Genomic DNA, 115,343 nt, shown 5'->3' on the forward strand with positions numbered 1-115,343 from the left:
GGGGGGTGCGGGGGGGCCGGGGGCGCCTTGGGTGGTGGCGGGTAATGATTGTTTACATGGCAGCAGGCGTGCTGCCAACAGGCTTCGGCGGGTGTGCCGAATGGCCTGTTCCGTCATGCCGTCAGGGCCGTTTTGACCCCCGGCGGGGGCTGTTTTGCAGGGTCAAACGGCCCGTGGCGGCAAGTGGTTGGGCGTCAGCGGGTTGCGGGCAATGGCAGCCTTGTCGGCCAACGGCGAAAGATTTTTACACCTCCGGCATCCCTCCCGTCAGTTTCACAGGCTGTTGATGTATGCCTCGAGCATGGTGTAGCCGTCGGCGCCGGTAGTGTTGCGGTCGGCAGGGTCGTAGGGGTCGAGACCGCGGCCGGCCTCCCATGCGTCGGGCATGCCGTCGTGGTCGGAGTCGGTTGGGGCGGGTAGCGACCTGAGCGTGGGCCATCCGCCCGCATCTTCAGGCGTGTCGATGATGCCCGAAGGTTGCGACGGGTCTTTCATCCGTTTTCGGGCCTTGTATGCCTTGCCCTCTACCGATGCCTTCCCGCTGCGGGCCTCGTCGACTATGCGCGCGTCGACGGCGTCGCGCCTGGGCAGTGTGGCCCCGGCTCCGGCAAGCACCGAGATGTAGGCCTGGGCGGCCGTCTCCTGCCTTATGGGCATTGCCGGCCACGGTTGGCCGAGCCTCACATGCTCGATGTCGACGTCGCCGCCGGCCGGTTGCATGCCGCCGTTCCAGTTGTCGCGGCTCACGCTGTCGCAGCCCTCGACTATGTTGTCGGCCACATACCATTTGCCGTAGTTGTCGGCGCTGCCCCTGAACGACGGCCCGGCTATCCTGCAGGCTGTACGCCCGGGCTGCGTGGCCGGGCCGGGCTTGTAGTAGTTGGCCACCATGTTGACCGTAAACGAGCCGAATGTGTTCTTTATCCCCGGGTGGTCTTTCTCGCCTCCATAGCAGCTGTTGTACCCCCAGTTGTATATTACGTTGTTTCTGTAGTCGTTGTATCCCGCCCCCGAGGCGAAGCGCGGGTTGCGGCTGGAGTGGCAGGCTATCAGGTTGTGGTGGTATGTGGCGTAGTTGTTGCCCTAGATGCCGCCGAATCCGTGGTTGCCCTTTATGTGGTTTGATGCAAAGAGGCTCTCGCTGATGATGCACCACTGTATTGTCACGTTCTCGCACATGTATATCGACATGGTCTCGTCGATGCTCCAGCTGGCCGAAACGTGGTCGAGAATTATGTTTTTGTGGCCCCGGCAACTGATGGCGTCGGCGTCCTGGCCGCTCCTGTCGCCCAGCCTTACGCGCAGGTGGCGTATTATCACTTCGTCGGCCGATATGTTTAGTGGGTAGTCTTTTATGCAGATGCCGTCGCCGGGCGCCGTCTGTCCGGCTATGGTTATGTAGGGGTTGTTGATGGTCAGCGGTTTCTTCAGCTCTATTGTGCCCGATACGCGGAACACAACCGTGCGCGGCCCCTTGGCGTTTACGGCCTGGCGCAGGCTTCCTTTGCCCGAGTCGTTGAGGTTGGTCACTTCATAAACGTCGCCGCCCCGGCCACCAACGGTATACATTCCGTAGCCTTCGGCAGTGGGGAATGCGGGCAGCCTGGCGGCCGTGGCGTTGGCAGCAAGCAGGGCAATGGCTGCAGCTGCCGTCAGAGTCTTTTTCATAATGGTGTCATTTTGTGGTTAATAGTGTCCTTGTTGAAACGGAAAAGCCTCGCAAGGGCAGCGTTGGCGTGCACTTGCGAGGCTTGAGGTGTGTTGCTCATTGCATGCGTTGGAACCCTTCCCAGCGAACGTTCCACTTGCCGTCCTTGGGGAATCCCGGGTTGCTGGGCTCGGCGCAGCCGTCCCACCCGGCGCACATCATGGCCACGGCGGCGAGCAGCGAGCCGTTGCCGGGCATGTAGAGGCGCAGCCGCTTGGGCTCCTGGAAGTTGTGGCCGCTGACGAGGTAGGTGTTCTTGCCCTTGTCGATGAGCAGTGCCTCGAGTGCTGTCTCGGGCCGGCCGAGGCGGGCGGCGGTCATGGCTATCATGCCGTAGTCCCATCCCCATGTGGTGGGCCAGTTCCAGTTTTGCATCACCCAGTCGAGTGTCTTGGTCATCTTTGCCTTGTCATACAGGGCGGGATAGTAGGGCAGCAGGCCGCAGGCGCCGAGCACGGCGGGGTGGTCGGAGCGCGACTTCAGGGCGAAATCTTCGGCCGAAACCTGCTTGCGGCCTGCCTGCTCGGCGGCCACGAAGGGATCGAACTCGGTCGACTTGGCCTTTGAGTCAAACTCGGCGAGAGGCACTCCGGCGGCGTATATGTCGCCATTCTCGGCCAGCGGGGCCATGCGGCTTATTATGTCGTCCCACTCGGCGTTGCGCTCCATGCCCTGGCGCTCACGCCACTGCTGGGCAACGGTGAGCCCGTAGACCCAGTAGGCCTGTTCGAACGGGTGGTGGTAAGAGAAGTCTTTCGACATCGACTCTTGCATGGCTGTCTGCCCGAAGAGCTTGATTGTGCCGCCCTTTGGCGCGCAGGCCTTCGCCCAGTCGGCCATGAACTCGGCCGTCTCGGCCACATACTTGCCGTATTTGTCGAGCGTTGCCTTCGAGGGATTGGCCCGATACATCTCCTCGGCGAGGTAGATGTAGTGCGGTTGCTGCCATGTGAGGAACGAACCCGTGTTCGACGGGGCCTCGCCGGCCCAGGGGTCGGTCATCTTCATCCACCGCGCGCCCTTGAATCCCTGGCGCTCTGCTATCTTCTTGGCTACCGGGTAGGCCACTTCGTTGTACCAGTCGAGCATGGGGGCAATGGTCTTCGGGCGGTTCCACAGGGCAAAGTCGACCGTGTGCCACCATGTCATCTCGAGATGAGGGCGGCCGAACCATGAGTTGTAGGTGAGCCCGGTCTCCTGTGGCGGCGTGGCGTTGGCACAGTTGATTTGCGTGAGGTACTGCGACAGAACCACGCGGCGCTCCAGCTCCTTGGCCCTCGGGTCGGTGCAGGCCGAGAAGTCTGCCATGGCGCCGCCGTTCCAGAAGCGTGGCCAACTCTTCATCACCGCCTTGATGGCTTGGTCGTATGAGTATGAGGTGCTGCGCTTCTTGGGCATTGATGCAGAGTATTCGGCGCAGAAGGTGAGCACGTCGTCGGTGGTGGTGAGGGTGAAGCTGTGGGGTGCCGTCTCCTTGAGAGTAGCGTTGCCTTCCCATTCCAGGCTCACGTAATACTTCGTCTCGTCTACCGTCCGCTCTATCGTTGCGCTGTGGTCGCCCGTCGACACGATGGCCGAACGGTGCAGGTCGGGCTTCGACCAGTCGGCGGCTGCGTCGGCATGCTTGCCTGTCGGGTAGGCGAATTTGAATGTGACGGAGGCGCGTCCGTCCTTGAGCATGTTGCTCTTGATGCGCGAGAAGATGGCGTCGCGGTCTTGGTAGCATGATGTAGAAACCTCCACCAGGGTGCTGTCGGCAGTGAACCGCGAGTTGACAGTGCCGTCCCAAAGGGCCAGTTCCTGGCGTATGCCGCCCAGCTGGGCCAGTTCAATCTTCTTGCCGGCCTTGTCTTTCAGCTCAAGGCCAACTATGCCGAGGTTCAGGCGGTGGGGGTTGATGCGGAAAAAGTCGGTCGCATCCTTGTTGCGACCGGCCTTTTTGTATTCCACTGCGTATGTTTCTTCATGTCCGTGACCCAGGTCGAAGGCCTTCTCCGTCTCGCTCTTGGTCACCGACTTGTCGTTTTTGAACGAGTGCCAGCCCCAGTCCGACATGGTGGTCAGCGGCACTCCGCCCTCGTAGAAGTCCGGGTAGCTCTGCAGTCCGGTAACGTCTACCGTTGCTGCAATGTGGCCGTTGCCCACCGATAGTGACGCCAGCGAGTCGGGACGGGTGACGATTGGGTTGTTGCGCGTCACCACTGCTTGGCGGTCTATGGCCTCTGTGGAATTGTCGGTGTTGTATCCCAGCGCTTCCATCTCGAGCGAAGCCCAGATGAACGGGCCCACTCCCTTGGCGTCGTTGTCGCGCACCGGCTCAGAGAGATAGTAGTCGTAAGAGCCGTCGCGGCGCAGGTTGGGCTTCTTCACGTACTTGGCTATGGTGGGGCTTGTGCCCGGGCCGAGGCCGGCCACGGCGCAACAGTTGGTCAGCGAGATAGTGCTGTCGGGGTTGACCTTGATGAAGTTGTTGATGATTCCGCGGTAAGCGCGTATTCCCGCGTCGCGGTATTTGGCTCCGAGGTAGCCTTTTCGGTATGCCTTGAGCAGCGAGTAGGCAAACATGGTCGAGCATGTCGACTCGAGATAGTTGCCTTCGCGCCCCGGGCTGTCCATCACCTGATACCACACCCCGGTCTTCTTGTCTTGCCATTTTATCACGGCATCGAGGTCTTTCTTGAGCAAGTCGATGACCTCCGAGCGGCGTTCGTAGTCTTCGGGAAGCGCGTCGAGCAGTTCGATGAGCGCCATGGTATACCATCCCTGGGCCCGTCCCCAGCAGTGCTGCGACAGTCCTGTGGTCTTGTCGGCCCAGAACATCTCGCGCGTTTCGTCCCATGCGTGGCGGTTGAGGCCCGTCTTCGGGTCGAGCGTACGGTCGTAAGTCTTCTTTATCTGGTCTACGGCGTCGTCGTAAATCTTGCGCGCCTTCTTGTCGCTGAGCAGCATCTTGGCGGTCATCGCGTGGAAAGGCAGGCCCATGAATATGCCGTCGAGCCACACCTGGTAGGCGTAGATGGCCTTGTGCCAGTATACGCCTTCGTTGGTGCGGGGCTGGTCTTTCATCTGCTTCATGAGCGTCTCGATGGCCTTCAGGTTCTTTTTCTCGGGATAGAGCTCATACATGCGTGCCACGAAATGGCCCGTGCGGATGTTGTCGAGGTTGTAGTCTTTCAGTTTGTAGCCCCGTATCTCGCCCTTGTCGTTTATCATCGTGTCGGTGTAGAGCTTGCAATAGTCTTTAATTTCCTCGCCTCCGTACTTGAGATACGTGTCGAGCATGGCCTCGAGCTCGATGCCCATGACATAGCTCCACTTAGGTTTCTTTGAGAAGTCGAGCAGGTATGACTGCGGCACGCGCTTCATCTCGGAGGCAGTCATCCACTGGCTGTAGTTCTTGTATGGCTTTTCCTGCAGCACAAGTCCGCCGTTTATATATAGGTTGTCGAAGTTGATGTTGCGCGTAAGGCCCTTTATTGTGTTGCCTTCTGCCACTCCGTTGAACTTGCAGTCCTTCACATTGATGTCGTAAACGTTGACGCACGTGTCCAGCGCGATTATTTGCACGCCGTACTTGCTCTTTTGGCACGTCACGTTTTCAAGGTTTATGTTGCGCACCGTAGGCAGGAACCCGCGGCAGCAAATCTCGTTGTGCTCATAGTCGAGGTTGATTTTGAGCACCGATTCGCCGCATTGCCCCACGGTGATGTTGCGTGCATAGATGTTCTCCACTATGCCTCCGCGGCACGTGTTGGTCTTGATGCGTATCACGCGGTCGAGGTTAGGGCTGTCCATTATGTTGTTTTCGGCAAACACGTTGCGGCATCCGCCGGATATCTCGCTGCCTATCACCACGCCGCCGTGGCCGTTTTGCATCTCGCAGTTGCGCACAATGATGTTCTGGCTCGGGCGGTTCCACAGGCGCCCGTCGTTGTTTCGGCCGCTCTTGATGGCTATGCAGTCGTCGCCGGTGTTGAAGAAGCAGTTTTCTATAAGCACGCCGTCGCACGACTCTGGGTCGCATCCGTCGCCGTTGGGGCCGTCGTTGTTGATGTGCACGCCGCGTACGGTGATGTTTTTCGACAGCAACGGGTGAATCACCCAGAACGGAGAGCGCAGCAGAGTGACGTTTTCTATGAGTATGCCGTCGCACTGGTTGAAGTTTATCAGCTGCGGGCGCAGGCCGTCTTCAGGCCCGAAGCGGCGCTCGTTCATGTCGACACCGTCTTCCGCCATCTTCAGCAACCGGGCGCGGCTGCCGTTGCGCTGGCTTATCACACCTTCCTTCCAGCCGTAGTGGGTGGCTCCGCACCACTTCCACCACGTCTCGTTTGTGCCGCCGCCGTCGATGGTTCCCTCGCCGGTGATGGCCACGTCGGTAGCCTTGTATGCGTAGATGCAGGGTGAAAGGTTCCAGCAGTCAAGGCCTTCCCAGCGCGTGGGAACGATGGGATAAAGCTCCGGTTGGAATGCGAACAGGAGCGTGGCGCCTTTTTCTACGACGAGGTTGACATGGCTTTTCATGGTGATGGCGCCTGTGTTGTATGTTCCTGCAGGTACTACAACCCTGCCACCGCCAGCTTTCGAGCATTCGGCTATGGCCTTGTTTATGGCCTTTTGGTTGGATGCTGCCGATGCTTCGGGGCTGGCGCCGTACTTTGTTATCAGGAAATCACGGTCGGCAAACTTCGGTTGCCTGATGCTTTGTTCTATCTGCTTATACTGAGTGTCCCATCCGTCGGCCATAAGGGCTGCGGGGAATAGCAGGCAGAGGAGCAATAAATGTAAGTATTTCATAAATCGTTTTTATATAGTTTCTGAAATGTTATGGCTTCTAAAAACAGACCATATCTTCACAGACGTGGTCTGTTACATTACTACTAAACAATGAGGGAATGCTATTATTAACCCTTTATCACTAACGTCTTTAATTTATTATATAGATTTCTATGGTAAAATAGGTTGGTACTTTAGTTTTGGTTATGTTCCTGATGCAAAGGTACAAAATATTTTTTATGGCGGCGGATAAATTGAAATGTTTTGTTAGGACATTTTAATAAAAACGGGGGAATATTGTTTCTGCAGATGCGTTTGTGGGTGGAAAATCCGTTAAAATACGATTTTCCACCATAAATATGGCTGTATTTTCGATTTTTTGAGGCTCAGAAAGGCCGTTTGGTGGTGATTGACGGCCGTGTGGCTGACGTTGTGCGGCTGTGTTGATTTTGCCAATGTCCAACTCCGTGCAGTCGTTGTGGCGTCTTGTGCCGGTTGCGGTTTGCGCTTCATGCAGCCACGGCGCCAGCCTCGCCCCGCCGCATTCCATGCTACGGCTTGGCCTTGGCTCGGCCCGCTGCGCCTTCGGCTGGGGCGGTGGAATATATGTCCGCTAATATGATTAAGCCGGTTTTGGCCGAGGTGGGCGGCCGGGGCCTGCTACTACCTACGGCATCTTTCATAATGCGCTCATTGTCAGCCACATGCCAAACGGGCCATACGGCACTGCCGAACGGCCCGTTTTGTGTTGCGAAAACGCCCGTTTTGCAGTGCCGTATGGCCCGTTTGGCATTCCCGCCGGTGCGGCGCACAGAGGATGGCGGGCATTTTTTGCGCATCGATTGCCTTTGCGTGGCACTTCTGCCGGTGCAGGTGCCACGCTCGCCACGGTGCTCACCGCCTGAGGGCGGCGAACAGTTTGTCGAGCGCCTCGTCGGCATTGGCGCTGTCGTTGAGCAGGCTTACAAACTTGCTGCCTATGATGGCCCCGGCCGAATAGGCCTGTGCGCTTTCGAGTGTCTGGCGGTTCGACACACCGAAGCCAATCATCCTCGGGTTGTGCAGGTGCATGTCGTCTATGCGGCGGAAGTATTCCAGCCGCTTGTCGTCGAACAGTTGTTGCGCCCCTGTGGTGGCCGCCGACGACACCATGTATATGAATCCATCGGTGTGGTTGTCGATGAAGCGTATTCGTTCGTCGCTTGTCTCGGGCGTGACTAGCATTATTATCCTTATGTTGTGCCTGTCGGCCACAGGCTTCACCGTCTCCATGTAGTCTTTGAACGGCAGGTCGGGTATGATGGCGCCGTCCACCCCGCATTCAGCGCAGCTCTCGCAGAACCGCCCGATGCCGTATTGCAATATCGGGTTGAGGTAGCCCATGAGAATCACCGGCATGGTTATCTCGTCTTTGACGGCCTTGAGTTGCCCGAAGAGCTTGGCCAGCGTCATGCCGTTGCGCAGCGCTTTCGTGGCGGCGTCTTGTATTGCAGGCCCGTCGGCCATGGGGTCGCTGAACGGTATTCCGACTTCCACCATGTCGATGCCACGGCGTTGCATTGCCCTGAGAGTGTCGGCCGTATTGTCTGGCGCAGGGCATCCGGCGCAGAAGTAGAGTGAGAGCAGTTTCCTGTTTCCGGCCTTGCTGAATAGTTCGTTGATTCTGTTCATGTCTTGTTTTGTTTTAGTCTTTGTGTCTGTGTTGTCGTTTCGGCGCTGCGCAGCCTGCCTATGAACCGCCCTATCAGTGCGGCGTCTTTCACGGCGGGGGCCGTCTCGAAGCGCGAATTGATGTCAATGCCGGCCATCATCGGGTGGCACAAGCCGGCTATGCGGTCGGCGTCGTAGGGCCCTATGCCGCCGCTGAGCAGGAATGGCAGGCTGCCGTCGTAGCTGTCAAGGGCCGTCCAGTCAAACTGCCTGCCGCTTCCGCCTGCCGTCGGGCACTTGGTGTCGAAGAGCAGGAAGTCGGCACAGCCGGCATAGGCGGCCCATACCTGCAGGTCGGAGGCACTTGCCACGTGCAACGCCTTTATGAGCCTGACCCCACGGAGCGACCCCGCGCGGAGCGAGCGCCGCAGGCTTTGCATGGCGGCCGGGCTTTCGTTGCCGTGCAACTGTATCAGGTCGAGCCCATGGCGGGCGGCCTGCATTGATATGTAATCGTTGTCGGCGTCGACGAAGACGCCCACTTTCATTATGCCCGGCGGCACGTCTATCTCTACGGCGGCGCCGGGGTGAGCATCCGTAGCGGTGTCCGGCCTGCCCACAAAGCGCGGAGACGAGGGGTGGAAAATAAGCCCGATCCAGTCGGCTCCCGCTGCCGCCACCTCGCTGATGTTGTGCGGATTCCTCATGCCGCAAACCTTTACTGTCAGCTGCATGTGCCTGCCTGTTTTTTCATACGGTTTATCATGTCGCTCAGTTCCTTGCCCGGCGATTCGGCTTTCATCAGGCTTTCGCCTATCAGGAAGCCGCTGAAGCCTGCCTGCCGGAGCACGGCCACAGTGTCGGCACTGCCTATTCCGCTCTCGCTCACCTTGACGGCATCGCCCGGAAGGAGCGGTGCCAGGGCGAGCGAGGCAGCCACGTCGGTGTTGAACGTGCCGAGGTTGCGATTGTTGATGCCGCACAGGTCGGGCCCAAGGGCGGCATATTCCAGTTCGGCCTCGCTGTGCATCTCGAGCAACACCTCGAGTCCGATGTCGTGGGCCGTGCGCATCAGCCCGGTGCATTGTGCCATGTCGAGGCATGCCGCAATGAGCAGTACGGCCGAAGCGCCGCAGAGCCGTGCCCTGAAGAGCTGGCTTTCGTCGACCACGAAGTTCTTGTAGAGAATGGGCACCGTCACTCCCGAGCGCCTTGCCATGGCCACATACTCGTCGCGTCCGCCAAAGAAGCGCTCGTCGGTGAGTATGCTTATGGCGGCGGCACCGGCGTTTTGGTAGGCCAGTGGTATGGTGCTGGCCGAGCCATCGGCCTTAATCCATCCCTTCGAAGGCGACTTGCGCTTGAACTCTGCTATAATGCCAGTGTCCGACTCTGCCACGGCCCGTGCCAGCGACGGAGGGGTGTCGCGGCATTGCCTGTCGACCATGGCGCGCAGTTCGCGCCCGTCGAAGAGCCTTCCGAGGTGCTCGTTTTCGCGGCGTTTCCAATCCACAATCTCGTTGAGAATGTCTTTCATGCTTGCGTTATGAGTTAAGTTCGACAAATCTTCTGAATGTTTTCAGGGCCCGTCCGCTGTCCAACGACTCGCGGGCTATGGCTATGCATTCGTCGATGCCCTTGCTTCCGCGCTCCAGCACCTGTATGCCGAAGGCTGCGTTGGCCACAACAATCTCTTTCTGTGCTGGCAGCGAGGTGTTGTTGAGCACGCTGTCGAATATCTGGGCGGCCTCTTCCTCGGTGGCCCCGGCCACGAGTTCTTCGGGCCTGGCGTGGTGGAGGCCGATGTCTTCGGGCGAGAACACGCGCTCATAGCTGTTGGTGGCCACCTTGAAATCAGACGTAAGGGATATCTCATCGTACCCGTCGGTGCTGTTGACGATGGCGTAGTCGATGCCAATCTTGCGGTATACATTATTATATAGGCGCATCTGGTCGAGAGTGGCCACGCCGAGCAGCTGGCATTGCGGCTTGGCCGGGTTGACGATGGGGCCGAGCAGGTTGAAGCAAGTGGGGAAGTTGAGCGACTTGCGTATGGGCCCCACAAACTTCATCGCGCGTGCAAAGAGCTGTGCGTGCAGGTAAACAATGCCGCACTCACTCAGGCTTCGGTTCAGCTTGCCGATGTCGTCGGTGAACTTTATCCCGTGGCGCGCCATCACGTTTGATGCCCCGCTCGTGCTTGTTGCCGAGTAGTTGCCGTGCTTGGCCACCTTATAGCCGGCCCCGGCAATGACGAAACAGGCCGTGGTTGATATGTTGAAAGTGTTCTTGCGGTCGCCGCCTGTGCCCACAACGTCGACGTATCGCTCGCAGTCGAGGGGCACGGGGACGCCCGTTTCCAGTATTCCGTCGCGGAAGCCCAGCAGTTCGTCGACGGTCACCCCGCGCATCTGCAGTCCGGTGAGCAGCGCCGTTATCTGCTCGGGCGGATATTCGGAGCGGGTGATGCCTATCAGTATGGCCTTGGTTTCTTCCCGGGTCAGTTCCTCGTGGTTGAGCATCCGCTCGAGCGTATTGTTCATGTCTTGTTTCATTGTCGTTGTCTTTGATGTAAGTCTTGTGTCGGTTGAGGTCGATGCCGCCAGTTGGTTGCGGGGCGGCATGGCCGGTGTTGTTTGTATGTTTTTGTTACCATAGGCCCCAGGTCGGTGCCTGTTGTGCAACCTTTTGGCCTTCAGGGTGTTGCGTCGCGTGCGGTTTGCCGTTGCCAAACGGGCCCTTTGGCAGTGCGGCAAGTGCCGTTTTGCATTGCCAAACGGGCCGTTTTGCAATGTGGCCTCGCCCTTGCGGCAGCATTGACTGTGGCGTTGTAATGTTATTTCCTGCTGTTGGCGCTACCTCACGCCGGGTCGGCCGGCGAGCCAGTTGGCCATGATGGTTCGTCCTTGTGGCGTGAGCACGCTTTCGGGATGGAACTGGATGCCGTGTATGTCGTAGCTTCTGTGCTTCAGGCCCATTATCAGTCCGTCGTCGCTCTCGGCCGTCACCTCGAGGCATTCGGGCAGCCCCTCGCGGTTAACCACCCACGAGTGGTATCGCCCCATGGTGATGCGGCGCGGCAGCGAACCGAAGATGTAGTCGTTGCCCAGTTGCGTTCCTTCTGTGGCCACGCCGTGGAACACCTCGCTGAGGTTGGTAAGGCGGGCCCCGAAGGCCTCGCCTATGGCCTGGTGGCCAAGGCAAACGCCCAGCATGGGCTTGCGCCCGGCATACGCCTTGATTGTTTCGGGCATGAGGCCAGCCTCCGACGGTATGCCCGGCCCGGGGCTGAATATCAGCTTGTCGAATGGTTCGAGCTGCCCGATGGCATAGCGGTCGTTGCGCATTACCGTCACTTCGGCCCCCAGTTCGTTTACCAGGTGCCTGAGGTTGTAGGTAAACGAGTCGTAGTTGTCAATGATAGCTATTTTCATTTCTTTATGTTTCTGAATGTCGTTACATCTGTTCGGCCATGCTGATGGCCTTGCGCAGTGCCCCGAGCTTGTTGTTCACTTCCTGCAACTCGCCCTCAACGCTGCTGCGGGCCACGATGCCTCCGCCGGCCTGGAACCACAGCTCGCCGTTGCGGGCCACGAAGGTGCGTATGGTGATGGCCTGGTTCAAGTTGCCGTTGAGGCCTATATAGCCTATGCACCCGCCGTAGGCGCCGCGGCAGTGGGGCTCGTATTGGCTTATCAGCTGCATGGCCCTGACCTTTGGGGCGCCCGAGAGCGTGCCTGCGGGGAAGGTGTCGACGAAGGCCTTTAGCGGGTCGGCGCCCTCGTCGAGCGTTCCGCTGACCCTTGATACGAGGTGGAACACGTGCGAGTATGTCTGCAAGTCTTTGTAGAAGTCGACTCCCACGTCGTGGCAGTTGCGGCTGAGGTCGTTGCGCGCAAGGTCGACCAGCATCACGTGCTCGGCGTTTTCCTTCGGGTCGGAGCGCAGTTGTTCGGCCTTGAGCCTGTCGGAGGCGTCGTTGCCCGTGCGCCTTGCTGTTCCGGCAATGGGGTCGATGAATGCCTTGCGGCCCTCGATGCGGCAGTGGGTTTCGGGCGAAGAGCCGAACAGCCTGAATCCTCCGAAGTCGAAATAAAACAGGTATGGCGACGGGTTGACGGAGCGCAGGGCCCTGTAGAGCGTGAAGTCGTCGCCTTCGTAAGGCTGGACAAAGCGCCTTGACAGCACTATCTGGAACACGTCGCCCCTCATGCAGTGGGCTATTCCGCGCCTTATGTTCTCCCTGTGCTCGTCGTCGGTGAGCGTTGGCACGGCCTCGCCAGTGGTGCGGAAGCCGTAGGTGCCGGCGCAGTCTTTGTTCATTCGCTTGAGCACGCGGTCTATGTCGGCCTCGTTGCCGAGCGTCACCACGGTCATGGTGTTGTCGAAATGGTCGAAGGCCACAACCACCTTATATAATATGTACATCAGGTCGGGGGCGTCGTTGCGTTGCTGTGTCACGTCTTTGACGTCGATGCCTTCGGTGTATCTCACCGCGTTGAACGAGGTGTAGCCGTAGAGTCCGCACAGTTCGGAGCCTTCGCCCTCAACCCTGAAGCTGTCTACAAACTCGCGCAGGGCCTGTTCGATGCCGTAGCCCGGGCCAATGTGCGCCTCTTTGCGCCTGCCGTCGGGGTAGGCCATGGTGCACATGCCGTGGCCTATTGATATGCTTGCCATTGGCTCGACACCTATGAACGAGCGGCTCGTGGCCCTGTCGTGGTAGTCGGAGCATTCCATCAGGGCGCTCATGGGCTGCATGTCGCGCAGCCGCAGGTAGGCTCCCACAGGGGTGTGCAGGTCGGCGAGCACTGTTTTTGCTGTTGTCTTATATTTGTATGTCATGTCTTGTGTTGGTTTGCATTGTTGGTTTGGCCACGCAGGTTGTGGCCCATGTCTGTGTGCCGTGGCCGCCGGCCGCCGCCGGCCGTGGCTCAGAACGTGCCGTATTCGCCGGCCATGGCTTTGTTGGTCAGGTAAGTCTCCACGTCTTTGTCGCCCCTGCCGCTTACCGTGAGCACCACCACATCGTTGCTGTTGAAGTGCATCTTGCCAAGTGCGGCTATGGCGTGGGCGCTTTCCAGGGCGGGTATTATCCCTTCGGTGCGCGTCAGCTCGAATGCTGCGCGAATGGCTTCGTCGTCGTTGATGGCGTAAACCGTGGCCCGCTTCTTTACGGCCATGTTGGCGTGCATGGGCCCGATGCCCGGGTAGTCGAGCCCTGCCGATATTGATTCTGCCTCCATTATCTGGCCGTCGGGGGTCTGCATGACAAGCGTCCTCGACCCGTGCAGTATGCCGACAGAGCCTGCGTGTATCGTGGCGGCGGTGTGGCCGGTGTCGGCTCCCTGCCCGCCGGCTTCTGCCAGCACAATCTTCACGCGCTCATCGTCGATGTAGTGGTATATTGTTCCGGCAGCGTTCGACCCTCCGCCGATGCAGGCTATGAGGTAGTCGGGATAGTCGCGCCCTGTCTTTCTTGCCAGCTGCTCCTTTATTTCCTTCGATATGATGCTCTGTAGTCGCGCCACTATGTCGGGATAAGGGTGGGGGCCGACGGTCGAACCGATGATGTAGAACGTGTCCTGCGGGTGGCAGCACCAGTCGCGTATGGCCTCGTTGGTGGCGTCTTTGAGCGTGTGGTTGCCCGTAAACACGGGGCGCACCTCGGCGCCGAGCATCTTCATGCGCTCCACGTTGACGTGTTGGCGCTCAACGTCGAGCGCCCCCTGGTATACCACACAGGGCATGTCCATCAGTGCGCACACCGTTGCCACGGCCACACCGTGCTGCCCTGCGCCTGTCTCGGCTATGATTCGCTTCTTCCCCATCTTCTTCGCAAGGAGTATTTGGCCCACGGTATTGTTTATCTTGTGGGCCCCGGTGTGGTTCAGGTCTTCGCGCTTCAGGTATAGTTCGCATCCGTAGCGCTCGCTCATGCGGGCCGCGCGGTACAGTGGCGAGGGCCTTCCCACATAGTCGTTGAGCAGCTCCATGTACTCTTGTTTGAACTCTTCCGACTCCATGATTCCAAGGTATTGCTCTTTAAGGGCTTCTACAGTGGAGTATAGAATCTCGGGAACATAGGCCCCGCCAAACTCTCCGTAATATCCGTTCTGGTCAACTAAATACGACTGTTTCATATCTTTAGTGTTGTTGGTTTGCAAATTAAAAAGGCTCGCCGCGGTTGCGACGAGCCTTTGTGTTTATATCTTTGAATACTATGCACAGCTCCGTTACCCGCGATTATCTGAATCTCGAGTTGCGCCACCACCATGCATTGATCATCTGTATCATATCGTTTGTATTTTATTGGTTTACGTTTGCAAAGATAATGCTTTTCTTTTAATCTGCAAATCTTTTGCTTGTTATTTTCTCAAAATGAAATATTTTACCGTAAAATGTGCACTTTCTGTCATGCGTAGGCGCGTTCATAATTATATGGGAAAAACGTGGTCACACACCGAAGCAGTACAGAGTGCAATGGTCGTTTATAATGTTGACCGTATTGAGAAGTATACAGTATTCGCCCGATTCGGTCAAGTCGACGGTAATCAAGAATGATGACTTACCGTATTTTTGGGCGGAAAAGGGCACTTCCTGGTATTCAGTGAGGCAGTAAGGCCCTGTTCTTGTAACGTCCTTGTTCTTTTTCAAAGATAGCTTTCTTGTCTTTTGGACTGAGAATTTGGCCAAAAATATAATGTCATGAGGGTCTGCTTTCTGGTCAGGAACACGTACGATGATTTTCTGTTCGCCCAGTTTCGCCCTTAGGTTTGAGTATTTTTTGTCAACGTAAATCTTTAGTTTGGGAATGTCAGAATAGTCGCTTGCCTGCGTAATCAGCGCAGAGACAGTTTCTTGGTCGTTGCTGTAAGATGTGTTGTCTTTGCTTTTTGTCTTGGCAAAAACCAGTTTTTTAGACTTTAATGATTGGTTCTTGCTTTTGTTGATTCCAACCGTTTTTTCGAGTTGTACGTATTCTTTGTTGTCGAAGTTGCACATGTATGCTTCGCCGATATGCCTTGGTTCGGGTATTGGCAAATCCATTTCAGCAATGTCAATCCGCCCGAGTATGGAATGGTTGACGTAAGCAACATCGCTTTTCTTGATGTCGAACTCTGTGCCGGCACGCAGGTAGACAATGACGTCGCCGCGCATGCTGAGTATTGAGTCGACCTCGAATCCGTCTTTGTCGATGGGTTTTATGAGGTTTTTGCCGTTTTGGGCTGATGTGCAAACAGATATTACTATTGCAACAAACAGTAAATAAGCCTTTTTCATTTGCTTGAGTTTAGGTGTCTGTTAGATTGGTGTTTATTGTGCGGCCACTTGGTATTGCAGCACCTTCTTCAGTCCGGGCATGCTCATGTAGCGCGACTTCACCCCGCTGATGTATACCAGTCGGTTCCACAGATGCGGGTTGTCTACAAGGTTGAGCGCCGCCCTCACGTCCTTGTATTCGGTGAGGCACACCGGGAAGAGGTGCTCGTCGGTCAGGTACTTGAAGTCGTCGAGGTCGGCGGGCTCGTCGGCCAGTATGATGGCAGTGCTGCCTTCAAACGGCTCTGTGAAGTCGGCGTTCCTCATGCTCCGTGTGCATGACGCCACGATATAGCCCCTGACGCAGATGACCTCGCCCACCGTGGCCTCCTGTGCCTCGGCCACGGTCATGTAGTCTATCTGTGCCGTGTCTTTGTTTATTACCCCCTTGTCGGGCCTCGGCTGCTCTTCGTCGGGCTTGGAGCCTTCGTCGAACACATTCTTTTCGCATGCCGCGGTTAGCGAGACGCATGCCATGGCAACAGCCATCATAGTGATTTTTAAGTTAGTTTTAACCATGCTGCAAGTTCTTTGGTTGTCGTTGTTGTTGTAGCCCGGGGCATGTCATCTGTTGCGACGGTAGTCCCATTCGTCGTCGCCCTCGTCGAAATGGTCCTCGCCGTCGTCGTATCCACGGTTTGCAGGCCCGTCGGTGTGGCCGTAGCCGTGGCGTTCCGTTCCACTGCCTGTGGGTTGGCTGCCCCCGTCGTGGCTGCCTTGCCCCCGCCTTGCCGGCGGGTTGGCCGGCCTGTTGCTGCCCTCCGGCCTGCTGCGGGGGGTGTCGTATGTTCGTCCGTCGTTCCATTCGTCGGCCGTGAGCGTCGACATTATTTTGCCGTCGGGCGACACAAGGAATATGAAGTCGTCGTTGTGGCGCCTTGCCTGCACGGCGTATAGCAGTCCGCCGGGCGAGTCGACCACCTTGTTGTCGTTGTCGTCAATGTCTTCGTAGGCCAAGCCTTCTTGCCCGATGGCTTCGATTACGCGTTCCGGCAGCCTTTCGCGCCTTGTTTCCCACAGCGTGCGCACCCAGCGGCTGCTGCCGTCGAAGAGTGCAACCTTCTCCGTGCCATCGTGCACAATCTTCACTTCAAGGTAGCCGTTGTCATAGTCGTGGTCGAGTATGCGGCATCCGTCATAGCGCTGCCTTATCAATTCGTCGGTTCCTTCTGCTTGCCTTGTTTCTCGGTTAATGCTTGTTTCAGGTTTGTTGCTGTCTTTTGTGCCAGTCGTGTTTGTGCACGACATCGTTGCAAAGAGCGACATGACCATTGCTGCTGTCAGTAATGTCTTGTTGGCATTCATGGGCATTTGCATTTTAAATATATTGCCACAAATTTACAGAAAAAATGGCATTATGCAAAGATGTTATTCATTTTTTGCTTTAAAAATTTGCAGTTTAGTTGGAAAATGCTTATATTTGCCATCGGTAAGTTCTATCAGCCATTGTTGATGACCTTATCTATAAGCATCCAGGTTGGCGCGTCCTGCGCCAACCTTTTGTTTTCCCTGCGTATAGGTAGCGTTTCCGTTGGCGTGCGGTGGGGTGGTAATGGCGGTCGGCAGAGTGCAAATTTTGTTGACAAACAGTTGCTTGAGAATGGCTGTGGCGGCGCGTCGGTAGGTCTCGGCGGCAAATTCTGCAATCTCAGGAGAGCTAGGTTAAAGTATTGACTTTCTGGCCGTTGCGGCTGGTGGGGCGGGGGTTGCGCTCCCTCTGGCGCCCAGCGGTGTTGTCAAACAGCCCGTTTTAGAAGCCCGAACGGGCCGTTCCAGCCTTCCAAACATGCCATCTTGCAGTATGCAATGGCGTTCGGCGGGGTGGTTCAAGCCAGGTTTTTCGGCAAAATGGGGCCCGATGGCGGCCGGCGTGCGGCCTTGACAGGGATGTTGGTCTGGCTTTTTGGCAAAATGGTTCCGGCCAACGGGCTGTTTGATATGGTGCAGACGGGGCTGTTTTTTACCAAAAATGTTGACATGTGGATTGCTTGCCACTGTCCGTGGCAGGCATTTGGAAAGACAAAAGTTGCCCGGCCTCACGGTCGGACAACTTTCAAACTAACTTATATAATAATGCACATAATTTTATCTGAACACAGATGGCGCCAACAACGCCAGTGGCTTTGCACTTCGTCTGGAGGGCATGATGGGGCGCCGTGACGCCTTTGTCGGGGTATTAAGTTGTGCTGATGCCTCATGATCCTTGCTCCGAGGAACTTTGGCCCATTGCCGCCTTTGCGGCTGTTGTGGCAGGTCTTCTGACTTCGTTCCACCCCGGGCGCCTTCCCGCCCGGCCTGCGTTAGGCCTGAGCAGTGGACTGAAATGCCCGTGGGTAATAAAGGAACTTACAGCTGCGGGACAGTTGGGGATTTGCACCTCCATTCCCTTTTAATCGCAGTTGCGCGAACCTCAACGCGTGCAAAGTTACAGATAAATAATGTATCAAGGTGGTTAAATGCTGTGAATTTGTGGTTTCGTTAACCCAAATTAACATGGCGAGGGCTCTCGCCACGTGCTTCCGTTGCCATGGTGGCGGCAATGTGAAGCGCCATGAGAGAGCCCTCGCCCTTATGGTTGTTGTTGTCTTGCCCTGCCCCCTGCAGGCGGCAGGGGCCTGTGGCGGTCATTGCTGGTTGATGTCCCAACCTATTGCGCTGGCGCCCAGCACTGCCGCCGATGCACCGTCGAGGCTGCTCACCAGGAACTTGGCCTTGCCTTGGAATATGGGCAGCACGCTTTCGTCGTAGGCGCGCCGTATGGGATCCATTATCAGTTCGCCGGCCTTGACCAGCCCCCCGAAGAACACGAAGGCCTCGGGACTGCTGAATGTGGCGAAGTCGGCGCAGGCCTGGCCCAGCATCTTGCCCGTAAACTCGAATATGTCTTTGGCCATCTTGTCGCCCTTGCCTGCGGCTATGCTGATGTCGAGCGACGTTATGTCTTCGGCATTCATCTCCCTCAGTATCGAAGGCTCGTTGGTGTTGGCCAGCATTTCGCGTGCCGTGCGGGCCACACCGGTGGCCGAGCAGTATGCCTCGAGGCAACCGTGGCGCCCGCATCCGCACAGCCTGCCGCCCTCGCGCACCATTATCACGTGGCCCAGCTCGCCGGCGAAGCCGTCGCTGCCGTACACCAGCTGCCCGTTGACCACGATGCCTGAGCCCACGCCCGTGCCCAGAGTGAGCATGATAAAGTTCTTCATGCCCTTTGCCACGCCGTAGGTCATCTCTCCGAGCGCCGCTGCGTTGGCGTCGTTAGTGAGCGCGACGGGTATGCCTATGGCCTGGGCGAACATGTCGGCCAGCGGAACCACGCCCTTGCCCCACGAGATGTTGGGGGCGCGCTCTATCGTCCCGCTGTAGAAATTGCCGTTGGGAGCGCCAATGCCCATGCCCTTGATCTTGCTTATGCCGCCCACCTGCTCGATTATTATCTGCAGTGAGTCGGTGGCACTCTTCACAAAATCCTCTGCACTTTTGTAGGCCTGGGTCTTTATAGCCGTTGTGGCTTTTATGTAACCGTGACTGTCTACAATGCCGAATACAGCATTGGTGCCTCCCAGGTCGAGGCCTATGACGTACGGTTTGATGCTTTGTTGTATGTCCATATTCATACTATGGTTTTTATTTATGGGTGTTGTTAGTTGCGAAGACAAAGTTATGCAAAAACCATGACAGGCCAAACATTTAGCCTGAAAAACTTGCTCATTTCGTTTATTTTTAGCAATTTTGCATTCGTTATGCCGTTTCCTATACATATAGACATATTGAATTTCATCTTCAAGGGAATCCTTATAGGGATGATTGCGTCGGCGCCGATGGGGCCGGTGGGGGTGCTCTGTGTGCAGCGCACGCTCAACAAAGGCCGTTGGTATGGCTTCGTCACAGGAGTGGGCGCAGCCTTGAGCGACATCATCTACGCCGGGATAACGGGGCTGGGCATGAGCCTGGTGATGGATTTCGTCAACGACCCGGAGAACAAGCTGTACTTGCAAATAGTGGGCAGCGTGCTCCTCTTTGCCTTCGGGGTGTACACCTACCGTACCGACCCGACGCGCAACATGCACCATTCGGGCACCAAGAAAGGCTCGCTGCTGCACAACGGCATAACGGCTTTCCTCGTGACGTTCTCCAACCCGCTCATCATCTTCCTCTTCCTGGCCTGTTACGCACAGTTCGCCTTTGTGCTGCCAGACCATCCTTTCGAGATGTGCGTGGGCTTCCTGAGCATATTCGGCGGTGCCATGCTGTGGTGGTTTGGCCTGACTTGGCTCATCGACAAGATACGGGGGAAGTTCGACGACAACGGCATCAAGCTGATTAATCAGGTCATCGGGGCCGTGGTGATGATTTGTTCGGTCATCATGGTGTTCGGGACAGTGACCAACATATACAGGTTTTTCTGACGAATCATGTTCATAGCACAGCAATTAAGGAAAAAGAACATAGCCGAGTATCTGCTCTACATGTGGCAGATAGAAGATACGATAAGGGCATTCGGATGCTCGCTCTCAAGGATAAGGCGCGAGTATATCGACCATTTCGACTATACCGACGAGCAGAAGGAGGAAGAGGCCGACTGGTTTGGCAACCTCATAAGGATGATGAACCAGGAAGGATGCCGCGAGAAAGGGCACTTGCAGATAAACAAGGTGACCATGCAACAGCTGGCCGAACTGCATGCCCAGCTGCTGCAGAGCCCCAGATACCCTTTCTACAACAGCGAGTATTACAAGGTATTGCCGTTCATAGTCGAGTTGCGCAACCGCGGGGCGAGCAAAGACGAGAATGAGGTTGAGACGTGCTTCAACTCTCTTTACGGCGTCATGATGCTCCGGCTGGCCAAGAAGCCGATAAGCCCCGACACGGAGCACGCCGTGAAAGAGATATCGACGCTTGTAGGGATGCTCAACGACTATTACCTGAAAGACCGCGAGGAACCGCTCGAGTTCTGACCGGCACGCAACGCAATGGTTATTGTTACACGATATAAGACATAGAGACGGATGAACATTCTTGTCACAGGCTGCAACGGGCAGCTGGGAAATGAGATGCAACTGTTGGAAAAAGACAATGGGCAACATGTCTTTTTCAATACCGACGTGAGCCAGCTCGACATCACCGACCAGGCCGCTGTCGACCGCTTCGTGGCCGGCCATGAGATTGACTGCATCGTTAACTGCGCGGCTTACACAGCCGTCGACCGCGCCGAAAGCGACCGCGAGCTATGCACCACGCTCAACACGGTGGCCCCGGCCTACCTCGCCGCTGCTGTCGAGAGGCGGGGCGGGGCGATGATACAGGTGTCGACAGACTATGTTTTCGACGGAAAGGCACACACGCCGTACGTCGAAACCGACACGCCTTCGCCCGACAGTGTGTACGGAAGCACCAAGCTGGCCGGCGAACTGGCCGTGGTCAAGTTCTGCCGGCGCACGATGATTGTGCGCACGGCATGGCTTTATTCGTCATTTGGCAACAATTTCGTAAAGACGATGATGCGCCTCGGCCGCGAGAAAAAGGAGCTTGGGGTGGTCTTCGACCAGATTGGCACGCCCACGTATGCACGCGACCTGGCCGTGGCGATAATGGCTGCGGTGAACAAGGGCATCGTGCCCGGAGTCTACCATTTCTCGAACGAGGGCGTGTGCAGCTGGTATGACTTCGCCAAGGCCGTTCACCGCATGGCCGGGATTGGCACGTGCCACGTGCGCCCGTTGCACACGTCAGAGTATCCCACGCCGGCCAACAGGCCGCACTACAGCGTGCTCGACAAGACAAAAATCAAGGAGACGTACGGCATAGAGATTCCCCATTGGGAAGAAAGCCTTGGCGACTGCATGGCCAGGCTGATGGCTCAGTGATGGCAGATGGCGCCCCGGGCGTGGGCGCTGGCGGCCGGCAGGAGTGCCGGCGTGCTCCGAATGCGGCAAGGCTGCTGTGCCGGTGCCGCGGGCATTGGCTGCGGCAGGGCAGGCTTGGGGCCTTTTCATGAGGCCGGCGATGTAGACATGATTTTACGAGAACACCAGATATATGAACAACGAGATAGAAAGAAGACGAACATTTGCGATAATCTCGCACCCCGATGCGGGTAAGACAACACTAACGGAGAAGTTCCTGCTCTTCGGCGGACAGATACAGGTGGCCGGTGCAGTGAAGAGCAACAAGATAAGGAAGACGGCAACTTCCGACTGGATGGACATCGAGAAACAGCGCGGAATATCCGTGTCGACATCGGTGATGGAGTTTGATTACGAGGGATACAAGGTGAACATACTCGACACCCCGGGCCACCAGGACTTTGCCGAAGACACATACCGCACACTGACCGCCGTCGACTCGGCCATCATCGTGGTGGACAGCGCCAAGGGAGTTGAGACTCAGACGCGCAAACTGATGAACGTTTGCCGCATGAGGAACACGCCCGTAATTATTTTCGTCAACAAGATGGACCGCGAGGGGCGCGACCCTTTCGACCTGCTCGACGAGCTTGAGCAAGAGCTCCAGATTAAGGTGAGGCCGCTGTCGTGGCCCATCAACCAAGGCGCGCGCTTCAAGGGGGTGTACAATATATATGAAGGCAAGCTCGACCTGTTTACGCCCGACAAGCAGAGGGTGACCGACAAGGTGGAGGTCGACATAGACAGCAGCGAGCTTGACGAGCGGGTGGGAGCCGACAACGCATCGAAGTTGCGCGACGACTTGGAGCTGGTCGACGGCGTTTACCCCGAGTTCAATGTCGACGACTATAGGGATGCCACGGTGGCACCCGTGTTCTTTGGCTCTGCGCTCAATAATTTCGGAGTGCAGGAACTGCTCAATTGCTTTGTCAAGATAGCCCCGAGCCCACGCCCGACGAAGGCCGAAGAACGCATGGTGAGCCCCGACGAACCCAAGTTTACGGGCTTCATATTCAAGATAACAGCCAACATCGACCCTAACCACCGCTCATGCATAGCCTTCTGCAAGGTGTGCAGCGGAAAGTTTGTGCGCAACCAGCCTTACCTGCACGTCAGGTTGGGCAAGACGGTGCGCTTCTCTTCGCCCACGCAGTTCATGGCGCAGCGCAAGAGCACCATCGACGAGGCATACCCGGGAGACATCGTAGGACTGCCCGACAACGGCATATTCAAGATTGGCGACACGCTGACCGACGGCGAGCAACTGCATTTCAGAGGCTTGCCGAGCTTCTCGCCCGAGATGTTCAAGTACATAGAGAATGCCGACCCGATGAAGTCGAAGCAGCTTCAGAAAGGCATCGACCAGCTGATGGACGAGGGTGTGGCCCAGCTTTTCGTCAACCAGTTCAACGGGCGCAAGATTATTGGCACCGTGGGGCAGCTCCAGTTTGAGGTTATACAGTACAGGCTTGAAAATGAGTACAATGCCAAATGCCGCTGGGAGCCCGTGCATCTGTACAAGGCATGCTGGATAGAGAGCGACGATGAGGCCGAGCTTGCCAACTTCAAGAAGCGCAAGTATCAGTACATGGCCAAGGACAAGGAGGGCCGCGACGTGTTCCTTGCCGACAGCGGCTACGTGCTCAGCATGGCACAGGAAGACTTCAAGCACATCAAGTTTCACACCACCAGCGAGTTCTGACGGTCGGCCGGCAGTGGCCGGCGGTGCATTGGCTTTAGCCACGGGCCAGAAAAGGCATGCTCATTCCGGCGGCGAAAAATCATTACGCCGTTCGGTTCGGCCGGCCACGATGGCGGCCACAGTGCGCGAAACATGCCTTCCGACCGTGCAATACGGGCCGTTCGGCACTGTGGTACGGGCCGTATTGAAAGGCGAAACGGGCCATGTCGCAACATGCTGACAGTCAGGCTGATGGCTGTTTTGGTAAAATTGATTACAAAACGAGCTGCTTGCCGGAACCCCGCAACGGGCGATGCCTGCAGCAATAAATAGTGAGTAAATAGAAAAGAGATGACAAGAGAAGAAGACATAAGGCGCGCCATAGAGACCATGAGGAATGGCGGCGTGATACTGTATCCCACCGACACCGTGTGGGGAATAGGCTGTGACGCCACCAACCCCGAGGCCGTGGCCAAGGTATACAAGATAAAGCAGCGTGACGACTCGAAGGCATTGATATGCCTCGTCGACAGCGATGCCCGCCTGCAGCGCTACGTGCGCAACGTGCCCGACGTGGCATGGCAGCTCATAGACTGCGCCGAGAATCCCCTCACGGTGATACTTGACGGTGCCACCGGCCTTGCGCCAAACCTCATAGCCGATGATGGAAGCATCGCGCTGCGCATAACCAACGAGCCGTTCTCAAAAGAACTGTGCTACCGTTTCCAGAAAGCCGTGGTCTCTACGTCGGCCAACATTTCCGGCCAACCGGCAGCCCAGAACTATTGCGACATCGCGCAGGAATTGCTCGATGCCGTCGACTACGTGTGCTGGAGCCGCCGCCAGGAGCACAAGCCGCACAAACCGTCGAGCATTGTGCGCCTTAGGGTTAACGGTGAGGTCGAAATTATACGCCAATGATAGGGCTGTCGGCGCCCGCCGCGGGGCAATCGTGGTTTGAGCAGCTGCTGGACTGGCGTGAGAAGCACATCAGCGAGCGCACCTTTGTGCTCATGCTGGCCTTTGCCGTTGGCTTCTTCTGTGCCGTGGCGGCGTTTACGCTACACTGGATCATAGCCCAGATAGCCCTGTTGCTCACAAGCTCGTTCAACGAGAAGACGGCCAACTGGCTCTACCTGGTATATCCCGTGGTGGGCATATACCTCACGGGGCTCTTCGTGAAGTATGTCGTAAAAGACAATATCAGCCACGGCATTACGCGCATACTCTATGCCATAAGCAGCAAGCGGAGCCGCCTGCGCGGCCACAACTGCTGGTCGTCGGTGCTGGCCTCGGCCATCACCATCGGCTTCGGCGGCTCAGTAGGTGCCGAGGCGCCCATCGTATTGACGGGCTCGGCCATAGGCTCAAACCTGGGCAAGCTGTTCAGGATGGACAACCGTACGCTCGTGTTGCTTGTTGGCTGCGGTGCTGCCGGTGCCATAGCCGGCATATTCAAGGCACCCATAGCGGGGCTCGTGTTCACCCTCGAGGTGCTCATGATTGACCTTACCATGGCTTCGCTCCTGCCGATACTGATATCCTGCGTCACCGCGACATGCTTTACATACATCTTCAGCGGCTCGACGTCGTTGTTCACGTTCCACCTCGATGCTGCGTGGACGGTAGAACGGGTGCCTGCCAACATTCTGCTCGGCGTCACCTGCGGCCTGCTGAGCCTGTATTTCATAAGGGCCATGACGCTGTGCGAGGACATGTTCTCGCGCTTCAAGGACAAGCCTTACTTCAAACTGGTAATCGGCGGGAGCATGCTCAGCATGCTCATATTCCTCTTCCCATCGCTCTACGGCGAGGGATATCATGACATCAACCAGCTGCTCAACGGCAGTACGGAGGCCGACTGGAACGGCATCATGCACAATTCGCTTTTCTCCGGCCATGGCAGCCTGCTCGTCATCTACGTCTTCCTGGTGGTCATTACCAAGGTGTTTGCCACTTCGGCCACAAACGGAGGGGGCGGATGTGGCGGAACTTTTGCCCCGAGCCTGTTTGTGGGCTGCTTCGGCGGCTTCCTGTTTGCCAGGCTTTGGAACATGTATGAGGTGGGGGTCTATGTGCCGGAAAAGAATTTCGCCCTGCTCGGCATGGCCGGCGTGATGTCTGGCGTGATGCACGCCCCGTTAACGGGCATATTCCTCATCGCCGAGATAACGGGTGGCTACGCGCTCTTCCTGCCGCTGATGATAGTGAGCGTATGCTCTTATCTGACCATAATCATATTCGAGCCACACAGCATCTACGGCATGCGGCTGGCCAGGGAGGGCAAGCTCATCACCCACCATACCGACCATGCAGTGCTCACTCTGATGAGCCTCGACAGCGTGATCGACCGCGACTATACGCCCGTGTCGCCCGACATGGAGCTCGGCACCATCGTGCACAAGATAAGCCGGAGCCGCAACATCTTCCTGCCGGTGCTTGATGCAGCCGGCAATCTGCTCGGCGAGATATACATAACGAAGATAAGGCATGTGGTGTTCCGCATTGAATTGTACCACCATTTCACGGCAAGCCAGCTCATGACACCGCCCGCGGCTACGCTGCGCGACGACGAGCCTATGACCGAGGTCATGCAGGTTTTCGACCGCACACATGCCGACTGGTTGCCTGTGCTCGACGCCGACGGCCATCTGAAGGGCTACATCTCGAGGCAGCGCATGTATGGCATGTATCGCAAGATGGTGGCCGACATGAGTGAAGATTGACATCATAACCAACAGACCATTATGACAAAAGACGATTTGAGGATAGTTTTCATGGGCACGCCGGAGTTTGCCGTCGCTACTCTAAGGGCCTTGGTTGAAGGCGGTTACAACGTGGTGGCGGTGGTGACCCAGCCCGATAAGCCCGTGGGACGCCACGGCAGCGTGCTTCAGCCGTCGGCTGTTAAGCAGTATGCCTGTTCGCTCGGGCTGCCTGTGTTGCAGCCGGTGAAGATGAAAGACCCTGGTTTTGTTGAGCAGCTGCGCTCTTTCCGGGCCAACCTTCAGGTGGTGGTGGCTTTCAGGATGCTGCCCGAGGTTGTGTGGGACATGCCCGAATACGGAACGTTCAACGTGCATGCAGCCCTCCTTCCGCAGTATAGAGGGGCCGCTCCGATAAACTGGGCCGTGATAAACGGTGAGACCCGTACCGGCGTGACCACGTTTTTCCTTGACCACGACATCGATACCGGCCGCGTGATTATGCGCGAGCCGTTTGACATAAAGCCGGAGTACGACGCCGGCGACGTCTACGACGGGCTCATGCAGCTCGGTGCCGGCGTGTGCCTGCGTACGCTCGAGGCAATTGTGGCTGCCGGGGGGCATCCCGAGGCTTTGCCGCAAGACGGACTGCAACAGCCGGGCGAGGTGCTGCACGCGGCCCCGAAGATATTCAAGGAGACATGCCTGATTGACTGGCGAAAGACGGCTGCCGGTGTGCGCAACTTCGTGCGAGGCCTCAGTCCGCATCCCGGTGCATGGACAACACTCGTGACTGCCGACGGAAAACGCTCGGTGATGAAAGTGTATTCCACCGATGCCGAGATAGTAAAGGGGCAGGGCGAACCTGGGCAATTGTTCCGTTGCGGGCGAAAACTGGCCGTCACTACGGCCGGAGGCGAGGCTGTCGTGGTGGATCAGATGCAGGTTGCGGGTAAGAAACGCATGGCTTCGGCCGACTTCCTCAACGGAATGAAAGACATCGACGGTTGCCGGGTGGAATAAAATCTGTGTGCAGACATAATAAATCATGGCTTCTGCCGTTTGTAAAGTAAGCAAGTACAATAAGAAAGGAGCCTATGATGCATTTTACACAGGAAGGAATGAATCCCAACGAACGCACGCTGGATATCATTAAGAAGATAGCTTACACTTACAGAGTAATAAAAATGGCAGACGGGACGACTGTGTCTTTCTGCCTGAATTGAGCGATATATGGCAATGGTTTCACCATCGCTGCTTGCAGCCGACTTCTTGCGGCTCGACAGCGAGATAGAGATGATTAACCGCAGTGAGGCCGACTGGCTTCATCTCGACGTGATGGACGGCGTGTTTGTGCCCAACATTTCGTTTGGCTTTCCCGTCATCGAGGCGGTGGCAAGGGCTTGCACAAAGCCCCTCGACGTGCATTTCATGATTGTGCACCCCGAGAACTACATCCGCCAGACGGCACGCCTGGGGGCCATGATGATGAATGTCCACTATGAGGCATGCACCCATCTGCACCGCACCGTGCAGGAGATACACGATGCGGGGATGAAGGCCGGCGTCACTCTCAACCCTACGACGCCGGTGGTTATGCTTGAAGACATCATCGGGCAGCTCGACATGGTGTTGCTCATGAGCGTTAACCCGGGCTTCGGCGGGCAGGATTTCATTGAAAACACCATCGACAAGGTGGGCAGACTGCGCCGTATGATAGCCGAGAGTGGCTCTCACGCCCTCATAGAAGTTGACGGAGGGGTGCAGGCCGAGACAGCCCCGAGGCTTGTGGAAGCAGGTGTCGACGTGCTCGTCAGCGGCAGCTACGTGTTCAAGAGCCCGCATCCCGAGGAGGCAATAAGGCATTTGCGCAACCTCGGGCGTACGGTTTGAGCAACCAATCAGTTACAGTCAGCCGCAAGAACAGACGCTTGCGGCTGTTTTGTTTTAGGCCTGTAAGTGAATGGTGGTGTCATTGTTGCTGGGTCATGACTGTGGGTTTGTGTCACGGTATGTGTCCCATCCGGTTGTCGGGCATGGCCTTTGGGCTTGTTCCGTCGTAGCGGTAGGAGCCGCTTTTGCCAATTCCTTGGCAATGGCTTAGTCCCGGATGGCATGCGTGTGTTGTCTTTTCGTTTGGTAGGATGGCACACGAGCCGAGGGCAAATGGTCGCTCACAGGTTTTCATGTTGTTTAATATAAAGCCTCGTTTGGCGCAAGTGCATGGATAGAGTAGTGATAACAACCGATTCGGGTGAGCGGGTCGAGGCCGTTGCCCCTGTGGTTATATCGGCCAGCAGGGCCACCGACATACCGGCATTCTATGCCGAATGGTTCTTCCGCAGGCTGGAGCGTGGCTACTGTGTGTGGGTGAATCCGTTCAGCAAACGTAAAGTGTACGTATCGTTTTTGCGGTGTAAGGTCATCGTGTTTTGGACGAAAAACCCTGCACCGATTATGCCATATCTGCACATACTCGACCGTAAACGCATCCACTATTACTTTCAGTTTACCATCAACGACTATGAGCAAGAGGGCTTGGAGCCACGAGTGCCATCGCTCGGCTGTAGGGTCGACACCGCCCGGAGGCTGGCTGCAATGATAGGCGCCGGCAGGGTGGTGTGGCGTTTCGACCCGATGCTGCTCACGCCATCGTTGACACCGCATGATTTGCTGGCCCGTGTCTGGCGGTTGGGTAACATGATGAGGGGATGCACAGAGAAGCTCGTGTTCAGCTTTGTCGACGTGGGTGCCTATCGGCGCGTTGCTTCCAATCTGCGTGCCTCGTGCAGCTTGTATGCACAGGCGGGCGTGACGTCGGCCGAACCGTCGGCCGGGCAGCGTTTGGAGTTGGCTGTCGGTTTGGCCCGTATGCGCGACAGGTGGGCTTCGGATGGATGGAAAATTGATTTGGCTACGTGCGCCGAAGAAGATGACTTCGGGGCATACGGCATCTCTCACAACTGTTGTATCGACGGTACGCTGATAGAGCGGCTCTTCGGCAACGACCCCGAGTTGGTTTATTATCTGCATTCCGGGAAACTGCCGCTGCCCGATGCAGGCGGCCACATGTCGGTCATGCCCCTGGCAAAGCGCAGTCTAAGGGACAGGGGGCAGCGCAAGGCGTGTGGGTGCATGGTAAGCAAGGACATTGGCATGTATTCCACTTGCGGCCATCTTTGCGCTTACTGTTATGCCAACGGCAGCAGGATGACGGTCGAACGCAACATGGCTGCTCACAACCCCGGCGGTGAGAGCTTGTGTGGATGAACTTTGCGGTGTGTAAGGAGTGATTCAGGCAGACTGCTTTACATAATGCTCAGGCCCCGATGCTGAGCATTATGTCGTGCTCGCGGGCCATGCGTCTCAGGTTGATTATGGCGTAGCGCATGCGGCCGAGCGACGTGTTGATGCTCACGCCGGTAATGTCGGCAATCTCCTTGAACGACAAGCCTTGATAGAACCGCATGTATACCACTTCGCGCTGTGGGGCAGGCAAGGCGTTCATCATGCGGCGCACGTCGGAGTGAACCTGCTCGCTGACAATCTCGTCTTCACGGCAGATGTCCATGACAGAGGCACTTTTGAGGTTTGTCAGGTCATTGTCTTCTGCCATTTCCACTATGTGCTCATTCTTGTTCTGGCGATACCAGTCCATGATGACGTTGTGGGCAATGCGCGTAACCCAGAATGAGAACTTGCCGGAGTCGGTATACTTTCCTTCCTGCAGCTTCATTATGACCTTGACAAAAGTGTCTTGGAAAATGTCGTTGGCCGTCTCCTGGTCGCGCACTACGAACATTATATAAGTAAAGAGCTTTGTTTGATTTCGTGACAATAACTCATCAAAGGCTCTGTTATCTCCCTCAACGTACAGTAATGCCAACTCTTCGTCGGTCATACTTCCGAATTTCTTCATACTTAATTGTCTTTTGTTGATTAAGTAAATGTCTCGTCGATAGGCTTAACAGTTTTGATTAATTGTTATTGGAATGTTTATTTTATATTGCAAAAGTATATAAAATAATTCTTTCAACCAAATTATTGGCGTGGAATTTGTATGTCTTCAGTGTTTTTATTTTTAGATTTTTTCGCTTTGAAACACGCTCGCTCTTGCCTAGGGCTTGGTCGCACAAGTGTATTTTAATATATATGCCGAATGGCTGGTGCATTGTGATTGGCGCTTGACCATTGTTTGTAAACGGTTGCACGAATAGCACGCCGGGGAGCGCTATGCGAGTTTTTACGGTGCGCGCACTGCCGTCGCCGAAACCGGCACTGTGTGTTATGCCTGCCATGTTGGGCCGTTGAGTTTTCCAAAAATCGGCAGTTTAAGCCACAATGATTGCAAAGTATTGTAGTGCAAATTGTTTGTTGCCATGTTCTGAGGCTTTTTGCCATGTGTGGCAACCATGCTTTAAGCCTTGCGCAAGCAGGGCAATCGAAGGTGCACAGCAAGCCGGTAGTTGATTGAACTAAACGCGTCAAATTGTCGGCTCACTGCTTGACGGATGTCAATACATGCCGTTTTGCGTCGTAGAACGTGCCGTTTTGCACTTTGAAACGGCACGTTTTGCCGACCAAAACGGGGCTTTTTGCAAACGCTTTGTTGTTGTTTTCCAACACGCTGACAGTCAGATGGTTGGCTCACCGCAGGCTTTGTTCTTCATTCCGCGGCGATATTTTGATTTCGTTTTGATTTTATCGGCAGACATTTATTGTCGTGATTTCGACGGCTATTGTCTGTTTACAGGCATGGATGGCTGGTTCCGTTGTAAATCGGCGTGCGAAACAGAGCGAACATGCATTCAACCAAAATCGCAATTCGGTTTTTGCATCTACGCATCCACATTGCAGTGCAAACAAATTTCAGCCCTCGCCTTATGCGTAGCAGCCTGAGGCCACGCCACAGCAGGCAGCCTGCCACGGTGATGTTGCATGCGTCTGGGAATAGGGATTTTGTTTTCGATGCTAACACTATGCGGCATAATGGCAATATCTGGGCATGCCGGTTGAGACAATAGTGCTTTTTTGGAATGCAAAAAGCCCTCTCTACTGCAAAGGCGACTAAGAGAATACGGTTGTACGGCGTGTGGTTTGCAGCATGTCGTGGGTTTAATCACAATAGATAATCACCACAGTTGTGGCTGTGCTTTGGTTGCTTTTTTGGGCTTTCTGTATACTTTGTTGCTGCTGTCGGCACCTTGTGGCTGCTTTGTCTCAACCAGGCCAGCTGCACTTCTACCAGGAGCGAGGGGCTATTTTGAATAGAAGCTGTTCATAGCCACTTATGGCTCTAATGACCGATTGGTGTTAAATCTGGTTCTGAAATTTAGCAGTTAGATGTTTGTTTAGAAGTTAATGCCTCTACCAATCAAGCTTTTCCATCCTCGAAAGGGCATCATGCCCGTCGTTGCGTCAGGTTGTAGTCCGGCATGCCTTGGCCAACAGCGCCGGGCAATCAGCACAGCAGCATGATGAAATCTTTTTGTGGCCAAACGGCCGATTGGCATTAAAAAAACGTTTGCGGCAATGGTTCCATATCGCTGAACCAATTGCCGCAAACATCATTCTAAGCTTTGTGACGTTTTATTTGCCAAACAGCCACCACCTTTTCTTTTTAGTGCTGTTACCTCGATCATGCATGTACGGATTGTCAAGACTCCCGTTTTCAGCCTCGGCAAGCAAGTCGTTCCATGTCTTGTTCTGCTTTATCATGCGGTAGATAGTGCCCCAGTCGGGCAGTCCTCCGAGGTTGCGGTCGTCGATGAACATGTCGGCCTTGAGCTTGCGGCTGAAATGCTGGTTGTTGCTTTCAGTCTCTTCGGGGTAGTCGCGGTTGGTTGCCCAGAACTCAACACCGCGCTCCCTGCACCATTCGATGGCGTCGTTGAGCAGCTCCCCTTCGCGCACGCTCCACAGTATCAGCCTGTGTCTGTCTTTGATAAGCATTTTGAGCGTGTCGGTGGCGAATGGAATCTCGTTGCCTATCTCCGGGTATTTGTGCTCGACGATGGTTCCGTCAAAGTCTACTGCAATCGTCATGTCGCTTTTACCTTGTTTTTATCGAGTTGTCTTCTTTGTTGCCATAGTGGCTGTTGGCGTAGTTGCCATAGGTGCCGTAGCGCCCGTAGTGACCGTAACGCCCGTATTTGCCATACTTGCCGTAGCCGTAGTAGTAGCCATACTTCTTCTTTGAGAGGTCTACTCCGTTGAGCACAATGCACATGTTAGGCAGCTTTTTCTCCTTGGCGAGCTCGTTGATTGGGCCGAAAGACGACTTTGCCGTATAGTCGGCACGGCATACGATGATTGACACATCTGCCAGCTTGCCGATTTGGAACGTGTCTGTCACGAGTCCGATAGGGGCTGTGTCGAGTATTATGTAGTCGTATTCTTTCTTCAGGTGCTCGATGATTACTCCGAGGTTCTCTCTTGCCAGCAGCTCCGTCGGGTTGGGAGGGATGGGCCCGGCCAGCATCAGGTCGAGCTTGGGGTTGACACCCGACGGCTGTATCTGGCTGGTTATGTCGGCCGGTGTTATCGTTTCTTTTGTCAGCAACGGGGTTACTCCGCGGTTTCTGTCGGAGAGGCCGAAGAGCCGTCCGAGCGCGGGCTTTCTGATGTCCAGGCCAATCAGTATTACCTTCTTGCCGAGCAGGGCAAAGCTTACTGCTATGTTTGCGGCGTTGAACGTCTTTCCCTCGCCCGATGTCGACGACGTGAACATTATCACTTTCTGGCTGTCCTTGAGCATGAACTGTATGTTCGTGCGCATAGATCGGAATATCTCGTCAATCTGGTCGTTCTTGTTCTCGTGCACAACGATACCTGCCGCGCTCTTCGCGCTTTCGCTTGCCACTGCCACATCTGCAATGACGGGAAGGCTTGTGAGCTTGACCACGTCGTCGTGGCCCTCAATCTTGTATCTCATCAGTTGCAGTATGTATAGTATGGCGAACGGTATGCCGATGCCAATCACCAGTGCAGCCAACAGTATTACGCTTCCCTTGGGGCTCACTTTGCCTCCGAATATCGGGTCGTCAATCATGGTTCCCTTGTCGGCTGTGGCGGCGAGGGATATCGAGTTCTCCTCTCGCTTTTGCAGAAGCATGAGGTACAGGCCCGACTTTACTTCCTGCTGGCGGCCAATCTGCGTCAGTATGCGCTCCTGCTCAGGGGTGCTTGCAATCCTGTTTTGGTACAGGTTGTATTGTTTCTCGATGCCTTGCAACTTGATGTCGGCGCTGCGGCGTGCTTGGAGCAGGGCCGTGCGGAGGCTTGACTGCAGTTCGTTGAGGGTGTTGGTCAGTGCCATTACCTGCGGTGCAATCTCCGATGCAGACTGCAGCAGCCTGTTCCTTTCGAGCACCGACTGGTTGAACTGTGTGATGAGTGCCGTCGACGCCGGGTCTTCAAGCCCGATGTTGGACGGTATTATTTCATATTTGTTGCTCGGGTTGTCTATGTACTCCCGGAGGTAATTGAGCAGTTCTATCTGCGACTTTGCCTCCGACAGCTTTGATGCGTACTGGCTTGACTGGGTAAGGGTCTCGGTGGCGTCGAGGCTCAGCTGCGTGAGGTTGTGCTTTCTCTTGTAGCTTTCCAGGTCGCCTTCGGTAGTTCCAAGCTCTGTGTTTATTTTCTCAAGACGCTCGTTGATAAATTGTTCCGTCTTGATGGCTATCTCGTTCTTGTCGGCGTTGGCCTGCCTGTTGTAGCATATCACCAGTTGCCTGAGGAAGTCTTCGGCCCTCCTTGCGTCTTTGTCGCTGATGCTGACAAGAGCTATCGACGTTGTCTTCGATGTGGGCTCTACGCTCATGGTTCTGATGTAGTTGGCTGCAACGGTCGACGGCGGCATTATTGTCACAATGAGGTCGTTGGTCTTCGACTCTTCAGGTATCTCGTGCAGGTTCGGTGTGAATGTTAGCAGGCCCGCATATGTCTTGACTTTGGCCGGCAGAGAATTGAAAGAGACCTCGAACGGTTTCTCGTTGTTGGTGCTCTCGTTGGTGAACACCTTTCCCTTGACATTGAACTTGCCGCCTGCCATAGACACTCTCATCTTTATATAGAGCACCTTCCTCAGTATGTCGGGGTTGTCCATACGGGTTAGGGCGGCTGTGTCCAAATCCACATTCACGGGCTGTGTCTTGTATATCAGCTTGTCCTTGATGCTGCCTTCAAGCCTGTATTCAGTGTAAAGCTTGAGGTCTTTCACTGCCTCGCGGGCCAAGATGTGGCTTTGCAGTATTTCGACCTCGTTGTCAATGCCGTTGCTGCTCGAGATGAAACCGAAGTCCTGCATGTTGGCTAACATCTGGTTGCCACCCCTGGCTTGCTTGGTTTCGTCGTCTTTGATGAGCACTTTTGCCGACACTTGGTATACCGGGCTCTTGTACCTGAGATATGCTACGGCTACGCATAAGCACACAATGACCGACAATGCAAACCATTGCCAGTTGAGGATGAACATTGTGTATATTGCCTTGATGTCGAAAGAAGACTCAGACTCGTTGGCTGCAAGCTGCTCGGCGTTGCTGTTCGTTTCTATATTATTGTTTCCCATCAACAGTAATTAATTTGTTTTTGAATGGATTTCGTTGTTGCTATGTATGATATAATATGCGCATTGTAGATAGAGTTGGAGGTGTCCGGCTGGGTCGCTATAGCTTCAATAAGTATTGGCCGTAACTGTTCTTGGCCATCGGCTTGGCCAGTTCGTGCAACTGTTCCCTTGTTATCCATCCCTGGTTGTATGCAATCTCTTCCAGGCAGGCCACCTTTAGGCCCTGGCGTTTTTCTATTACCTCGATGAATGTGCTGGCTTCGCTGAGGCTGTCGTGGGTGCCGGTGTCAAGCCATGCAAACCCTCTTTGTAGCGTTTGCACCTTGAGGTTCTGCTGTGCGAGGTAGGCTTGGTTTACCGAAGTGATTTCCAATTCGCCGCGTTCGCTGGGCTTTATGCTCTTGGCAATGCCCACAACGCTGTTCGGATAGAAATATAAACCGACCACGGCGTAGTTTGATTTGGGGCTCTTCGGCTTTTCTTCGATGCTCAGGCAGTTGCCATGCTTGTCGAATTCGGCTACCCCGTAACGCTCAGGGTCGTTGACGTAGTAGCCGAAGACAGTTGCTTCGTTGTGCTCCTCGGCATTTTCTACGCTTTGCCTCAGCATTCCTGTGAATCCGCTTCCATAGAAGATGTTGTCGCCAAGCACCAGGCACACTGCGTCGTCGCCTATGAATTCCTCGCCAATGAGGAACGCTTGGGCAAGTCCATCAGGCGATGGCTGTTCTGCATATTCGAACCTTACACCAATGTCTTCGCCCGTTCCAAGCAACCGCTTGAAGCCCGGCAGGTCGTATGGCGTGCTGATTACCAAGATGTCCTTAATCCCGGCGAGCATTAAAACCGAGATTGGGTAGTATATCATTGGCTTGTCGAAAATCGGAATCATCTGCTTGCTGATACCCTTGGTTATCGGGTATAGCCTGGTTCCGCTACCTCCAGCTAATACGATACCTTTCATTTTGAATAATATACTCCAGTTTATGAATTTTCTGCAAAGGTAATCTTTTTTCTCCTATTAGGAAGGATTTTGTGTTGAAAATCATTCCTTTGTCCGAGAAAATACGTAACTTTGCACTCAAAACAAATAATTGATATGTAGCAACACCCCTTTGGGGGCCGCCTTGGCATGAGGCCGCAGCGGCGTGTTCTCGGGGTGTAACAGACTGACTATTATGAATATACTATCCAAATTGTTTCGTCACAAGGATGCTGAAGAGAAGAAAGTGGGCGGCATGGAAGACTTCATGACCCTCATCCGTGTTTATTTCCAGGCGGCTATAGCTTCTGAGCTCGGCATCACCAACCTTGCCATGCTTCCCGACATGCGTGTGTTCAAGACCACGCTCCACGTGCCGACGGTCAACAACCGCCTCGGTGTGGGCGAGAAGGCCCGTTGCAAGAAAATGCTCAAAGAGATATATTCGATGGACGACGACTTCTTCAGGGAGATTGACCAGAGCGTCCGCCGCAGGTGCCGCAAGCTGCAAGACGTTCAGGTATACCTTGTGCAGTTCCAGGGTTTCACCCAGGATCTCATGATGCTCATGGGCAACCTGATGAAGTTCAAGCTGCGTTTGCCCAGCGTTTTCAAGGGGGCGCTGTACAAGATGACCGAGAAAACCGTCGACAGCATATACAACAAGAACAACTTCACGGAGCCCGGTGTGATGAAGGCCGTTGTGTCTGTGCGTGAGTATTCGCACCGACTGGGCTTCTCGCAGCGCTGGGTGACAGACTTTGTCTATAACGTTGTCATGCTGGCCAAGAAAGAGCCGCAGCCCAAGGGCGATGATAAATGATTATAGATAAAAAACATTAAATAAAGCATTCCCCTGATGTGATATTGCAAACAAATTGAAGATATTTTAATACCTTTGTATTCAGAGACTTGTTGCCTATGGCTTCAGATGAACAGACTTTGGCATTATTCCAGACCCGCGTGCGGGACTTGCTCCTTCAGTTTAACAGGCTGAAACAGGAGAACGACGAGCTATATGCCATGGTTGACCAGAATGAGAGGGAGATAAGCGACCTCCGTGGGAAGCTGGAGCAGAAATGCGATGAATATGAAGCATTGAAGATGATGAAGATGTTGGAGGTTTCAGACGAAGACATCGAAGTCACCAAAGGCCGTTTGTCAAGGCTCATAAGGGATGTTAACAAATGCATCACTATCTTGTCTGAACAGAAATAGATAGAGATTGATGGCAGAGCAGAACAGAGATAAACTACATATACGGTTGCACGTCTACGACGAAGAGTTGGAAGTCGTCGTCGACCGCGATGAGGAAGAGTACTATCGGGCTGCCGCTAAGCTCATTACGGACCGCTACAATGTCTATGCGCAGATGTACAAGGGCCATAAGGGCGACCATACGATAGCACTCATGACACTTATTGATATAGCGCTTCAGTACCAGAAGGAGCGCTATAAGAACGACACCGCGCCATACAATGATATTCTCACACGTCTGACTGCTGAAATCGAGGATGCACTTAGCGATAAAAGATGAGAATATTAACAACTTTATATTAAGCTTTATGATTATAGAAATAATTATCGGCGCCGCCGCATTGGTGATTGGTGGGGTTGGCGGATATCTCGTTTTCCGATATGTACTAACGGGAAAATATAATGAGATGATGGAGGCCGCAGAGAAGGAGGCCAATGTTATGAAAGAGAAAAAGCTGCTTGAGGTCAAGGAGAAGTTCCTTAACAAGAAGAGCGAGCTGGAGAAGGAGGTGCAGGTGCGCAACATGCACATACAGCAAAGCGAGAACAAGCTGAAGCAGCGCGAGATTTCCCTCAACCAGAGGCAAGAAGAATTGGGCCGTCGTAAGAACGACCTTGACAACCAGCAAGTGCGCATAGAGAATGAAAAGAAGTTGATACAGATGCGCCATGAAGAACTTGAGAAGATGCAGTTGCAGGAGAGGGCCAAGCTCGAAGAACTGTCGGGACTGAGCGCCGACGAAGCTAAGCAACGGCTTGTGGAGGCCATGAAAGACGAAGCAAAGACCGACGCACAGAGCTATATAAATGAGATTATGGACGAGGCAAAGCTTAATGCCAATGCCCAGGCACGCAAGATAGTCATCCAGACCATACAGCGCGTTGCCACCGAGACTGCCATTGAAAACAGCGTCAGCGTATTCCACATAGACAACGACGAGGTTAAAGGCCGCATCATTGGCCGCGAAGGCCGCAACATACGTGCGCTCGAGGCTGCCACAGGGGTGGAGATTGTGGTAGACGACACCCCCGAGGCCATCGTCATCAGCGCTTTCGACCCCATCAGGCGTGAGGTATGCCGCCTTGCGCTGCACCAGCTCGTGTCTGACGGGCGCATCCATCCGGCCCGCATCGAGGAGGTTGTGCAGAAGGTGAAGAAGCAACTTGAAAACGAGGTCATTGAGACCGGAAAGCGCACTGCCATCGACCTTGGCATACACGGGCTCCACCCGGAGTTGATACGCATCATCGGAAAGATGAAATACCGCAGCTCTTACGGGCAGAACCTGCTCCAGCACGCCCGCGAGACGGCCAACCTGTGTGCCGTGATGGCTTCAGAACTCGGGCTCAACCCAAAGAAAGCCAAGCGTGCGGGATTGCTGCACGACATTGGCAAGGTGCCCGACGAGGAGAGCGAACTGCCCCATGCGTTGTACGGGGCGAAGATTGCCGAGAAGTATAAGGAGAAGCCCGACATCTGCAACGCCATTGCCGCCCACCACGACGAGTGCGAGATGAACACCCTGCTTGCGCCCATCGTTCAGGTTTGCGACGCCATCAGCGGTGCCCGTCCGGGTGCCCGCAGGGAGATAGTAGAGGCTTATATCAAGCGCCTCAACGACCTCGAGGCCATTGCCATGAGCTATCCCGGCGTTACAAAGACCTATGCCATACAGGCGGGTAGGGAGCTTCGCGTCATCGTTGGTGCCGACAAGATGGACGACAGCGAGACAGAGGCACTCTCGGGCGAGATTGCCAACAAGATACAGACGGAAATGACTTATCCCGGACAGGTTAAGATTACCGTCATACGCGAGACGCGCAGCGTGGCCTACGCTAAGTGATGGGCTTTGCGGCGCCATTGCGCCACGACTCGTGAAAAGCAGTGCGGCAATGCCGCACTGCTTTTTTGTTTGTGGATCTGAGGGCCTGTAGGCCTGTTTACATTGTTGTATCCGTGATGGTGCTGCCCCGGCCTGCCGTCCACGTGGCTGCCTTGGGCCCCGCCGGCCGGTGGTTGCCGCCATCCAATCAGCTGTTTGCTGGCGGCGGTGTATGGTCGAGGCGACCGAGACAGGCATACGACTGCAAGCGGTGCAGGCATGCCCTTGACCCAACCGTGCGGCGTCTGGCGTCGAGGCGTGGCATGAGCCGCATCGTGGTTTTGCACGCGCGGCATCATCACGCCATTATATGGCTCGCTGCATTTATGCATAATCCACAGCCGTAGTGCCTGAAATAGCCAATGGCCTGAGCCAGAGGTGGTTGGGTGAAGTGCATGGGTTGGCCGGCAGAACAGCCCGTATTGGAATGCAAGACGGCCTGTTCTGCGCTTCAAAACGGCCCATGTTGCCCGCCGGCCACTGCACAGGGATGGGGGCGGGGCAGCAATGCCGGGTGTCCGAATGTTTTCGTTTACCTCGATTCACAGTGAATATGCGTTGCCATACTGCTTCACTCCTGCCTTCATCATGATGCGTTGTGTGGTGTGGCTTAGCCGGTGGTGTTGCTCGGAGCCATTTTTCCCAAAAGCCGAACGTCGGTTGCTACGGTCGAGGCAGGCTTCGTTTACGCTACTTTCATGCACCATCGGCATCGGCGTTCTTCAAGTCGTGGCCTGCCGACAGGCATGCATAGCCGTGCATGCTCTGCTGTGATGGCCGCTTGCCTTTGGCCGTTGGCGTGACTGTGGGGGCCGGGGCGGCATCGGCGGCCGCCATACTGCCGTATGCCCAGTGGGGCGTCATGCCTGCGACAGAATGTTTTCAGCCTTGTTGCAGCCATGTTTCTGTAAACGGCAATGCCTTCGGGGGGGGCCGCATTGCCAACAGGCAACAGCACCCGGGATAAGCCCTGACGGCAGTCGGCATGCAGGTTGCCTGGCAATCAGTCTGCGTGACATGTGGCCAAGTGGCATTGCTGTTTTGTTTTTCATGCCTGTCGTGTTGGCAATGAAAGCCCAGTGTGCACTCACTTGCAGCCGTAATGTAGGCTTGTATAGAGCATGTGGCTTTCGTCTCATGGCATTGCCATTCCACATGAAAGGGGAGAACAGCCTCGCCTGGCGTATTCTCCCCTTCGGAATATGAGTTTAATTTTGTGTGTTTGTGATTACCCTTTCTTTATAAAATATCTGTTTTCATTTCATCAAGGCCATATCCTGCCGCCGTCGATTTGAGCGTGTTTCCGTTTGGGTTAGCCTGTTTTCTTCGCAGAGAACGGCTATGCCATGAGGCAAGCATACATACATGTGCCGAAAACACGGCTCACACCGGCGGTAGACGAAGCCGGAACATGCGCCGGATTCATCATCTTGCAAGTTCCAAAATCAGCATTCCACTATTGTTAAAGAAAGCCAGATGGCCGTTTTTCAGCTTGCCGAACGATTTCACCTGGGCAAGTGCGGTCATTATGTTGTTTTCATTTTCCATGTCGGGGCATGCCATCCTGGTGGTTGCGGCTTGCCCGAACGATATGCTTCGAGGCCCGTCCTTGCCTTGTTCTATGCCCCCCATGATGCGGTTGCAGCCGGTGGTGCCACTCAGTTTGTTGGCTTTTGTGTCGAACGACAACGCCGGTGCCTTACTGTCTTTTGTGGTTTTCAGGCTCTGTCCGAACACCTTGGCTATGGTCCATTCGCCTTCTATTTCGGCGTAGGCCATGTCTTCAAATCTCTTTTCCAGCCTTGCCACCTTGTTTCCTTTCTCGTCGAGCAGTGCCAGCGAGCCGTCTTTTTCCTGCTTGAAGTCCTTGGCCTTGTTCAGGGCGGCCAACACCTTGCTTTCGGTCTCCATGTCGGGGCAGGCCATCATCGTGCTGCCCATCCTTTGGAAATCGGGCTTCTGCGTCTTGGGGTCTATCGAGCCCATTATCCTGTTGCATCCGCTGTAACCGTAGATGCGGCCCTCTTTCAGGTCAAAGCCAATGTAAGGTGCCTGTCCGGTTGTTGTCTTTATTGCGTTTCCGTCAGCCTCTGTTATGTTCCATTCGTTGTTCAAGGCTTCCTGAAGTCCTTTTTGTGGTTTGTTGCACGCAGTGAATGCCATTGCGCAAAGTGCTGCGGCTACGATTAGGTTTCTCTTCATGTCTCTGCTGTTTGTAAGTTGCTTATGTCTTGTTTGTCTACCACTAAAATGAGGTAGCGGTGCAAATATTGCGTGGGAAAGTGTTAAAAAGAGCAAAACCGGCCAAACCGTTCCACCCGTGGGGCGGTTTTAGGCCGGCCGTGGTGTTGTCATTGTGTTCTCACCCTTATTATTTCCTTTATGTCTGTGGTGTAATGCTTCGACGAATGCTCATGTTTCAATTGCCATGCACTGCCCGTTCCCTGCACTGCCACTTTCACGGTGTTATGCCCGTTTTTCCTGTTTATCGTGTCGATGGCCTTGGCCAGCCGCGCCTGTTTCTCGCGGTCGGTGGTGTCAAAGAGGTTGGCCTGAATTGCCTTGTCTGGCATGGTGTTCCATGTTATTACACCGGCTTTTTTGTAGTGATACCTGTTGTCGCCCGGCCATTCGGCCCTCAGCGCCTTGACCGCCGTGCTCACTATTTCCTGTTGGTCGTTGGTTGCCACGGCAAACTGTACTGTACGGTTGATGGGATAGTGGGGCATGTCCGTCCTGAACCGGCTCGTGTAAGCGAATACCGTGAGCGTGGCGCAGCAGCTGTGCTGCTGTTTGAGCTTGCGTGAGCATGCCGCGGCAAAGTTTGCCACGGCTTCCTCCACCTTTCCCAGCTCGCACAGTCCGCCGTCGGCAAAGCTCCTGCTGGTGCAGATGCTTTTCTTTTGTGGCAGTTCGTCGATGTCTATGCAACTCGTGCCCCTCAGTTCCTGCCATGTTCGCACGCCGGTCACGGTGAGCAATTGCCTCACCCACGACTCGCTGAGGCGCGTAAAGTCCCATGCCGTTTGCACGCCGGCGCTTTCCAGCCGGGCCTTGTTGCGCCTTCCTATGCCCCACACTTCGCCTATGGGCAGGCCCATCAGTGCCTTTGTCCGTTTTTCGTCGGTGTCTATCATGCACACCCCGCCGTAGCCTTTGTATCGTTTGCCGTAATGTCCGGCCACCTTGGCCAGCGTCTTCGTGGGTGCGATGCCCATTGTCACGGGTATGCCCGTTCCCCGTCCGATAGATTTCACTATCTGCCTTCCGTAGTCGTACAGTTCGTTGCCGGTGCCGAGGCCGGACAGGTCGATGAAAGCCTCGTCGATGGAGTACTGGGTCAGTTCGGGCGAAAAGTCGGCAAGCATCATCATCACCCTGCGGCTCATGTCGCCGTAAAGCGCGTAGTTTGAGCTGAAAACGGCCACTTTGTTGGCCTCGAGCAGGTTTCGTGCCTGGTAGTATGGCACGCCCATGCCAATGCCCATGGCCTTGGCCTCGTTGCTCCGTGCAATGATGCACCCGTCGTTGTTAGACAATACCACCACGGGCACGTCTCTCAGTGCGGGGTTGAACACCCTTTCGCACGAGCAGTAGAAGTTGTTGCAGTCTACAAGGCCGAACATTGCTCACCTCCTAAGTTGCCGCTTGATGTTGTATGTCAGTACGCCCCAAACTATGAAGTTGTTATCTTCAGTCACCTTTATCGGCTTGTATTGGTCGTTGGCCGGCATGAGCCACAGGCAGTTGGCGGCCTTGTCGGTCTTCACCCGCTTTAGGGTGAACTCGCCGTCGATGAATGCCACCACTATGTCGCCGTCTTGCGCTTCTATAGACTTGTCTATCACGAGCAGGTCGCCGTCGTCAATTCCGCATCCGGTCATAGAGTCGCCTACAGCCCTTGCGTAGAATGTTGTTGCGGGGTGGTGCACCAGTTCGTGGTTTAGGTCGATGCTTTCGCCCATGTAGTCTTGTGCCGGCGACGGGAAACCGGCCCTGATGCCCTGGTCGGCAAAGGCCAGGTTTAGTTGGCTGCTCAGGTCAGCCGAATACAATTCCAGCTTCATTTGCCCTACCTGTATGTGGTGATGGTGCCGCCGTCGCTGCCGGCATACCTCCTGAGCAGGTCTTGCAGGTATGACGCGCAGGCTTCCACCTGCTTGCTGTCGCCGTCGTATCCGTTTACCAAAAACAGCACATGCGTAGTTTCCAGTGTCATTTTTGTTCGCTCGTTGTCGCTTGTCGGCGTTCCCACCCCGCCCTTCGCGTCGCGGTATACCGGCAGCCCGGCAATGTTGAGCAGCCCCCGGCCAATGCCCTCATATGGTTCGCCCTCGCGGCCAATGCCCAGTGTGAGCGTGTCGCCGCAGAATTTGTCGGCGTCAAACCCGCCTATGCTGTATCCGTAAGCCATGCTTGCCAGGTTGACAAGGTCTACGAGTGTGTCTATCCTGTATAGCTCCTTGCCCTGCAACACCCGCCTTACCAATGCTTCGCCCGACGGGCGGTAGCGGCTGGGGTCTTTGCCGCAAGCCCGGTAGACGCGCCGCGTGGCTTCTATTGCCGGCATCTGTTTCAGGCTTTCGGGGGTCAGCCTGCTGCGGTAGTCGGCACTCAATGCGCCTATCTCTTGCCACAGCGCGTCGCTGTGCCCGCTGTTTTGTGCTGTGGCTTCAACGGCGGCGCCCACAAAGCCTGGGCACACCGTCTCTATTTCGTCTGATACGATGATGTTGATCATATTTTATCCGTTTGTGTTGTCAATCATTTTGAGAAACTCTTCCTCGCCAACAATGCGCACGCCCAGCTTCTCTGCCTTCTGCAGTTTGGCCGGCCCCATGTTGCTTCCGGCCAGTATGAATGATGTCTTAGAGCTTATGCTGCCCACGTTTTTGCCCCCGTTGCGCTCTATCATGTCTTTGTATTCGTCGCGGCTGTGGTGTTCGAACACGCCGCTTATCACTATGGATTGGCCTGCCAGGGCGTCGCCCGTGCCGGCATCATCAGCCTCGCTCACGCCCATCTGCAGGCCGCAAGCCCTCAGGCGGTCTACTATCTCGAGGTTGGCCGGGTCGTGGAAGTAGGTGATGACGCTTTTGGCTATCACCTCGCCAATGCCGTTGACGTCGGTGAGCTGCTGCAGTTGCGCCCCGGCGAGGGCGTCCATGGTGCGGAAGCGCCGCGCGAGCAGCTTGGCGGCCGTCTCGCCTACAAACCTGATGCCGAGGGCGAAGACCACCCGCTCGAACGGCACAGCTTTTGATGCTTCTATGCTTTTCACAATCTTCCGGGCCGACTTCTCGCGCGTGCCGCCTCCGTTGATGTCTTCGACACGTATGTCATACAGGTCGGCCACGTTGTGTATGAGGCCACGGCGGAAGTATTCGTCAACCGTCTCAGGCCCAAGGCTGTCGATGTTCATGGCCTTGCGCGAGATGAAGTGCTCTATGCGGCCCTTTATCTGCGGCGGGCAGCCGGTGTCGTTGGGGCAATAGTGGGCTGCTTCACCCTCATACCTGACGAGTTGTGTGCCGCATTCCGGGCAATGGGTGATAAACGTCACCTGCTCCATCCCGGGCGTGCGGGCATCGGTGTCCACCCCGACAATCTTCGGTATTATCTCGCCTCCCTTCTCCACATAGACGTAGTCGCCTATGTGCAGGTCAAGGCTTCTGATGAAGTCTTCGTTGTTCAGCGTGGCCCTTTTCACGGTGGTGCCGGCCAGTTGCACCGGCTCCATGTTGGCCACCGGCGTCACCGCCCCTGTGCGGCCCACCTGGAAGGTCACTTCCGTGAGCCTGGTGCACTCCCTTTCAGCCTTAAACTTATAGGCTATTGCCCACCGGGGGCTTTTTGCCGTGTAGCCCAGCGCCCGCTGCTGGCGCAGCGAGTTCACCTTGAGCACAATGCCGTCGGTGGCCACGGGCAGCGTCTTGCGCTCCTTGTCCCAGTGGTTTATGTAGTCGTATATTTCTTCCAGGCTCGTTGCCTTGCGCATCCCACTGCTTATCTTGAAGCCCCACCGGGCGGCCTCCGCCAGGTTTTCGTAGTGCCCGTCGCCCGGCAGCTCTTCGCCGAGCAGGTAATACAGGTAGGCGTCGAGGCGGCGGCTGGCCACGAGGGCCGAGTTTTGGCTCTTCAGGGTGCCGCTGGCTGCGTTGCGCGGGTTGGCAAACAGGGGTTCTTCGGCGGCTTCGCGCTCGGCGTTAAGCTGCTCAAACACATTCCATGGCATCAGAATCTCGCCGCGTATCTCAAACTCGCGGGGGTAGCCTTTGCCCGTCAGCACGAGCGGTATTGAGCGAATTGTCTTCACGTTGTCGGTCACGTCGTCGCCCCTTACGCCGTCGCCTCGGGTCACTGCTTGCGTCAGCCGGCCGTCTACATAGGTCAGGCTTATCGACAGGCCGTCGTATTTCAACTCGCAGCACACGTCAAACCGTTCACCGTTCAGGCCCTTGCTCACCGACTCATACCAGTCGGCCACGTCCTGTTCGTTGTATGTGTTGGCCAGCGAGAGCATGGGGTAGCGGTGCTCCACCTGCCTGAATTCTTTGTTGATGTCGCTGCCCACGCGCTGTGTCGGCGAGGTAGGGTCGGCCATTTCCGGGTGGCGTGCCTCGAGTTCTTGCAGTTCGTGCATCATCATGTCAAACTCCATGTCGCTGATGGTTGGAGCGTTCAGCACGTAGTATCTGTGGTTGTGCTCGTGCAGCTCGTTGCGCAGCTGCACTATCCTTTCTTTTTCGTTCATGTCGTTCTGTTGTCTTCGGTTTGCAAAGTTACTCATTTTTATCAATCACCGATGTTCTTCCCTGCGAAAAAATGCTATTGCCATTCTCTGTGTTTTTCGCATGTTGTGGGCAGGATGCAAAAATGACGCTCCGTCATGTGCCCACTTGTTAAGTGCGACAATGGCGGTGCGCCATTTTTGCGTTTATTGCCTTGCGGCCCCGTGTTGTGCTTTCTATCTCACAACGACCTTTGTCTTTTCGCCATGTGCGCTTACTATGCAAATACCGGCCGGTGCTTCCACGATGTCAGTTCCATCGGCCACACCTTCAGCCACGAGCTGTCCTCCGGCCGCATATACCTTATATGCAATAGGCTCACCGTTTGCGCTGATGCTTATGCACCCCTTTCCGCCTGTCACGCTACAGCCATCCGATGCCGCAATTTCGTCGTTTATGTCCGCCGGGAAGTCGGCTGTCTCGCGTATTTCGGCAAAGCCCTTGGCAAACATTGATGCTTCATACAGGCTCTTTGTGCCGATGGGAACATACAGAACGGCATCTGCCGCAATCTTGTCGAAAGGCGGCTGCGGGGCATTGGCCGCGCCTGAGCCTGCATTGGCCATGCTGTGTATGAACTGAACTTCGGGAGGCGTCTGCCTCGGGCAGTACACCTCGCTCAGGTTCTCGCATCCGGCGAATGCCGCATTGCCAATGCTTTCAAGCGATTCCGGCAGAATGAGCTTTGTCAGGCTCAGGTTTCCGAAAAATGCTTCGTTGCCTATTGCCTCAAGTTTACAAGGCAACGCCAATGTGGTGAAGCCGCACGACTTGAATGCTTCCTGGAATATCATTGCGAGTTCTGACGGCCATCTAACATCGCTTAGTCTGTTGCAATCTTCAAACACGTTGTTCACTATTACGGCCAATCGGTTGGGCAGTACGATCTTACGCATGGACCAATCATCGTAAAAGGCGTATTCCTCAATGTTTTTTACGCTTTCAGGAATTACCATCTCCTCTATTTTTGCAATATTTGCAAATGCGAAGGGGCCAATGTTTTCAATCCCGTATGGAATGTCAATGGTCATTAAGTTGGAGCACAAGTTAAACGCTTCTATTCCAAGGTGCCTGATGGTCGATGGCAAGCTGACCGATTTTAGGCTATAGCAGCTATAAAAGCAGCCTGCTCCGATTGATTCTATACCTTCCGGTATGATGGCAGTCTTTAGGTAATTACATTGGTTAAATGCCATATCCCCGATGCTTTTGAGTGTTGTTGGGAATCTTATTTCTCTCATTGTTGGGTTGCAAAACACTTCGTTTCCTATGACCCGAAGCGTTTTTGGCAGCACTATCGAATCGAGATGTACCGGGTCAAATGATATGTAAAACGCATTTTCGGGCAGCGAATCGTTCTCAACCTCGCTTTCGCCTAAGTCAATCACCCGCAACTTACCTTTGGCGAGGCATTGGCGCATCACCGGGAAGTCAGTGTGCTTCAGGCTTCCCTTGACCACCAGCGTGTCTATTTCCAGCATGTCTTCGCCCAGCAATGCCTCCAAAGCCTGCCCGTCTTTCACGTCAACCACCCTTTTTGTCTGTGCCTCTATGGCGTTGGCCAAGAGCAACAGCATCAATATCAAAACTTGTTTCATAGTTGTAAAGCCTTTAAAGGCAGGCCGGGCAGCCCCCGGCCTGTACTGGTTCGTCATTCGTTTACTATTCTCTTTGTGTCCATAGTCACTCCATTCTCTTCGAGGGTGACCACATATACCCCTTTCGGGCAGTTGCGTATCTCTGCCACTGCTTTCGTTTCCGCCTTGTAGGTCTTTGTTTATTGTGTGCCATGGCTACCATACATAAAATTCTTTTCATGATGCTTGATTTTAAAAAAGTTGGATTTTTAGGGCTTGGATAGAACATCATGCAATGACGGCGGCTGTTGCCGGTGATGTCGTTTGCATGGTGTCTGTGAGTGGCTGCCATGGTGTTTGTGTTTGCTTGGTCAACTTCATGACATTGTGCAGAGCAGTCCTTGTGGTAATTACCTTAGGCCTTACAAGCAAGTTGTTGGTTCGAAACTCACGCTTACGCAATATCTCTGCTTGTTTGGGTTGTTGTGCGTTTATTCGTTGAGGCTTTCTCCTTATGCAAGGGTGGCACAACAAAGAATATGGGGCAGTTCGTATTGTTTGCCCATGTTCACTGTTTTAAATCACTTTTGTTACTTTTTAACCCATAGGCGTTGACTTTTAATTTGAATTATTAATATCGCAAATATAGATAAATTAATGTATATCGTCGGTCTTTTGCGTATAAATATTATGGTGTTGTTGTAAATCTGCCAATCTTGGAGACCTGTAGATATGTTGTGAAACGTTTGATGTCGTGTTTCACGGCGTGTATGTCGGCATGGGATAAACACTGATTATTTTTTAGAGATTGGCATTGTAATATAGCTGGGTTTGGGCAACACCAAGTTTTCGGTCATGGCTCTTCGGGTCTTCTTCAGGTGTATAGCCTCACGATGACCTTCGCTTTGTTGCCATTAGTGCGCCTGTGCTTGGTGCAGGCAAGTGTTTGGCATTGCCTTGTCTGTTGTGGGTGGAAATGCCAAACCGGCCGTTCTGCATTGCAGAACGGCCGGTTTTACGGTGTGATACGGCCCGTATGAGAACGTAATATGGGCCGTTTTGCAAAGTGCTGTTCGCCAGACTGTTGCCTGCCTTTTGCCAGCCGGGTTGAGCTGGCCGTTGGCTGTAGCACACAGAGCCGGCCCGGCGATGGTCAGAACGGTGCAAACTCCTTGTGGCTGGCAGTGCATATTGCCATGCACTCCATCTCGATGAGCCACCCGGGGCGGCATACCGGGGCGTGGACTATGAGCCGTGGCGTTGAGGGAAACCTGCCGTCGAACATGGCTTTCACCGTGGAGTAGTCGGCCGGGTCGCGCAGGTAGATTGTCATCTGTGCCACATCGTCGAACGTGCAGCCAGCCTCGCGGAGCAGCGCCTCGACGTTGCCCCACATGCGCTCCGTCTGTTTCCTTATGTCGCCCGGGTAGACCACATCGCCGTTGGTGTCGATGCTGGCCGTGCCAGATATGAACACGTGATGGCGGTCGCCGTATTCCACGCATGTGCCGCGCTCGAAGCTCACCCCGTAGTCGCTGGTGCGGTTCATGTGGTCGGCGGCATACAGGTGCTGTATCTGCTCTTTGCAGATGCCCTTGATGGCGTAATTGTCCATTTGCACCGACACCGTGGCATCTTCCTGCCTTCCGCCTATGCCTGTGCTGGCAATGAAATGCGTTGCCGGCGTGAGGCTTTGCGTGGCAAAGACCTCGTTGCGCGCCTTGACCATGCCGGCGTAGTTGATGTCGACATCGTTGACGAAAAACCACGTGCGGATGCAGTTGTCAGCCAGGCTGCAGCCCTCTGCGGCAAGCTGCATCAAATAGCTGTTTAGCAGCAGGCGCGTTTGCAGCTCCGAGTTGGCCTCGTGGCGGTGGGCGCCGCCGTCCCACAGGTGGGTGTATCTGCCGTGGGCCACACGGTAGAGTCCGCTCGGCGAGATGGCCGTGGCCACTCCAGACTGCATGTATACCCACAGTGCCACCTTGGTTCCGTCGAGCGGAGCCTGCTCGATTACCGACAGGGCGCAGTCTGACCCCTCGGCCGCCATTGCGTGGATGGTGGCCGCCTGGTTTGCGGCGTCGCTCAGGTAGTAGCGTTTGAACACGGCCTCAGTGCCCCGCAGTTCGTTGGAGCGCAGCTCGTCGTAGGTGTTGAGCAGGGCGTCGAGCTGCTCGGCGTAGCTCAGCGATGTGTTTGTCACGTGTATCACGGCCTGGCATTCCCTTGCCTCAGTGCCGTTGTCAAACTCGAATATCTCTGTCTTTGTGTTGGCTTTGCTTACAGTCTGTTTGTTCATAGTTGTTTTATTGTGTTAATGGTGTAGTCATTTCAGGCGTAGGTGTGCATTCCGCTGCCCAGGAAATAGTTTACCCCGAAATACGTCATCAGTATGGTCAGGAAGGCTGCGGCCATGAATGCGTGGAAGCACAGCGGTCGCCTCAGGGCGGGCAGCGTGTCGGTGTGGGCAGCCACGGCGTAGACCATGAGGGTTATCAGGGCCCATGTCTCCTTGGGGTCCCACCCCCAGTATTGCCCCCACGACACGTTGGCCCACACCGCCCCGACGAAGGTGCCTATGCCGAGTGCCGCCAGGGCGGGGTAGAGCAGCAGCCGCGAGAGCAGCTGCAGCGATGCCAGTGGCGCCTCGGTGCTTCCGGCCGAGCCCCTGAGCCTGTGCGCGGCGGCTATGGCCAGGGCCGTTACACCGCAGATGAACGTCAGCGAGAGCAGGGCGAAGGCAAGCATGATGACCGACACGTGGATGCTCAGCAGTGGCGAGTTGAGCACCGGCATTATGTTGGTTATGGCTGGGTCCATCTGTCCGATGTGCGACACGAGCAGGAAGAAGCCTGCCATGAGGAATCCGAAAGTGAGGGCGATGGGAAACCGCCGGCTGGCCGCCATCGACAGCAACATGACGAGCCACGCCACGAGCAGCATGGTCTCGTAGCCGTTGGACATGGGAATGTTTCCCGAGACAATCCATCGTAGTGCCCCGCAGAAGGTGAGCGCGGCAAAGGCGGCGCCCATTGTGGCGAGGCTTATGCGGCGCACGGCCTTGCAGGCCCTGCCGTCTGCCATGGTGTCGGGGCGCGGGGCGCTGAGGCGTATGATGGCGGCGGCCAGCGTGACGAGGCCCATGGCGAGGCACACCATGAAGAGGATGGTGGCAAAGGGTATGGCGTTGTATGTGCGCTCGGCCCACGTCTGCACGGGCCCGGGCAGCGAGTGGCCGGCGTTTTGCGTCTGGTAGGCCGCCATCTTGTCGATGATGGTGCGAGCGGCGGGCATGTTGCCTTTCAGAATCTCGCCGTAGAGCAGCGAGAACACGTTGGCCATGTACAGTCGCCGGTCGTTGTCTATGGTGTCGGGCAGGTTGTCGGTGGGCGCATACCACGTGGTGTGGCCCCCCGCGGTGTGCGGAAACACCTTGAGCGTCAGTCCGCGGCGCAGCTCCATTATGAGCTGAATCTTGTTGTCAATGTCGGCCGCCTGCTTGTGGAATGCGTCGCGGTTGCCCCTGTAATACTCGTGTATGTATGGGCCGAGAATGTATCCGCCCATGTCGGAGTTGAAAAACGTGTTCACCGAGACGTAGTCGGGCAGCTGCAAAGTCTCTTTCAGCTCGCCGTCCTTCAGCTTTATGAATGGTTCGTCGCTCCACTCGTCGCCCCAGAATATCCATCCCGTGAGCACCTGCTCGGCCGTGAGGCCCCGGTACGAGCGACTTCCGTGCAGTTTCTTGGTGAAGTCGATGGCCAGCGTCTGCAGCTGGCATATCCTGTCGTTGTACAGTATGTTGAGCCTGCCGAGCCTGTCGGCGTCGGCCTCGGGCAGGGTGGTGGCTGCCCGTGCGGCCTGGGGGGCCATGGCCAGCAGTGCCGCCGCGCCCATGATGCCGCGCCTGAGCAGCGGGCTGCGCAGCAGTTTGCGGTAGGTGGCCCCGGGGTCGATGAGCATCCACACGAGCGAGATGAACAGCAGGGCGTAGCCGGTGTAAGTCACGGCTATGCCCCACGGGTCGGAGTTGACAGCCAATATGCTGCCCCTCCTGTCTTCGTCGTACGAGCTTTGGTATAGCCTCACGGAGCTGTAAGTCATGATGTTGTTCATAGAAACGCGGCCTTTGGCCTGTGCGGTGCCGTCGATGATGGTCAGCGCCGACACGTAGTCGGACGGCGCCTTTGTGCCTTTGTAGTATTCGATGTCGAACCTGTCGAGGCGAATCTCGAACGGCAGGCTGCGCGTGGCAGGTGTATCTGTTCCGTTGTCTTCGTAATAGGTGGCTGTGGGCTGGCCTATGCGCAGGTGAATCATGCCCCTGCGGGCAGTCAGGTGGGTGAGCAGCGCGCCGGCAAGGATGATGGCGAGCGATGCGTGGAGCGTAAGCAGCGACCACCGCCTGAGCCTGCGCCTGGCAATCCACGCAATGCCTGTGGCGGCCAGCATGGCCCACAGCAGCGTGAACCACCACGCTCCGTAGATGTGTGTAGACACGAAGTCGGTGCCTTCCGACTTCTCTATTACCGTTGCGGCGGCCATGGCCGCTATGGTGAGTATGTAGAATGCGAAAAGAGCTTTCCTTGTCATATCCTTGCAGGTTGGTTTGTGTCAGGGTTTGGCCGGGCCGGTGGCTGTGTGCCAGGCCGGCCCGGCCGAAGGTTGCGACGGTAGGTTGGGACCGTCAGATAGAGCGCAAGAACTTTACCACCGCGTCGCGGTCGGCCTTAGGCAGGTTGTAGAACTTGTACGCACTGTCGTATGCCTGGCTCTTCTTGCTGTAGCAGTGCCACATTATAGCTTCCACCTCGTTGCGTGCGCGGCAGTCGTGCAGGCGGTCTTCGGCCCCGGTGTTGATGAGCGACAGGCCGCGCCCCCAGAGCGGGGTGGTGCGGCACCACGAGCCGTGGATGTCGTTGGCCATGTACAGCTTGTGCTGCACGAAGTCGGAGTAGGGGTAAATCTTCTGCTTGGGATACTTCGGCAGCGGGCGCCCCTTTATTACGTCGGGCGTCCAGTAATTGTCGTCGCCCGTAGTCCACGACGGCCTGTGGCAGGTGGCGCAGCCCATTTCCATGAACAGTTTCTTGCCTCTCTGCACGTCGGGGTCGTTGAGGTTGCGTGCCCGCGGTATCGACAGGCCGCGGTGCCACACCATGAACGCGTAGAAGTTGTCGGTGCTCATGTCGGGTGTGAAGTTGTGCCACTTGTTGTCAAACTGGTTGGTGTTGGGCGACAGGAGGTTCTTCACGGCGTCGGCAATGCCCTCGTCGGTTCCGTCGGCATAGTATGGCGACGTCGGGTCGCGCTTGATGGCGCTTATCACGTCGGCGTTCATCGACATGGCGTCGGCCCATGCCTGTGTGGTGTAGAGCTTAGGCCGGTCGGGTCGCGACACGTTGGGTATGTTCCACATTGCGTTGGCTCCGGCCCCGTCTTGCAGGCTGGCCCTGGTGAGCGCATAGGTGTACCGCTTTATCTTGCCCGTCACGGCAGTGCCGTCGGCCAGAGCGCCCGGGCTTGTCCAGTTGGTGTAGTAAGCGGTCGACGCCCAGTCGTTGGCCTCTTTGTCCCACATGGCCGGGTTGACCTCAGAGTATCGTGCCGTGAGCTCATACTGCTTTTTCAGCGAGTCGTCGGGTATGGCGTCTATAAGTCCGGTGCCAATGATGCCGATAGTAGACTCGAGGCGCACCGCGTAGTTGGTTGGCACGGGGTAAGTGTTGAAGGCCGAGGGGTCGATGGTCACCTCGGGGTAAATCAGTTCGTAAGAGTCGCCGCCGTTGGGGAACGTCATCGACAGTCCGCTCTCCATTGCCGTGACGTTCTTCCAGGTTATTGTTATCTTGTCTTCGTCGACAGGTGGCAGGAACGGCGATACGGCCTGTGTCTGCGGCATGCCCGTCACCTCGCTGATGTATGGGCCGTCGTTGCTGTTTGCCCCGTCGTCGGGATGGTATATCACGAGCAGGTAGCCATTGCCGAAGCCGGCCTTGTAGGAGTCTTGCCGCTTGCCGTGGCCGTAGCCGGGGTGGCAGTCAATGCACGACTTGCGCACCGAGGCCGGGCCGAGCCCGTTGAAGGGTGGCGTGTCGATGGTGACATTGCGCTCAAAGAACATCTCGCCTCGATTGAACTGGTCGGTCAGTCCCATGTTGGTTGTGGCCGGGGTCTCGTCTTCATAGCATCCTTCCGACACGTTGAGCGTTGTGCCCAGCTCTCCTCCGGGATACCATTCGTCGGCAGAGAAGTTGCCCACGGCCTTTCCGATGTACGACACATCGTCGACAGCGCCGGTCTGTCCGCCTCCTGTCGAGGGGGCGTCGTCGGAGCATGCCGCCATCGACAGGCAGATGCATCCGGCCAAGAGCTGAATGTTTCTTGTCTTGTTCAAATTCATAATCGTATTTTTTAGTTATTAATCAGTATGTGCTCGTGCCGGCAGCGGCGCCGGCACGAGTCAACAGTCACAGTGTGTTGTAATGTCGTCAGTTGATTGAAATCCAGTCGGAAGCCTTGTTCAGTTCGCTGTCAAGCTCGGCTATGGCGTCCATGGCCGTCTTCACATAGTCGGCCTGTGGGGCGTCGACAAATGCCACGCCGGAGTTGATGCAGGCATCGAGGGCAGTGAACGAGCTCTGGAGGGCGTTCTCGAGCGATGTCGCCATGGTCGGGTTATACTTTCTCAGGTATGCCATGATCGACTTGTTCTCGTCGCGACGGCCTTCCACTCCGCCGTATATGGAGTTTTCTATGCTTATGATGTTGTCCTTGAAATCTACAAACGACTTCTTGCTGTAGGGCGACTCGATGTAGTTGGGGTCGGCTCCGGTGTATGCCTGGCCTATCTTCTGCCCGCTCACCTCCTGGGCTATGTTGGCGCATCCGGCCACGAGAATGGTGTTCATCACCACGCGCCATGTTGCATAGGTGCTGCCAATGTTGGTAGCCTCGAGCATGTTTTTGCCATAGGTGTAGTTGTTGCCTTCCACAGTGTTGGGCAGTTCACACTCGTCGACAACACGGGTGATGTGGTCGCTTGGTGCGTTCTCGTTCCATGAAACCTCGAGTTGCCAGCAGCGGTCGCGCAAGTCGCCGGCCACGGCAGCGGCATATATCAGCTCCTCGCGGCCCGACACGCGTACGCCTTTGCTCGTGAAGGCCTCGTCGGTTTCGTAAGCCCTCAGGCTCTCGACGGTGCGGTTGGCTCCGTTGCGGAACAGGATGAACTCGATGCCGTGGAATCCCAGCAGCTCCTGGCCCATCTTGTTGCCGGCGTAGCTGATGCCCTCATCGCCATTGTCGAGCATGGCTATCTTGTCGGCATTGCTTAGCTCGGTTACAAGACCGTCGAGGTCGAGCGGCCATGTGTCGATGTGCGGGTCGATTCCGAACACTGTTGCCGCCCCGTAGAGGAACGCCTCGCTTTCCTCCCACGACTGGCGTGCCTGCAGGAACTTTGAGCATATAGCGTCGAACTCTGTCTGCGTGAGGCTCGTTGGGTCGGCCTTGAACTTGTCTTTGGCTTCGGCCAGCATCTCATACAGCTCGCCCGTCTCAGTGGCCAGGTCGCTGTATGTGGGGTAGACCACGTTGTTGACATACTGGGTGGTGATGTCTTTCATCATCTGTTCCTTTTCGCTCAATGCCGACTCGTCCGTACTGCCGTCGCCGTTGTCGTCGCTGCACGATGTTAACCCGGCGGTCATGGCCATTGCCATTGCAAAGGCGGATGCATAGTAAAATAATCTTTTCATTGTGTAATATTGTTAGTTGTTATTGGATGTTTGTCTGTCGGTGCCCGCTTGCGCGCTGTGTGCCGCGGCGTCCGGGCTCAGAGGAAGAAGCCCTCGTATGCGATGCCCAGCGAGACAGAAGGCTCGTCGTTGTATTGCGACTTGAAGAATCGCTTGGAATATTCGGCTTTTACAGCCACCTGGGGTATCGGGTGGTAGTTTATGCCCGCCGCCATGCGTATCTTCTTGGTGTATTCATACTGGGCTTGCTGCTTGCTCGGGATGTATGAGTCGTAGCAGTCGTAACGGCCGAACACGTAGAGCTTCTGGTTGGTGCGGCGCGTCTTGTTTATTTGCGAGAACACGTCGTAACCGGCTTCAACGCCTATTGCGAAGGCGTTTTTGCCCACGGGCGACTTCTTGTAAGGCGCGTTCGTTGCGTTGATGTTGCGCTTTGCCTCGCTGATGGCGGCTGCGTCGCCCACATAGCCATAGTCGGCATTGCCGCGGACAATCCAGTTGTGGGCGTTGTAAGCGAAGTCGATGGCTCCGATGGCCACGGTTCCCTTCACTTCTTTGTATTTGTTGCCGTTGCTCTCCAGGTCGTGTGGGAAGGTGTTGTGCATCGACCTGCCGTAGTATCCGCTCAGGCCTATGCGCAGTCCGGGTATGGTGTAGTTGTCGATGCGCGCTGCAAAGCCGTACTTGTTGGCCACCTTAAACTCAAACGGAGAGCCCGCGCCGTTCTGAATCCAGTTGTCGCGGTCGAAAAGAAAGCCGTCCAAGCCGGCGATAAGCTGCACTTCATACCTGAAATCGCCCGAACGGCCCCAGAAACTGATGCCGGTGTCGTGCCAGGTGCAGGGCAGTATGGTTGCCTCGCCCTCCGGACGGTAGACGGTGAAGAAGTTGAGCGGTTCGTGGTAGGCGTTGGTGAAACCCACGGGAACGACAAAGTGGCCCACGCGGATGTTGGCCCAGCGGGCAAACGACTTCTGTATCCAGAACTGCTCCAGTTCCACTTCGCCTCCCTTCTCGGTCTCCTGCTCCCATTCGCCGGCTTCCTCGAACTCTTTCTCAACGGCTCCTCCGGCCCCACCGTGCTCAAACTCAATCTCGCTCGACATTGTCCAGCCTTTGCCGAAGTCGTAGCTTATATACACCACGGCATGCGGAATGTCAAACCGGCCGTGGCCGGGGGCGTCCTTGTATTTGCTGGCCTGGCTGTACCTGTAGACGTTGTCGCTGTAGAAGTTGCGCGTAAGGGCCACTTCGCCGTAGCCGCCTATGCTCAGGCGGTTGCCTCTCTGGTGGGTTGACACGCTGTCGAAGGCTGCCACCTGGGCCTGTGACTCGGTGGCGGCCTGTGCGGCAATGATGGCGAGCGCGATGGATGCGATAGCTGTTTTTTTCATTTTTCTCTTTGTCTTGATGTTTGCCTTGAGTTGTGATTTGCGTTGCAAAATTACGCTTTTACATAAACGTTGGCAATACTCAAAAGTCATGAAAAACTGTAACTAAATACTAAATAGTGATGAGCCGAGTCCGCCTGCTACCTACCTTTGGTGATGGTTGGTGGCTGTTTGGCGCCATCTGTCGGCAAAATTTGGCGGTAGCGAGGATGCCGTATTGCCAGTTGTATGTTGTAGTGTGTACACCAATGCTCAGTACGTCAGTGGGTTTTGCCTCTGCCAATGGTGACTCGCGGCTTGTTTCGGCGGTTTTTCGGCGTTGCGGTTTTGGTCGTGCTGCCAAGCGACTGTGGTCGCTGTGCGGGCACACTGCACGGCAGGCGTCCGGCCGGCATTCCTTTCTTTGAAATTTAGTTTACATAAATGGTGTGCCGATACATTATATATATGTGGCCCGCTGACTATGTCTGGCCTTTCGGCCCGGGGGTGTTAGGCAGGGCGAACGCCAATGCCAGGCAGTTGGCATCCGCGCCATGTCATTGCCGGGAATTAGCAGGAAATGTGTAGAGAAGGACAGAACTTGCGACATAAATACCTATTAATGATTATTGTGCGTATCGCTTTAAATTATTACTTTTGCAGAGGTAATAATTAATTGGTAGCGTAATGAAGAACCAGAAGATTTATGAGGCCAGCGACAAGATGATTTCTCTCATCAAAGACAACTACAATGTGTTGCAGTCTTTAGGCAGTTTCGGAATCAACCTTGGCTTTGGTGACAAGACGGTCAGAGAGACGTGCGAGGACAATGGTGTCGACACATACACCTTCCTTGCCGTGGTCAACTACACAATCAACGGCTATTACGGGTTCGACGACGACGACCAGCTGTCTGTGCCTACGCTAATGCATTACCTGAAGGCGTGCCACGTGTATTACCTCGACTTCCAGTTGCCGTTCATACGGAGGGAACTCCAGGAGGCAATCAATGAGAACGACAGCCTTGGCGGACTGCTCATGAAGCTGTACGATGAGTATGCGCGTGAGGTGAGAAAGCACATGCTGTATGAGGAAAAGACGCTCTTCCCATACGTGCAGGCGCTAATCGACAGGCAGCCGCTGGGCGACTACAACATAGAGACATTCTCCAAGCACCACAGCCAGACTGACATAAAGCTCAAGGAGCTAAAGACTACCATAATAAAATACCTGCCTACCGACATGCAGCGCAACCATAAGCTCATGTCGACGCTTTACGATATATACAACAACGAGGAGTGGCTGAGGCTTCACACGGAGGTTGAAGACAACATATTCGTGCCGGCCATCAGGAGGCTGGAGCGCATGTTGCGACAGAACGACGTGACGAAGAACATTTCGTCGATGGTGTTCAAGGGTGGGCAGGATAACGCCGACATGCTTTCCGACCGTGAGAAAGACGTCGTGGTGAGCCTTGTGCAGGGCATGTCGAACAAGGAAATAGCCGAGCATCTGTACATTTCGGTCAACACGGTGATAACGCACAGGCGCAATATTGCGCGGAAACTGCAGATACACAGTTCGGCCGGACTGACCATCTATGCAATTGTCAACGGACTGGTTGACATATCCAATGTAAAGCTTTAGGAATTTCTTTTAGACGGTTTGAAAAATATCATAAATCCGGTAGGCTGCTACCGGATTTTATTGTATCTTTGTGCCCGATTCGGAAAGGCTGAGGCCTGCCAGTCGCTTAGAAATTATCTAAAACGGGAAACTTTTTAATGGATTGTTGTTTCAAAGTTATCTAAAACGGAAAACTTATATGGAGATGAGAAGCTTTACGATTACCAAGAGAGACGGGGCGGCCGAGCGCTTTTCCCTCGACAAGATAATGAATGCCGTAATCAAGGCTTTCGGTTCGGTTGGCGAGCCGGTAGACCTTGGCTGTATATCGAAGATACTGAGCCACCTCGACATTCACGAAGGGATAACCGTTGAAGACATACAGAACCAGGTGGAAGAAGCGCTCATGAGAGAAGGCTACTACCGGGTGGCCAAGTCGTTCATGCTATATCGCCAGAAGCACACCGAAGACCGTGAGACGATGGAGAAACTGCGATTCCTGGCCGATTATTGCGAAGCAGCCAACGCCGCCTCGGGCTCTAAGTATGACGCCAATGCAAACGTAGAGCACAAGAACATTGCCACTCTTATAGGCGAGCTGCCCAAGTCGGGCTTCATCAGGCTGAACCGCAGGCTGCTGACCGACCGCATCAAAAAGATGTATGGCAAGGAGCTGGCCGACCGATATGTCGACATGCTTACCCATCATTTTATATACAAGAACGACGAGACAAGCCTTGCCAACTACTGCGCTTCAATCACAATGTATCCATGGCTCATCGGCGGTACGATGTCTATTGGCGGCAATTCCACCGCCCCAACCAACTTGAAGTCGTTTTGCGGAGGGTTTGTCAACATGGTTTTCATGGTGTCGAGCATGCTCAGCGGTGCTTGCGCCACGCCGGAGTTCCTGATGTATCTCAATTATTTCATCGGTCTGGAATATGGCAGGGAGTATTACAAGGAGCCCGACAGGGTGGTGGACTTGTCGCTGAAGCAGCGCACGGTAGACAAGATGATAACCGACTGTTTCGAACAGATTGTGTATTCAATAAACCAGCCTACTGGCGCACGCAACTATCAGGCTGTGTTCTGGAACATTGCGTATTACGACCGCCCGTACTTTGAAAGCCTGTTTGGCGACTTCTATTTCCCCGACGGAAGCAAGCCCGACTGGGAGGGGCTCAGCTGGTTGCAGAAGCGATTCATGAAGTGGTTTAACAAGGAACGTACCAAGGCTGTGCTTACATTCCCTGTCGAGACGATGGCCCTTTTGAGCAATGACGGCGACGTGATAGACGAAGAGTGGGGCGACTTTACGGCGGAGATGTATGCCGAAGGCCACTCTTTCTTTACTTACATGAGCGACAATGCCGACTCGCTGTCGAGCTGTTGCCGCCTGCGCAACGAGATACAGGACAACGGTTTCAGCTATACGCTTGGGGCAGGAGGCGTGTCGACGGGCTCTAAGAGCGTGCTGACCATCAACCTGAACCGTTGCATCCAGTATGCCGTAAACAACAACATTGACTACAAGGAGTTCTTGACCGACGTGATAGACATGTGCCACAAGGTGCAGCTGGCATACAACGAGAACCTCAAGGAACTGCAGGCCCACGGCATGCTGCCGCTTTTTGATGCGGGATATATCAACATGTCGCGGCAGTATCTCACCATCGGTGTCAACGGACTGGTAGAGGCTGCCGAGTTCATGGGGCTGCAGATAAATGACAATCCCGACTACCTGGCTTTTGTGCAAGGTGTGCTTGGGCTTGTAGAAAAGAAGAACCGTGAGTACAGAACAAGCGATGTGATGTTTAACTGCGAGATGATTCCGGCCGAGAATGTGGGCGTAAAGCATGCCAAGTGGGACCGTGAAGACGGGTATTTCGTGCCACGCGACTGTTACAACAGCTATTTCTACGTGGTTGAAGACGACTCGCTGAGCATTATCGACAAGTTCCGACTGCACGGGGCACCATACATTGAGCACCTCACAGGGGGCTCTGCCTTGCACATGAACCTCGAGGAGCACCTGTCGAAGGCGCAGTACAGGCAGTTGCTCCGCGTGGCCGCCAAGGAGGGATGCAACTATTTCACGTTCAACATACCCAACACGATATGCAACGATTGCGGGCATATTGACAAGCGCTACCTGCACGAATGCCCTCACTGCCACTCGACCAACGTTGACTATATGACGCGAATAATTGGCTACCTGAAGCGCGTGAGCAACTTCTCCGAGGCCCGACAGCAAGAGGCCGGGCGCCGTTTCTATGCCAAGGCGGGGGTTGAGCTTGCCGTCGACTGACTTTGCCAACTGTTTTGAAAATACTGACGGACAATGCTGAAATACGTAAACACAGGCGTAGTGTTCCAGGAAATACCCGACGAGGTAACCTTGGCGGTCAACCTCTCGGGCTGCCCTTGCCGTTGCCCCGGGTGCCACAGCCGCTATCTGTGGCAGGATGTCGGCACCCCGCTCACTCCGATGGAGCTTGAAAGGATGGTTCGGGCCAATGCGTCGGGGATAACGTGTGTGTGCTTCATGGGCGGCGATGCCGACCCGGCGTATGTCGGTGTGCTGGCCCGATATATAAGGCGAGAGCATCCCGGGCTCAAGGTGGGGTGGTACAGTGGCAGGCAGCGTGTGCCGGCGGTTGTGCGCAAGGCCGACTTCGACTACCTGAAGCTGGGCCCGTACATAGCCCATCTGGGATGCCTCAGGGAGCGCACCACCAACCAGAGGCTGTATAAGAAGGTGGCCGGTGACACATTTGCCGACATAACCTCGAGGTTCTGGCGCTGAGCCGGGGGCGGCATGCCCCGGAAAAAACTGGCGTTTGCCAATGTGGCCGTAGGGCAAAGAAACATGCATCCACGTTTCTTTGCCCTACGTTTTGTGTATTTAAATGCTGTCTACATCTACATATCCGTTCATCACGGCATAGATGGTAAGTGCCGAAACGCTCTTTATGCCAAGTTTTTCCATTATGTTTTTGCGGTGGGTAATCACAGTGGCAAGCCCAATGTTCAGCCTGTCGGCAATCTCTTTGTTGATGTAACCGCGCACGATTAGGGCCATCACCTCTGTCTCCCTGTCAGACAGCAGGCCGCGGCTGCTGCCGTGCATGGGCGGCAGGTTGCGCCCCTCGGCATGCGCGCTTTGCTCAAGCGCAAGCAGCGACTTTACAAATTGCCGCTCGGGCAAGTTGGTGCACAGGCAGTGGAAACCCGCTGGCTGCGACTCGGCCGTGGGCGAAGGCGTGAGCACGATGGTCTTGTTGCGCCGTTCGGCAAAGAAGGTGTGGTTTGACATGAGCACGTTCAGCGCAACGAAATAGTGGTAGTATAGTTCCGGGCTGTTGGCCATCAGTTCGGTGAACGAGCCGAACGTGTAGGCTTCCATCACCGGCACGACATCTTGCAGCATAAACTTCAGCCCAAGCGCGGCTGGCGTGTTGGGGTCGATGATTGCTATCTTTGGCCGGTGGCTGTTGCTTAACTCCATATCGTTTGCAAAGTTACATTAAAATAGCCAGTCTGCAAAATCCTGCATTTCATTTTGTTGGTTAGTTTTACTGAAACAGATGTGTTGTTTTTTACCAACCGCGCACGGCCTTCACCGCTTTCAGTTTGCGGAGCGTCGGCGGGCCGCTACCATGACGGTTGGGTGCTTGGCTACAGTGGCTACGGCTGCCCGCGCTGTGGGCTGTTGGCTCGTGCCTGGTGTGTTTCGGTTTTATGTTTCTTCCGTGCCTGTGTCTTGCCGGCACTAAAGCCTTGCTGAATCACGTGAAACAGGTGTGAATGCCCCATTGACGGTTGGCTTTGCCTGGCGTTGTTTCTTTCGTTTTTTTTATTTTAACTTGTGCATAGCGCCTCCCGGGGTGGCGCAGCAGTTCGCTTTGCGTTGTTTTATGCAGCATCGCTGCTGCCGGAGCCGCATGTCAAACTGCACGCAAATGCAACGTTGGGTAGGGCGACGACAGACAGTCGTGGCTTTGACTATATTTTAAAACGTGCTTTGCCCGGGCCAGTAGCCGTGTTGCCGAAACAACGTTCCGTGGCGTGTAGATATTTATCGCGCCGCATATTTCGCAAAATGGCCGGTTACTTGATATGCCACGCCCTCGTAGTTTGGAAAAGTGTACTGCCCTTTCTTTCTGCATGTCTTGTGTTTGCATGTAAGCCGCGATTGGCGGAGCAGCCTCGCCTTGCATTGATAGAAAATGCCGGCAGACTGTATCTTGCGTAGGCCTTGCCGGCGTTCTGTCTATGGATATTCGCGTTGATTGAAATGCTGTCACATTCGTTTTTTGCCACGTCGTTGTCTGCCGTGGTGTAGCCAGCAATCCGTTTGCCTTGCATTTCGGCTTGTTCTGCTCTCCCGTTTGGCCAGTTTTAGGCTATAAAACGGGCTGTTTTGAATGGCAACGAGGCCCGTATTGCAATATGCTGTCATTCAGTTGGTTATGACATTGGCCCACATCGGCTGTTTGATGGCGATGTGAAGGGCCGGTCAAAGCGGCACAAGCCGTGCCGTGCCTTATAATTTCCGATAGTGGTATGGTGGTGCTTCAGGTGAAGGCCGGTTCGTATGGCAAGTCAGTCATGTGGCTGTTGTTTGTTGGTGAGAGCATATTGTTGGTTGAATATGCATAGTTGTGTATAGAGAGGAGTTGCCATAAAAAATATCGTCACTGCCCCGTGCGGGACAGTGACGACATGTTGATTGCAGTCTTTGTTCGTCTGTTACGACAAGAAACCGAGCAGTGCTCCGGCTGCAACAGCCGAGCCAATCACTCCGGCCACGTTGGGGCCCATGGCGTGCATGAGCAGGAAGTTGTGGCGGTCGTATTCCAAGCCCATGTTGTTGCTTATGCGCGCACTCATTGGTACGGCCGACACGCCGGCGTTTCCTATGAGCGGGTTAAGCTTTTTGTCCTTCGGCAAGAACAGGTTCATCACCTTTACGAAGAGCACTCCGCTGGCAGTGGCGACCATAAACGAGCACGCTCCGATGATGAATATGTAGAGCGTATTGACCGTGAGGAACTCGCTGGCCTGCGTAGAGCATCCTACGGTGAGGCCGAGCAACATCACGATGATGTCGTTGAGGGCCGATCCGGCAGTCTTTGCCAGTCGTGTGGTCTTGCCCGACTCCTTGAGCAGGTTGCCAAAGAAGAGCATGCCGAGCAGCGGCAGGCCCGAGGGCACGATGAACGTTGTGAGCAGCAGTCCGATGATGGGGAAGAGTATGCGCTCTGTCTGGCTCACCTGGCGTGCCGGCTTCATGCGGATGAGGCGCTCTTTCTTGGTGGTGAGCATGCGCATGAGTGGCGGCTGGATTAGCGGCACGAGCGCCATGTATGAATAGGCACACACGGCAATGGCTCCCATGAGGTTGGGGCTGAGCTTCGACGATAGGAAGATGGCTGTAGGGCCGTCGGCTCCGCCGATGATGGCTATGCCCGCAGCCTGGTTGGGCTCGAAGCCTAAGCCGAGGGCAACCATGTAAGCTCCGAAGATGCCGAACTGTGCGGCAGCTCCGATGAGCACTAGCTTGGGGTTGGCTATCAGTGCCGAGAAGTCGGTCATGGCGCCGATGCCGAGGAACACCAGCGGCGGATACCATCCTTGGCGCACGCCCTGGTAGAATATGTTCAGCACCGAGTTGTCTTCATATAATCCCACCTCGAGGCCGGCGTCGGCCTTGAAAGGGATGTTGCCTATGATGATTCCCAGTCCGATGGGTATGAGCAACAGGGGCTCAAAGTCTTTCTTTATGGCGAGATATATCAGTATCGCGCCCACAATAATCATTATGATGTTCCCCGTTGAGGCGTTGACGAAGCCTGTGTATCCGAGGAATTCATTGAAATTTTCTGCTAAGAACTCTGTGAATCCCATAAGTCATCAAGCTATTGTGAGCAGAACGGCACCTTCTAATACCGAGTCGCCCTGGTTAACTAATATTGACGTGACCGTGCCTGAGAACTCTGTCTCGATGTTGTTTTGCATCTTCATGGCCTCGAGCACAACTACGGTGTCGCCGTCTTTGACCACGTCGCCTACCTTGACGTTGACCGATGTGATGGTGCCGGGCAGTGGTGCCTTTACCTGTGAGCCGGTGGCAGAGGCGGCAGGCTGGGCTGCCGCGGCGGCGGGTGCCTGCGATGCGGGTGCCTGCTGTGGAGCCGCCGTAGCCTGTTGGTGCACCTCGGGCTTCTTGCGTATGGCGTGGGCAGGGTTGATGGGCTGCTTGAGCTCTACTTCAAACTTGATGCCGTTGACCTGAACCTTGGCCACGTTGCCCTCCAGCTCTTCAATCTCTACATCGTAGTCTACACCTTGTACTTTATATTGAAACTTGTTCATAGTTGCTTGTCTTTAGTTTATTGGGTTATGGATTATTCATGAAATTGGGTCATCTGGATGTATTCCACGTTCCAGTCCGTGTCTTTGGGCTTGATGGTTATGATGCCGCTTTCAACATCATGGGTGTTGCTCGTGTATTGCTGGATGGCAAGTGCAATTACAGCAATGTAGGTCTCTTTGTCAATGCCTTTCGACTTGAGGCCGTCTTGCAGCAATACGTTTGTCTTGTGGCCCAGCTCAACGGTCTTCTCCATCGTCTTTACTCCGGCCTTGAGAGGTTGCATGTTGGCAACTTTCTTTGCTGCGGCACGGTGCTTCATGAACATTCCGAACAGCGTGAAGAAGATGCAAAGCAACGCAAGGCAGAAGAACACGATGCCCATGGCAAGCACTGTGATGCCTATTCCGTATGGGTCGTTGCGTTTCAATTTGGCGATTTTCGTCTCGTCAACCTGTATATAGTTTGATATACCAGGCGTTACGGCGTCAGCCGGCTTGACCTGCCATACAGGCGAACCGTCGTGCTGGCGTGCGTATGACTGGTTGGCACCCAGTGCCGGAACAGTCACGGAGTCGAGGAGTTGTGTTGCGTTGCCGTTGTAGAGACCAATCCAGGTGGGTTTTTCCGGGTCGATCTTCACAGAGAGGTGCAGCGTTCCCTTGGCTGGGTTGCTGTTACAGTAAAGCAGCAAGTGTTGGCGTGCGCTAAGGTTTGTGCGTGCATCCCCGTTGGGAATGATGCTCATGCGCTTGATGCGCTCGGGAACACTCATTTCTGGGTCGAGTACGGACCGGTCTGTTGTCAGGAACATGCCCCTGATATTGTAGGTGGAGAATGACACATTGGCTATCTCCACCCATGCTTCCCTACGCCCGTATTCGTCCTGTAGGCTTGTTGTGTTGTTGGTCATGACTTCGTTCAGCTTGATGCTGTTGGACACCTGTCCCAAGGCGCCGGTTGAAGCTGATGTAAGCACTAGGCCTAACAGTAATCCGAACTTGTTCATTTCAGTGTGTGAGTATTATGTTAGTATTGATATTGTTAGTTCAACCTGTCAGATGCCGCAACACAGGAGTATTATCAGCTGTGCGGTGAATATGCGCAGGAACATGCTAAGCGGATAGACCGTAGAGTAACCCACTGCAGGCGCCTCTTTCGAGCACGACTGGTTGGCATAGGCCAATGCTGGCGGGTCGGTATATGTTCCGGCAATCATGCCCATTATCGTGAAATAGTTGAATTTGTATTTCAGCCTTGCTATCGTTCCTACTATAAGTATAGGTATCACCGTTATTAGGAAGCCTGTGTAAACGTATTTCAGGCCGTCGCCCCTGACGACAGTGTCCAAGAAACCCTCACCGGCCTTGATGCCGACGCTGGCAAGGAAGAGCACAAGGCCAATCTCGCGAAGCATGGTGTTGGCGCTGGTGGTTGTGTATGTCACAAGGTGTACCTTGTAACCGTAGCGCCCTATGAGTATGGCTATGACGAGCGGGCCTCCGGCTATGCCGAGTTTCAGCGGCATGGGCATTCCCGGCACTGCAAATGGCAGGCTGCCAAACAATATGCCGACTATGATGCCAATGAATATTGTAGCGATGTTGGGGCTGTCGAGCCGCTTTATCGAGTTGCCAAGCACGCTTGACACGCGGTTGACAAGGTTCTCGGGCCCAACCACCATGACGCGGTCGCCCACTTGGAGGGCCAGGTGGGGGTTGGCAAACAAATCCATGCCCTGGCGTGTGACGCGGGTAACGTTGACGCCGTAGACGGTAGAGAAGTGCATCTGGCCCAGCGTCTTGCCGTTGATTGACGGGCGGGTGACGACGATTCGCTTCGATACCATTGGCTGGTCTTGCTTTTCCCATTCAACCTGCTCCTCGGGCCCGATGAATGCCTTTATGGCTTCGGCATCGGCCTCTGCACATACTATAAATACGATGTCGCCCAGTTCGAGCGTGGTCTGGCCGTTGGGTATGCTTACATGCCCGTCGTGCAATACGCGGGAACAAACGAAGTCACGGTTTAGGAAGTCGTGTATTTGCTTTATTGAACGGCCGGCAAGGTATGAGTTTGTCACGCGCAGGTGCATGTTGTGGGGCTTTACGTGTGCATCCTCTTCAGAGTCTTTGTTCAGCACTTCTTCCTCTTTGTCGAGCGATATGTGGCAAATGTATCTCAGAAGTATGGTCGCTCCGATTATTCCCAACACGCCGAGCGGGTAGGCACAAGCGTAGCCCGACGCTATTTGCGGGGCCTGGCCTTTGGGGAAGACGCTGTCGAGGGCTTCCGTGGCAGCGCCAAGCCCAGGGGTGTTGGTCACGGCGCCATAGAGCGTTCCGACCATCATGGGCAGGTTCTTGGGGTCGCTCGTGTCGAAGAAAATGAAATAACATGCGAACATGACGCCAATGTTCAGCAATATGGCCGCACAAGCGAGCACATTAAGCGTAATGCCGCCTTTTCGGAAACTGGCAAAGAATCCGGGCCCAACTTGTAGTCCTATCATGAAGACAAACAAGATAAGGCCGAAGTCTTGCAGGAATGTCAGTATGTTGAGTGGGGCTGTCTGGCCTATGTGGCCGGCAACTATGCCCGCAAACAACACGAATGTCACACCGAGCGATATTCCGCCTACTTTGATTTTGCCGAGGAGTACACCAACAGCAATCACTATAGCATACAGAATAGCTATGTGCGCTACAGACTCGGTGTTAGTGAATAGATTTATTAGCCAATCCATGTGGAATATTAATATTATCTAAGTTGCAAAATTAGGTAAAATATTGCGCAAATAACAATTTATGTGTAATTATTTTCGTTCGGCGCTTGAAGTTTTTGAATTTTTCACGATTGGCAATCTTTTTCTCGTTATATTTTTCAGAAACTCGGATATTCTGTATATCTTTGCATAATGATCGGCTGCGCCCGGCGCACTGAAGGTGGCGCCGCGGCTTGCCCGGCCTGTGGCTCACCATGGCGGTGATGCCGCGCCGGCACGGGCCGGCACGGGCGAGGGCATGCCTCACCTGAGGCGGACGGTATTTCAGCTCTGAGAGCTTGACGCGTGACTCAACGATTCAATAACTTATATAATAAATATTGTATTTTATGTCAAACAACAGAGAAAAACTCTTTACTGAGTTCGAAGCTCCTACAACCCAGGAATGGCTTGATAAGATTCAAGTTGACTTGAAGGGTGCAGACTTCAACAAGAGACTGGTTTGGAGAACCAATGAAGGCTTCTCCGTACCGCCGTTCTATCGCAGGGAAGATGTCGAGAAATTGAAGACCCCTGATGCTTTGCCCGGTGAATTCCCGTTCGTGCGCGGCAATAAGAAGGACAGCAACTCATGGTATGTGCGCCAAGACATAAAGGTTGATGACGCAAAGGAAGGAAACGCCAAGGCCTTGGATGTGTTGTCTAAGGGGGTGGACTCGCTGGGCTTCCATTTCTGTGGGGACTGCATAAGCGCAGAGTTCGTTGAGACTTTGCTCGACGGCGTCAAGTGTGACTGTGTGGAACTCAACTTCTGCACTTGCAAACGGCGCTCTGTTGACCTTGCAAAGATACTGTGCGCATATTTTGAAAGCAAGGGGTATGCAAAGGAGAGCATTGTCGGTTCGATTGACTGGGACCCTATTGAGAAGATTGTGATGAAGGGCAAGGACGTCACCCGCCTGCTGCCACTCGCTTCACAGCTGGTCGACATGTTCAAGGATTATCCTCATTTCCGCTGCATTGCCGTTAACGCTGCTTCGCTTAACAATGCCGGAGCATATATCGTACAGGAGTTGGGATATGCCCTCGCATGGGGACATGAATATCTCTCCGAGCTGGTTGAAGCAGGCGTAGACCCCGCTTTGGCGGCAAGCAAGATAAAGTTTAATATGGGCATCACCGAAAACTATTTCATGGAAATAGCGAAGTTCCGTGCCGCCCGCTTGCTTTGGGCCGAGATAGTGAAGCAGTATGAGCCCAAGTGCGATTGCGCTTGCAAGATGTGTGTCAATGCAACGACCACCACTTACAACATGACTATGTATGACAGCTATGTGAATTTGCTCCGCACGCAAACCGAGGCAATGAGTGCAGCACTTGGCGGAGTCCACTCTATATCTGTCGTTCCATTCGATGCCGTTTACGAGACTCCTACCGACTTCTCTGAGCGTATTGCCCGCAATCAGCAGTTGTTGCTTAAGGAAGAGAGCCACTTCGACAAGGTGGTGGATCCTTCTGCCGGGTCATACTTCATCGAAGAGCTGACCACTTCGCTCGCCGATGCAGCGTGGAAGCTGTTCCTCAAGATAGAAGAACAGGGCGGATACCTTGAAGCTGTCAAGTGTGGCGTCGTGCAGGATGATGTAAATACGACCAACACCAAGCGCCATGAAGATGCCGCCAAGCGCAAGGAGTTCATCCTCGGAACCAACCAATATCCTAATTTCACGGAGGTTTCTGACGGAAAGGCGCCCTTGTCGTGCTCTTGCGGATGCGGAAGCAAGCATGAAGACGCTCCGTTCAAGGCCATCACTTCCACGCGTCTTGCCGCCGACTTTGAGCAGTTGCGCTTGCAGACCGAGCACAGTGGCAAGGTGCCTACGGCGTTTATGCTTACGATAGGCAGCCTGGCCTGGCGCCAGGCACGTGCGCAGTTCAGTTCAAACTTCCTTGCCTGCGCCGGATACAAGATTGTAGACAACCTTGGATTTGACACGGTTGAAGAAGGAGTGGACGCCGCAATGAAGGCCGGTGCCGACATTGTCGTGCTTTGCTCAAGCGACGATGAGTATGCTACATTTGCAGTTCCGGCATACAATTACCTTGCCGGCCGCGCAATGTTTATCGTTGCCGGAGCACCGGCATGTATGGATGAGCTCAAGGCTGCAGGCATTGAGAACTTTATACACGTGAAGTGCAATGTGCTTGAGACATTGAGAGAGTATAACGCTAAATTGGGAATCAAATAACCACAAGAGTCATGAGAAAGAGTTTTAAAGATGTTGATATATTTGCCGGGATAAAGGCTGCCAACGGAGCCGACTGGCAGAAGTCCAATGGTATTGCTCCCAATTGGAAGACTCCGGAGCATATTGAAGTGAAGCCTGTTTACACAAAGGAAGACCTCGAAGGCATGGAGCACCTTGACTTCGCTGCCGGTATTCCGCCGTTCCTGCGCGGCCCTTACTCAATGATGTATCCTTTCCGTCCGTGGACGATACGTCAGTATGCCGGATTCTCAACGGCTGAGGAGTCAAACGCTTTCTATCGCCGCAACCTGGCTTCCGGACAGAAAGGTCTGTCGGTGGCTTTCGACCTGCCAACACACCGCGGTTACGACCCCGACAACGAGCGTGTGGTCGGTGACGTTGGAAAGGCCGGCGTGTCGATTTGCAACGAAGAGAACATGAAGGTGCTCTTCGATGGCATCCCACTCAACAAGATGTCTGTGTCGATGACGATGAATGGTGCGGTGTTGCCCGTGCTCGCGTTCTACATCGTGGCAGGCCTGGAGCAGGGGGCCAAGCTGGAGGAGATGGCCGGTACCATCCAGAACGACATCTTGAAGGAGTTCATGGTGAGAAACACCTACATCTATCCGCCAGCCTTCTCAATGAAGATTATTGCCGACATATTCGAGTTCACTTCTCAGAATATGCCTAAGTTCAACTCTATATCCATCTCCGGTTACCACATGCAGGAAGCCGGAGCCACTGCAGACATTGAGCTTGCATATACGCTTGCCGACGGAATGGAGTATATCCGTGCCGGAGTCAACGCCGGGATAGACATCGATGCGTTTGCACCCCGCCTGTCATTCTTCTGGGCAATAGGCGTCAACCACTTCATGGAGATTGCCAAGATGCGTGCGGCCCGCTTGCTTTGGGCTAAGATTGTGAAGAGTTTTGGAGCCAAGAACCCGAAGTCGATGGCTCTGCGCACGCACTCGCAGACATCAGGTTGGTCGCTCACCGAGCAAGATCCTTATAATAATGTCGGCCGCACTTGCATCGAGGCAATGGCTGCCGTGCTTGGCCATACCCAGTCGCTGCACACCAATGCGCTCGACGAGGCCATAGCATTGCCAACCGACTTCTCTGCCCGCATTGCCCGCAACACCCAGATATACATCCAGAACGAGACAAAGGTTTGCAAGCACATCGACCCGTGGGCCGGTTCTTATTATGTGGAGTCGCTCACAAATGAGCTCGTTCACAAGGCATGGGAGCACATACAGGAGATTGAGAAGCTCGGCGGCATGGCCAAGGCCATTGAGACCGGCGTGCCAAAGATGCGCATCGAGGAAGCTGCAGCCCGTACACAGGCCCGCATCGACAGTGGCGTGCAGGTTATCGTCGGCACAAACAAGTACCGTCTTGACCACGAAGACCCGATTGACATCCTCGAGGTTGACAACACCGCCGTGCGCAAGCAGCAGGAAGAGCTTCTGGCACAGATCCGCTCAACGCGCGACAACGAGGCTTGCAAGAAAGCGCTGGCCGAACTTACGGAATGCGTTCGCAGCGGCAAGGGCAACCTTTTGGCCCATGCCATCGAATGCGCCAAGTTGCGTTGCACTCTCGGTGAGATAAGTGATGCCTGCGAAGAGGTCGTAGGCCGTTACAAAGCAGTAATCAGAACTATTTCAGGCGTGTATTCATCAGAAAGCAAAAATGACAAGGACTTCGACGTGGCTTGCAGGCTTACCGAGGAGTTTGCAAAGAAAGAAGGACGTCGCCCGCGTATCTTCGTAGCAAAGATGGGACAGGACGGGCACGACCGTGGTGCAAAGGTTGTGGCCACAGGATATGCCGACTGCGGTTTCGATGTCGACATGGGCCCGTTGTTCCAGACTCCGGCCGAGGCTGCACGCGAGGCTGTCGAGAATGATGTGCATGTGGTGGGCGTGTCTTCTCTGGCTGCAGGCCACAAGACACTCATCCCTCAGCTCATCGACGAGTTGAAGAAACTCGGGCGCGAAGACATCATGGTCATTGCCGGAGGCGTGATCCCCGCACAGGATTACGACTTCCTCTACAAGGCCGGTGTTGCCGCAATATTCGGCCCGGGCACATCTGTTGCCAAGGCTGCAGTGGAGATAATGAACATCTTGCTCGACGAGGATTGAGCAAAACCTCGTCTTTGTATGGCATGAAAAACGCGCCGGAAGCATCTTCCGGCGCGTTTCTTTATTGTGCAGTTGTATGTTGACAACGCCATGCTTGTCGGCCGCCTCACTTTATTATCCGCACAACCGGTGCAATGTTGTTGGCTGTTTTCGGCAGTGTGATGTGCAGACCTTCGGCATCCTGCACCGCTTTCAGCTTGCCGTAGCCAAGCAGGTAAACGCTTTTTATTGTCTTGCCTATGTGCTTGTTGCCTGAAGCCAGCGACGTTATGGTGAGTTTTCCGTCTTTTGGCCATGCCATTGATGTGGCGTAAACGTACCTCCGAGTCTGCGTGAACCTTATTTCGCGGCTGTCCATATCCCGGTACTGCGAGTCGTTGAAGCCCTGCGCATTCAGCGCAATGCCTTTTTTAGCTATGGGGCCCTCACCGAACACAAGCCACGGACGGGTGCCGTAAACGCTCTCTCCGTTTGTCTTCAGCCACCTGCCTATCTCGTCGAGAATAGCCTTTTCTTTCTCGTCGAAGGTGCCGTCGGCGCGCAGAGGCACGCTGAGCAGCAGGTTGCCGTTCTTGCTCACAACGTCCACAAGCTGGCGCACCACCAATGCAGCCGACTTATATCCTTTTTCGTAAGTGCGCGTGTTATAGTGCCAGTCGCCCAGGCATGTGCATGTTTGCCAAGGCTGTTCAATCATCTTGCTCGGTGCTCCACGTTCCACGTCCCATGTGATGGCTTTGCGTTGTTGTTCGTCCAGTATTTTGCCGAACATCACGGCAGTGGCCTTGCCTTTGTTCATTTTCTCGTTGTGGTTGTAGAAGTGGGCGGCAATCTTCAGCCCAGCGTCGCTTATCGGGTAGAACGGCATCACCGTGGCGTCGAAATACAGCAAGTCGGGGTCGTAGCGGTTGATGGCGTCGAGGGTTCTGTTGTAAAAGTTGGTGACAAATTTCTGAGATGGCAGACTTGCACCGTTGCCCCATGCCCATTGTTGGTGAATCATGCCGTCTGCCCATGTGGCTTTGCTTGGCGTATGTTCTTGGGCATACAGGTCTTGCGGGTCGTAGCCCTCCCACCACTTGCCCACGCCGTCGGCCTTTGTCATCCATCCGTCATATGGCACTCCCATCTTCTCGCCGCTGCGGTCGTATCGCCGTGCCGGTTCGTACCATGTCCATGCATGGTCGGCGTGCAGGCTAATGCCAAAAGGCAGGCCGGCTTTCCTGGCTGCTGCTGCCCATTCTCCGAGAACGTCGCGTTTAGGGCCGATATTCATCGAGTTCCACGGCTGATACTTGCTGTCCCATAGGTCATAGTTGTCGTGATGGTTGCCAAGGGCGAAGAAATATTTGGCCCCAATTGCCTTGTAATATGCCACGAGAGAGTCGGGAGACCAATGCTCCGCCTTGAACAATGGCAGGATATCCTTGAATCCGAACTCCGACGGATGGCCGTAGTGCTCAACGTGGTACTTGTATTGGTAACTGCCTTCGAGATACATTTTCCGCGCCATCCAGTCGCCGCTGGCCTCGACGCACTGCGGCCCCCAGTGCGCCCATATTCCAAACTTGGCGTCGCGGAACCATTCCGGCGTCTCATGGTTGGCCAGCGACTCCCACGAGGGGCGGTAGTTGCCTTGTTCCATTTTCTCGTCTGTTTCTGCTACTTTCACTTTGTAGTCTTGTGAATGCGCGCCACTTAAGGCAGCGCAAAGGCATAGTGCCGCAATCAAATGTTTTTTCATCTGTTTCTTTCAGGTTGTTATTGTTAGTCGTTGCACTACGTCGGCAAAGGACGCACTGCTTTGTGCAAAGATACAACATTTCCCGCTAATGGCATAATGTGCGCTTATGTATTTGCCTTCAAGGCTTGGTCAGTCGCCCACTTTCCGCTCTCGTATGCTTTTGTTGGCAACAGTTGCCTGTCACACAAAACTTTGCCGCTGTAAGGTTTTGCGTTCTCGGCTTTATTTCATACCTTTGCAGATACAGTGTTTCATACAATAACAACAAGCCTATGACAGCAAATACGGCAAGGGAAGAATACATATCACTGTTGAAGTCGACCGGTCGCAGCGGCATCGACAGTGTGGTCGACTACCTCGACAAGGCGGGTTTTTTCAAGGCTCCGGCTTCGGTTAACCGCCATCTGAGCCATGACGGCGGCCTGCTCGAGCATTCGCTCAATGTCTACCGGACCGCCATGATGCTGCGAGAGCAGATGATTGCCATGCGTCCCGACATAGAAGGGCGGCTTCAGGTAGACAGCGTGGTTATATCTTCCTTGCTTCACGACATTTGCAAGGCGAACATTTACCACAAGACAACCAAATACCGCAAGGACGCCAACAACCGCTGGGAAGCCTACGACGGCTACGACGTGGATTACACCCGCTTCCCCCTCGGCCATGGCGAGAAATCTGTTGTGATGCTGCTTCGCCTCGGCCTGGAGCTGTCGAATGACGAGATACTGGCCATACGTTGGCACATGTCTGCGTGGGACTTGTCTTTTCAGAGCTTCGAGTCGAAGAGCAACATCTCTGCCGCGAGCGACGTGCCGCTTGTGGCCATACTCCAGGCGGCCGATGCACTGGCCGCCCACATCCTTGAGTGCTGAGCGTCGGTGCCTGCCGTCACTGCTGGCAGTAGCCTGCCATGCCGGTTTCGTCTGTCAGGGTGCAGGTGGGTGGCCCGCATGTTTTTTATTTTCACAAAGTAACGGATAAGTTGGTATTGTCTACCGCGAGGCTGATGGTAAGGGAAATGTCGCCATCCGACCTTATGCCATTGGCGGCTATGTTGCAAGACGACGGCGTGATGTATGCTTATGGCGGAGCATTCTGTGCGGCCGAGACAGAGGCGTGGCTTGACAAACAGTTGCGTCGTTATGCCGAACTTGGTTTCGGTCTGTGGGCCGTGTGCCTGAATGATACAGGCGAGATGATAGGGCAGTGCGGCATAACGATGCAAGAATACAATGATTTGACTGTGCCGGAGATAGGCTATCTGTTTGCCCGTGGGCACTGGCACAATGGATATGCCGCCGAGGCTGCCATGGCTTGCCGTTGTTATGGCATGGCCAACTTGCATTTCAACAGGCTATATTCCATAATCAGAGTAACCAATGTGGCTTCACAAAAAGTGGCATTCCGTATAGGCATGCGCCCCGAAGGCACAATAGTCAGGCACTACCGTGGGCAGTATATGCGCCACATCGTATTTTCTGCCGACATAGACTGATGCCTATTCGCATGGCTCCACGAGCCTTGTTTTCCATGCAGAGCGGCGTTCTCCGGCCTTTTCTCGCATGCCGGCATTCACCGCCCGTCTTCAATCGCCCGTTATCTCCCCAAGCCATTGCTTCCTTTTCCCCACATGTCCTGCCTGCCGTAATGTCCCTGGGCATGGCTGGCTGCCCCAAGGCAATGTGGCAGCCAATCAGCAGGCAAGATGGTGTGAAACGTTTGGCGAGCATGATGTTGTTGCGGAAAAGGCGATTCGGCGCCCGATGGGCGACAGTGAGTGAATCGTAATACAATGCCCATGCTACGCCAGCGGTAGCTCCCCTGTTACCCAATCAACATCGTCTGCTGTATTCTTTTTGCCACATCATTATTGTAATAGAACCAACTGCTGCGGCTTAGTTGGCCCTATCCGTTCTGTCGTTGGTTTAAGTTTCCAATCACATATCACCAGCAGTAAAGCCACTGCGTTACTGTTGCTTTTGTTTATCTACATCCCGTTTCATCATGGTGTTTGTGCGCTTTGTGTCAGGACTTTACGCTGCAGGTGGCTTTAATGGTGTTTTGCAATTAGTCATATTGGTGCCACAATTAGCCCAAACCACCGCATTCAGACAAAAAGGACAATGTGTGGGAATGTAAGTCGCATTGTTTCATATATATATATATCTAATTTTGCATAAAACGAAAGGGTGACGACAGTTGGCTCGGATTGCTCAAGCAGCATGTTCCTGAGCCCTAAGGCATAGCCCGGCAGCAAGCCTCACGGTGGCCCTTGCCTCAGTCCGGCCTGCATATTTCGAGCCGGATGGCAGTTGGTTGATGCAGGGCATGCATGGTGCATTCAGGCACTCAACGTTGCCGGGCTATTCGTCATGGTCGTTTTAAAGTATATAACAGTTTAGAATAATTGATGGAATGGCATCAGTAAAGGTGAAGTTCAGGCCTTCGACAGTGGAAGGTGGAATGGGGAGTGTTTACTTTCAGGTAATACAAAATAGGGTAGTCAGGCAGATAGGCACAGGCTACAGGCTTTACAGCAATGAGTGGGATGATGGTTCGTCGATGCCGGCAGAGCTTGGCGAGGGCGAAGCCCGTGCTGCAGAGGTGCATGGCATAGGCGAGGACATAAGGCGCGAGAAGGCTTTGCTCGACAACGTAGTGGCCTCGCTCGACAGCCATGGCCCTTACACGGCCGACATGGTTGTGCACTCATATCACAGGCAGGATGCAAGCCTGTCGTTCTCTGTGTTTATGAACGGCGTCATTGCCAAGTTGCGCAAGCAGGGGCGGATGCGCACAGCCGAGACCTACGATTCGGCCCTGCGTAGCTTTATGGAGTTCAGAAACCAGGTTGATGTCACGTTGGATGCCATGAACTCCAACCTCATCGTACATTATGAGGCCTACCTGAAGAAGAGGGGGTTGAAGAAGAACACCATCTCTTTTTACATGCGCATACTGCGGGCCACCTACAACAGGGCCGTCGACAGCGGGCTCACCTCGCAGGCCAACCCGTTTGACAACGTGTACACAGGGGTTGACAAGACCGTGAAGCATGCCCTGCCTTTCGGCCTTGTGAAGCGCATGAAGGATATCGACTTGACATCGGACTCGTCGCTTGAGTTTGCCCGCGACATGTTCTTGTTCAGTTTCTACACCCGCGGCATGTCGTTTTTAGACATGGCTTACCTCGACCGCGACAGCATTCAGAACGGCGTGCTGTCATACCGCCGGCGCAAGACCGGCCAGACGCTTTACATAAAGTGGGAGCCCTGCATGCAGGACATTGTCGACAAGTATCCCGGCGCAGAAAACGGAAGGTTGCTGCCGATAATAAAGCGTAGCAACAATGAGCGCCGTCAGTATGAGAGCGCGCTCCATTTGGTAAACCACAAGCTTAAGGAGGTTGGAGCCATGATTGGGGTTACTTCGGGGCTCACCATGTATGTGGCGCGCCATTCGTGGGCCAGCGCGGCCAACAGCCAGGACATACCGCTGGGCGTGATCAGCGAGGGGATGGGGCATGACTCCGAGAACACCACCCGCCTTTACCTTGCCTCGCTCGACAATTCGGTTGTCGATACGGCCAACGGCATGATACTTCACAAGCTCTGATGGCTGCCCGCCCGGGCTGCCGGTACAGGTTGCAATGGCCTGCGGGCGGGCATTGCGCTTACTTCCGGCAGGCATGGGCAAGCCAACCGGGTGTGGGAGGCCCGCGACACTGCCCGTTTTCCGTATCAAAAATCAAGCCTTGTTTCGGTGTGCGACGGCCGTCGCACACCGAAACAAGGCTTGATTTTATTATGTCTGCCGTTGCCGCAGGCCAGTTGAATGCCACTGCCGGGCTGTGTGTTGGGCATCGTTCATACCGTATATTCCGCAGTACGGTGGCTTGGCCTGTGTGTGCCGGCATCATCGAGGCGCTATGTCGGCGTTGCCGGTGCGGCCCTGCGGCCATCGCCATAAGGCCGTTGCGCCTCATGTGGCTCGCCATTCGGTCGCCGGTGTCTGTTGCTGCAGCAGTCATCAGTCTTGCTTGCCGTGGCCCCGGCCATGCCGTGCGGCTAAAGCCTCCCGCTCTTAGGGAGTGGCGGCCTTGGCGGCCTTGGGGCGCTGCAGCCCTTGCTCAGTCAATCACCCCGTAGTGCATCAGGGCGTTGCGTATGCCGTTGTCATCAACGTGCGAGGTCACGTAGTCGGCAGCCTGCTTCACATCGTCGCCCGCATTGCCCATGGCCACGCCCACGCCGGCCCGCCGCAGTATGGAAATATCGTTACCGCCGTCGCCGAAAGCCATCGTCTCGGCAATGTCGAGCCCAAGGTACTCGGCCATCTTTTCGAGCCCCTTGCCCTTGTCGGCCATGCTCGACGTTATGTCGCAGAAAGCCGGGTGCCACCGGCCGGAGACGCAGTTGGGCATCAGCTGCATGAGCCTCGCTTCCCGCTTGGCGTCGATGAACGGCGAAAACTGCAGTATGCGCTGGCCGTTGAGGGCGCTCAGGGGCAGCGAGGTGTCGATGTTGGTCACGTTGAGCTGATTGACGAACACATCGGTGAACACCTGTTTGGCATTCACCAGCACCACATCGCGCTCGCCGGCCACCAGGCAGGCGTAGTCGGAGGCAATGCTGTCGGCCAATATGGCGTCTATGTCCGACTGGGGCACAGGGTTGCAGTAAACCGTGGTTTCGCCCTTTATGCATAAGGCCCCGTTGGTGGTTATGTATCCGTCGATGAGGTCTTCAATCTGCCCGAGGTTGTTGATGAGCAGTTTCGGCCGCCCTGTTGATATGTAAATTCCCACCCCGTTGTCCTTTGCGCGGGCGAGGGCGTCGACGGTTGACGTGGGTATGGTGTGGGTATTGAAGCTCACAAGCGTACCGTCGATGTCTAAAAATATGCTGCGAATCACAGTTTTGAATGTTTGTTGGTTGTTTTCTGTTGTTGATGTATTTTGAGTGTATGCGTCTCGCCGGCATGCCTGCATCACCGCGTGCAGCTGTGGCTTTGGGGCGGCAGTAGGCGGGTGGGGGCGTGTCAGGGCCGTGCGCCCATGCTTTCGCCGCCCGGGCCACGGCCGCCGGGGTCCTTGTCACATCGGGAAGAGCAGCGGCAGGGCGAACACCATCACTATGCCGATGATGATTTGCAGTGGCAGTCCCACCTTGATGTAGTCGCTGAAGGTATATTCACCGGCGTGCATTACAAGGGCGTTGGGCGGTGTCGAGAACGGCGAGGCAAAGCACATGCTTGCCCCCAGCGTCACGGCGAAGAGAAACGGATACGGGCTTACGCCGATTTCCGTGGCAGATGTCATGGCTATTGGGGCCATGAGCACCGCCGTTGCCGTGTTGCTGATGAACATTGTGAGCAGCGACGTGGTGAAGTATATGCCGGCCAGCAGCACCGTGGGGCCCATTGAGCCGAGCGACGACACCAGCGAGTGGGATATGAGGGCCGATGTGCCCGTCTTCTCGAGTGCCACCGACATGGGCATCATGGCCGCTATGAGCATGATGCTCTCCCAGTTGATGGTCTTGTAGGCAGCCTCGACGTTGCGGAAGCACCCCGTTATGACCATAAGCAGCGCCGCTGCCATGACAGCCGTCACCGGCGCGATGGGAATGAACTCGAACACCATGGCCGCTATCATCAGCAGCATTATTATGGCGGCCACTGGCGCCTTGTAGTCGAGAGTAACCTGCGAGGCCTGCTTCTCAGGCTGCCCGAGCACCACCCAGTCGGTCTCGTCGTCGTCGAGCTGTGCGATGTTGCTCCACTTGCCCTGCACGAGCAGCACGTCGCCCGACTGCAGTTTCACCTGCGGCAGGTCGTTCATTATGTAGTCATTGTTGCGCTTTATGCCAAGCACATTGATGCTATAGCGCTCGCGGAAGCCCGATTTGCGCAGTGGCATCCCAATGATTCGCGCAGTAGGCATGAGCACAATCTCGGATATGCCGATGTCGTAGAAGTCGATGCTGTTGTTGTCCAGTTCTTCCATTCGGTTCTCGCTGGCAAATTGCGACATCTTGGCCGTGTCGCCCGTCAGGTATATTATGTCGCCGGCAGTCAGTATGCTCTCCGGCGATGCAAGGCTTTGCGTGACGTTGCGTATCAGTCCGCTCCGGTCAGAGCTTTCGTTGCGAATCTCGAGAATCGACAGTCCGTAGCGTCCGGGCAGGTCAAGCTCGGCCACGCTTTTGCCGGCTATTGCCGAGTGTTGCTTTATTCTGTAGCGCCTCAGGGCGTTGCTCAGGTTGTATTCGCTTACCAAGTCGTCGAGAGTCTTGCCCCTGCCGGAGTTGTGCTTGCCGCTGCCTTTCTTCTTGTATAGGAACTTCTTGCTGAGCGGCAGCATCACCACGATGCCCGTTATTATGCAGATTACGCCCACGGGGAAGAACGAGAAGAACTCCAATGGCTCATAGCCTGCCGCCGTGAGCGCATCCTGTATGACGAGGTTGGGCGGGGTACCGATGAGCGTGAGCATGCCTCCCATGCTGCTTGCAAACGCCAGTGGCATGAGCAGGCGCGCGGGTTGCGTGCCGCTTTGCACAGCCATGCTCACCACTATGGGCATCATCAGCGCCACGGTGCCGGTGTTGCTTACGAAGGCGCCTATGGCCGAGGTCACTATGACCACCAGTAGAAACATCCGTGTGTCGCTGCCGGCGGCCAGCTTCATTATCTTCTGGCTCACGGCCTTGGCCAGGCCGGTCTGCAAGATGGCTCCGCCAACCACAAACAGGCCCACCATCATGATGATGACTGTAGACGAGAAGCCGGCAAGGGCTTCCTCGGGGGTGAGTATTCCGAGCAGGATTAGTGCTGTGAGGGCGCAAAGGGCCACTATGTCGGCGCGTATCTTGCCTATGATGAACATCACGACAGTAAGCGCAAGGATGATGAGTGTTGCTGTCATTTGCTATTCGTTGTTTTCTGCTTGTTTGTTAAGTTGCTGTTGGTATGGGCATAATGCTTGTTTCTGTTAGCATGGTCGAGAGAGTGGCCCGTGCCTTGGTGTTTCAGTCTGCAGCGCCGGTGGCCGCGTTGGGGCCCGTGGTGGCGTGTCTGGCTGTGGGCCTTGCGTTGGCTCCGGCTTGCTTGTGCCTTGGCGCCTTTGTGGTTTCCGCCTGACATGGCCGGTGTTGCCGCGCTCGGAAAACAATGTGTGTGGGGCGGCATCTACGGCTTTTTGATTTGTCTGCCCGTTTGTCTTGTGTCTTGATGCCGCCACGCGGTCTTGTCGCTGCCCGCGTGTTGGTGCGGGCTTTGTGGCCTTCGGGCCGTGAGGCCTGTTGGCCTTGAGTTATCCTTTCAGGCCGTGCCTGTGCGGTATTGTGTAGTTTTGGTGTTGCTGTATGCGCAAATGGCGATATCGTCCCGCCGTGACAGCCACCGTCAGGGGGCTTCCCGGCCATGGCCTTTTGTTAGTCCGAAGCGGCCATGGCACCAGTGTGCCATGGCCTTTCGGTATTGTCGTCTTGCTGTTTCGCTGTTTGCAAGATAGTGGTTTGCTGTCTGTTCCGCGCGCCATTGTGTGGTGCGCCATGGCTTTTGGGCATGTGTCGGGCCATGCAGCCCGCCCGTCGGCCGTGTTCCGCCATGCCTTGCCCGTAGCCGTTTCGGCGCAGGCGGTTGCGTCATTGCTTGGCGTTGCCTTGTGTGGCGAGCAGTTTGTTGACCGTCTCGGTAAGGAACGGCTTCAGGTTTTCGTATGGAATGGTAAACGAGATGCTCCCCACGGCATACGGCGCTATTTCGTACGGCTGGTAGATGAAGGCCATGCCTTTTTCCGTCAGGTACGGTGGTGTCTCAGGCAGCGGCAGGTAGTTGACGTCGTTGTTGATGAACAGCACCTCTGCCAGTTGCTTGTCGTCGTTCACCTTCTGCCCCGTCGACTCAACATACTGCTTCAGTCCCATTTTGAGCAGTTTCCTGAAGTCCTCGGTGTTGGTATTGCGCAGCATCTCATATCCGAAGCGCCGTCCGTCGGACTTGCGGAAAGTGATGCCGCTCATCGAGTGGCTTCCATGCGCCCCGCCGAGGAACTGTTCGTTGAAGTCGGTGTAAGTCACATACGTGTCGGTCTCGGCGGCCACCTTTATCTCCTGCTTGTAGTACAGCGGAGCGGCTGCCGAGCCCTGCATGTCCTTGGCCAGCTCGTTGAGTCGTGTTGTCTGTCCGTTGCCGTAGTAGGCCATTATGGAGTCGCTGCTGGTCAGCGGGCCGGTGTAAGTGCCGCCCAGCTGCTCGCTGATATACTCGCATACGGCGTTGGTAAGTGTTGCATTGCCGCTTTTGGGATAGTCGGCCAGAAGCGTCACGTCAGATGCGTGGCTTTTGTTTTCGTACTTTGCCGGTTCGGTTGTGAATCCCTCTTGTGTTGCCTGTGTGTTTCCGCATGCGGCGGCCATGGCCGATGCAAAGACTATGCTGATAAAGTTAGTTCTCATTGTCAGTATGGGTTTTATTGTTAAAAGGCAGCCCGCGCTTGCTGGCCGGGCTGCCTTTGATATGGTGTTCTTTAATGCTCAGGCGTGCCGATTAGCCCTTGATGGCGGCTACGCCCGGAAGCACCTTGCCCTCGATGGCCTCGAGCAGTGCTCCTCCGCCTGTGGAGATGTACGACACCTTGTCGGCCATGCCGAACTTGTTGATGCAGGCCACAGAGTCGCCGCCACCGATGAGCGAGAACGCTCCGTTGGCCGTTGCCTCTGCAATGGCGTCTGCAATGGCCTTCGAGCCGCCGATGAAGTTGTCGAACTCAAACACACCGGCAGGGCCGTTCCACAGTATTGTCTTGGCGTCCTTGATGGCGTCGGCGAATGCCTTGCGCGTCTCGGGGCCGGCATCGAGGCCTTCCCATCCGTCAGGAATGTTGTCGGAGGGGCAAACCTGGGTGTTGGCATCGTTAGAGAATGCGTCGGCAGCTATGCAGTCGGTGCCCAGCACGAGGTTCACTCCGTTCTCCTTGGCTTTCTTCATCACGTCGAGGGCCACGTCGAGCTTGTCGTCTTCGCAGATGGAGTTGCCAATCTTGCCTCCCTGTGCCTTGGCGAAGGTGTATGTCATGCCGCCGCAGAGGATGAGGTTGTCAACCTTTCCGAGCAGGTTCTCGATGATTCCGATTTTTGTCGACACCTTTGAGCCGCCCATGATTGCGGTGAACGGGCGCTTGATGTTGCTCAGCACGTTGTCTACGGCCTTCACCTCCTTCTCCATCAGGTAGCCCAGCATCTTGTGGTCTGCGTCGAAGTAGTCGGCTATTACGGCTGTCGAGGCGTGGCGGCGGTGTGCGGTGCCGAATGCGTCCATCACGTAGCAGTCGGCATACGAGGCCAGTTTCTTGGCGAAAGCCTTCTGGCGCTCCTTCATCTCTTTCTTTGCCTCGTCGTATTTCGGGTCTTCCTTGTCAATGCCCACGGGCTTGCCTTCCTCCTCGGGGTAGAAGCGGAGGTTCTCGAGCAGCAGTGCCTCGCCCGGCTTCAGGGCGGCCACCTCGGCGTCGGCGTTGGCGCAGTCGGGTGCAAACTTGACTTCGACGCCCAGGGCTGCCGAAACATTATTGACAATCTGCGAGAGAGAAAGCTCTTTCTTCACCTTGCCTTTGGGCTTGCCCATGTGGCTCATCATGATGAGCGCGCCGCCATCGGCCAGCACCTTCTTCAGTGTGGGGAGCGCGCCGCGTATGCGAGTCTCGTCCGTTACGTTACCATTCTCGTCCAGTGGCACGTTGAAGTCCACGCGGACAATTGCCTTCTTGCCGGCAAAGTTGAACTGATCGATATTCATAGCTGTATTGTAATTTGATTGAACTTCTTGTTTTTGCGAACGCAAAGTTAGCGATTATAATTAACATTTGGGCCATGCCGGTCGAGTTTTTATATATTTTTTACGGCATTTACATTCAAATGCAACTTCCGCTTTGCAAAAATGGCATGTCGGCCGACTGCTTTCAGGCCCCGCCACAGACTGGCGTGCCGCCGGGGGCAGCCCACGGCCGCCAATGCCTCGGGCCGGCATCGTGTAAACATAAAGTCACCGCTGCCATGCCGCGCCGTCAGGTTGGCCATCGTGCTGGCCGTCAGTCTGTTGCGGCCAGGTCTCTTGCCGTGTTGCCATACGGCCCGCGGTGCATCGCCGTATGGGCCGTTTGGCAACATAAAACGGGCCGTACGGCAGGATAGGACGGCCCGTATTGCGCCCCTCCCTTGATATTGTAAACAAATGATACCGCCCGCCACAACCGTAAGCCACCTGCTCCTCCCCTTACCTCAGGCCAAGTTGCCGCTTGCCGCCACGACCATGGCTCAACCGCCAGGGCGCATGTGACTGGGGCGGCACGGTTGTCGCCATGCTGCCTTGCGGCACCGGGCGACGTGGCTTCGGGCCTTGGCAGGCGGGCCGCGGTGGGCTTCGGATGACGGCGCAATGGGCGTTGCGGCACGCTGCATTACCGCCGGTGTAAAAATAGTTCGCCTTATTCTTGGCAGTTCGCGGAAGAAATGCTATCTTTGTGCAATAGTTTATGCACAATCGGGCGCGTGCTCACAACGCCCTGTGCCAGCCACGGGTTTAAGGAAAATAAGAGTAAGTATTAATATAAAATGTGAACATCATTATGAAAGCATTGACTACTGAAAAGGCGCCTGCAGCCATTGGGCCATACAGCCAGGCAATTGAGGCAAACGGATTTGTGTACGCATCGGGCCAGCTGCCCATCGACCCGGCCACCGGGGCTTTCCCCGAAGGAGGGGTGAAGGAGCAGACCAGGCAGTCGATACTTAACGCCCAGGCCATACTCCGCTCTGCGGGGCTCGAGCTGTCTAATGTGGTCAAGACCACAGTGCTGCTGTCAGACATCGCCGACTTCGCCGCCATGAACGAGGTCTACGCCGAGTTCTTCGGCGAGCCTTATCCCGCCCGCTCGGCGTTTGCCGTCAGGGCTTTGCCCAAGGGTGCCTTGGTGGAGATTGAAATGATTGCGGCGCGATGACAGGCAAGGATGCTCTGATAGTGGTTAGCGGCGGCATGGACAGCGTGACGCTGCTCTACGACATGAAGGACAGCATTGCCATGGGGGTGTCTTTCGACTATGGCAGCAACCACAACGCCCGCGAGATACCCCTGGCCGAGATGCATTGCCGGCGCTTGGGCATCCCGCATGTCACCATCAACCTCGGTTTCATGCACCAGCACTTTAAGAGTTCGCTGCTCGAAGGGGCCGACGCCATTCCCGAAGGGCACTATGCCGAGGCCAACATGAAGTCGACCGTGGTGCCTTTCCGCAATGGCATCATGCTTGCCATTGCCGTGGGGCTGGCCGAGAGCAACGGGCTCAGGCGCGTGTTGCTGGCCAACCATGGTGGCGACCATGCCATCTATCCCGACTGCAGGCCCGCGTTCATCGCGGCCATGGATGCCGCTGCCGTGGCCGGCACTTACGAGGGCGTGCGCGTCGAAGGGCCTTACACCGGCCTGACCAAGGCCGACATCGCCCTGAAGGGCAAGGCGCTGGGCATTGACTATGCCCAGACGTGGTCGTGCTACAAAGGCGGCGAGCGCCATTGCGGCCGTTGCGGCACCTGCGTAGAGCGCAGGGAGGCATTGGCTGCCGCCGGCATTGACGACCATACCGAGTATGACGACTGACAGGGCCCGACCGCGTAGCTGTCTGCCGATGGCACGGGGCGGGGCTTTTAACTGACTTTCAACGGCGGCGGGCCATGGCGGCCCGGCCGCCGATAACCTAAAACTACAAAAAGATTATGGCCAGTATTAAACGGATTATAGAGTGTGTGCCCAACTTCAGCGAGGGGCGCGACATGGGAGTAATAAAGCAGATAACAAGCGAGATTGAGTCTACCGACGGCGTAAGGCTGCTGGATGTCGACCCGGGCGAGGCCACCAACCGCACGGTGGTCACCTTTGTGGGCGAGCCGGAGGCTGTGGTCGAGGCGGCTTTCAAGGCCGTGCGCAAGGCCGGCGAACTGATTGACATGAGGCAGCACCACGGCGCCCATCCACGCATCGGGGCCACCGACGTGTTGCCTTTGGTGCCGGTGAGCGGCATAACGCTCGAAGAGTGTGCCGAGCTCGCGCGCGGCCTGGCCGAGCGCATAGCTGCCGAATTGCGCATACCGTGCTATTGCTACGAGGCTGCGGCGTTGCGCCCCGGGCGGGCCAACCTTGCCGTTTGCCGCAAGGGTGAGTATGAGGCCATCGCCGAACGGCTCGGCGACGAGGCCGAGCGACCCGACTTCGGCTACCGGCCATACGACGATGACATGGCGCGCACGGGCTGCACGGTGGTCGGAGCGCGCGATTTCCTGATAGCGGTCAACTTCAACCTCAACACCACTTCCACGAGGCGGGCCAATGCCGTGGCCTTCGACGTGAGGGAGAAGGGGCGACCCGAGCGTACGGGCAACCCCATCACGGGGCCCATTGTGCGCGATGCCGAGGGCAATCCGGTGATGCGTCCCGGTACGTTGAAGTGCACAAAGGCCATCGGATGGTTTATCAAGGAGTATGGCATTGCGCAGGTTTCGATGAACATCACCAACGTCAATGTCACCCCGCTCCACGTGGCCTTCGAGGAGGTATGCCGCTGTGCAGAGGCCAGGGGGCTGCGTGTCACGGGCACAGAGATAGTGGGCCTCGTGCCGGAGCATTCGCTGATTGATGCCGGCAAGCATTTCCTGAAAAAGCAACACCGCTCGTGCGGCATACCAAAGGGCGACATACTGAACATCGCGGTGAAGTCGCTCGGACTCGACGACCTTAAGCCTTTCGTGCCCGAAGAGAAGGTAATAGAGTACCTGCTCGCCGCCGGCGAGAACCATGAGGGCCGGCTGACGGCAATGACCGTGGAGGGATTTGCCGACGAAACGCTGCGTGAGTCGCCGGCACCAGGCGGCGGCTCGGTGTCGGCTTACATGGGGGCGCTGGGCGCCGCGCTCGGTACGATGGTGGCAAACCTCTCGGCCCACAAGCCGGGATGGGATGACCGCTGGGAGGAATTCGGCGTCTGGGCTGAGAAGGGAGTAGAGATTGAGACCGAGCTGCTGCGCCTTGTCGATGAAGACACAGAGGCCTTCAACCGCATCATGGCGGCTTTCTCTATGCCTAAGGCTACCGACGAAGACAAGAAACTGCGCTCCGAGGCCATTCAGCGGGCCACGTTGTTTGCGGCACAGGTGCCGCTCGAGACAATGAAGGCGTCGTCGAAGGTGTTTGAGCTGTGCAGGGCAATGGTGGAGCAGGGCAACCCCAACAGCGTGTCAGACGCAGGAGTGGGGGCTCTGGCCGCGCGCGCCGCAGTGATGGGAGCCGGACTGAACGTGAAAATCAACGCCGCTTCGCTCAAGGACAAGGGCGTGGCCGACGGACTCGTGGCCGAGGCCGACAGGCTCATGGCCGAGGCCTGCGGGGCCGAGGCTGCCATTATAGATATGGTGAACAAGGTGATAAACAAGGATTAATGATAATAATGATTATGGACAAGGAACAATTTGCTGCAGAGATACGGGCCGGCATACCCGACGTATTGCCCGAACCGATGCCATACGACACTGAAATCAACCATGCGCCAAAGCGCAAGGACATACTCACACCGGCTGAGAAGAAGCTGGCCTTGCGCAATGCGCTGAGGTATTTCCCCAAGAAATTCCACGCTGTGCTTGCCCCGGAGTTTGCCGACGAGCTTGAGACGTATGGGCGGATATACATGTACCGCTTCCGCCCGAAGTACGAGATGTATGCCCGTCCGATTGACGAATACCCTCATCGCTCGCTCCAGGCCGCAGCTATAATGCTCATGATACAGAACAATCTCAACCCCGCTGTGGCGCAGCACCCGCACGAACTGATTGTCTACGGGGGCAACGGGGCCATCTTCCAGAACTGGGCGCAGTACCGGTTGACCATGAAATACCTCAGCGAAATGACCGATGAGCAGACGCTGGTGATGTATTCGGGCCATCCGCTCGGCCTCTTCCCCTCGCACAGGAATGCTCCAAGGGTGGTTGTGACCAACGGCATGGTCATACCGAATTACTCGAAGCCCGACGACTGGGAGCGCTTCAACGCCCTCGGCGTCAGCCAGTATGGGCAGATGACTGCCGGGTCTTACATGTACATTGGGCCGCAGGGCATCGTCCATGGCACCACGATCACCGTGCTCAACGCTGCCCGCATGCAGATGACAAAGGAGCCGGGCCGCTCTGACATACGCGGCATGCTGTTCGTGTCGTCGGGACTCGGAGGCATGTCGGGAGCACAGCCAAAGGCCGGAAACATAGCCGGGGTGGTCAGTGTGGTGGCAGAAATCAACCCCCTGGCGGCCCGGAAACGCTACGACCAGGGGTGGGTTGACGAGCTGCACGACAACCTCGACGAGCTCATGCCGGCAATACGCAAGGCTGTGGGCGAGCGCAAGGCTGTGTCGATGGCCTACGTCGGCAATGTGGTAGACCTGTGGGAGCGCCTCGCCGACGAGGGCATCAAGGTCGACCTGGGCAGCGACCAGACTTCGCTCCACAACCCGTGGGCCGGCGGTTACTATCCCGTGGGCATGACGCTCGAGGAGTCGAAGGAGATGATGGCAGCCAATCCGGCCGCCTTCCGCGAGCGGGTGCAGGCTTCGCTGCGCCGCCAGGTTGCAGCCATCAACAGGCTGGCGGAGCGCGGCATGTACTTCTTCGACTACGGAAATGCCTTCCTCCTGCAGTCGCAGCGGGCCGGGGCCGACATCATGGGGGCCGACGGCCGCTTCCGCTATCCGTCATACGTGCAGGACATCATGGGCCCGATGTTCTTCGACTACGGCTTCGGCCCATTCCGATGGGTGTGCACCTCGGGCGACCCGAAGGACCTCGAGGCTACCGACCGCATAGCCACGGCTGTGCTGGAAGGCATCCGCAAGACTGCGCCCGAGGAGATAAAGCACCAGTTGGACGACAACATCCACTGGATAAAAGAGGCCGGGCCAAACCATCTCGTGGTCGGTTCGCAGGCGCGCATCCTTTATGCCGACGCCGAAGGGCGCACCAAGATAGCCCTTGCTTTCAACGAGGCCATACGCCGGGGAGAAATCAGTCGACCCGTAGTGCTTGGCCGCGACCATCACGATGTGTCGGGTACCGATTCGCCATTCCGTGAGACCAGCAACATCTACGACGGCTCGCAGTTCTGCGCCGACATGGCCGTGCAGAACGTGATTGGCGACTCTTTCCGCGGGGCCACGTGGGTGTCGCTGCACAACGGCGGCGGAGTAGGCTGGGGAGAAGTCATCAACGGCGGTTTCGGCATGGTCATCGACGGTGGTGACGACAGCGACCGTCACATACGCGAGATGCTGTTCTGGGATGTCAACAACGGCATAGCCCGTCGCAGCTGGGCCCGCAACGAGGGCTCCATGCACAGCATCGTGCGCGAGATGGAGCGCACCCCGGGCTTGAAGGTCACCATGCCCAACATCGTCGACGACAGCGTTGTCGACTCAGTATTTGGTTCTTAATGTTGTATTTTTATCGAAACGGTTATGGTACATGAAATATCTGCCGAGCACCTGACAATCGAACGCATCGGCGAAATAATAGACAAGGGTTACAAGTTGAGGCTCAGTGACGATGCGCGCAACCGCATAATGCGCTGCCGCGAGTATCTCGACAAGAAGATTTCAGAGAGCAATGTGCCCATATACGGTGTCACCACGGGCTTCGGTTCGCTCTGCAACGTGTCCATCGGCAACGACCAGCTGTCGCAATTGCAGATAAACCTCATGATGTCGCACGCCTGCGGTACGGGTGACCGCGTGCCCAACGAGATTGTGAAGATAATGATTCTGCTCAAGGTGCAGTCGTTGAGCTACGGTTATTCGGGCTGCAAGCTCGACACGGTAGAGCGCCTTGTCGACTTCTTCAACAGCGATGTATATCCCGTTGTCTACCAGCAGGGCTCACTGGGAGCTTCCGGCGACCTTGTGCCGCTGGCCCACCTGTGCCTTCCTCTTGTAGGCCTTGGCGAGGTGGAATATCGCGGCAAGGTGATGGGCGCGGCCGAGGCATTGCGCAAAAACGGCTGGAAGCCAATACAGTTGGCCTCGAAGGAGGGTTTGGCATTGCTCAACGGCACGCAGAACATGAGCGCTTACGCCGTGTGGGCCATACTCAACAGCAAGCGGCTGGCCGATTGGGCCGATGCCATAGCGGCCATGTCGCTCGATGCCTATTGCGGACTCGTCGAGCCTTTTATCGATGCCGTGCACCAGGTGCGCCCGCATCGCGGCCAGATATTCACCGCTCAGCGCATGCGCGAGCTTCTTGATGGCAGCGAGATTGTTGCCAAGCCGAAGGGGTATGTGCAAGACCCGTATTCGTTCAGGTGCATACCGCAGGTGCATGGGGCCATGAGAGACACGCTGGCCTACGTGGAGTCGGTGATAGACACGGAGATAAACTCGGCCACCGACAACCCGACCGTGTGCCCGGACGACGACATCATCATCTCGGCGGGCAACTTCCACGGCGAGCCTATCGCCCTGCCCATGGACTTCCTGGCCATTGCCGTCAGTGAGCTGGCCAACATATCGGAGCGCCGCATTTACAAGCTCGTGTCGGGCACACGCGGACTTCCGAGTTTCCTCGTGGCCAACCCGGGCGTCAACAGCGGTTTCATGATTACCCAGTATACGGCGGCCTCGATAGTGAGCCTGAGCAAAAGCCTGTGCACTCCGTCGTCTGTCGACAGCATACCGTCAAGCCAAGGCCAGGAAGACCACGTAAGCATGGGAGCCAATGCGGCGCTGAAGCTGCACCAGGTGGTGCTCAACACAGAGCGCGTGCTGGCCATCGAGCTGTTCAATGCCGCCCAGGCCCTCGACTTCCGCCGCCCGTTGAAGTCGTCGGAGCCCATCGAGTCGGTATACGCTGCCTACCGTCGTGTGGTTCCGTTCATTGTCAACGACGAGGTGATGTTCCCGCATATCAGTCATTCAATAGATTTCATCAGGAACAATGCGCCTGCTCGTTGAGAACATATCCACGCTTGTCGGTACAGGCATAGGCGGCAAGTTGAGGCTTTGCGGAAGCGAGATGTCCGGGCTGAACACGCTCGACAATGCCTGGCTGCTTGCAGACGACGGACGCTTTGCAGCCTTCGGCGGCATGGACGACATGCCGCCGGAGGGGCTGCGGGCCGACGTTGTGGTCGACGCCCGCGGAGGCATGGTGTTGCCGTCGTGGTGCGACCCACATACCCACGTGGTGTATGCAGGCAGCCGTGAGGGCGAGTTTGTCGACAAGATTCGCGGCCTGAGCTATGCCGAGATAGCCCGCAGGGGCGGCGGCATACTCAACTCGGCCGACCTGTTGCACACGCTCAGCGAGGACGAACTGTACGCCCAGGCCATGCGCCGCGTGCGCGAGGTCATGAAGAAGGGCACCGGCTGCTTGGAGATAAAGAGCGGCTACGGGCTCAATACGGCCGACGAGCTCAAGATGCTCCGCGTAATCAGGCGCATCAGCGAGAGCGTCCCGGCCCGCATAGTGTCCACGTTTCTCGGCGCCCATGCCATCGGCAGGGGTTACGGCCACGCCGAGTATGTAGACCTTGTGGTAAACGAGATGATTCCGGAGGTGGGCCGTGAGCGTCTGGCCGACTTTGTCGACGTGTTCTGCGACGAGGGTTTCTTCACCCCCGAAGACACTGCCCGCATTCTCGATGCGGCAGCGCCGTGGGGCATGCGCCCAAAGATTCACGTCGACGAGCTGGCTTCCATTGGCGGCTTGCAAGTCGGGGTGGAGCGTGGCGCACTGTCTGTCGACCATCTGGAGAACATGCGTGAAGACGAGTTTGGCGTTTTGCGCGGCAGCATCACCATGCCGACGGCATTGCCGGGCACGTCGTTTTTCCTGAACATGCCTTACGCCCCGGCGCGCAAGATGATTGACAGCGGACTGCCTGTGGCCGTGGCCAGCGACTACAACCCGGGCTCAACGCCATCGGGCGACATGAAGTTTGTGGTGTCGCTGGCATGCATCAAGATGCGGCTGCTGCCGTCTGAGGCCATCAACGCCGCCACCATCAACGCCGCGTGCGCCATGGGCCTGAGTGCCGATTACGGTTCAATAGACGTTGGCAAGGTGGCCAATTTCTTCGTTACAGAGCCAATGCCGTCTGTAGATTTCATCCCGTATGCTTACACCACGCCCATTGTTAGCAGGGTGTTCCTCGGGGGTGAGGAGATTGTTTAGCGCCGTTGGCTTTCCCGGGGCACGCCGGCGGTGGCGGCATGTGCCGTCGGGCGTGTGTGCGTGATGCCCTCCGGCATTGCCGCGTCGGTTGGCCTGCGGGTAGTTAAATATGTTTTGATGCAGTTGTCTCAACACGCCTGGCGATGTTTCGTGGCATGTTGAGGCAACTGCATCAAATCTTTTGTGGGAGGTTACAGTCCGTAGTGCCAAGTCGTTCAGGCATAAGGTGGCCATTGTGGTCAGTCTTGTTCCCGTCTGTCAGCGTGCCCATTGCCAGCTACCAGCCTCTTCATCATCAGCAGATTGCCCATTACCATGTTTACGGCCTTGCGCTCCTGCTTCTTCAAGACCACATATCCCTTGTTCTTGAAAAACCCCTCGGCGGCGTAGCTCACGTCTGCCCTTATCTCCTTAAGGCCCTTGCCCCGGGCGTAATCCTCCAGTTCGTAGAGCATGGCGCTGCCAATTCCCTGTCTTTTGCATGCCCTGTCTACATACATAAGTTCAAGTAGTCCATTGCCGTTTATTGCCGCGAAGCCTGTAATGCGTCCGTCGGCAGACGTGGCAACGATGAAAAAGCACGTGTCTACAAGTTGCTCCCAGTGCCCCGGCTTGTCGGCGCAGGCAGCCCAGTCGGCTTTTTCCTCATTATTATAATACTTGTTGTCCACGCCGGCCACGGCGCGCCTGAACAGCTCTTTTATCCCGGGCAGGTCGCCAACAGTGGCCCGCCGTGTCATAATTTGATGCCTTTCCATGAGTCGTTGTATTGTTTTAGCGTAAAACATTGGGTAAGTAAAGGCAAAGTTACGAATAATAGCCATCACCTGCAAGCGTCAAAGCCACCTATTCCGGACCAAGCATGTCGTTGCGGTGGCCATGCCCTGCCATTGTTGCAGCGCTGTAAAGGTCGGTGGGTGACAGCCGTGCCATTCCGCCCGCCTTTCGCATCTGCGTAACACATTGGCAACCAGAGTGTTGTAAAACGGGCCTTTTTGCAACGCAAAACGGCCCGTGTCAGATTGCCATACGGGCCGTTCCGCGCTGCCGAACGGCCCTATTCACATGCAATCTGGCATAAGGGGCCAAAGCGAGAAGCCGTGAAACGCTGCAGCGCTCATCCACGGCGGTTGGATGGCCGGTATGGATTTGCCAGCCGGGCAGTGCGTCACCCCCGGCAGCCGGCCCCGCCACGGGCCCGGGCAGTGGCGTTGATGGCCCATTTTTTTCAGTAATGCCAAGCCATTGTAACATCTTGCCCAAAAATGAAAACACCGTGTAACAGCCGTTAAGCACAAAGCAACGTTTCCGTAAACCAATGTTCATTTCGGCGACAATGAGTTGTAATGATGAATGCCGACCTTTGCAGGCAGAAATCAGAGTTGTAAATGCAAGATGAAAGTATTTAAGAGAATGATGGGTGCAGCCGCCCTCACGTCGCTTCTGGCCACACGCGTTTTTGCCGTCGACGCCGTTGTCCAGGGTGTCAATGTGAAGGGCAGCATCAAGGACGGCAAGTCGAAAGAGCCTCTCATCGGGGCTACGGTGAAGATTGTTGGGAGTAACATTGCAACTGTGACCGACGCCGAAGGCAACTACAGGCTGTCGGGCATAGCCGACGGCATATATGACATTGAGATAAAATATGTGGGCTACAAGACAGCAGTAAAGCGGCAGGTGAAGATAGAAGACGACAAGCTGACCACTCTCGACATGGAGCTTGAGAGCGACGAGCACAAGCTGGCCGATGTCGTTGTGGTGTCGCGGGCCAACCGCGAGTCGGAAAACGTGACGCTGATGGAGCAGAAGGCCGCCGTGATAGCCGTTCAGTCGGTGGGCGCCCAGGAGCTGTCGCGCAAGGGAGTGGGCGATGCCGAGGCCGCAGTGGCCAAGGTGTCGGGCATATCCAAGCAGGAAGGGGTGAAGAATGTGTTTGTGCGCGGCCTCGGCGACCGCTATAACATGACCACGCTCAACGGGTTTCCCGTTCCGTCGGAAGACCCCGAGTACAAGAACATTGCCCTTGGCTTCTTCTCGACAGACATCATACAGTCGATAGACGTCAACAAGGCGTTCTACAGCGACATACCTTCCGACGTGGCCGGAGCCGACATCAACATCACATCGAAGGAGCTCACCGGCGACGGAAAGCTGGACATAAGCATATCGGGCGGGCTGAACACGCAGACCGTGTCGGCCGACTTCATGAGGCTCGACGGGGTCAACGCCTTCGGATTTGCCGACAAGTCGCAGCCCGGGGCCGACCTGGGGGCCTACACATTCGGCAATTCGCTCGACCCGAGCAAGCACAGCTTGCAGGTCAACCAGAGCTACTACATATCAGGAGGGCGCGAGTTTACCGTGGGCAACAACCCGCTCAGGTTTTTCGTCGTGGCCGGGCACAACAAGAACTTCTCGCATTACGACGAAGAGGTGCGCAACTCAATCACCAGCGGAACGCTCTCGCAAGACATGACCGGCAACATATCGGAGGTGGAGACCAGCCAGATAGCCATGGCCAACCTGAGCTACGGCATTGGCAGCAAGCACCGCATTGGCTACAACTTCATGATGGTGCACTCTACAAAAGAGTCGGTGGGCGACTACTTGGGCATGGATGCCGACTATCAGTCGTCAGACACCTACGAGGGGTTCATGCGCCGGCAGCAGGTCAACGACAACATGCTGCTTGTAAACCAGTTGTCGACCAAATGGCAGATAGGCACCAACCTCGACCTCGACGCAGGCGTGGCTTACAACACAATTAGCGGCAACGAGCCCGACAGGCGCATCAACAACCTTGTGAAGACAGCCTCGGGATATGTGCCAATGAAGGGAACGGGCATACAGCAGCGTTATTTCTCTGAACTCGACGAGAAAGACCTCAACCTAAGGGCGGCGCTCACATATAAGCTGAAAGATGGGTTCGAACAGCACTCCAACGTGCAGCTGGGGTATATTGGGCGCATTGTAGACGACTCGTTTGAGGCCGTAGAGTACGACATGTCGGTGGTGAGGCAAGACGCCTTCGACATCGACGACGTCAGGTTTGACGACTATTTCAACCAAGACAACTTTGCCGGCGGTGCTTTCCAGCTCGACAGGAATGTCGACGAGTATTCGGTAAAGAAGAACGTGCACTCTGTTTTCGCCGAGGCAACATACCAGTTTACACCGCTGTTCACGGCCAATGTGGGCTTGAAATACGACGATGTGCTGCTCCGCGTGGCCTACAACGTCAACCGTGGCGGCAGCCAGGGCGAGCAAGAGATAGACAAGTCGTATGTCCTGCCGAGCCTCAACCTGCGCTACGACCTCACCGACAAGCACACGCTGCGCCTTGCGGCGAGCAAGACCTACACCCTGCCGCAGGCCAAGGAGATATCGCCTTTCCGCTACGTCAGCGTGAGTTTCAACAGCCAGGGTAACCCCGACCTGCAGCCGTCAGACAACTACAACCTCGACCTGAAGTGGGATTACTACCTCTCTCCGTCTGAGATATTCTCCGTGACCGGGTTCTACAAATACATCAAGCGGCCGATATCGCGCATCGAGATAGCCAGTGCGGGCGGCTTCCTGTCGTATGAGAACATTTCCGACCACGCCACGGCGGCAGGCGTCGAGGTGGAGCTCAAGAAGCACATCTTCTCAACGCCGCGCAAGGACGGAGGCCTGAGCAGGCTCACGTTCGGCGTCAACGGCGCATACACATACACCTGCGCAAAGGTTCCGCTGGCCACCGACCCGTCTGGTTCGCAGCTCGAAGGCGCTGCGCCGTGGATTGTCAACGCCGACCTCACATACATGTTGCGCACGGGGGCCAACTCGTTCAACGCCGCTGTGGTGTTCAACTATTTCAGCGACAGGATATACACCATCGGCACTGAAGGCTACCAGGACATTGTGGAAAACGGCATACCTACGCTCGACTTTGTGGCATCGGGCAAGCTCGGAAGCCATTTCGGCATCAACTTCAAGGCCCGAAACCTGCTCAACTCGGCCCGTCAGCTCACACGAAATGGCAACGCCACGGGCGAAGAGGTGGTGCTGAGCAAATACCGCAAGGGCATCGACCTGAGCCTGGGACTTACATATAGTTTTTGAAAACAGACATAAAGAGAGTACAACAAAACGACATTCAACTAATTATTATTATCATGCGAAAGTTTTTTCTTAACGCTTTGGCCTTCGCGGCCATTGCGAGTGCAGTGACACTCACATCATGCAGTGATGACGAAAATGCTAATACCGATGGCGACGATGACCTCGGAACTACCGTGCAATTGAGCGGAACCGTGTCGGAGACCATGACGCTCGACGCCTCGAAAGAATATGTGCTCACAGGAACCCTTACCGTGCCCGACGGAGCTACGCTCGTAATACCGGCCGGAACGACCATCAAGGCCAACCAGGGATTCGACAAATACATACTCGTGGCACAGGGAGGCCGCATTGAAGCGCGCGGCACGGCCGACAACCCCATCGTCTTCACGGCCAACAGCGACAACGCTTCGGCCGGCTTCTGGGGCGGGCTCGTCATCAATGGGTATGCTCCCATCTCGGGCAACGCGTCGGGAACGACTGCTGCCACCGAGGTTGACAACAACCAGATGTACGGAGGCACCGACGCTGCCGACAACAGCGGTGTGCTGCAGTATGTCGAGCTGCTTTACACCGGTGCCCGCTCTTCGGCAGACATTGAGCACAACGGACTTACGCTCAACGGCGTGGGAAGCGGTACGCAGATAAGCAACATCTACATCTCTGAGGGTGCCGACGACGCCATCGAGTTCTTCGGGGGCTCTGTAAACGTGACCAACCTGCTGGCAGTGAACTGCGACGACGACATGTTCGACTTCACCCAGGGCTACAGCGGAACGCTAAGCAACTGCTACGGAGTGTGGGAGAGCGGTTTCACCAGCACCGAGGAAGACCCGCGCGGAGTTGAGGCCGACGGCAACCTCGACGGCGACGGCCCCGACCACACGCCGCAGGCAAACTTCAACATCAGCGGAATGACCATTGCCAACTACTCTGAGGCGCAGTCAATGCAAGACGCGATAAAGGTGCGCCGCGGCGCTACGGCTCACATTACCAACGCTCTCGTGACGGGCAACGGGGCTATTGAAAACCTCATCGACCTCACCGACAGCAAGGGCGGAGCCAACACTGCCACCGAGATGAGCGTGACCAACAGCGCTACGCAGCTGACCGGCACACTGATCAACGAGGATGGCGAATATGCCGGCGTTGAGGTGGTGGCCGGAAACACCGGTGCCGACAACTCTGTATTCGGCTGGACTGGATATGAGTTTCCCGAGGCTACGGCCCCGGAGGTGATTGCCGAGGGCAACCTGCCTGCCGAGATAACCACGGCTGTGGCTCTCGAGGCCGGCAAAGAGTATTTCATCGACGGTAGCGTTCACGTCAAGGAGGGTGGCTCGCTGACCATTCCCGCTGGCATGACTATAAAGGCAAGGCAAGGGTTCGACAGCTTCATTCTTGTGGAGCGTGGCGGAAAGATATATGCCGACGGCACTGAAGACGCGCCCATAACATTCACCGCCGACAGCGAAACGGCCACTGCCGGCTACTGGGGAGGCATAATCCTAAACGGTAGGGCCCGCATATCCGGCGCCGGTGACGGCGTGAACGAAGCCGCAACCGAGGTTGACAATAATATAATGTATGGCGGTGACGACAATGCCGACAACTCCGGCAGGCTGACATACGTGCGCATTCTGTACTCGGGGGCACGCTCTTCGGCTGACATAGAGCACAACGGGCTCACGCTCAATGCCGTGGGCAACGGCACGCAGATAAGCAACATATACATTGCCGAGGGTGCCGACGACGCCATCGAGTTCTTCGGGGGCTCTGTCAACGTGAGCAACCTGCTGGCTGTCAACTGCGACGACGACATGTTTGACTTCACTCAGGGCTACTGCGGAACGCTAAGCAACTGCTACGGACGGTGGGAGTCGTCGTTCACGAGCACCGAGGAAGACCCCCGCGGGGTCGAGGCCGACGGCAACCTCGACGGCAATGGCCCCGACCACACGCCGCAGTCGGATTTCACCATCGAGAACATGACCATCGAAAACCTTGCCTCTGCACAGTCAATGCAGGATGCAATCAAGATTCGCCGCGGAGCCGCAGCACACATAACCAATGCTTTCGTTACCGGCTCGGGAGCCATCGAGAACCTCATTGACCTTACCGACAGCAAGGGAGACGCCGCCGCAAGCACTGAGATAAGCGTGACCAACAGCGCCACCAACGTCACTTCTGCAGAGATAAACCAAAACGGCACTTACGAGGGAGTGGGCATTGTTGAGGGCAACGCTGGCTGTCCTACAACCGGCTTTGGCTGGACTGGCTATTCTTTCTGACAATTTTTTCATAATGACTTGATAGGGGTGCGCCATGCGGGAAACTGTTCCTGACGGCGCACCCGCTTCGTCTTTCTTAGCCGCGGCGGGCGTCGCAGGTGGCAATGGTGAAACTGTTGGGGCTTGACGGCGGCCACAGGGCAGCCGGCAAGCCTTGTTACCTGTTGTTGGTATACGCAATGACAGTGGGCGTCAGCCGAAGAGTGCGCGCAAGGCTTCTTCCACTTTGCGCACCGGCACCAGTTCGATGTTGAATTTGCTGCGGTTGAATCCCTGCAGGTTGTGGCGCGGAACGATCATGTGGCTGAACCCCAGCTTCTCCGCTTCTGCCACCCGTTGCTCAATGCGGTTTACCGGGCGGACTTCTCCGCTGAGGCCCACTTCGCCGGCCATGCACCATCCCGACTCTATCGGGGTGTCTACGTTGCTCGACAGCACGGCCGCTATTACGCTCAGGTCCATGGCCAGGTCGGTCACGCGAAGGCCTCCCGCAATGTTGAGGAAGACGTCTTTTTGGGCCAGCTTGAACCCCACGCGCTTCTCGAGCACGGCCAGGAGCATGTTGAGCCGCCTCTGGTCGAAGCCCGTCGCCGTGCGTTGCGGGGTGCCGTAGGCTGCTGTCGACACCAGCGCCTGCGTCTCGACGAGAAACGGGCGCACGCCCTCGATGGCCGAACTGATGGCTATCCCGCTCAGGCCTTCATGGTCTTGGTTGAGCAAAAGCTCCGAAGGGTTGCTTACCTGGCGCAGTCCTGTCTGCAGCATTTCGTATATTCCAAGCTCGGAAGTGCTTCCGAAGCGGTTCTTTATGCTGCGAAGTATCCTGTACATGTAGTGCTGGTCGCCTTCAAACTGTATCACCGTGTCTACTATGTGCTCCAGTATCTTCGGGCCGGCAAGGGTTCCCTCCTTGGTGATGTGGCCTATGAGGATGACCGGGATGCCGCTCGTCTTTGCAAAACGGAGCAGCGCCGAGGCACATTCGCGCACCTGTGTGATGCTGCCGGGGCTTGAGTCTACGTCTTCGGTGGATATTGTCTGTATGGAATCTATTACCACCAGTTCCGGGGCAACGTCCTTTATGTGCTCGAATATGTGCTCGAGCGACGTCTCGCATAGTATCTGGCAAGAGTCGTTTTCGGGGTGATCTATCCGCTCGGCGCGCATTTTCAGCTGGTGGGCGCTTTCCTCCCCGCTCACGTAGAGTATCTTGCGCTCGGGCATCCTCAGTATTGTCTGCAGTGTGAGCGTGCTTTTTCCTATGCCGGGCTCGCCGCCCAGAAGCACTATCGACCCTGGCACCAGCCCGCCGCCGAGCACGCGGTTGAGTTCGGCGTCGTACATGTCCATGCGCGGTTCGTCCTTTGCGCTTATCTCGCTCAGTCTCAGCGGTTTGTTGCCTTTGCCCGAGGCATGGGCGTGGCGCACGGTCATTGCGGCCGACTTGGCCGCCATTGTGCCCGTGTCTGCCGCTATCCTTATCTCCTTAAACGTGTTCCACTGTCCGCAACTGGGGCATTTGCCAATCCATTTGGCAGACTCCTGGCCGCAGTTGCTGCACACGTAAGCTGTCTTGTCTTTTGCCATAACAGCACAAAAGTAGCAATTATTTTCGTCATTACGAAATTATTTATTAATTTTGCACCGTGCAAACGGCTAATATCGCACATTAATTTATAGAACTCGGCAGGGGCGCTCGTGTAATCAATACGCTGGGCGTCCCTCTTTAGATTTAAAAAACAGCAAATCAGGATGAAGCATATCCATATCGTTTTCATCATATTGGCCATGCTGGTGGCCTGCGGACAGTCGGCCGAAGAGAAAGACCGCTTGTCGCGGCAGGAGCGCCTGCGTCTGGCCCGCGAAGACTCGGCGGCGCTCAAGGTGGCTGTAATGCCTACGCTCGACTGCCTTCCCTTGTATGTGGCACAGATGTACAATCTGTTTGATACGCTCGGTGCCGACGTGCGGCTGAAGCCATATACGGCGCAGATGGACTGTGACACGGCCTTGCAGCGCAAGCGAGTGGAGGGTGCCGTCACCGACCTCGTGCGCGGCCAAAGGATGGTGAAGGAGGGCACGCCGCTTACCTATGTGACATCGACCAATGCCTATTGGCAGCTCATCACCAACCGCAACGCCCGCATAACCAACTTGAAGCACCTTGACGACAAGATGCTGGCCATGACCCGCTATTCGGCCACCGACCTGCTGGCCGACCGTGCCGTGGCGATGTCGGGGCTGAAGCCCGAGCGCGTTTTCCGCGTGCAGATAAACGATGTGGGCGTGCGTCTTAAGATGCTGCAGAACAACTCGATGGACGCAATGATGCTCACCGAGCCCCAGGCTGCCGTGGCCCGCATCGGCAAGCACCGCGTGCTGCTCGACTCGCGCAAGCTGGACATAAGCCTGGGGGCGTTTGCCTTCAGGAGCGAATTGATGGAAGACAAGGGCCGGAAGAAGCAAATAGACATATTCCTAAGGGCTTACAACATGGCGTGCGACTCCATCAACGAGCACGGAGTGGCCGCTTACAGGGAGCTGGTGGCGCGATATTGTGGGGTGGGAGAGGCCGCTGCCGACTCCATTCCGGCCGGCTTGAAGTTTGGCCATGCCGCCGCCCCACGCAAGAAAGACATCGAACTGGCAGACAGTTGGCTCGCCAGGCAGTGAAACAATGGCTTATGGAAAGAAACAAGACACTCGACCACATATTCAGTTTGCTCGGTTCGATGGCGCTCAGCGAGGCCATCGACGAGCTCGAGACATTCGGCGCTGCCCACCCGGAGCTTTCGTTGGATGCGCGCCTTCGCGAGATACGCAGCGACTACAGGCTGATGTTCGACTATTGGAGCAAGGGTTTCAAGGACGAACAGCTGGAGCTTGTATACCGCAACTTCATATATCGGATGTACAGGCTGACGGCCGACGTGGGCATGCGCTACGCCATAGCCCACTCTTCATACCTGACTGCAATAGACAACCGCGTCAGGTCGGCCGGCCGCGACTGGTCGCCGGCAGCCTTGCAGGCCGGGCTTGAAGGCTTTGTATCTGACGTGGCACTGCTCGAACTCGAGCCTGCCCACGTGCGTGCCGAGAAGAAGCAGGGGCTGCACAGGGCCCACCGGCAGATGATGAACGACCTGTTTGATTACATCTGGACGTCGTCTCAGTGGACCGACAGCACCGCCGAGTCGATGGCTCAGCTGCTCCTGGCTCCCACGGTCGACACAATCGACCAGCAGCTCATTGTGTCGGCAGTGATGCTGGGCTGCATGAACATGTTTGACATAAACAAGTTCAGGGTGATGCTCACCGTCTACCGGCAGAGCTCCGACGAGCAGGTGCGCCAGCGGGCGCTGGTGGGCTGGGCCCTGTCTGCGGGTGTGGGGATGCACCATATATTCCCGGAAGAGCGCGAGATGGTGGGCGGATTGCTGGCCGACGAGCATGTTTGCAAGGAGCTCGTAGAGCTGCAGATACAGCTGTTCTACTGCCTCAGCGCCGAGAACGACAACCGCAAGATACAGCAAGAGATAATGCCCGACCTGCTGAAGCACAACGGCTTGAGCATAACACCAAACGGAATAGAAGAGAAAGAGGGCGACTCCATCGAAGACATAATCCACCCTGAGGAGGCCGAACGCAGGATGGAGAAGGTGGAAGAGAGCTTCCGGCGGATGCTCGACATGCAGAAGTCGGGCGCCGACATATATTTCGGCGGCTTCTCGCAGATGAAGCGTTTCCCGTTTTTCGACAGCATTGGCAACTGGTTTGTGCCGTTCTACCCCGAGCACCCGGCCATCAGCCAGGCCTACGGCACCAATGCAGACACAAGGATGATAAGGAACATCGTAGACCACATGCCATTCTGCAACAGCGACAAGTATTCGTTTGTGATAGCATTCAGGCAAGTGGTTGACCGGATTCCGCAAAACATCCGCGAGATGCTTGCCAACGGCAGCGTGGCGGGCATGGAGGCCGTGGCTGCCGAGGAGCAGGGAAAGCCCGAATACATACGCCGCCAGTATCTGCAAGACCTCTACCGCTTCTTCAGGCTTTACCCGTCGCGCAGCATGCTTTACAATCCTTTTGGCCATGATGCCGACGGCCATGTGTTCAACTATGTTTTTTTCGCAAACCCAATATTCTCTGCCACGCCGCTCGAGGCCTGCTACGGCGAGGTGGTGGGCTGCATGATGAAGCGCGGCATGTACCGCGAGGCGGCGTCAGTGCTGGCAAACTGCAGTGTGCCGGGGCGCGACTTCCTATATTACATGCACTGCGGCAGCCTGCGACTGCACCATCCGGCAGCATCGGGTGGCCTGGCCCTGCCGCAGGCGTCGGCATGCTTTGAGGAGGCATTGCGCCTGCGCCCCGACTCTGCCAAGGCTCTGAGTGGTTACGCACGCGCCAAGTTTTACGACGGAGAATATGCCGTGGCCGAAGATGCCTATGCCCGTTTGTCGGCCATGCACCCCGAGCGCAAGAGCAGCGTGCTCAACATGGCGGTGTGCATGGTAAACCTCGGCAAGAGCGACGAGGCGCTGAAGCACCTGTATAAGCTCAACTATGAAAGTCCGGACGACGACAGGGTGAACCGCGTGATGGCGCGGGCGCTGGTGTGCGCTGGCCAGTATGACAAGGCCGAAAAGGCTTACCTGGCGCTGTGCGCCGGGCAGGAGGCGGAGCCCGAAGACCACCTCAACCACGGGCTTTGCCGGTGGCTTGCCGGCGACAAGGCCGGGGCGGCAGAGTGTTTCGTTGAATATGTCAGGGCGCACGGAGGCGATGCAGGAGTGGCCGGGTGCCGCTCGCTGTTCTATGCCGACGTGGCCGACAAGGAGCGGGAGTTGCTTGCCGGCAATGGCATCACGCCAACAGAGGTTCACCTGATGTGCGACCTTGTGTGCGACTTGGCTTTCCGAATAAGGTAAGTGAAGCCCAGCGGGATGCCCACACCCGCTATTGTGTAGAGAATCCAGAACAAGTCGTCTTGCGAATGCACGTGGATGACGGTGTGGCAGCCTATTTGCAGGAAGTCGAGGCCGTACCACCAAATCTTGACAAGGCTCACTACCTTGAACGCAACGAGGTGGAAAACGAGTATCTGCAGGGTGTTGTCGCCGCAGAAGACGAGGAAACGCTTGAGCCGTCCCTCACGTCTGTCGAGCCACAGGCTTATGTTGTATGTCATCAGGAAGCCGCAGATGGCCGGCAGGGGCAGTCGCAGGAAACGCTCAAAGTCGGCGTTCCACGCCATGCTCGACGGGGCATAGAGCGAAAACACAAGTGTGATGGCGGCAAATGCAACCGTCGACCACCATGTGGCTTTGTATTTTTCATGCATTTGCCTGAATATGAATCCGCAGCCGAAGAAGAACGTTCCCATAATCTCGCGGTATCCGCCCTGTATCAGGTTGGTCACCCTGAGGCCCTCGCCCGTTTTCCATGCCCCTAAGGCCAGGGCCGCCAAGCAGACGGCCACGGGCACCACTGTGGTGCGCCATGCCTGTTTGCCCGCACCCGTGGCAGCCATGTCGAACAGCTTGAAGAGCACAAGGTAGAAGATGCTTGCCACGAACAGTCCGCGGAAAAACCAGAAAGCCCCGTTCAGAAACTGGTCGTAGCCGCCCATGGCCGTCACAATCGTCCACAGGTTTTGCTGCATCTGGTGCCATGAGTAGGGGTGGGTGACGCCTCCGCCCGGGTTGCCGTATTTCTCGTTGAGGATGCCAAGGTCGAACATCCAGTTGTGTATTATCAGGAAGAACACCGCCCACTTGACAAACGGCAGGTAGAGCCCCTTGATTCTTTTCTTTACGAACGTGGCTTCATCTGAAAGGTATTTCACCGAAAAGAAATAGCCCGCCGTGATGAAGAACAGCGGCATGTGAAATTCGTAGGCGAATGTGCAAAGGGCCGAAGGGCACTCGCTGTGGGTTATCACCATAAGTATTATGCCTATGGCTTTGCAGATGGATATCACGGTGTTGCGCTTTCCCATTGTCGTTGGCTTGCGTTTGGCTTGCGCGGCTTCTCACCGTGGCAAGCGTTGTTTGGTTGTCTTGTCTTTATGTGTTAAGTGAGTTGTGCGGCCGCGCCGTGTGGCTGCTTTTGCGGCAAGGCCCGTATTGCCTTGCCAAACGGGCCGTATGGCGATGCCGGACGGCCCGTTTGGCAGCGTGGTTCCGCCCGTTTTGCAATGCGCTGCGCGTCAGGTTGTTGCGGAGTCCACGGATGCCGGCGCGGCCTGGGCGCGGGCGTGTGTCAGAGGAACGGCGTGAGCAGGTGGGCCAGCCATCCCACAAACTTCTTCCACGGCGTGCGGAACTCGTCCCAGTATTCGGGCGTAAGGTATATGCTTTGCTTCTTGTCGTTGTCAAACATGTCGTCGAGCTGCTTCGTGGTGGGCTTGTCCACTATCACGGCGTTCTCCTCGTAGTCCCAGCTCAGGCTCCTTGAGTTGAGGTTGGCGCTGCCCACCGTGCAGTAGCGGCCGTCGACCATTATCACCTTCGAGTGGTGGAAGCCGGGTTGGTAGAGCCATACGTCGGCTCCTTTCTTCATCAGCTTGTGCACGTTGTAGAACACGCAGTCGGGCGTGAGCGGTATGTCGCTGTGGGCCGAGACCAATATCTCTACCTTCACCCCGCGCTTCAGGGCGTTCTTTATAGCCTTTTTCACCTTTCGGTTGAGCGTGAGGTAGGGGTTGATGAGCTTTATCGAGTCTTTCGCGCTGTTGAAGGCGTTGATGTAGAACGTGCGTATTATCTCGTTGGTGGTTCGCGGTTCGCGGTTGATGATGCCCACTTTCTTGTGGCCGGCAGTCTGCGTGGTGTCGGGTTTCAGCCCCGTTATCTCCACCGGTTGGTAGGCCCTGAAATACTTCTGGTCCCAGATGTCTTCGCCCGTCACCTTCTTCCACATCCTCACGAATATCATTTGCAGCTGGCTCACGGCCCCGCCTTCTATGCGGCAGTGCATGTCGCGCCATTCGCCCACCTGCTTCGTGCCCTTTATGTAGTAGTCGGCCACGTTCATGCCGCCGGTGTAGGCCACGTTGCCGTCGATGACTACAATCTTCCGGTGGTCGCGTGTGAACACGTGGTTTATCCACGGGAAGCGTATAGGGTCGAACTCGTATATCTGTATGCCTTCCTCCCGGAGCTTTTCAATGTGCTTTTTCTTAAGCGGCCGGTTGTTGGAGTCGTTGCCGAAACCGTCGAACAGCGCCCTCACCTCGACCCCCTCCTTGGCCTTTTGCCGCAGTATGGTGAACAGTTCGGCGGCTATCGAGTCGTTGCGGAAGTTGAAGTACTCAAGGTGGATGCTGCTTTTGGCCTGCCTGATGGCTTTGAACATGTCGTCAAACTTCTCCTGCCCCGACATCAGCAGCACCACTTTGTTGTTGTCGGTGAACGTCACGCCCTCCTTCTCCAGCACACTGACAATGGTCGAGTCGCTGGTGGGCGTGGCTTCGTCTGCCGATGCAGTGGCCACCGACAGCATCAATGCAATGATAAGGTAGTTAAGTCTGGTCATTCGTAAGGTTTAGGTGTGGTCACACCATGCATGAGTAGTGGTCGACGACACCCAGCAGATGGTTGTCGCCATCGACCACGAGCACTGTGTGTATCTTGTACTTGTTCATGATGTCCTGTATTTCCGTTATCCTTGTTTGCGGGGAAACCGTCTTCGGTTGCCGCGTCATTATGTCGGCGACGGTGCGGTCGAAGAACTCGGCCTGCCATTTCTCCATTGCCCGTCGGATGTCGCCGTCGGTGATGAGCCCCACAATCCTGCCGTCGCACTCGGCCACCCCGAGGCCCAGCTTGCCTTTGCTGACAAGTATGATGGCCTCGCCCAGGTGCATCTCGGGCGTGATGATGGGCATGTCGGTGGTTCTCATCACGTCTTGCGCCGTGGTGAGCAGCCGCTTGCCCAGCTCGCCGCCGGGGTGGAACTGGGCGAAGTCCTTGGGCTGGAAGTTGCGCCGTTCCATCAGTGCCACGGCCAGGGCGTCGCCCATGGCCAGCGTGGCCGTGGTGCTGCTTGTGGGCGCGAGGTTTAGCGGGCATGCCTCCTTGCGCACGCTGACGTTGATGTGGTAGGTGGAGTATTTGGCAAGCAGCGAGCCGGGGTTGCCGCTCATGCCGATGATGGGCACCTTCATGTGCTGCAGCATGGGTATGAAGCGCAGCAGCTCGTCGGTCTGCCCCGAGTTGGATATGGCGAGCACCACGTCGTCGGGCGTCATCACGCCGAGGTCTCCGTGGTAAACGTCGAGCGGGTTGATGAAGAACGACGGTGTGCCGGTGCTCGATAGCGTGGCTGCAATCTTTGCCCCAATGTGTCCGCTCTTGCCCACGCCGGTGACAATCACCTTGCCGTGGCAGGCCAGTATCAGTTCGACAGAATGGTCGAAATTGTCGTCGAGTTGTGGTATCAGGTCGAGCAGGGCCTGGGCCTCGTCCTTGATGCACTGTGTGGCATAGTCTCTTACTGTCATGTCGTTAGCCGGTTTTTTGCGTCATTCTGTTATTTCCTTCACCAAGTCGGCGAGCTTCGCAAGTTCGAGCATGTTGGCCGCGTCGCTCAGTCCGCGGTCGGGGTCGGGATGAACCTCAAAGAACCATCCCGTGGCCCCGAACGCCTTGGCGGCCATGGCCATCTGAGGCACGAAGCGGCGGTCGCCACCGGTCTTGCCCCCTGCGCCCCCGGGGCGTTGCACGCTGTGCGTGCAGTCCATGATGACCGTGGGCACAATGGCGAGCATGTCGGCAATGTTGCGGAAGTCTACCACAAGGTTGTTGTAGCCGAACATGTTGCCCCGCTCAGTGAGCCACACCTCGGTGGCCCCGGCGTCGAGCGCCTTCTCGACAGGGAAGCGCATGTCGGCGCCGCTCAGGAACTGGGCTTTCTTTATGTTCACCGTACGCCCCGTCTTGGCAGCGGCCACGAGCAGGTCGGTCTGGCGGCAGAGGAAGGCCGGTATCTGCAGCACGTCGGCCACCTCGGCCACCGGCTGTGCCTGCCAGCTCTCGTGTATGTCGGTGAGTATGCGCAGCCCGTAGCGGCTCTTGATGTCGGCAAGCATCTGCATGCCACGCTCCAGTCCGGGGCCGCGGAATGAGCTCACCGACGTGCGGTTGGCCTTGTCGAACGATGCCTTGAATATTATGTCGGTGCCCAGCCGGCTGTTTATCCTTACCAGTTCGGCGGCCACCGTGTCGAGCAGTTCTGCCGACTCGATGACACAAGGGCCTGCTATTATGGTATGTTTCATGTAAATGTAATCCTAATGTTTATGCGTTGCAAAAGTACGAATAATCACTGTAATAAACGAAGAAAAACGATTAAATGACCTTACAGACGCTTAAAACTTGTGTTGTGTCGGCAGTTTTTTGCCGTCGGTGGCGGTGCCGCAGTGGGCAGCGGTGGCGCCGTGGGGCGGGCCGGTTGGCTGAAAAGTCGTTTTTCCGGGCTTGCGTTGCCGTTTTCCGGGCTTTTATTCTTACTTTTGCGGTCAAAAAGATACTGTTGGATATGATACTTATAGCAGACAGCGGAAGCACAAAGACCGACTGGTGGCTTGCCGATGGCGGCCACGTGGTGAGGCGCGCGGCCTCGCAGGGCATAAACCCGTTCCATCAGGATGGAGGCGTGATATATGGCATTGTCGACGGTGAGCTGCTGCCGCAACTGGGCGACGACGAGCCGCGGGCCGTGTTCTTCTATGGCAGCGGGTGCAGCCATGAGATGGCCCCTGTGGTGGTTGAGGCCCTCGGCAGGGCTTTCCCGCATGCCGCGGCTATAGAGGCGCACGGCGACTTGCTCGGGGCGGCCAGGGCCGTATGCGGCCCGGAGCAGGGCATAGCCTGCATATTGGGCACGGGGTCGAACTCTTGCCTGTACGACGGCACGTCCATAAAGCTCAACACGCCGCCGCTGGGCTACATCCTCGGCGACGAGGGCAGCGGGGCTGTGCTGGGCCGCAATTTCGTCAACGCCATGTTCAAGGGCGGCCTGAGCGCGGGGCTGCGCGACAGCTTCATTGCCGAGAGCGGGCTGACCATGGCCGAGATAGTGCGCCGCGTATACCGCGAGCCCATGGCCAACAGGTTCCTGGCCTCGCTGTCGCCGTTTATCCACCGCCACATTGCAGACGCCTCGCTGCGCAGACTGGTCATCGACAACTTCCGCAGCTTCTTCCGTCGCAACGTGTCGGCATACGGCCGGGCCGACCTGCCTGTGGGTGTGGTTGGCAGCGTGGGGTATTATTATTCGGCAGAATTGTCAGAGGCGGCCGATGCCGAGGGCTTCCGCCTTGGCCGGGTGGTGCGCAGTCCGATGGAGGGGCTTGTGGCCTATCACGCCAGCCAAGGCCGTTAGGCCTTAGGGGGCATGGCTGTCGGCCATGCCTTGCCGCAGGCTGTTGGCGGTGGTGTGGCGTGCGCCTGGTCGGTGCCAGCCGAGGGTTTCGCGCTTGCTGTGGCCCCGGAGCGCAATGCGCTGGCAGCCAGGGATATGCGGCGGGTTCTGCCGGTTGTGGCCGTCGTTGCCGTTTGCCATTCCCAAGCGTCGTGCGCGGCACTTGCAGGCGTGCCGTTCGGCATTGTGGGCGGCGCCTCGTCGTGGCGGTTTTTCGCCCCCGGCCCCTGTCGCCGGCAACGCGTGTCGGCGGGGAGGGCAGCGGCTCTCATCGTCGCAAATACGCATGGCGGCCCTCGTACACGCGCGCACGTACGTTAAACTATCGCTTAGGTAAAAACATTTTTGCGGCGTTTAGCTTTTCTTTGCGATAAATTTACTACCTTTGCAAGCGCTAAAGGCGTACAAATTTGTAATATTATAGTTTTTTATGTATTTTACTTTATTTATTACCGTTATCTTGACGGCTGTCGTATTGGTTGTTGGCGCGTATGTCGTGGCCAAGCTGATAGGACCGCGTTCATACAATCCGGTAAAGGGTGAGCCGTTTGAGTGCGGTATCCCGACTCGGGGCACATCGTGGATTCCCGTGCACGTGGGTTACTACCTCTTCGCAATCCTGTTCTTGATGTTCGACATCGAGACGGTGTTCCTCTACCCTTGGGCAGTTGTCGTTAAGCAGTTTGGAGCGATGGCTCTTTGCAGCATCGGCTTCTTCATGCTGGTACTTGTATTTGGCTTGGCGTACGCCTGGCGGAAAGGAGCGTTGGAATGGAAGTAAGAAAGCCTGTAATCAAGAGCATCCCCTATGGGGAGTTCAAGGACAACGAGACCCTCGAGAAACTCATCGCCGAGCTCAACGAGGGCGGAGCCAACGTGATACTCGGGTCGCTCGACCAAGTGATCAACTGGGGGCGAAGCAACTCGCTCTGGTCGCTGACTTTCGCAACGAGCTGCTGCGGTATCGAGTTCATGGCTGTGGGCTGCGCCCGCTATGACTTCGCGCGCTTTGGCTTCGAGGTGACGCGTAACTCGCCGCGACAGGCCGACCTCATCATGTGCGCCGGAACGATAACCCACAAGATGGCACCCGTGTTCAAGCGCCTCTACGACGAGATGGCCGACCCGAAGTATGTGATTGCTGTGGGCGGATGCGCCATATCAGGCGGCCCGTTCAAAGACAGCTACCACGTGGTGAAGGGCATATCCGAGATTGTGCCCGTGGATGTTTACATCCCCGGTTGCCCGCCGCGCCCGGAGGCCATCATGTACGGCATGATGCAGTTGCAGCGCAAGGTCAAGATAGAGAAATTCTTCGGAGGCGTCAACCACAAGCAGACTGCCGAAGAGCGCCGAGAGGCCATGAAGCCCATCGTGGTGACCAATGTGCCGAAGGACTTCGACCCGAAGGCAGGCCAGACTGAATAATATAATAAGGTAAGAGAAGATATGAAACTGAATAACTTAGTATTCGACAAGAACAGCTTCGCCGCCGAAATGGCCAAGCTGAGGAATGACAAGCATTTTGACTACCTTGTTACTATCGTCGGCGAAGACTTCGGCGAGGAGGGCCTCGGGTGTATATACATTCTTGAGAACACCGATACCAACGAGCGCCTGTCGGTGAAGGAGATGGCCGAGCGCATTGGTGACGACTATGTCATCCCCACAGTGTGCCACCTCTGGAAGTCGGCCGACCTGCTCGAGCGCGAGGTGTTCGACTTCTTCGGCATCAAGTTCCTCGGACACCCCGACATGCGCCGCCTCTACCTGCGCAGCGATTTTGTGGGCTATCCGTTCCGCAAGGACTATGACATGAGCCCGGAGAACAACAGATATACGCTCGACGACGACATAGAGCCCGACTTTACGTACGAGTATTCGCTCGACGCCGACGGCAACCTGCAGGCTAAGCAGCACAAGCTGTTCACCGACGACGACTTCGTTGTGAACATTGGCCCGCAGCACCCCTCTACTCACGGCGTGCTCAGGTTGCAGACCGTGCTCGACGGCGAGATTGTAAAGAAGATATACCCGCACTTCGGCTACATTCACCGCGGTGTGGAGAAAATGTGCGAAAAGTACACTTACCCGCAGACTCTGGCCCTGACCGACCGCCTCGACTACCTCAGCGCCATGATGAACCGCCACGCCCTGTGCGGCGTAATCGAGGAAGCCATGGGGATAGAGCTGTCTGACCGCATCCAGTACATACGTACCATAATGGACGAGCTGCAGCGACTCGACAGCCACCTGCTGTATATAGGGTGCTGCGCACAGGACCTCGGGGCGCTCACGGCATTCCTTTACTCTATGCGCGACCGCGAGCACGTGCTCAACGCAATGGAGGAAACCACCGGCGGAAGGCTCATACAGAACTACTACAGGATAGGAGGCTTGCAGGACGACATAGACCCCAACTTCGTCAGCAACGTGAAGGCGCTGTGCCAGTACATCAAGCCAATGTTCCAGGAGTACATGGATGTGTTCGGCGACAATGTCATCATGCAGAACCGCTTCAGGGAAGTGGGCCCGCTGTCGAAGGCCGACGCCATAAGCTACGGTGTATCAGGAGCCTCAGGACGCGCCTCCGACTGGCACAACGACGTGCGCAAGAACCATCCCTATGCCATGTATGGCAAGGTTGACTTCGACGAGGTGACCAACGGCATGTGCGACTCCATGGGCCGATACCTCATCCGTATCGAGGAGATGAAACAGAGTGTGCGCATCATCGAGCAGCTTATCGACAACATACCTGCAGGAGACTTCTACATAAAGCAGAAGCCGATAATCAAGGTTCCCGAGGGACAGTGGTTCTTCTCATGCGAAGGTAGCCGCGGAGAAATAGGCGTATACCTCGACTCGAAGGGCGACAAGTCGCCTTACAGGCTCAAGTTCAAGCCAATGGGACTCAACCTCGTGGCTGCCATGGACGAGATGCTGCGCGGACAGAAGGTGGCCGACCTTATCACCACCGGTGCCGCACTCGACTTCGTGATACCCGACATCGACAGATGACGGCATGTTCTTTATTCATAATTAAAATTCACGATTAAACGAAATGTTTGATTTTAGCATAGTTACAACGTGGTTCGACAGCCTCCTGCGCCAAACCCTCGGCTTGGGAGATTTCTGGTCGATACTTATCGAGTGCATACTGGTGGGCGTGCTCATCCTTGCTGGATACGCCATGCTGGCTATCGTCTTGATTTTCATGGAGCGCAAGGTGTGTGCTTACTTCCAGTGCCGCCTGGGCCCGATGCGAGTGGGCCCGTGGGGCATTTTCCAGGTGTTTGCCGATGTGCTGAAGATGCTCATCAAGGAGATTTTCGCCGTCGACAAGGCCGACAAGCTGCTTTATTGCGTGGCGCCTTTCCTCGTCATCATTGCCTCTGTGGGCACTTTCTCATTCCTGCCTTGGAACAAGGGTGCCGAGATTCTTGACTTCAACGTGGGCATCTTCCTGCTTACTGCCGTGTCGAGCATCGGAGTCATCGGTATATTCATGGCCGGATGGGGCAGTAACAACAAGTATGGCGTGGTTTCGGCCATGCGTGGCGCCGTGCAGCTCATATCTTATGAAATGTCGCTCGGGCTCTGTCTCGTAACGGCAGTTATACTCACCGGCACCATGCAGGTGTCCGGAATAGTGGAGGCACAGACCGGTCCGTGGAACTGGCTCATATTCCAAGGCCATGTTCCGGCCATCATTGCGTTCCTCGTTTTCCTCGTCGCAGGCAACGCAGAGGCCAACCGCGGCCCGTTTGACCTTGCCGAGGCCGAGAGCGAGCTCACCGCAGGTTACCACACGGAATACAGCGGTATGGGATTCGGCTTCTATTACCTGGCCGAGTATCTCAATCTGTTTGTCATTGCAGGCATAGCAACCACAGTGTTCCTTGGTGGCTGGGCGCCGGTCAACATAGGCATCGAGGCTTTCGACGCAGTGATGGATTACATACCCGGCATCGTATGGTTCCTGGGCAAGACCTTCGCCATTGTGTGGCTGTTGATGTGGATTCGCTGGACATACCCACGCCTCCGCATCGACCAGATACTGAAGCTCGAGTGGAAGTATCTCATGCCGCTGTGTCTGCTCAACCTGGTTCTCATGACAATAATCGTTGCCTTTGGGTGGCACTTCTAAACAAGTAAGTAAAAATGGAAGCAAACAATAAATCATATTTCGGCGAGATAGGGGATGCCCTGAAGTCGCTCGCAACCGGGTTGAAAGTCACTCTCAAGGAGTACTTCACCAAGAAGAGCACAGAGCAGTATCCCGAGAATCGCAAGACAACGCTACATGTGGCTCAGCGTCACCGCGGCCGCCTGGTTATGAAGCGTGATGAGAATGGTGTGGTGAAGTGCGTTGCCTGCACGCTGTGCGAGAAGGCATGCCCCAATGGCACCATAAAGATAGCATCGGAGATGGTGACGACCGAAGAGGGCAAGAAGAAGCGCCGGCTGGTCGATTACCAGTATGACTTGGGTGACTGCATGTTCTGTCAGCTTTGCGTCAATGCGTGCAGCTTCGACGCAATCGAGTTTACGAATGATTTCGAGAACAGTGTGTTCGACCGCGACAAGCTGGTGCTCCACCTTGACAAGGAGCATTACGAGAGCTCGCTGCCAAACATCCTCGATGGCGGTGCACCGCTGACAATCGGAAAGTTTAACACTGCAACAAAGTAAAGGAGGGCTTAATAAGAAATGGCAAATTTAGTAATGTTTTGCATACTGGCAGTGGTCATCCTTGGTTCTGCCGTGTTGTGCGTGATGACAAAGAGAATCATGCGGGCTGCTACGTTCCTGCTGTTTGTCCTCCTTGGCGTGGCCGGGCTTTACTTCCTGCTTGACTACACATTCTTGGGTGCTGCCCAGATAAGCATATATGCAGGAGGTATAACGATGATGTATATCTTCGCGATACAGCTTGTGAGCAAGCGCACGCTCCAGGGCCTTGTAGAGCACATGAAGGGCAGCCGCGTATTGTTTGGCGGCATCGTGACAGTTGTCGGCTTGCTGACCGTCGCCCTGGTGTTGCTCAAGAATCAGTTCATTTACCGTGCGTGCAGCGTGGCCGACGCCGAAGTCCCGATGGAGACCATCGGTACGGCCCTGCTTGGCAGTGAGAAGTATCAGTATGTGCTTCCGTTTGAATTCATCTCAGTGTTCCTGCTGGCATGTATCATCGGCGGCATCGTTGTAGCGAGAAAAGAAAAGGAGAAATAATGATGGTACCAGTTGAAGCTTATTTTGTGCTCAGTGCACTGTTGTTCTTTATCGGCGTGTTCGGTTTCATCACCCGCCGCAACCTGATAGCCATGCTCATCTCCGTTGAGCTTGTGCTCAATGCTGTCGACATCAACTTTGCAGCGTTCAACCGCCTGCTGTTCCCCGAGGGCCTTGAGGGTTTCTTCATGACCCTGTTCTCCATAGGAGTGAGTGCAGCAGAGAGCGCCGTGGCCATAGCCATTATCATCAATGTCTACCGCAACTTCCACAGCGATCAGGTGAATAGTATTGAAAACATGAAATTTTAAAGTGTGTTATGGATTATAGTTATGTATTTCTGATACTCCTTCTGCCGGCTTTGTCGTTCCTCGTGCTTGGCTTGGCCGGCATGAAGATGTCGCACAAGGTCGCAGGACTGATAGGCACATGCTCGCTCGCTGTGGTGACGGTGCTGTGCTATTACACTGCCATAAAGTATTTTCTGATTGACGGGAGGGATGCCACCGGCCTTTTCCCCACCGTTACGGCGTTTGATTTTGTATGGATCAAGTTCTCGGAATTGCTGACGTTCACCATTGGCTTCCGCCTTACGCCGATATCGGTGATGATGCTCATAGTCATCTCAACGGTCAGTTTCATGGTTCATATCTATTCGTTCGGCTACATGCATGGCGAGAAGGGCTTCCAGCGTTATTACGCTTTCCTGTCGCTTTTCACCATGTCGATGCTTGGCCTTGTCGTTGCCACGAACATATTCCAGATGTACCTGTTCTGGGAGTTGGTGGGTGTAAGCTCTTACCTGCTCATCGGCTTCTATTACCCGTTGCACTCTGCGGTTGCCGCTTCGAAGAAAGCATTCATCGTGACACGCTTCGCCGACCTGTTCTTCTTGATAGGTATACTCTTCTACAGCTTCTATGTAGGCACATTCAGCTATGACCTCACGGCAATGCCCGAGCTTCATCAGAATGTAGCCGGTGTGGCTTGGGTGATGCCGATGGCTTTGTTCCTCATGTTCATCGGAGGTGCCGGCAAGTCTGCAATGTTCCCGTTGCACATCTGGCTGCCCGACGCCATGGAGGGCCCGACGCCTGTTTCTGCCCTGATCCATGCCGCAACGATGGTTGTTGCCGGTGTGTATCTCGTTGCAAGCCTGTTCCCGCTGTTTGTTGAGTTCGCCCCTGAGGCCCTCCACTGGATAGCTTACATAGCCGCCTTCACGGCCTTCTATGCAGCAGCCGTGGCATGTTGCCAGAGCGACATCAAGCGCGTGTTGGCATTCTCTACGATATCCCAGATAGGCTTCATGCTCGTTGCCCTTGGCGTATGCCTGCCCGGTGAGACCGGTGGTGTAGACAATACGGTAGAGTATGCCGATGTCAACGGTCTCGGTTACATGGCCGGCATGTACCACCTGTTCACCCATGCCATGTTCAAGGCCTGCCTGTTCCTCGGTGCCGGATGCATCATCCACGCCGTCCATTCGAATGAGAAGATGTACATGGGAGGCCTGCGCAAGTACATGCCCATCACCCATGTCACCTTCCTGATATCGTGCCTTGCAATAGCCGGCATACCGTTCTTCTCAGGTTTCTGCTCCAAGGACGAGATACTCGTGGCGTGCTACAACTTCAGCCCCGTGATGGGAGTCATCATGAGCGCGATAGCCACCATGACCGCGTTCTACATGTTCCGTCTCTACTATGTCATCTTCTGGGGCAAGAGCTACTATGAGACCCACAAGGCAGAAGGTGCCCACCAGCCCCACGAGGCGCCCCTCACCATGACCGTGCCCCTGATAGTGCTGTCAGCCATTACGATGCTTGTAGGCATCTTCGGCACACTCCATGTGTTTGAGTTCGGCGAGTTTGTGTCTGCCAACGGCATCGGTTTCGGCACACACATCAACTGGGCCATAGCAGGCACGAGCACCGTGCTCGCCATACTCGGCATCTGCCTTGCCACCTATATGTACAAGGGCGAGGAGACACCGGTTGCCGACATGCTTGCCCGCCGTTTCCCGAAACTGCACCAGGCAGCATACAGGCGCTTCTACCTCGACGAGGTTTGGATGTTTGTCACCCACAAGATTATCTTCCGTTGCATATCCACCCCGATAGCATGGTTTGACCGTCACGTCATCGACGGCACCTTCAACTTCATGGCTTGGGGCGCAAATGCAGCCGGCGAGAC

85 protein-coding genes, 1 pseudogene and 1 riboswitch (1 of these 87 running past the window's edge) are annotated in these 115,343 nt (G+C 55.8%); of the genes and pseudogenes, 40 read left to right on the top strand and 46 right to left on the bottom strand.

Translation table 11 applies throughout. From position 1 onward, the window contains the following. Nucleotides 1-273: 273 nt before the first annotated feature. The 14 genes from M3089_RS15825 to M3089_RS00065 all read right to left on the bottom strand — a co-directional run bounded on the left by M3089_RS15825 (nucleotide 274) and on the right by M3089_RS00065 (nucleotide 19,065). Nucleotides 274-891 (bottom strand): hypothetical protein, encoded by a 618-nt coding sequence (locus tag M3089_RS15825; RefSeq protein ID WP_317236377.1) that lies wholly within the window; start codon nucleotides 889-891, stop codon nucleotides 274-276. Nucleotides 892-1,083: 192 nt separating this feature from the next. Next, entirely contained in the window at nucleotides 1,084-1,668 is a 585-nt protein-coding gene (locus M3089_RS15830) for a pectate lyase family protein (protein ID WP_317236378.1), read from the bottom strand. Between the two features lie 97 nt (nucleotides 1,669-1,765). Then, the gene (locus M3089_RS15835) at nucleotides 1,766-6,505 is read right to left on the bottom strand and encodes a glycoside hydrolase family 88 protein (protein WP_317236379.1); all 4,740 of its coding nucleotides are present in this window, start codon (nucleotides 6,503-6,505) and stop codon (nucleotides 1,766-1,768) included. An 873-nt stretch (nucleotides 6,506-7,378) separates the two neighbouring features. Next, complete coding sequence (gene trpA, locus M3089_RS00015) at nucleotides 7,379-8,155, bottom strand: tryptophan synthase subunit alpha (RefSeq protein WP_249081084.1); 777 nt, start codon at nucleotides 8,153-8,155, stop codon at nucleotides 7,379-7,381. Continuing rightward, a complete protein-coding gene (locus M3089_RS00020; RefSeq protein ID WP_249081085.1) occupies nucleotides 8,152-8,868 on the bottom strand; it encodes a phosphoribosylanthranilate isomerase in 717 nt (238 codons plus the stop codon). Before M3089_RS00020 ends, trpA begins: the two co-directional genes overlap by 4 nt. Next, nucleotides 8,859-9,671: an indole-3-glycerol phosphate synthase TrpC gene (gene trpC / locus M3089_RS00025; RefSeq protein WP_249081086.1), complete on the bottom strand. Its 813-nt coding sequence runs from the start codon at nucleotides 9,669-9,671 to the stop codon at nucleotides 8,859-8,861. The genes M3089_RS00020 and trpC overlap by 10 nt, the downstream gene beginning before the upstream one ends. A gap of 7 nt (nucleotides 9,672-9,678) precedes the next feature. Next, on the bottom strand, nucleotides 9,679-10,689 hold the full coding sequence (gene trpD / locus M3089_RS00030; protein ID WP_394802227.1) for an anthranilate phosphoribosyltransferase: 1,011 nt from the start codon (nucleotides 10,687-10,689) through the stop codon (nucleotides 9,679-9,681). Nucleotides 10,690-10,989: 300 nt separating this feature from the next. After that, nucleotides 10,990-11,568: an anthranilate synthase component II gene (locus M3089_RS00035; protein ID WP_249081087.1), complete on the bottom strand. Its 579-nt coding sequence runs from the start codon at nucleotides 11,566-11,568 to the stop codon at nucleotides 10,990-10,992. Between the two features lie 22 nt (nucleotides 11,569-11,590). After that, the gene (locus tag M3089_RS00040; RefSeq protein WP_249081088.1) at nucleotides 11,591-12,979 is read right to left on the bottom strand and encodes an anthranilate synthase component I family protein; all 1,389 of its coding nucleotides are present in this window, start codon (nucleotides 12,977-12,979) and stop codon (nucleotides 11,591-11,593) included. An 89-nt stretch (nucleotides 12,980-13,068) separates the two neighbouring features. Continuing rightward, complete coding sequence (trpB, locus tag M3089_RS00045) at nucleotides 13,069-14,277, bottom strand: tryptophan synthase subunit beta (RefSeq protein ID WP_249081095.1); 1,209 nt, start codon at nucleotides 14,275-14,277, stop codon at nucleotides 13,069-13,071. Between the two features lie 313 nt (nucleotides 14,278-14,590). After that, complete coding sequence (locus tag M3089_RS00050; protein WP_249081096.1) at nucleotides 14,591-15,418, bottom strand: hypothetical protein; 828 nt, start codon at nucleotides 15,416-15,418, stop codon at nucleotides 14,591-14,593. A gap of 33 nt (nucleotides 15,419-15,451) precedes the next feature. Then, nucleotides 15,452-15,976 (bottom strand): DUF6359 domain-containing protein, encoded by a 525-nt coding sequence (locus tag M3089_RS00055; RefSeq protein ID WP_249081097.1) that lies wholly within the window; start codon nucleotides 15,974-15,976, stop codon nucleotides 15,452-15,454. A gap of 45 nt (nucleotides 15,977-16,021) precedes the next feature. Beyond that, nucleotides 16,022-16,762, bottom strand: a complete 741-nt coding sequence (locus M3089_RS00060) for a hypothetical protein (protein ID WP_249081098.1) — start codon at nucleotides 16,760-16,762, stop codon at nucleotides 16,022-16,024. A gap of 926 nt (nucleotides 16,763-17,688) precedes the next feature. Then, nucleotides 17,689-17,885: riboswitch (cobalamin riboswitch) on the bottom strand. A gap of 196 nt (nucleotides 17,886-18,081) precedes the next feature. Beyond that, nucleotides 18,082-19,065, bottom strand: a complete 984-nt coding sequence (locus M3089_RS00065) for an ROK family protein (protein WP_249081099.1) — start codon at nucleotides 19,063-19,065, stop codon at nucleotides 18,082-18,084. A 132-nt stretch (nucleotides 19,066-19,197) separates the two neighbouring features. Between M3089_RS00065 and M3089_RS00070 the strand changes: the two genes are divergently transcribed. The 9 genes from M3089_RS00070 (at nucleotide 19,198) to M3089_RS00110 (ending at nucleotide 29,016) form a co-directional block, all read left to right on the top strand. Beyond that, a complete protein-coding gene (locus tag M3089_RS00070; protein ID WP_205108681.1) occupies nucleotides 19,198-19,863 on the top strand; it encodes a LysE family translocator in 666 nt (221 codons plus the stop codon). 6 nt (nucleotides 19,864-19,869) lie between these two features. Further along, the gene (locus tag M3089_RS00075; RefSeq protein ID WP_249081100.1) at nucleotides 19,870-20,412 is read left to right on the top strand and encodes a DUF4924 family protein; all 543 of its coding nucleotides are present in this window, start codon (nucleotides 19,870-19,872) and stop codon (nucleotides 20,410-20,412) included. Nucleotides 20,413-20,463: 51 nt separating this feature from the next. Next, a complete protein-coding gene (gene rfbD / locus M3089_RS00080) occupies nucleotides 20,464-21,321 on the top strand; it encodes a dTDP-4-dehydrorhamnose reductase (protein ID WP_249081101.1) in 858 nt (285 codons plus the stop codon). A 172-nt stretch (nucleotides 21,322-21,493) separates the two neighbouring features. Then, nucleotides 21,494-23,062: a peptide chain release factor 3 gene (locus M3089_RS00085; RefSeq protein ID WP_205108686.1), complete on the top strand. Its 1,569-nt coding sequence runs from the start codon at nucleotides 21,494-21,496 to the stop codon at nucleotides 23,060-23,062. 330 nt (nucleotides 23,063-23,392) lie between these two features. Then, nucleotides 23,393-23,962, top strand: a complete 570-nt coding sequence (locus tag M3089_RS00090) for an L-threonylcarbamoyladenylate synthase (protein ID WP_205108688.1) — start codon at nucleotides 23,393-23,395, stop codon at nucleotides 23,960-23,962. Then, nucleotides 23,959-25,767 (top strand): chloride channel protein, encoded by a 1,809-nt coding sequence (locus M3089_RS00095; protein WP_249081102.1) that lies wholly within the window; start codon nucleotides 23,959-23,961, stop codon nucleotides 25,765-25,767. Before M3089_RS00090 ends, M3089_RS00095 begins: the two co-directional genes overlap by 4 nt. Before the next feature lie 21 nt (nucleotides 25,768-25,788). Then, nucleotides 25,789-26,769, top strand: a complete 981-nt coding sequence (gene fmt / locus M3089_RS00100; protein WP_249081103.1) for a methionyl-tRNA formyltransferase — start codon at nucleotides 25,789-25,791, stop codon at nucleotides 26,767-26,769. A 210-nt stretch (nucleotides 26,770-26,979) separates the two neighbouring features. Next, nucleotides 26,980-27,639 (top strand): ribulose-phosphate 3-epimerase, encoded by a 660-nt coding sequence (rpe, locus tag M3089_RS00105; protein WP_205108695.1) that lies wholly within the window; start codon nucleotides 26,980-26,982, stop codon nucleotides 27,637-27,639. A gap of 330 nt (nucleotides 27,640-27,969) precedes the next feature. Further along, nucleotides 27,970-29,016 (top strand): DUF1848 domain-containing protein, encoded by a 1,047-nt coding sequence (locus M3089_RS00110; protein WP_249081105.1) that lies wholly within the window; start codon nucleotides 27,970-27,972, stop codon nucleotides 29,014-29,016. A gap of 49 nt (nucleotides 29,017-29,065) precedes the next feature. Here M3089_RS00110 and M3089_RS00115 read toward each other — a convergent pair whose 3' ends face one another. From M3089_RS00115 to rfbA, 4 genes are all read right to left on the bottom strand, one after another. Further along, complete coding sequence (locus M3089_RS00115; protein WP_205108697.1) at nucleotides 29,066-29,665, bottom strand: RNA polymerase sigma factor; 600 nt, start codon at nucleotides 29,663-29,665, stop codon at nucleotides 29,066-29,068. Nucleotides 29,666-31,335: 1,670 nt separating this feature from the next. Continuing rightward, the gene (locus M3089_RS00120) at nucleotides 31,336-31,791 is read right to left on the bottom strand and encodes a BT0820 family HAD-type phosphatase (RefSeq protein ID WP_249081106.1); all 456 of its coding nucleotides are present in this window, start codon (nucleotides 31,789-31,791) and stop codon (nucleotides 31,336-31,338) included. 7 nt (nucleotides 31,792-31,798) lie between these two features. Continuing rightward, on the bottom strand, nucleotides 31,799-34,318 hold the full coding sequence (locus M3089_RS00125; RefSeq protein ID WP_249081111.1) for a GumC family protein: 2,520 nt from the start codon (nucleotides 34,316-34,318) through the stop codon (nucleotides 31,799-31,801). Nucleotides 34,319-34,415: 97 nt separating this feature from the next. After that, on the bottom strand, nucleotides 34,416-35,282 hold the full coding sequence (rfbA, locus tag M3089_RS00130) for a glucose-1-phosphate thymidylyltransferase RfbA (protein ID WP_249081114.1): 867 nt from the start codon (nucleotides 35,280-35,282) through the stop codon (nucleotides 34,416-34,418). A gap of 214 nt (nucleotides 35,283-35,496) precedes the next feature. On the opposite strand from rfbA, the gene M3089_RS00135 reads away from it, so the two are divergent. The 4 genes from M3089_RS00135 to rny all read left to right on the top strand — a co-directional run bounded on the left by M3089_RS00135 (nucleotide 35,497) and on the right by rny (nucleotide 38,401). Continuing rightward, nucleotides 35,497-36,123, top strand: a complete 627-nt coding sequence (locus M3089_RS00135) for a hypothetical protein (RefSeq protein WP_249081116.1) — start codon at nucleotides 35,497-35,499, stop codon at nucleotides 36,121-36,123. A gap of 98 nt (nucleotides 36,124-36,221) precedes the next feature. After that, complete coding sequence (locus M3089_RS00140) at nucleotides 36,222-36,518, top strand: hypothetical protein (protein ID WP_205108875.1); 297 nt, start codon at nucleotides 36,222-36,224, stop codon at nucleotides 36,516-36,518. A 10-nt stretch (nucleotides 36,519-36,528) separates the two neighbouring features. Then, entirely contained in the window at nucleotides 36,529-36,837 is a 309-nt protein-coding gene (locus tag M3089_RS00145) for a cell division protein ZapA (protein WP_205108705.1), read from the top strand. Between the two features lie 28 nt (nucleotides 36,838-36,865). Continuing rightward, nucleotides 36,866-38,401 (top strand): ribonuclease Y, encoded by a 1,536-nt coding sequence (rny, locus tag M3089_RS00150; RefSeq protein ID WP_249081117.1) that lies wholly within the window; start codon nucleotides 36,866-36,868, stop codon nucleotides 38,399-38,401. A gap of 581 nt (nucleotides 38,402-38,982) precedes the next feature. Here the strand turns inward: rny and M3089_RS00155 are convergent. The 12 genes from M3089_RS00155 to M3089_RS00210 all read right to left on the bottom strand — a co-directional run bounded on the left by M3089_RS00155 (nucleotide 38,983) and on the right by M3089_RS00210 (nucleotide 55,962). Continuing rightward, a complete protein-coding gene (locus M3089_RS00155) occupies nucleotides 38,983-39,147 on the bottom strand; it encodes a hypothetical protein (protein ID WP_249081118.1) in 165 nt (54 codons plus the stop codon). A gap of 718 nt (nucleotides 39,148-39,865) precedes the next feature. After that, nucleotides 39,866-40,642 (bottom strand): META domain-containing protein, encoded by a 777-nt coding sequence (locus M3089_RS00160; RefSeq protein WP_249081119.1) that lies wholly within the window; start codon nucleotides 40,640-40,642, stop codon nucleotides 39,866-39,868. Between the two features lie 149 nt (nucleotides 40,643-40,791). Beyond that, on the bottom strand, nucleotides 40,792-42,066 hold the full coding sequence (locus M3089_RS00165) for a Y-family DNA polymerase (protein ID WP_249081120.1): 1,275 nt from the start codon (nucleotides 42,064-42,066) through the stop codon (nucleotides 40,792-40,794). A 3-nt stretch (nucleotides 42,067-42,069) separates the two neighbouring features. Continuing rightward, nucleotides 42,070-42,507, bottom strand: a complete 438-nt coding sequence (locus M3089_RS00170) for a LexA family protein (RefSeq protein WP_249081121.1) — start codon at nucleotides 42,505-42,507, stop codon at nucleotides 42,070-42,072. 5 nt (nucleotides 42,508-42,512) lie between these two features. Continuing rightward, nucleotides 42,513-43,178: a B3/B4 domain-containing protein gene (locus M3089_RS00175; protein WP_249081341.1), complete on the bottom strand. Its 666-nt coding sequence runs from the start codon at nucleotides 43,176-43,178 to the stop codon at nucleotides 42,513-42,515. Between the two features lie 6 nt (nucleotides 43,179-43,184). Next, entirely contained in the window at nucleotides 43,185-45,194 is a 2,010-nt protein-coding gene (gene ligA / locus M3089_RS00180; protein WP_249081122.1) for an NAD-dependent DNA ligase LigA, read from the bottom strand. Nucleotides 45,195-45,407: 213 nt separating this feature from the next. Further along, nucleotides 45,408-46,829: a leucine-rich repeat protein gene (locus M3089_RS00185; RefSeq protein ID WP_249081123.1), complete on the bottom strand. Its 1,422-nt coding sequence runs from the start codon at nucleotides 46,827-46,829 to the stop codon at nucleotides 45,408-45,410. Between the two features lie 1,132 nt (nucleotides 46,830-47,961). Beyond that, nucleotides 47,962-49,107 carry a Rid family hydrolase gene (locus M3089_RS00190; protein WP_249081124.1) on the bottom strand — a complete coding sequence of 382 codons (1,146 nt, stop codon included), beginning with the start codon at nucleotides 49,105-49,107 and terminating at the stop codon, nucleotides 47,962-47,964. Between the two features lie 32 nt (nucleotides 49,108-49,139). Beyond that, nucleotides 49,140-51,401, bottom strand: coding sequence for a cytochrome c biogenesis protein CcsA (gene ccsA / locus M3089_RS00195; RefSeq protein ID WP_249081125.1), 2,262 nt, complete (start codon nucleotides 51,399-51,401; stop codon nucleotides 49,140-49,142). A gap of 94 nt (nucleotides 51,402-51,495) precedes the next feature. Beyond that, the gene (locus tag M3089_RS00200; protein WP_249081126.1) at nucleotides 51,496-53,211 is read right to left on the bottom strand and encodes a di-heme oxidoredictase family protein; all 1,716 of its coding nucleotides are present in this window, start codon (nucleotides 53,209-53,211) and stop codon (nucleotides 51,496-51,498) included. Nucleotides 53,212-53,299: 88 nt separating this feature from the next. Next, nucleotides 53,300-54,568, bottom strand: coding sequence for an imelysin family protein (locus tag M3089_RS00205; RefSeq protein ID WP_249081127.1), 1,269 nt, complete (start codon nucleotides 54,566-54,568; stop codon nucleotides 53,300-53,302). 77 nt (nucleotides 54,569-54,645) lie between these two features. Next, entirely contained in the window at nucleotides 54,646-55,962 is a 1,317-nt protein-coding gene (locus M3089_RS00210) for a hypothetical protein (protein ID WP_249081128.1), read from the bottom strand. Nucleotides 55,963-56,625: 663 nt separating this feature from the next. On the opposite strand from M3089_RS00210, the gene M3089_RS00215 reads away from it, so the two are divergent. From M3089_RS00215 to nrdG, 3 genes are all read left to right on the top strand, one after another. Further along, entirely contained in the window at nucleotides 56,626-57,585 is a 960-nt protein-coding gene (locus M3089_RS00215; RefSeq protein WP_249081129.1) for a LuxR C-terminal-related transcriptional regulator, read from the top strand. A gap of 178 nt (nucleotides 57,586-57,763) precedes the next feature. Beyond that, nucleotides 57,764-59,875, top strand: a complete 2,112-nt coding sequence (gene nrdD / locus M3089_RS00220; RefSeq protein ID WP_249081130.1) for an anaerobic ribonucleoside-triphosphate reductase — start codon at nucleotides 57,764-57,766, stop codon at nucleotides 59,873-59,875. Between the two features lie 33 nt (nucleotides 59,876-59,908). After that, nucleotides 59,909-60,373, top strand: coding sequence for an anaerobic ribonucleoside-triphosphate reductase activating protein (gene nrdG / locus M3089_RS00225; protein WP_205108740.1), 465 nt, complete (start codon nucleotides 59,909-59,911; stop codon nucleotides 60,371-60,373). A 99-nt stretch (nucleotides 60,374-60,472) separates the two neighbouring features. Here the strand turns inward: nrdG and M3089_RS00230 are convergent, their stop codons facing one another. From M3089_RS00230 to M3089_RS00250, 5 genes are all read right to left on the bottom strand, one after another. Next, on the bottom strand, nucleotides 60,473-61,075 hold the full coding sequence (locus M3089_RS00230) for a response regulator transcription factor (RefSeq protein ID WP_249081131.1): 603 nt from the start codon (nucleotides 61,073-61,075) through the stop codon (nucleotides 60,473-60,475). 1,244 nt (nucleotides 61,076-62,319) lie between these two features. Next, complete coding sequence (locus tag M3089_RS00235) at nucleotides 62,320-63,477, bottom strand: sodium ion-translocating decarboxylase subunit beta (protein ID WP_249081133.1); 1,158 nt, start codon at nucleotides 63,475-63,477, stop codon at nucleotides 62,320-62,322. A gap of 6 nt (nucleotides 63,478-63,483) precedes the next feature. Next, entirely contained in the window at nucleotides 63,484-63,945 is a 462-nt protein-coding gene (locus tag M3089_RS00240; protein ID WP_249081135.1) for a biotin/lipoyl-containing protein, read from the bottom strand. Between the two features lie 32 nt (nucleotides 63,946-63,977). Beyond that, complete coding sequence (locus tag M3089_RS00245; protein ID WP_249081136.1) at nucleotides 63,978-64,952, bottom strand: OadG family protein; 975 nt, start codon at nucleotides 64,950-64,952, stop codon at nucleotides 63,978-63,980. Nucleotides 64,953-65,000: 48 nt separating this feature from the next. Next, the gene (locus tag M3089_RS00250) at nucleotides 65,001-66,689 is read right to left on the bottom strand and encodes a putative transporter (protein WP_249081139.1); all 1,689 of its coding nucleotides are present in this window, start codon (nucleotides 66,687-66,689) and stop codon (nucleotides 65,001-65,003) included. Between the two features lie 368 nt (nucleotides 66,690-67,057). On the opposite strand from M3089_RS00250, the gene mutA reads away from it, so the two are divergent. Next, nucleotides 67,058-68,917, top strand: coding sequence for a methylmalonyl-CoA mutase small subunit (gene mutA, locus M3089_RS00255; protein ID WP_205108752.1), 1,860 nt, complete (start codon nucleotides 67,058-67,060; stop codon nucleotides 68,915-68,917). Nucleotides 68,918-68,928: 11 nt separating this feature from the next. Continuing rightward, a complete protein-coding gene (gene scpA / locus M3089_RS00260; RefSeq protein ID WP_249081141.1) occupies nucleotides 68,929-71,076 on the top strand; it encodes a methylmalonyl-CoA mutase in 2,148 nt (715 codons plus the stop codon). A 106-nt stretch (nucleotides 71,077-71,182) separates the two neighbouring features. Here scpA and M3089_RS00265 read toward each other — a convergent pair whose 3' ends face one another. Next, nucleotides 71,183-72,820 (bottom strand): alpha-L-fucosidase, encoded by a 1,638-nt coding sequence (locus M3089_RS00265; RefSeq protein ID WP_249081144.1) that lies wholly within the window; start codon nucleotides 72,818-72,820, stop codon nucleotides 71,183-71,185. Nucleotides 72,821-73,092: 272 nt separating this feature from the next. On the opposite strand from M3089_RS00265, the gene M3089_RS00270 reads away from it, so the two are divergent. The 3 genes from M3089_RS00270 to M3089_RS00280 all read left to right on the top strand — a co-directional run bounded on the left by M3089_RS00270 (nucleotide 73,093) and on the right by M3089_RS00280 (nucleotide 76,435). Continuing rightward, the gene (locus M3089_RS00270) at nucleotides 73,093-73,692 is read left to right on the top strand and encodes an HD domain-containing protein (RefSeq protein WP_205108758.1); all 600 of its coding nucleotides are present in this window, start codon (nucleotides 73,093-73,095) and stop codon (nucleotides 73,690-73,692) included. A gap of 110 nt (nucleotides 73,693-73,802) precedes the next feature. Beyond that, a complete protein-coding gene (locus tag M3089_RS00275; protein WP_249081146.1) occupies nucleotides 73,803-74,315 on the top strand; it encodes a GNAT family N-acetyltransferase in 513 nt (170 codons plus the stop codon). Between the two features lie 920 nt (nucleotides 74,316-75,235). Further along, nucleotides 75,236-76,435: a site-specific integrase gene (locus M3089_RS00280; protein WP_249081148.1), complete on the top strand. Its 1,200-nt coding sequence runs from the start codon at nucleotides 75,236-75,238 to the stop codon at nucleotides 76,433-76,435. Nucleotides 76,436-76,949: 514 nt separating this feature from the next. Here the strand turns inward: M3089_RS00280 and M3089_RS00285 are convergent. The 4 genes from M3089_RS00285 to M3089_RS00300 form a co-directional block, all read right to left on the bottom strand. Beyond that, complete coding sequence (locus M3089_RS00285) at nucleotides 76,950-77,735, bottom strand: Cof-type HAD-IIB family hydrolase (RefSeq protein ID WP_249081149.1); 786 nt, start codon at nucleotides 77,733-77,735, stop codon at nucleotides 76,950-76,952. Nucleotides 77,736-77,915: 180 nt separating this feature from the next. Beyond that, entirely contained in the window at nucleotides 77,916-79,748 is a 1,833-nt protein-coding gene (locus M3089_RS00290) for an SLC13 family permease (RefSeq protein ID WP_249081151.1), read from the bottom strand. 721 nt (nucleotides 79,749-80,469) lie between these two features. Further along, complete coding sequence (locus M3089_RS00295) at nucleotides 80,470-81,282, bottom strand: RsiV family protein (RefSeq protein WP_249081153.1); 813 nt, start codon at nucleotides 81,280-81,282, stop codon at nucleotides 80,470-80,472. A 91-nt stretch (nucleotides 81,283-81,373) separates the two neighbouring features. Continuing rightward, entirely contained in the window at nucleotides 81,374-82,621 is a 1,248-nt protein-coding gene (locus M3089_RS00300; protein ID WP_249081154.1) for a phosphoglycerate kinase, read from the bottom strand. 829 nt (nucleotides 82,622-83,450) lie between these two features. On the opposite strand from M3089_RS00300, the gene M3089_RS00305 reads away from it, so the two are divergent. The 6 genes from M3089_RS00305 to hutI all read left to right on the top strand — a co-directional run bounded on the left by M3089_RS00305 (nucleotide 83,451) and on the right by hutI (nucleotide 91,086). After that, entirely contained in the window at nucleotides 83,451-83,825 is a 375-nt protein-coding gene (locus M3089_RS00305; protein WP_205108772.1) for a RidA family protein, read from the top strand. Next, complete coding sequence (gene queC / locus M3089_RS00310; protein WP_249081155.1) at nucleotides 83,822-84,481, top strand: 7-cyano-7-deazaguanine synthase QueC; 660 nt, start codon at nucleotides 83,822-83,824, stop codon at nucleotides 84,479-84,481. Before M3089_RS00305 ends, queC begins: the two co-directional genes overlap by 4 nt. Before the next feature lie 116 nt (nucleotides 84,482-84,597). Then, nucleotides 84,598-86,313, top strand: coding sequence for a glutamate formimidoyltransferase (ftcD, locus tag M3089_RS00315; RefSeq protein ID WP_249081157.1), 1,716 nt, complete (start codon nucleotides 84,598-84,600; stop codon nucleotides 86,311-86,313). Nucleotides 86,314-86,327: 14 nt separating this feature from the next. Then, nucleotides 86,328-88,349: a urocanate hydratase gene (locus M3089_RS00320; protein ID WP_249081343.1), complete on the top strand. Its 2,022-nt coding sequence runs from the start codon at nucleotides 86,328-86,330 to the stop codon at nucleotides 88,347-88,349. 24 nt (nucleotides 88,350-88,373) lie between these two features. Beyond that, nucleotides 88,374-89,864: a histidine ammonia-lyase gene (gene hutH, locus M3089_RS00325; RefSeq protein WP_249081159.1), complete on the top strand. Its 1,491-nt coding sequence runs from the start codon at nucleotides 88,374-88,376 to the stop codon at nucleotides 89,862-89,864. Beyond that, nucleotides 89,848-91,086 carry an imidazolonepropionase gene (gene hutI / locus M3089_RS00330; protein ID WP_249081161.1) on the top strand — a complete coding sequence of 413 codons (1,239 nt, stop codon included), beginning with the start codon at nucleotides 89,848-89,850 and terminating at the stop codon, nucleotides 91,084-91,086. Before hutH ends, hutI begins: the two co-directional genes overlap by 17 nt. Before the next feature lie 239 nt (nucleotides 91,087-91,325). On the opposite strand, the gene M3089_RS00335 is transcribed toward hutI, so the two are convergent. Then, nucleotides 91,326-91,844: a GNAT family N-acetyltransferase gene (locus tag M3089_RS00335; RefSeq protein WP_249081163.1), complete on the bottom strand. Its 519-nt coding sequence runs from the start codon at nucleotides 91,842-91,844 to the stop codon at nucleotides 91,326-91,328. A gap of 637 nt (nucleotides 91,845-92,481) precedes the next feature. Here M3089_RS00335 and M3089_RS00340 point away from each other — a divergent pair. Both M3089_RS00340 and M3089_RS00345 read left to right on the top strand, forming a co-directional pair. Beyond that, nucleotides 92,482-95,190, top strand: coding sequence for a TonB-dependent receptor (locus tag M3089_RS00340; protein WP_249081165.1), 2,709 nt, complete (start codon nucleotides 92,482-92,484; stop codon nucleotides 95,188-95,190). A 53-nt stretch (nucleotides 95,191-95,243) separates the two neighbouring features. Further along, nucleotides 95,244-96,401, top strand: a pseudogene (locus M3089_RS00345) (hypothetical protein); the annotation flags it as partial. A 1,269-nt stretch (nucleotides 96,402-97,670) separates the two neighbouring features. Here M3089_RS00345 and radA read toward each other — a convergent pair. After that, a complete protein-coding gene (gene radA, locus M3089_RS00355; RefSeq protein ID WP_249081166.1) occupies nucleotides 97,671-99,065 on the bottom strand; it encodes a DNA repair protein RadA in 1,395 nt (464 codons plus the stop codon). 165 nt (nucleotides 99,066-99,230) lie between these two features. On the opposite strand from radA, the gene M3089_RS00360 reads away from it, so the two are divergent. Together M3089_RS00360 and M3089_RS00365 are read left to right on the top strand one after the other, a co-directional pair. Continuing rightward, a complete protein-coding gene (locus M3089_RS00360; protein ID WP_249081167.1) occupies nucleotides 99,231-100,151 on the top strand; it encodes an ABC transporter substrate-binding protein in 921 nt (306 codons plus the stop codon). An 11-nt stretch (nucleotides 100,152-100,162) separates the two neighbouring features. Further along, nucleotides 100,163-102,415 (top strand): tetratricopeptide repeat protein, encoded by a 2,253-nt coding sequence (locus tag M3089_RS00365; protein WP_249081168.1) that lies wholly within the window; start codon nucleotides 100,163-100,165, stop codon nucleotides 102,413-102,415. Here the strand turns inward: M3089_RS00365 and M3089_RS00370 are convergent. The 4 genes from M3089_RS00370 to kdsA form a co-directional block, all read right to left on the bottom strand. After that, nucleotides 102,367-103,485, bottom strand: coding sequence for an acyltransferase family protein (locus M3089_RS00370; RefSeq protein ID WP_249081169.1), 1,119 nt, complete (start codon nucleotides 103,483-103,485; stop codon nucleotides 102,367-102,369). The two genes, M3089_RS00365 and M3089_RS00370, sit on opposite strands and share 49 nt — an antisense overlap. 263 nt (nucleotides 103,486-103,748) lie before the next feature. Beyond that, the gene (cls, locus tag M3089_RS00375; protein WP_249081346.1) at nucleotides 103,749-104,990 is read right to left on the bottom strand and encodes a cardiolipin synthase; all 1,242 of its coding nucleotides are present in this window, start codon (nucleotides 104,988-104,990) and stop codon (nucleotides 103,749-103,751) included. Nucleotides 104,991-105,042: 52 nt separating this feature from the next. After that, complete coding sequence (locus M3089_RS00380; protein WP_205108795.1) at nucleotides 105,043-105,990, bottom strand: KpsF/GutQ family sugar-phosphate isomerase; 948 nt, start codon at nucleotides 105,988-105,990, stop codon at nucleotides 105,043-105,045. A 21-nt stretch (nucleotides 105,991-106,011) separates the two neighbouring features. Beyond that, nucleotides 106,012-106,767, bottom strand: coding sequence for a 3-deoxy-8-phosphooctulonate synthase (gene kdsA / locus M3089_RS00385; RefSeq protein ID WP_205108797.1), 756 nt, complete (start codon nucleotides 106,765-106,767; stop codon nucleotides 106,012-106,014). 260 nt (nucleotides 106,768-107,027) lie between these two features. Between kdsA and M3089_RS00390 the strand changes: the two genes are divergently transcribed. From M3089_RS00390 to nuoL, 9 genes are all read left to right on the top strand, one after another. Then, nucleotides 107,028-107,873 (top strand): ATPase, encoded by an 846-nt coding sequence (locus M3089_RS00390; protein ID WP_249081170.1) that lies wholly within the window; start codon nucleotides 107,028-107,030, stop codon nucleotides 107,871-107,873. A 469-nt stretch (nucleotides 107,874-108,342) separates the two neighbouring features. Continuing rightward, nucleotides 108,343-108,693: an NADH-quinone oxidoreductase subunit A gene (locus M3089_RS00395; RefSeq protein WP_205108801.1), complete on the top strand. Its 351-nt coding sequence runs from the start codon at nucleotides 108,343-108,345 to the stop codon at nucleotides 108,691-108,693. Continuing rightward, on the top strand, nucleotides 108,684-109,340 hold the full coding sequence (locus M3089_RS00400; RefSeq protein ID WP_249081171.1) for an NADH-quinone oxidoreductase subunit B: 657 nt from the start codon (nucleotides 108,684-108,686) through the stop codon (nucleotides 109,338-109,340). The genes M3089_RS00395 and M3089_RS00400 overlap by 10 nt, the downstream gene beginning before the upstream one ends. Before the next feature lie 21 nt (nucleotides 109,341-109,361). Next, nucleotides 109,362-110,933, top strand: coding sequence for an NADH-quinone oxidoreductase subunit D-related protein (locus tag M3089_RS00405; protein WP_205108805.1), 1,572 nt, complete (start codon nucleotides 109,362-109,364; stop codon nucleotides 110,931-110,933). Between the two features lie 43 nt (nucleotides 110,934-110,976). Continuing rightward, a complete protein-coding gene (nuoH, locus tag M3089_RS00410) occupies nucleotides 110,977-112,062 on the top strand; it encodes an NADH-quinone oxidoreductase subunit NuoH (protein ID WP_205108807.1) in 1,086 nt (361 codons plus the stop codon). Nucleotides 112,063-112,076: 14 nt separating this feature from the next. After that, nucleotides 112,077-112,607, top strand: coding sequence for a NuoI/complex I 23 kDa subunit family protein (locus M3089_RS00415; protein WP_205108809.1), 531 nt, complete (start codon nucleotides 112,077-112,079; stop codon nucleotides 112,605-112,607). Nucleotides 112,608-112,625: 18 nt separating this feature from the next. Then, on the top strand, nucleotides 112,626-113,147 hold the full coding sequence (locus M3089_RS00420) for an NADH-quinone oxidoreductase subunit J family protein (RefSeq protein WP_249081172.1): 522 nt from the start codon (nucleotides 112,626-112,628) through the stop codon (nucleotides 113,145-113,147). Nucleotides 113,148-113,149: 2 nt separating this feature from the next. After that, on the top strand, nucleotides 113,150-113,458 hold the full coding sequence (nuoK, locus tag M3089_RS00425) for an NADH-quinone oxidoreductase subunit NuoK (RefSeq protein WP_205108878.1): 309 nt from the start codon (nucleotides 113,150-113,152) through the stop codon (nucleotides 113,456-113,458). An 8-nt stretch (nucleotides 113,459-113,466) separates the two neighbouring features. Further along, a protein-coding gene (nuoL, locus tag M3089_RS00430) for an NADH-quinone oxidoreductase subunit L (RefSeq protein WP_249081173.1) crosses the window boundary here: on the top strand, nucleotides 113,467-115,343 show its 5' portion. 94 nt of this gene lie beyond the right edge of the window; the window shows 1,877 of its 1,971 coding nt (coding positions 1-1,877); it begins with the start codon at nucleotides 113,467-113,469; its stop codon lies beyond the right edge, outside the window.

This window comes from Marseilla massiliensis, assembly GCF_023336985.1.
In the GTDB taxonomy this organism is placed as follows: domain Bacteria; phylum Bacteroidota; class Bacteroidia; order Bacteroidales; family Bacteroidaceae; genus Prevotella; species Prevotella intestinigallinarum.

Excerpts from the sequence above, each read along its gene's own strand:
- M3089_RS15825 (WP_317236377.1), bottom strand. The coding sequence starts at position 891 with ATGGTGGCCAACTACTACAAGCCCGGCCCGGCCACGCAGCCCGGGCGT.
- M3089_RS15830 (WP_317236378.1), bottom strand. The coding sequence starts at position 1,668 with ATGAAAAAGACTCTGACGGCAGCTGCAGCCATTGCCCTGCTTGCTGCC.
- M3089_RS15835 (WP_317236379.1), bottom strand. The coding sequence starts at position 6,505 with ATGAAATACTTACATTTATTGCTCCTCTGCCTGCTATTCCCCGCAGCC.
- trpA (WP_249081084.1), bottom strand. The coding sequence starts at position 8,155 with ATGAACAGAATCAACGAACTATTCAGCAAGGCCGGAAACAGGAAACTG.
- M3089_RS00020 (WP_249081085.1), bottom strand. The coding sequence starts at position 8,868 with ATGCAGCTGACAGTAAAGGTTTGCGGCATGAGGAATCCGCACAACATC.
- trpC (WP_249081086.1), bottom strand. The coding sequence starts at position 9,671 with ATGAAAGACATTCTCAACGAGATTGTGGATTGGAAACGCCGCGAAAAC.
- trpD (WP_394802227.1), bottom strand. The coding sequence starts at position 10,689 with ATGAAACAAGACATGAACAATACGCTCGAGCGGATGCTCAACCACGAG.
- M3089_RS00035 (WP_249081087.1), bottom strand. The coding sequence starts at position 11,568 with ATGAAAATAGCTATCATTGACAACTACGACTCGTTTACCTACAACCTC.
- M3089_RS00040 (WP_249081088.1), bottom strand. The coding sequence starts at position 12,979 with ATGACATACAAATATAAGACAACAGCAAAAACAGTGCTCGCCGACCTG.
- trpB (WP_249081095.1), bottom strand. The coding sequence starts at position 14,277 with ATGAAACAGTCGTATTTAGTTGACCAGAACGGATATTACGGAGAGTTT.
- M3089_RS00050 (WP_249081096.1), bottom strand. The coding sequence starts at position 15,418 with ATGAAAAAGGCTTATTTACTGTTTGTTGCAATAGTAATATCTGTTTGC.
- M3089_RS00055 (WP_249081097.1), bottom strand. The coding sequence starts at position 15,976 with ATGGTTAAAACTAACTTAAAAATCACTATGATGGCTGTTGCCATGGCA.
- M3089_RS00060 (WP_249081098.1), bottom strand. The coding sequence starts at position 16,762 with ATGAATGCCAACAAGACATTACTGACAGCAGCAATGGTCATGTCGCTC.
- M3089_RS00065 (WP_249081099.1), bottom strand. The coding sequence starts at position 19,065 with ATGGACATACAACAAAGCATCAAACCGTACGTCATAGGCCTCGACCTG.
- M3089_RS00070 (WP_205108681.1), top strand. The coding sequence starts at position 19,198 with ATGCCGTTTCCTATACATATAGACATATTGAATTTCATCTTCAAGGGA.
- M3089_RS00075 (WP_249081100.1), top strand. The coding sequence starts at position 19,870 with ATGTTCATAGCACAGCAATTAAGGAAAAAGAACATAGCCGAGTATCTG.
- rfbD (WP_249081101.1), top strand. The coding sequence starts at position 20,464 with ATGAACATTCTTGTCACAGGCTGCAACGGGCAGCTGGGAAATGAGATG.
- M3089_RS00085 (WP_205108686.1), top strand. The coding sequence starts at position 21,494 with ATGAACAACGAGATAGAAAGAAGACGAACATTTGCGATAATCTCGCAC.
- M3089_RS00090 (WP_205108688.1), top strand. The coding sequence starts at position 23,393 with ATGACAAGAGAAGAAGACATAAGGCGCGCCATAGAGACCATGAGGAAT.
- M3089_RS00095 (WP_249081102.1), top strand. The coding sequence starts at position 23,959 with ATGATAGGGCTGTCGGCGCCCGCCGCGGGGCAATCGTGGTTTGAGCAG.
- fmt (WP_249081103.1), top strand. The coding sequence starts at position 25,789 with ATGACAAAAGACGATTTGAGGATAGTTTTCATGGGCACGCCGGAGTTT.
- rpe (WP_205108695.1), top strand. The coding sequence starts at position 26,980 with ATGGCAATGGTTTCACCATCGCTGCTTGCAGCCGACTTCTTGCGGCTC.
- M3089_RS00110 (WP_249081105.1), top strand. The coding sequence starts at position 27,970 with ATGGATAGAGTAGTGATAACAACCGATTCGGGTGAGCGGGTCGAGGCC.
- M3089_RS00115 (WP_205108697.1), bottom strand. The coding sequence starts at position 29,665 with ATGAAGAAATTCGGAAGTATGACCGACGAAGAGTTGGCATTACTGTAC.
- M3089_RS00120 (WP_249081106.1), bottom strand. The coding sequence starts at position 31,791 with ATGACGATTGCAGTAGACTTTGACGGAACCATCGTCGAGCACAAATAC.
- M3089_RS00125 (WP_249081111.1), bottom strand. The coding sequence starts at position 34,318 with ATGGGAAACAATAATATAGAAACGAACAGCAACGCCGAGCAGCTTGCA.
- rfbA (WP_249081114.1), bottom strand. The coding sequence starts at position 35,282 with ATGAAAGGTATCGTATTAGCTGGAGGTAGCGGAACCAGGCTATACCCG.
- M3089_RS00135 (WP_249081116.1), top strand. The coding sequence starts at position 35,497 with ATGAATATACTATCCAAATTGTTTCGTCACAAGGATGCTGAAGAGAAG.
- M3089_RS00140 (WP_205108875.1), top strand. The coding sequence starts at position 36,222 with ATGGCTTCAGATGAACAGACTTTGGCATTATTCCAGACCCGCGTGCGG.
- M3089_RS00145 (WP_205108705.1), top strand. The coding sequence starts at position 36,529 with ATGGCAGAGCAGAACAGAGATAAACTACATATACGGTTGCACGTCTAC.
- rny (WP_249081117.1), top strand. The coding sequence starts at position 36,866 with ATGATTATAGAAATAATTATCGGCGCCGCCGCATTGGTGATTGGTGGG.
- M3089_RS00155 (WP_249081118.1), bottom strand. The coding sequence starts at position 39,147 with ATGGTGCATGAAAGTAGCGTAAACGAAGCCTGCCTCGACCGTAGCAAC.
- M3089_RS00160 (WP_249081119.1), bottom strand. The coding sequence starts at position 40,642 with ATGAAGAGAAACCTAATCGTAGCCGCAGCACTTTGCGCAATGGCATTC.
- M3089_RS00165 (WP_249081120.1), bottom strand. The coding sequence starts at position 42,066 with ATGTTCGGCCTTGTAGACTGCAACAACTTCTACTGCTCGTGCGAAAGG.
- M3089_RS00170 (WP_249081121.1), bottom strand. The coding sequence starts at position 42,507 with ATGAAGCTGGAATTGTATTCGGCTGACCTGAGCAGCCAACTAAACCTG.
- ligA (WP_249081122.1), bottom strand. The coding sequence starts at position 45,194 with ATGAACGAAAAAGAAAGGATAGTGCAGCTGCGCAACGAGCTGCACGAG.
- M3089_RS00185 (WP_249081123.1), bottom strand. The coding sequence starts at position 46,829 with ATGAAACAAGTTTTGATATTGATGCTGTTGCTCTTGGCCAACGCCATA.
- M3089_RS00190 (WP_249081124.1), bottom strand. The coding sequence starts at position 49,107 with ATGAACAAACAGACTGTAAGCAAAGCCAACACAAAGACAGAGATATTC.
- ccsA (WP_249081125.1), bottom strand. The coding sequence starts at position 51,401 with ATGACAAGGAAAGCTCTTTTCGCATTCTACATACTCACCATAGCGGCC.
- M3089_RS00200 (WP_249081126.1), bottom strand. The coding sequence starts at position 53,211 with ATGAATTTGAACAAGACAAGAAACATTCAGCTCTTGGCCGGATGCATC.
- M3089_RS00205 (WP_249081127.1), bottom strand. The coding sequence starts at position 54,568 with ATGAAAAGATTATTTTACTATGCATCCGCCTTTGCAATGGCAATGGCC.
- M3089_RS00210 (WP_249081128.1), bottom strand. The coding sequence starts at position 55,962 with ATGAAAAAAACAGCTATCGCATCCATCGCGCTCGCCATCATTGCCGCA.
- M3089_RS00215 (WP_249081129.1), top strand. The coding sequence starts at position 56,626 with ATGAAGAACCAGAAGATTTATGAGGCCAGCGACAAGATGATTTCTCTC.
- nrdD (WP_249081130.1), top strand. The coding sequence starts at position 57,764 with ATGGAGATGAGAAGCTTTACGATTACCAAGAGAGACGGGGCGGCCGAG.
- nrdG (WP_205108740.1), top strand. The coding sequence starts at position 59,909 with ATGCTGAAATACGTAAACACAGGCGTAGTGTTCCAGGAAATACCCGAC.
- M3089_RS00230 (WP_249081131.1), bottom strand. The coding sequence starts at position 61,075 with ATGGAGTTAAGCAACAGCCACCGGCCAAAGATAGCAATCATCGACCCC.
- M3089_RS00235 (WP_249081133.1), bottom strand. The coding sequence starts at position 63,477 with ATGGGATTCACAGAGTTCTTAGCAGAAAATTTCAATGAATTCCTCGGA.
- M3089_RS00240 (WP_249081135.1), bottom strand. The coding sequence starts at position 63,945 with ATGAACAAGTTTCAATATAAAGTACAAGGTGTAGACTACGATGTAGAG.
- M3089_RS00245 (WP_249081136.1), bottom strand. The coding sequence starts at position 64,952 with ATGAACAAGTTCGGATTACTGTTAGGCCTAGTGCTTACATCAGCTTCA.
- M3089_RS00250 (WP_249081139.1), bottom strand. The coding sequence starts at position 66,689 with ATGGATTGGCTAATAAATCTATTCACTAACACCGAGTCTGTAGCGCAC.
- mutA (WP_205108752.1), top strand. The coding sequence starts at position 67,058 with ATGTCAAACAACAGAGAAAAACTCTTTACTGAGTTCGAAGCTCCTACA.
- scpA (WP_249081141.1), top strand. The coding sequence starts at position 68,929 with ATGAGAAAGAGTTTTAAAGATGTTGATATATTTGCCGGGATAAAGGCT.
- M3089_RS00265 (WP_249081144.1), bottom strand. The coding sequence starts at position 72,820 with ATGAAAAAACATTTGATTGCGGCACTATGCCTTTGCGCTGCCTTAAGT.
- M3089_RS00270 (WP_205108758.1), top strand. The coding sequence starts at position 73,093 with ATGACAGCAAATACGGCAAGGGAAGAATACATATCACTGTTGAAGTCG.
- M3089_RS00280 (WP_249081148.1), top strand. The coding sequence starts at position 75,236 with ATGGCATCAGTAAAGGTGAAGTTCAGGCCTTCGACAGTGGAAGGTGGA.
- M3089_RS00290 (WP_249081151.1), bottom strand. The coding sequence starts at position 79,748 with ATGACAGCAACACTCATCATCCTTGCGCTTACTGTCGTGATGTTCATC.
- M3089_RS00295 (WP_249081153.1), bottom strand. The coding sequence starts at position 81,282 with ATGAGAACTAACTTTATCAGCATAGTCTTTGCATCGGCCATGGCCGCC.
- M3089_RS00300 (WP_249081154.1), bottom strand. The coding sequence starts at position 82,621 with ATGAATATCGATCAGTTCAACTTTGCCGGCAAGAAGGCAATTGTCCGC.
- M3089_RS00305 (WP_205108772.1), top strand. The coding sequence starts at position 83,451 with ATGAAAGCATTGACTACTGAAAAGGCGCCTGCAGCCATTGGGCCATAC.
- queC (WP_249081155.1), top strand. The coding sequence starts at position 83,822 with ATGACAGGCAAGGATGCTCTGATAGTGGTTAGCGGCGGCATGGACAGC.
- ftcD (WP_249081157.1), top strand. The coding sequence starts at position 84,598 with ATGGCCAGTATTAAACGGATTATAGAGTGTGTGCCCAACTTCAGCGAG.
- M3089_RS00320 (WP_249081343.1), top strand. The coding sequence starts at position 86,328 with ATGGACAAGGAACAATTTGCTGCAGAGATACGGGCCGGCATACCCGAC.
- hutH (WP_249081159.1), top strand. The coding sequence starts at position 88,374 with ATGGTACATGAAATATCTGCCGAGCACCTGACAATCGAACGCATCGGC.
- hutI (WP_249081161.1), top strand. The coding sequence starts at position 89,848 with ATGCGCCTGCTCGTTGAGAACATATCCACGCTTGTCGGTACAGGCATA.
- M3089_RS00335 (WP_249081163.1), bottom strand. The coding sequence starts at position 91,844 with ATGGAAAGGCATCAAATTATGACACGGCGGGCCACTGTTGGCGACCTG.
- M3089_RS00340 (WP_249081165.1), top strand. The coding sequence starts at position 92,482 with ATGAAAGTATTTAAGAGAATGATGGGTGCAGCCGCCCTCACGTCGCTT.
- radA (WP_249081166.1), bottom strand. The coding sequence starts at position 99,065 with ATGGCAAAAGACAAGACAGCTTACGTGTGCAGCAACTGCGGCCAGGAG.
- M3089_RS00360 (WP_249081167.1), top strand. The coding sequence starts at position 99,231 with ATGAAGCATATCCATATCGTTTTCATCATATTGGCCATGCTGGTGGCC.
- M3089_RS00365 (WP_249081168.1), top strand. The coding sequence starts at position 100,163 with ATGGAAAGAAACAAGACACTCGACCACATATTCAGTTTGCTCGGTTCG.
- M3089_RS00370 (WP_249081169.1), bottom strand. The coding sequence starts at position 103,485 with ATGGGAAAGCGCAACACCGTGATATCCATCTGCAAAGCCATAGGCATA.
- cls (WP_249081346.1), bottom strand. The coding sequence starts at position 104,990 with ATGCTGTCGGTGGCCACTGCATCGGCAGACGAAGCCACGCCCACCAGC.
- M3089_RS00380 (WP_205108795.1), bottom strand. The coding sequence starts at position 105,990 with ATGACAGTAAGAGACTATGCCACACAGTGCATCAAGGACGAGGCCCAG.
- kdsA (WP_205108797.1), bottom strand. The coding sequence starts at position 106,767 with ATGAAACATACCATAATAGCAGGCCCTTGTGTCATCGAGTCGGCAGAA.
- M3089_RS00390 (WP_249081170.1), top strand. The coding sequence starts at position 107,028 with ATGATACTTATAGCAGACAGCGGAAGCACAAAGACCGACTGGTGGCTT.
- M3089_RS00395 (WP_205108801.1), top strand. The coding sequence starts at position 108,343 with ATGTATTTTACTTTATTTATTACCGTTATCTTGACGGCTGTCGTATTG.
- M3089_RS00400 (WP_249081171.1), top strand. The coding sequence starts at position 108,684 with ATGGAAGTAAGAAAGCCTGTAATCAAGAGCATCCCCTATGGGGAGTTC.
- M3089_RS00405 (WP_205108805.1), top strand. The coding sequence starts at position 109,362 with ATGAAACTGAATAACTTAGTATTCGACAAGAACAGCTTCGCCGCCGAA.
- nuoH (WP_205108807.1), top strand. The coding sequence starts at position 110,977 with ATGTTTGATTTTAGCATAGTTACAACGTGGTTCGACAGCCTCCTGCGC.
- M3089_RS00415 (WP_205108809.1), top strand. The coding sequence starts at position 112,077 with ATGGAAGCAAACAATAAATCATATTTCGGCGAGATAGGGGATGCCCTG.
- M3089_RS00420 (WP_249081172.1), top strand. The coding sequence starts at position 112,626 with ATGGCAAATTTAGTAATGTTTTGCATACTGGCAGTGGTCATCCTTGGT.
- nuoK (WP_205108878.1), top strand. The coding sequence starts at position 113,150 with ATGGTACCAGTTGAAGCTTATTTTGTGCTCAGTGCACTGTTGTTCTTT.